Origin of the sequence: Zhouia amylolytica (assembly GCF_900116365.1) — a bacterium.
Taxonomy (GTDB): domain Bacteria; phylum Bacteroidota; class Bacteroidia; order Flavobacteriales; family Flavobacteriaceae; genus Zhouia; species Zhouia amylolytica.
This window is the reverse complement of the sequence record NZ_FPAG01000003.1, coordinates 323,190-438,532: the sequence shown is the minus strand read 5'-3', so window position 1 is coordinate 438,532 and position 115,343 is coordinate 323,190. Positions and strand designations below refer to the sequence as shown.

The 115,343-nt window shown below is 37.4% G+C and carries 93 protein-coding genes and 3 tRNA genes; 27 read left to right on the top strand and 69 right to left on the bottom strand.

Translation table 11 applies throughout. The annotated features are described in order from the left end of the window. Window positions 1-128: 128 nt before the first annotated feature. The 18 genes from BM361_RS06945 to BM361_RS06860 all read right to left on the bottom strand — a co-directional run bounded on the left by BM361_RS06945 (window position 129) and on the right by BM361_RS06860 (window position 27,170). Window positions 129-1,388 carry a DUF2264 domain-containing protein gene (locus BM361_RS06945; RefSeq protein WP_074977811.1) on the bottom strand — a complete coding sequence of 420 codons (1,260 nt, stop codon included), beginning with the start codon at window positions 1,386-1,388 and terminating at the stop codon, window positions 129-131. Between the two features lie 35 nt (window positions 1,389-1,423). Beyond that, window positions 1,424-2,710 (bottom strand): TRAP transporter large permease, encoded by a 1,287-nt coding sequence (locus tag BM361_RS06940; protein ID WP_074977809.1) that lies wholly within the window; start codon window positions 2,708-2,710, stop codon window positions 1,424-1,426. Window positions 2,711-2,716: 6 nt separating this feature from the next. Next, complete coding sequence (locus BM361_RS06935) at window positions 2,717-3,199, bottom strand: TRAP transporter small permease (protein WP_074977808.1); 483 nt, start codon at window positions 3,197-3,199, stop codon at window positions 2,717-2,719. Then, window positions 3,199-4,179, bottom strand: a complete 981-nt coding sequence (locus tag BM361_RS06930; RefSeq protein WP_074977806.1) for a TRAP transporter substrate-binding protein — start codon at window positions 4,177-4,179, stop codon at window positions 3,199-3,201. Before BM361_RS06930 ends, BM361_RS06935 begins: the two co-directional genes overlap by 1 nt. A gap of 6 nt (window positions 4,180-4,185) precedes the next feature. After that, window positions 4,186-4,839 carry a bifunctional 4-hydroxy-2-oxoglutarate aldolase/2-dehydro-3-deoxy-phosphogluconate aldolase gene (locus BM361_RS06925; RefSeq protein ID WP_074977805.1) on the bottom strand — a complete coding sequence of 218 codons (654 nt, stop codon included), beginning with the start codon at window positions 4,837-4,839 and terminating at the stop codon, window positions 4,186-4,188. A gap of 5 nt (window positions 4,840-4,844) precedes the next feature. Continuing rightward, a complete protein-coding gene (locus BM361_RS06920) occupies window positions 4,845-5,888 on the bottom strand; it encodes a sugar kinase (RefSeq protein WP_074977800.1) in 1,044 nt (347 codons plus the stop codon). Beyond that, entirely contained in the window at window positions 5,889-8,036 is a 2,148-nt protein-coding gene (locus tag BM361_RS06915) for an alginate lyase family protein (protein ID WP_074977798.1), read from the bottom strand. Between the two features lie 132 nt (window positions 8,037-8,168). Then, window positions 8,169-8,615 (bottom strand): protein-disulfide reductase DsbD domain-containing protein, encoded by a 447-nt coding sequence (locus BM361_RS06910; RefSeq protein WP_235444270.1) that lies wholly within the window; start codon window positions 8,613-8,615, stop codon window positions 8,169-8,171. Between the two features lie 87 nt (window positions 8,616-8,702). Continuing rightward, a complete protein-coding gene (locus BM361_RS06905; protein WP_074977797.1) occupies window positions 8,703-10,298 on the bottom strand; it encodes a sulfatase family protein in 1,596 nt (531 codons plus the stop codon). Between the two features lie 97 nt (window positions 10,299-10,395). Then, the gene (locus BM361_RS06900) at window positions 10,396-11,940 is read right to left on the bottom strand and encodes a sulfatase family protein (RefSeq protein ID WP_074977795.1); all 1,545 of its coding nucleotides are present in this window, start codon (window positions 11,938-11,940) and stop codon (window positions 10,396-10,398) included. Between the two features lie 8 nt (window positions 11,941-11,948). Beyond that, window positions 11,949-13,397 carry an alpha-L-fucosidase gene (locus tag BM361_RS06895; protein WP_217643759.1) on the bottom strand — a complete coding sequence of 483 codons (1,449 nt, stop codon included), beginning with the start codon at window positions 13,395-13,397 and terminating at the stop codon, window positions 11,949-11,951. Between the two features lie 47 nt (window positions 13,398-13,444). Then, window positions 13,445-14,947 (bottom strand): sulfatase, encoded by a 1,503-nt coding sequence (locus tag BM361_RS06890; protein WP_074977792.1) that lies wholly within the window; start codon window positions 14,945-14,947, stop codon window positions 13,445-13,447. 267 nt (window positions 14,948-15,214) lie between these two features. Next, a complete protein-coding gene (locus tag BM361_RS06885) occupies window positions 15,215-16,648 on the bottom strand; it encodes a sulfatase-like hydrolase/transferase (protein ID WP_217643758.1) in 1,434 nt (477 codons plus the stop codon). A gap of 8 nt (window positions 16,649-16,656) precedes the next feature. Continuing rightward, complete coding sequence (locus BM361_RS06880) at window positions 16,657-19,326, bottom strand: glycoside hydrolase family 2 protein (RefSeq protein ID WP_074977789.1); 2,670 nt, start codon at window positions 19,324-19,326, stop codon at window positions 16,657-16,659. A gap of 433 nt (window positions 19,327-19,759) precedes the next feature. Next, on the bottom strand, window positions 19,760-21,400 hold the full coding sequence (locus tag BM361_RS06875) for a RagB/SusD family nutrient uptake outer membrane protein (protein WP_139226634.1): 1,641 nt from the start codon (window positions 21,398-21,400) through the stop codon (window positions 19,760-19,762). A 17-nt stretch (window positions 21,401-21,417) separates the two neighbouring features. After that, window positions 21,418-24,588, bottom strand: coding sequence for a SusC/RagA family TonB-linked outer membrane protein (locus BM361_RS06870; protein ID WP_083425869.1), 3,171 nt, complete (start codon window positions 24,586-24,588; stop codon window positions 21,418-21,420). A gap of 228 nt (window positions 24,589-24,816) precedes the next feature. Further along, the gene (locus BM361_RS06865; protein WP_038265655.1) at window positions 24,817-25,839 is read right to left on the bottom strand and encodes a LacI family DNA-binding transcriptional regulator; all 1,023 of its coding nucleotides are present in this window, start codon (window positions 25,837-25,839) and stop codon (window positions 24,817-24,819) included. 143 nt (window positions 25,840-25,982) lie between these two features. Continuing rightward, a complete protein-coding gene (locus BM361_RS06860) occupies window positions 25,983-27,170 on the bottom strand; it encodes a glycoside hydrolase family 88 protein (RefSeq protein WP_074977853.1) in 1,188 nt (395 codons plus the stop codon). 240 nt (window positions 27,171-27,410) lie between these two features. Here BM361_RS06860 and kduI point away from each other — a divergent pair, with 240 nt between their 5' ends. Genes kduI through BM361_RS06845 form a run of 3 tightly spaced genes read left to right on the top strand, consistent with a single transcriptional unit; the run spans window position 27,411 to window position 30,221 of the window. After that, window positions 27,411-28,253 carry a 5-dehydro-4-deoxy-D-glucuronate isomerase gene (gene kduI / locus BM361_RS06855; protein WP_074977787.1) on the top strand — a complete coding sequence of 281 codons (843 nt, stop codon included), beginning with the start codon at window positions 27,411-27,413 and terminating at the stop codon, window positions 28,251-28,253. A 5-nt stretch (window positions 28,254-28,258) separates the two neighbouring features. Beyond that, window positions 28,259-29,047, top strand: a complete 789-nt coding sequence (locus BM361_RS06850) for a gluconate 5-dehydrogenase (protein WP_074977785.1) — start codon at window positions 28,259-28,261, stop codon at window positions 29,045-29,047. 1 nt (window position 29,048) lies between these two features. After that, complete coding sequence (locus BM361_RS06845; protein WP_317039394.1) at window positions 29,049-30,221, top strand: DUF4861 domain-containing protein; 1,173 nt, start codon at window positions 29,049-29,051, stop codon at window positions 30,219-30,221. Between the two features lie 51 nt (window positions 30,222-30,272). On the opposite strand, the gene BM361_RS06840 is transcribed toward BM361_RS06845, so the two are convergent. The 23 genes from BM361_RS06840 to BM361_RS06730 form a co-directional block, all read right to left on the bottom strand. Continuing rightward, window positions 30,273-32,831 carry a carboxylesterase family protein gene (locus BM361_RS06840; RefSeq protein WP_074977784.1) on the bottom strand — a complete coding sequence of 853 codons (2,559 nt, stop codon included), beginning with the start codon at window positions 32,829-32,831 and terminating at the stop codon, window positions 30,273-30,275. Between the two features lie 10 nt (window positions 32,832-32,841). After that, window positions 32,842-34,002, bottom strand: a complete 1,161-nt coding sequence (locus BM361_RS06835) for an alpha-hydroxy acid oxidase (RefSeq protein ID WP_074977782.1) — start codon at window positions 34,000-34,002, stop codon at window positions 32,842-32,844. Between the two features lie 78 nt (window positions 34,003-34,080). Continuing rightward, window positions 34,081-35,802 carry a beta-N-acetylhexosaminidase gene (locus BM361_RS06830; RefSeq protein WP_074977781.1) on the bottom strand — a complete coding sequence of 574 codons (1,722 nt, stop codon included), beginning with the start codon at window positions 35,800-35,802 and terminating at the stop codon, window positions 34,081-34,083. A 36-nt stretch (window positions 35,803-35,838) separates the two neighbouring features. Then, window positions 35,839-36,174: an L-rhamnose mutarotase gene (locus tag BM361_RS06825; protein WP_074977850.1), complete on the bottom strand. Its 336-nt coding sequence runs from the start codon at window positions 36,172-36,174 to the stop codon at window positions 35,839-35,841. Window positions 36,175-36,179: 5 nt separating this feature from the next. Next, window positions 36,180-37,523, bottom strand: coding sequence for an L-fucose:H+ symporter permease (gene fucP, locus BM361_RS06820; RefSeq protein ID WP_074977779.1), 1,344 nt, complete (start codon window positions 37,521-37,523; stop codon window positions 36,180-36,182). A gap of 9 nt (window positions 37,524-37,532) precedes the next feature. Further along, window positions 37,533-38,315 (bottom strand): L-fucose dehydrogenase, encoded by a 783-nt coding sequence (locus BM361_RS06815; protein ID WP_074977778.1) that lies wholly within the window; start codon window positions 38,313-38,315, stop codon window positions 37,533-37,535. Between the two features lie 28 nt (window positions 38,316-38,343). Then, the gene (locus BM361_RS06810; RefSeq protein WP_074977776.1) at window positions 38,344-39,411 is read right to left on the bottom strand and encodes a glycoside hydrolase family protein; all 1,068 of its coding nucleotides are present in this window, start codon (window positions 39,409-39,411) and stop codon (window positions 38,344-38,346) included. 21 nt (window positions 39,412-39,432) lie between these two features. Beyond that, the gene (locus BM361_RS06805; RefSeq protein ID WP_254785745.1) at window positions 39,433-40,962 is read right to left on the bottom strand and encodes a sulfatase; all 1,530 of its coding nucleotides are present in this window, start codon (window positions 40,960-40,962) and stop codon (window positions 39,433-39,435) included. A 43-nt stretch (window positions 40,963-41,005) separates the two neighbouring features. Continuing rightward, on the bottom strand, window positions 41,006-42,337 hold the full coding sequence (locus BM361_RS06800; protein ID WP_074977773.1) for an alpha-L-fucosidase: 1,332 nt from the start codon (window positions 42,335-42,337) through the stop codon (window positions 41,006-41,008). 11 nt (window positions 42,338-42,348) lie between these two features. Then, on the bottom strand, window positions 42,349-44,721 hold the full coding sequence (locus tag BM361_RS06795; protein ID WP_074977772.1) for a glycoside hydrolase family 95 protein: 2,373 nt from the start codon (window positions 44,719-44,721) through the stop codon (window positions 42,349-42,351). Then, entirely contained in the window at window positions 44,708-45,535 is an 828-nt protein-coding gene (locus tag BM361_RS06790) for an amidohydrolase family protein (protein ID WP_074977770.1), read from the bottom strand. The genes BM361_RS06795 and BM361_RS06790 overlap by 14 nt, the downstream gene beginning before the upstream one ends. After that, window positions 45,532-47,697: a GDSL-type esterase/lipase family protein gene (locus tag BM361_RS16940; protein ID WP_175496550.1), complete on the bottom strand. Its 2,166-nt coding sequence runs from the start codon at window positions 47,695-47,697 to the stop codon at window positions 45,532-45,534. The genes BM361_RS06790 and BM361_RS16940 overlap by 4 nt, the downstream gene beginning before the upstream one ends. Window positions 47,698-47,711: 14 nt before the next feature. Next, window positions 47,712-49,142, bottom strand: a complete 1,431-nt coding sequence (locus BM361_RS06780; protein WP_074977769.1) for a sialate O-acetylesterase — start codon at window positions 49,140-49,142, stop codon at window positions 47,712-47,714. Window positions 49,143-49,171: 29 nt separating this feature from the next. Next, the gene (locus tag BM361_RS06775) at window positions 49,172-50,593 is read right to left on the bottom strand and encodes a sulfatase family protein (protein WP_254785743.1); all 1,422 of its coding nucleotides are present in this window, start codon (window positions 50,591-50,593) and stop codon (window positions 49,172-49,174) included. Between the two features lie 43 nt (window positions 50,594-50,636). Continuing rightward, on the bottom strand, window positions 50,637-51,491 hold the full coding sequence (locus tag BM361_RS06770) for a fumarylacetoacetate hydrolase family protein (RefSeq protein WP_038265691.1): 855 nt from the start codon (window positions 51,489-51,491) through the stop codon (window positions 50,637-50,639). 12 nt (window positions 51,492-51,503) lie between these two features. Next, the gene (locus tag BM361_RS06765; RefSeq protein WP_074977847.1) at window positions 51,504-53,105 is read right to left on the bottom strand and encodes a sulfatase family protein; all 1,602 of its coding nucleotides are present in this window, start codon (window positions 53,103-53,105) and stop codon (window positions 51,504-51,506) included. A 7-nt stretch (window positions 53,106-53,112) separates the two neighbouring features. Beyond that, window positions 53,113-54,585 (bottom strand): alpha-L-fucosidase, encoded by a 1,473-nt coding sequence (locus tag BM361_RS06760; RefSeq protein ID WP_083425868.1) that lies wholly within the window; start codon window positions 54,583-54,585, stop codon window positions 53,113-53,115. A gap of 12 nt (window positions 54,586-54,597) precedes the next feature. Continuing rightward, entirely contained in the window at window positions 54,598-56,847 is a 2,250-nt protein-coding gene (locus BM361_RS06755; RefSeq protein ID WP_038265951.1) for an alpha-L-fucosidase, read from the bottom strand. Between the two features lie 7 nt (window positions 56,848-56,854). Next, the gene (locus BM361_RS06750; protein ID WP_074977764.1) at window positions 56,855-59,197 is read right to left on the bottom strand and encodes a PDZ domain-containing protein; all 2,343 of its coding nucleotides are present in this window, start codon (window positions 59,195-59,197) and stop codon (window positions 56,855-56,857) included. After that, window positions 59,197-60,993: an alpha-L-fucosidase gene (locus tag BM361_RS06745; protein ID WP_074977762.1), complete on the bottom strand. Its 1,797-nt coding sequence runs from the start codon at window positions 60,991-60,993 to the stop codon at window positions 59,197-59,199. Before BM361_RS06745 ends, BM361_RS06750 begins: the two co-directional genes overlap by 1 nt. Before the next feature lie 2 nt (window positions 60,994-60,995). Further along, on the bottom strand, window positions 60,996-61,769 hold the full coding sequence (locus tag BM361_RS06740; protein ID WP_074977761.1) for an SDR family NAD(P)-dependent oxidoreductase: 774 nt from the start codon (window positions 61,767-61,769) through the stop codon (window positions 60,996-60,998). A 1-nt stretch (window position 61,770) separates the two neighbouring features. Beyond that, entirely contained in the window at window positions 61,771-63,102 is a 1,332-nt protein-coding gene (locus tag BM361_RS06735) for an alpha-L-fucosidase (RefSeq protein WP_317039393.1), read from the bottom strand. Between the two features lie 15 nt (window positions 63,103-63,117). Then, window positions 63,118-64,734: a UxaA family hydrolase gene (locus BM361_RS06730; RefSeq protein WP_038265703.1), complete on the bottom strand. Its 1,617-nt coding sequence runs from the start codon at window positions 64,732-64,734 to the stop codon at window positions 63,118-63,120. A 155-nt stretch (window positions 64,735-64,889) separates the two neighbouring features. Between BM361_RS06730 and BM361_RS06725 the strand changes: the two genes are divergently transcribed. The 3 genes from BM361_RS06725 (at window position 64,890) to BM361_RS06715 (ending at window position 68,459) form a co-directional block, all read left to right on the top strand. Continuing rightward, window positions 64,890-65,744 (top strand): AraC family transcriptional regulator, encoded by an 855-nt coding sequence (locus BM361_RS06725; protein WP_038265706.1) that lies wholly within the window; start codon window positions 64,890-64,892, stop codon window positions 65,742-65,744. A gap of 142 nt (window positions 65,745-65,886) precedes the next feature. After that, entirely contained in the window at window positions 65,887-67,188 is a 1,302-nt protein-coding gene (locus tag BM361_RS06720; RefSeq protein WP_074977758.1) for a phenylacetate--CoA ligase family protein, read from the top strand. Window positions 67,189-67,358: 170 nt separating this feature from the next. Then, window positions 67,359-68,459: a hypothetical protein gene (locus tag BM361_RS06715; protein ID WP_139226632.1), complete on the top strand. Its 1,101-nt coding sequence runs from the start codon at window positions 67,359-67,361 to the stop codon at window positions 68,457-68,459. Window positions 68,460-68,521: 62 nt separating this feature from the next. Here the strand turns inward: BM361_RS06715 and BM361_RS06710 are convergent, their stop codons facing one another. From BM361_RS06710 to tgt, 6 genes are all read right to left on the bottom strand, one after another. Then, complete coding sequence (locus tag BM361_RS06710; protein ID WP_074977846.1) at window positions 68,522-69,808, bottom strand: asparagine synthetase B; 1,287 nt, start codon at window positions 69,806-69,808, stop codon at window positions 68,522-68,524. A 4-nt stretch (window positions 69,809-69,812) separates the two neighbouring features. Then, window positions 69,813-71,360 (bottom strand): replicative DNA helicase, encoded by a 1,548-nt coding sequence (gene dnaB / locus BM361_RS06705; protein ID WP_038265715.1) that lies wholly within the window; start codon window positions 71,358-71,360, stop codon window positions 69,813-69,815. Between the two features lie 168 nt (window positions 71,361-71,528). Beyond that, on the bottom strand, window positions 71,529-72,482 hold the full coding sequence (locus BM361_RS06700) for an acetyl-CoA carboxylase carboxyltransferase subunit alpha (RefSeq protein ID WP_038265717.1): 954 nt from the start codon (window positions 72,480-72,482) through the stop codon (window positions 71,529-71,531). A 59-nt stretch (window positions 72,483-72,541) separates the two neighbouring features. Then, window positions 72,542-73,435: a DMT family transporter gene (locus tag BM361_RS06695; protein WP_074977755.1), complete on the bottom strand. Its 894-nt coding sequence runs from the start codon at window positions 73,433-73,435 to the stop codon at window positions 72,542-72,544. Then, on the bottom strand, window positions 73,422-74,498 hold the full coding sequence (locus tag BM361_RS06690; protein WP_038265724.1) for an LptF/LptG family permease: 1,077 nt from the start codon (window positions 74,496-74,498) through the stop codon (window positions 73,422-73,424). Before BM361_RS06690 ends, BM361_RS06695 begins: the two co-directional genes overlap by 14 nt. A 1-nt stretch (window position 74,499) precedes the next feature. Further along, window positions 74,500-75,630 (bottom strand): tRNA guanosine(34) transglycosylase Tgt, encoded by a 1,131-nt coding sequence (tgt, locus tag BM361_RS06685; protein WP_074977845.1) that lies wholly within the window; start codon window positions 75,628-75,630, stop codon window positions 74,500-74,502. Between the two features lie 170 nt (window positions 75,631-75,800). Here tgt and BM361_RS06680 point away from each other — a divergent pair, with 170 nt between their 5' ends. From BM361_RS06680 to BM361_RS17040, 4 genes are all read left to right on the top strand, one after another. After that, window positions 75,801-76,646, top strand: a complete 846-nt coding sequence (locus tag BM361_RS06680; RefSeq protein WP_038265727.1) for a transketolase — start codon at window positions 75,801-75,803, stop codon at window positions 76,644-76,646. 41 nt (window positions 76,647-76,687) lie between these two features. Next, window positions 76,688-77,641 carry a transketolase family protein gene (locus BM361_RS06675; RefSeq protein ID WP_038265729.1) on the top strand — a complete coding sequence of 318 codons (954 nt, stop codon included), beginning with the start codon at window positions 76,688-76,690 and terminating at the stop codon, window positions 77,639-77,641. A gap of 59 nt (window positions 77,642-77,700) precedes the next feature. Continuing rightward, on the top strand, window positions 77,701-78,291 hold the full coding sequence (locus BM361_RS06670) for a porin family protein (RefSeq protein ID WP_074977753.1): 591 nt from the start codon (window positions 77,701-77,703) through the stop codon (window positions 78,289-78,291). A gap of 200 nt (window positions 78,292-78,491) precedes the next feature. Then, a complete protein-coding gene (locus BM361_RS17040; protein ID WP_217643756.1) occupies window positions 78,492-78,653 on the top strand; it encodes a hypothetical protein in 162 nt (53 codons plus the stop codon). A gap of 201 nt (window positions 78,654-78,854) precedes the next feature. Here BM361_RS17040 and BM361_RS06665 read toward each other — a convergent pair whose 3' ends face one another. After that, window positions 78,855-79,817 carry an FKBP-type peptidyl-prolyl cis-trans isomerase gene (locus BM361_RS06665; protein ID WP_038265735.1) on the bottom strand — a complete coding sequence of 321 codons (963 nt, stop codon included), beginning with the start codon at window positions 79,815-79,817 and terminating at the stop codon, window positions 78,855-78,857. Between the two features lie 82 nt (window positions 79,818-79,899). Here BM361_RS06665 and BM361_RS06660 point away from each other — a divergent pair, with 82 nt between their 5' ends. From BM361_RS06660 to BM361_RS06650, 3 genes are read left to right on the top strand one after another with little or no spacing between them, the layout of a single operon-like run. Continuing rightward, window positions 79,900-80,286 (top strand): RNA-binding S4 domain-containing protein, encoded by a 387-nt coding sequence (locus BM361_RS06660; protein ID WP_038265738.1) that lies wholly within the window; start codon window positions 79,900-79,902, stop codon window positions 80,284-80,286. Continuing rightward, a complete protein-coding gene (locus tag BM361_RS06655; RefSeq protein ID WP_074977752.1) occupies window positions 80,273-80,863 on the top strand; it encodes a methyltransferase domain-containing protein in 591 nt (196 codons plus the stop codon). The genes BM361_RS06660 and BM361_RS06655 overlap by 14 nt, the downstream gene beginning before the upstream one ends. A 12-nt stretch (window positions 80,864-80,875) precedes the next feature. Next, entirely contained in the window at window positions 80,876-81,379 is a 504-nt protein-coding gene (locus tag BM361_RS06650; RefSeq protein WP_038265965.1) for a phosphoribosyltransferase family protein, read from the top strand. On the opposite strand, the gene BM361_RS06645 is transcribed toward BM361_RS06650, so the two are convergent. Beyond that, the gene (locus BM361_RS06645) at window positions 81,371-81,886 is read right to left on the bottom strand and encodes a shikimate kinase (RefSeq protein ID WP_038265744.1); all 516 of its coding nucleotides are present in this window, start codon (window positions 81,884-81,886) and stop codon (window positions 81,371-81,373) included. The two genes, BM361_RS06650 and BM361_RS06645, sit on opposite strands and share 9 nt — an antisense overlap. 124 nt (window positions 81,887-82,010) lie before the next feature. Between BM361_RS06645 and BM361_RS06640 the strand changes: the two genes are divergently transcribed. The 8 genes from BM361_RS06640 to BM361_RS06605 all read left to right on the top strand — a co-directional run bounded on the left by BM361_RS06640 (window position 82,011) and on the right by BM361_RS06605 (window position 86,841). Continuing rightward, window positions 82,011-82,083 (top strand) — tRNA-Lys (locus BM361_RS06640). Window positions 82,084-82,117: 34 nt separating this feature from the next. Beyond that, a tRNA-Lys gene (locus BM361_RS06635) sits at window positions 82,118-82,190 on the top strand. 55 nt (window positions 82,191-82,245) lie between these two features. After that, window positions 82,246-82,329: transfer RNA gene (locus tag BM361_RS06630), tRNA-Leu, on the top strand. A gap of 98 nt (window positions 82,330-82,427) precedes the next feature. Continuing rightward, window positions 82,428-83,321, top strand: coding sequence for a MerR family transcriptional regulator (locus tag BM361_RS06625; RefSeq protein ID WP_317039391.1), 894 nt, complete (start codon window positions 82,428-82,430; stop codon window positions 83,319-83,321). A 51-nt stretch (window positions 83,322-83,372) separates the two neighbouring features. Next, window positions 83,373-84,836 carry a phytoene desaturase family protein gene (locus tag BM361_RS06620; RefSeq protein ID WP_074977749.1) on the top strand — a complete coding sequence of 488 codons (1,464 nt, stop codon included), beginning with the start codon at window positions 83,373-83,375 and terminating at the stop codon, window positions 84,834-84,836. Between the two features lie 3 nt (window positions 84,837-84,839). Further along, complete coding sequence (locus tag BM361_RS06615; protein ID WP_074977747.1) at window positions 84,840-85,676, top strand: phytoene/squalene synthase family protein; 837 nt, start codon at window positions 84,840-84,842, stop codon at window positions 85,674-85,676. An 8-nt stretch (window positions 85,677-85,684) separates the two neighbouring features. Further along, window positions 85,685-86,140: a sterol desaturase family protein gene (locus BM361_RS06610; protein ID WP_038265754.1), complete on the top strand. Its 456-nt coding sequence runs from the start codon at window positions 85,685-85,687 to the stop codon at window positions 86,138-86,140. Window positions 86,141-86,142: 2 nt separating this feature from the next. After that, window positions 86,143-86,841 (top strand): lycopene cyclase domain-containing protein, encoded by a 699-nt coding sequence (locus tag BM361_RS06605; RefSeq protein WP_074977746.1) that lies wholly within the window; start codon window positions 86,143-86,145, stop codon window positions 86,839-86,841. A 57-nt stretch (window positions 86,842-86,898) separates the two neighbouring features. On the opposite strand, the gene BM361_RS06600 is transcribed toward BM361_RS06605, so the two are convergent. The 10 genes from BM361_RS06600 to BM361_RS06555 form a co-directional block, all read right to left on the bottom strand. Continuing rightward, window positions 86,899-87,465 (bottom strand): TlpA family protein disulfide reductase, encoded by a 567-nt coding sequence (locus BM361_RS06600; protein ID WP_074977744.1) that lies wholly within the window; start codon window positions 87,463-87,465, stop codon window positions 86,899-86,901. Window positions 87,466-87,609: 144 nt separating this feature from the next. Next, window positions 87,610-89,883 (bottom strand): aconitate hydratase, encoded by a 2,274-nt coding sequence (locus BM361_RS06595; protein WP_074977743.1) that lies wholly within the window; start codon window positions 89,881-89,883, stop codon window positions 87,610-87,612. A 265-nt stretch (window positions 89,884-90,148) separates the two neighbouring features. Next, the gene (locus BM361_RS06590; RefSeq protein WP_074977741.1) at window positions 90,149-91,102 is read right to left on the bottom strand and encodes an AAA family ATPase; all 954 of its coding nucleotides are present in this window, start codon (window positions 91,100-91,102) and stop codon (window positions 90,149-90,151) included. An 8-nt stretch (window positions 91,103-91,110) separates the two neighbouring features. Next, window positions 91,111-92,538, bottom strand: coding sequence for a peptidylprolyl isomerase (locus tag BM361_RS06585; RefSeq protein ID WP_074977740.1), 1,428 nt, complete (start codon window positions 92,536-92,538; stop codon window positions 91,111-91,113). A 349-nt stretch (window positions 92,539-92,887) separates the two neighbouring features. Continuing rightward, entirely contained in the window at window positions 92,888-94,048 is a 1,161-nt protein-coding gene (locus BM361_RS06580; protein ID WP_074977738.1) for a TlpA disulfide reductase family protein, read from the bottom strand. Between the two features lie 55 nt (window positions 94,049-94,103). After that, window positions 94,104-95,546, bottom strand: coding sequence for a RagB/SusD family nutrient uptake outer membrane protein (locus BM361_RS06575; RefSeq protein ID WP_074977736.1), 1,443 nt, complete (start codon window positions 95,544-95,546; stop codon window positions 94,104-94,106). A gap of 12 nt (window positions 95,547-95,558) precedes the next feature. Further along, window positions 95,559-99,110, bottom strand: coding sequence for a SusC/RagA family TonB-linked outer membrane protein (locus BM361_RS06570; RefSeq protein WP_175496549.1), 3,552 nt, complete (start codon window positions 99,108-99,110; stop codon window positions 95,559-95,561). A gap of 155 nt (window positions 99,111-99,265) precedes the next feature. Then, a complete protein-coding gene (locus BM361_RS06565) occupies window positions 99,266-100,417 on the bottom strand; it encodes a FecR family protein (RefSeq protein WP_074977733.1) in 1,152 nt (383 codons plus the stop codon). Window positions 100,418-100,522: 105 nt separating this feature from the next. Next, window positions 100,523-101,074 (bottom strand): RNA polymerase sigma factor, encoded by a 552-nt coding sequence (locus tag BM361_RS06560; RefSeq protein WP_074977732.1) that lies wholly within the window; start codon window positions 101,072-101,074, stop codon window positions 100,523-100,525. A gap of 112 nt (window positions 101,075-101,186) precedes the next feature. After that, the gene (locus tag BM361_RS06555; RefSeq protein WP_254785741.1) at window positions 101,187-102,047 is read right to left on the bottom strand and encodes a peptidyl-prolyl cis-trans isomerase; all 861 of its coding nucleotides are present in this window, start codon (window positions 102,045-102,047) and stop codon (window positions 101,187-101,189) included. A gap of 223 nt (window positions 102,048-102,270) precedes the next feature. On the opposite strand from BM361_RS06555, the gene BM361_RS06550 reads away from it, so the two are divergent. Both BM361_RS06550 and BM361_RS06545 read left to right on the top strand, forming a co-directional pair. Next, window positions 102,271-102,732, top strand: a complete 462-nt coding sequence (locus tag BM361_RS06550; RefSeq protein WP_074977730.1) for an SRPBCC family protein — start codon at window positions 102,271-102,273, stop codon at window positions 102,730-102,732. Then, a complete protein-coding gene (locus BM361_RS06545) occupies window positions 102,719-102,955 on the top strand; it encodes a hypothetical protein (protein ID WP_074977729.1) in 237 nt (78 codons plus the stop codon). Before BM361_RS06550 ends, BM361_RS06545 begins: the two co-directional genes overlap by 14 nt. 14 nt (window positions 102,956-102,969) lie before the next feature. Here BM361_RS06545 and rimO read toward each other — a convergent pair whose 3' ends face one another. Together rimO and BM361_RS06535 are read right to left on the bottom strand one after the other, a co-directional pair. Beyond that, entirely contained in the window at window positions 102,970-104,280 is a 1,311-nt protein-coding gene (gene rimO, locus BM361_RS06540; RefSeq protein WP_074977728.1) for a 30S ribosomal protein S12 methylthiotransferase RimO, read from the bottom strand. A 94-nt stretch (window positions 104,281-104,374) separates the two neighbouring features. Continuing rightward, a complete protein-coding gene (locus BM361_RS06535; RefSeq protein ID WP_038265781.1) occupies window positions 104,375-104,707 on the bottom strand; it encodes a tRNA-binding protein in 333 nt (110 codons plus the stop codon). A gap of 129 nt (window positions 104,708-104,836) precedes the next feature. Here BM361_RS06535 and BM361_RS06530 point away from each other — a divergent pair, with 129 nt between their 5' ends. After that, window positions 104,837-106,060: a peroxiredoxin family protein gene (locus BM361_RS06530; protein ID WP_074977726.1), complete on the top strand. Its 1,224-nt coding sequence runs from the start codon at window positions 104,837-104,839 to the stop codon at window positions 106,058-106,060. A 7-nt stretch (window positions 106,061-106,067) separates the two neighbouring features. Here BM361_RS06530 and chrA read toward each other — a convergent pair whose 3' ends face one another. From chrA to BM361_RS06500, 6 genes are all read right to left on the bottom strand, one after another. After that, window positions 106,068-107,198 carry a chromate efflux transporter gene (gene chrA, locus BM361_RS06525; RefSeq protein WP_074977725.1) on the bottom strand — a complete coding sequence of 377 codons (1,131 nt, stop codon included), beginning with the start codon at window positions 107,196-107,198 and terminating at the stop codon, window positions 106,068-106,070. 30 nt (window positions 107,199-107,228) lie between these two features. Beyond that, a complete protein-coding gene (locus tag BM361_RS06520; protein ID WP_074977723.1) occupies window positions 107,229-108,509 on the bottom strand; it encodes a glucuronyl esterase domain-containing protein in 1,281 nt (426 codons plus the stop codon). A gap of 134 nt (window positions 108,510-108,643) precedes the next feature. Then, a complete protein-coding gene (locus tag BM361_RS06515; RefSeq protein WP_074977721.1) occupies window positions 108,644-109,186 on the bottom strand; it encodes a hypothetical protein in 543 nt (180 codons plus the stop codon). A 63-nt stretch (window positions 109,187-109,249) separates the two neighbouring features. Further along, window positions 109,250-109,528 (bottom strand): hypothetical protein, encoded by a 279-nt coding sequence (locus BM361_RS06510; RefSeq protein ID WP_074977720.1) that lies wholly within the window; start codon window positions 109,526-109,528, stop codon window positions 109,250-109,252. Window positions 109,529-109,762: 234 nt separating this feature from the next. Continuing rightward, entirely contained in the window at window positions 109,763-110,305 is a 543-nt protein-coding gene (locus BM361_RS06505; protein ID WP_074977719.1) for a GNAT family N-acetyltransferase, read from the bottom strand. Between the two features lie 537 nt (window positions 110,306-110,842). Then, window positions 110,843-111,145, bottom strand: a complete 303-nt coding sequence (locus BM361_RS06500) for a phosphoribosylpyrophosphate synthetase (RefSeq protein ID WP_074977717.1) — start codon at window positions 111,143-111,145, stop codon at window positions 110,843-110,845. A 125-nt stretch (window positions 111,146-111,270) separates the two neighbouring features. Between BM361_RS06500 and BM361_RS06495 the strand changes: the two genes are divergently transcribed. Next, entirely contained in the window at window positions 111,271-111,828 is a 558-nt protein-coding gene (locus tag BM361_RS06495) for a thioredoxin family protein (RefSeq protein WP_074977716.1), read from the top strand. Between the two features lie 134 nt (window positions 111,829-111,962). Continuing rightward, window positions 111,963-112,604 (top strand): peroxiredoxin, encoded by a 642-nt coding sequence (locus BM361_RS06490; RefSeq protein WP_074977714.1) that lies wholly within the window; start codon window positions 111,963-111,965, stop codon window positions 112,602-112,604. 97 nt (window positions 112,605-112,701) lie between these two features. Here the strand turns inward: BM361_RS06490 and BM361_RS06485 are convergent, their stop codons facing one another. Further along, entirely contained in the window at window positions 112,702-113,247 is a 546-nt protein-coding gene (locus tag BM361_RS06485; RefSeq protein ID WP_074977713.1) for a YfiT family bacillithiol transferase, read from the bottom strand. Window positions 113,248-113,323: 76 nt separating this feature from the next. After that, window positions 113,324-114,256: a peptidylprolyl isomerase gene (locus BM361_RS06480; RefSeq protein ID WP_038265805.1), complete on the bottom strand. Its 933-nt coding sequence runs from the start codon at window positions 114,254-114,256 to the stop codon at window positions 113,324-113,326. A gap of 111 nt (window positions 114,257-114,367) precedes the next feature. On the opposite strand from BM361_RS06480, the gene BM361_RS06475 reads away from it, so the two are divergent. Then, complete coding sequence (locus tag BM361_RS06475) at window positions 114,368-115,111, top strand: Dph6-related ATP pyrophosphatase (RefSeq protein WP_074977711.1); 744 nt, start codon at window positions 114,368-114,370, stop codon at window positions 115,109-115,111. Window positions 115,112-115,343: the final 232 nt, after the last annotated feature.

Genomic DNA, 115,343 nt, shown 5'->3' with positions numbered 1-115,343 from the left:
TAAATCACTTTTGAGATGAGTTTTTAACGAAATAGGAAATAATACAATTCTAGCAACTAACTTAAATCTAACCCAAACCAACTATTTCCTAAAGAGCCCTTAAACAATATTGTTTAAGGGCTCTTTTTTTAATAGTCTACATGATAATCTTTTTTAAAGCTTTTACCGCTCCACGCCTTTTTCGAGGTCCATTCTTCAGGATCCGAAGTCCAAAATTCATCATCGGCAGGTAAACCTAAGGGTAGAAAACTTAAAGAGGCCATATACATACTTCCGGTAGACGAATAATAATCGGCCACGTCGGGGTGATGTCCGCAGAAGCCTAGCGTAAGCCAATCATTCTTATCAAAGGTTCCTTTTTGAAAGATGTTCTTTTTAACGGCGGTAAGTGCACTCCTCACTTGTGCCGGACTTATATCTTCAGGTAATTTCTTTATTAATGCCACTTGGGCCAGCGCTTGAAATGCACCATTCCTATAGGTAATAGATCTACCTATAACCGGATAGGTTCCTTCAGGAGAAATCATCCGCTCTAAATGCACCACATATCTTAACATCCTTTTTAAAGCAAGTTCATAATCTGCTACTGGTACCTTTCCATGATCTGATAATACTTTTAAGGTATCTACCAGCATCGGATGAATTACGAAAGAATTATAATAATCAAATGAAAAATTCGGACCATCACTATACCAGCCATCACCTACATACCAATCTTTAAATTTATTCAATGCACGATCTACAGCTTCTTTATCCCACTCCTCTCCAATTTCCAGGAGGAAAGCTTCAGTTATTGCAGTAAAGAGTTGCCAATTATTGTTCCAAGGTTTTCTGGTTCTAAGTGCTTTGAATTCTTTGACTACTCTCTTTTTGGTGGTATCATCTAATGGCTCCCATAATGCTTTAGGAGCTCTTAAAAAAGCATGGGCTAAATATGCTGCATCCACTATTGGCTGATATTCTTTGGTGAAATTCAAATAATCGGGATTAGACGGATCAACTCCGTTGGCTATCCCCTTAAGAAACTTTGCTTTTAAATCTTTACGCATTTGTCCTTCCTTGGTGTCATCGTCGGGTAATGCTAACCAGGGTGCCATTCCAGCTGCTGCTCTACCCACCGCTTCCAAATACGTAACATTCTTTCTACCGTCATAAGATGGTGAGACTTCAAAAGGCATATTTTTCACCAAGGTTCCATTAGCCAGATTCGAAAATACAGGATTCATCATTCTATACAACATGCCAGTCCAATAGGCACGATCGTTTGGTTTTTTGGCATCCAATAGATGATTAGAACCTTCCTGGTTTGAAGCAACCAGACTACCAGGGAGCATTGCGGTAATGATTCCAGCTATTGAGGCCGAACCAATAAATTTTCTTCTTTGCATTCGTATTTTGTTTTAGACTTTCAAGAATAATTAAATTAAAACCCAAACCATTTTGGCAATAACATTGTTATATCCGGTATATAGGTAATCAGCAATAACCCGAAGATCATCACAAGGAACAATGGCATTAATGGTTTTACCACTTTTGAAATACTGAGATTCGCCACACTACAACCTACAAAGAGGACAGAACCTACGGGTGGTGTACACAAACCAATACTTAAATTCAATATCATTATAATTCCGAAATGAACGGGATCGATACCCAGGGCAGTAACAATGGGTAAAAATATGGGTGTGAATATGAGAACTGCCGGGGTTATATCCATAAATATTCCAACCCCTAAAAGGATTAAATTGATAACCAACAGCACTACAAATTTGTTATCTGATACATTCATCAGGAGTTCTGTTACCGCTTGTGGCAGGTTTTCATACGACATGGTCCAGCTCATAGACATGGAAGCCGCTACCAATAACATAACGATAGCAGTGGTTCCTGCAGATTTTAAAATGATTTCAGGGAGTTCATTTATGGTAATTTCCTTATAGATCAGTGATAGAATTAAGGCATAAAGTACTGCAATCGCAGATGCTTCGGTAGCAGTAAAAATACCGGCTACAATACCACCAACCACCACAACCAATAAAAATAAACTTGGTAACGCTCTCAAGAAATACTTGAAGATTTCATACCATTTGGCTTTTAATCCTATCGGATATTTTTTCTTATAAGCATAAATACCTGCCACCAACATCAATAAAAATCCGATGAGAAAACCAGGCACATACCCTGCTATAAACAAAGCTGCTATTGAAGTTCCTCCACTTGCCAGTGAATAAACAATCAATACATTACTCGGGGGAATTAACAAACCTGTGGTCGAAGAAGTAATATTCACAGCTGCACTATATGCTTCATCATATCCTTCTTTTTTCATTCTTTTACCCATTACTCCTCCGATGGCGGAAGCCGCAGCCACCGCAGACCCGGAAACCGCACCAAAAAGCATACATGCAACTATATTCACATAGGCAAGTCCGCCCGGAAAACTTCCTACCAGCGACTTTGCAAAATCAATCAAGCGTTTAGCAATTCCACCTTTATTCATTAATTCTCCTGCGAATATGAAAAAAGGAATGGCAATGAGGGAGAAGCTGTCCAGACCCGTTGCCATTCTCTGGGCTACCACGGTAAAGGTTGCCAAAGAAGGAATACTAAAACATAAGGTGATTAATGCTGATAACCCAATACTATAGGCAATGGGAACACGCAACATTAAAAACACAACAAAACTTATAATGAGGATATAAATTTCCATGAACTTTTATTTAATGCTATACTCTGTATGACTGACTACATTTTTAAAATGACTTATACTATAAATGATGATCAAAACTCCACTTATCGGTAAAACCATATATATATAGGCCAACGAAATTTCTAATGCAGGCGATTTTTGTTCCAGGTAATAGGTTAGATATACCAGTCTACCACCGCCAATAACTAAAACGAGTAAGGCGAATAAGCCCACGAGAAAGGCAGCAATTTTACCTAGAATACGCTCGCGGTATAAATTCATCCATTTTGACGGGATCAATGAGATTGCAAGATGCATTCTTTTTCCGGTAGCATAGGCTGCTCCCAACATACCAATCCATATCAAAAGATATCTGGCCAATTCATCAGTAAAAGAGCTGGGGGCATTCAGCACATATCTTGAGAACACTTGCCATAATACATTTAAGGTCATGATTGCCATTAAAGCGATTAACACTTTTTCCAATATATTGTCTAGCATTCGCTTCATTATTCTTGAGATTTTATGGCATTAATCATTTCTGCAATCACTTCTTCTTGTGCTGCTTCTTCATACAGTTCTTTTACACTATTGGCAAAAGGTTCTTTATCTGGGTAAACAATCGTAACTCCAACCTCTTTTAAACCCTGGATAGCTTCTTCTTCTGCCTCTTTCCACAGTTTTCTTTGATATACCACAGATTCCTGAACCGCTTCTTTCAGCCATACTTTTTCATTTTCATTTAATTTATTCAGGGTTTGGGTTCCGATTAATAATACATCCGGGATAGCCGTATGTTCATCTATGGAGAAGTATTTACATACTTCATATTGTCTTGACAAGTAAAAAACCGGTGGATTATTCTCTGCACCATCTACAACTCCTGCTTGTAAAGCCGTGTACAATTCGCCAGCAGAAATAGGGGTTGCGGCACCACCCATGGCCGAAATCATACTCATGGCCATTGGACTTTCCATGGTTCTGATCTTCTTACCCTTTAAGTCTTCGGGTTTTTCTATGGGATGATCTTTGGTGTAAAAACTTCTGCTCCCAGAGTCGTAAAAAGCTAAGCCATGCAACAAGGACTGATCGCTGGAGGATAAGATTTCCTGACCTACTTCACCGTCCAGAACTCTGAATTGATGTTCTTTATTTTTAAAAATATAGGGTAATCCAAAAACTTTATATTGAGGAGCAAAGTTAGCCAATACTGCAGCTGAAACTTTAGTCATATCTAAACCACCTATCTGAATTAATTCCAGACATTCCCTTTCTGATCCTAATTGCTGGTTAGAATAAATTTCTATCGTAAGTTTTCCATTGGATTTTTCTTCCAGCCGTTTTGCCATAAACTCCATGGCTTCATGTACGGGATGCGTTACGTCTAATCCATGAGCACACTTTAGCACTTTTTGATTTGATTGCTCTTTGCAACCATAGGTAATCAGACAAAAACAACTTAAAACAACAACTATTAATCTATGAAACATTTTTAATTATTTGATAAAGGCCATTGCCTCACTGATTGCTGTTTTAATTTTTTTAAAGTCTCCCGCTTCAAGCCATTCTTTTTTGAAAAGTGCAGATCCGATACCTACACTACACACACCTGCATCAAACCACGAGCGTAGATTTTCTTCTGTAGGTTGTACCCCACCAGTAACCATGATATCGGTCCATGGACAAGGGGCTTTAACGGCTTTAACAAATTCAGGTCCTCCAAGTTGAGCTGCTGGAAATATTTTTATTATGTCTGCTCCCAATTCATGGGCGTTTCCAATTTCAGTAACCGTTGCACATCCGGGAATCCATACAATTTTTCTTCGGTTACATATTTTCCCAATTTCGGCATTCAGGAGTGGTGATACAATGAAAGATGCTCCATTCTGCATGTACAAAGCGGCCGTTGGTGCATCAACAATAGACCCTGCTCCCAATTCAAATCCGGGTAATTCTTCTAACACATATCGGTTAAGAGCGGCAAAAGTTTCATGAGCAAAAGTACCTCTGTTGGTAAATTCAAAAACTTTAAGTCCTGCTTCATAACATGCTTTAACCACTTGTTTACACACTTCCAGATCGGAATGATAAAAAACTGGGACAATTTTAGATTCCTTTATTTTTATGATTGTATCAACTTTTATACTCATATGAATTATCTTGAAACATTAGTTCTTTTATTCGTGTTCATGCTCTGAAAAACTTCTTCTTTGGTTACCAGGTTAAAATCACCTCTGATGCTATGCTTTAATGAAGCGGCAGCCACTCCAAATTCAAGGCTTTTGGCGTCATCATCAAAACTGTTAAGACCATAAATTACACCTCCAACAAATGCATCTCCGGTACCAATTCTATCTACAATATTCGTTATTTTATATACTGAACTTTGACTGACATGATCATCCGAGAACAATTGAGCTGCATATAAATTTTCATTGGTGTTTTCGGTATTTCTAAAACTAAGAATGATCTTTTCAAGTTTTGGAAAACGCGCTTTTAATTTGGTTATGGTATCTGAAGTTTGATGAACCTCGATACCTTCTGTGGTTAATTCTACATAATTTGCGGGCAGTTCAAGCATTGTTTTAAAGGCAGCCATATCGCCGAACAGTACATGGGTATAAGCGACGAGTTCCGGCATTACCTGGGAAGGCAGCTTCCCCCAATTCCAAAGTTTATGACGCATATTTAAATCTGTGGAAATGGTCAGTCCTTTCTTTGATGCTTCTAAAATGGCTCTTCGGCACACCCTTGCTGCATTCATAGAAATCGCAGGAGTGACACCGGACCAATGAAACCAGGTGGCATTTTTAAAAACCTCATCCCAATCGATATGCTCTTCCTCAATTTCATAAAAAGAGGAGTATTTTCTATCGTATATTACTTTACTATTTCTATTAGACACTCCCACTTCGAGATAATAAGTCCCCAACCTATCACCTCCATACACCATCTGGGAAACATTCACATCGAGTTTTTTAAGGATTTGAACAATACTCCCGGATAACTCATTTTCCGGAATTCTGGATACAAATGAAACATCTACCCCAAAATTCGCAAGTGAGACTGCAACATTGGCTTCACTTCCACCATAATTAACATCTAAGGATGTAATTTGAGATAATCGATAATGATTTGAGGTAGACAACCTCATCATGATCTCACCGAATGTAATTATTTTGGGATGTTTCGTATTCATTTATTTTAAAACTTTAATATTTTGCTTTCCATTACTTCGTTCTATCATAACGACTTCACCGATAAGAACCTGATCATCGACTATCTTATGCGAAACCAATGATTTTGAAATATCGTGAGAGACCATGATAATGTATTCTTTATCGTCTATTTTCAGTTTAATCGCTTCTGCCTGATTATCTGGTAATTCTTTTCCACCTCTGTTAAAAACCGGAATTCTTTCATAAGTAATTTGATTATCCTCCGGAAAATACAATAGTGTTATAAAGGAATTAAAACCTTCTGCCTTTATAGACAATTCGGCTCTTTTAATTTCTTCCTTGTAATTATAATCCGGAGAGTACCATGCATCAATTAATTTAGCATCCACTGGTTTCAGTGGTTGTATTCTTAGATTATTTTTTTCACGGGTTGTTGAAAGTCCTCCTTCCACTATTTCGACTTGTTGATCAGCAAAGTTAAAATATTGAGAATAGGTATGTTCTTCGTTGGCTTCAAAGCTATCGATTAACAGCCATACATCAGGCTTTAAGTAAAGCATTCTACGTTTCATTAATACCGGATCTTCCAGTCTAAGATACGCTTTATTTATTGCCTCGGCATAATCAAATCCATCTTCGATCAAGGCATAAGCTCCTTCAGACTTCGCTTCAAACTTATTACTCCAGGAACCATTGTATATAGAGTTAGTAAGGTTATCCACTCCCAAAGTGTTGTGAGCTGTATTTTCTTTGAAGTATTGGCGCCAATCATTGTATACATAGGTATATCTTCCTGTATCTACCAGGTAATCTTGTCCGTGTGCGAATAAAGTAAAATGAAGGATGTTATCATGAGAGTGCCCACCACCTATTCTTCGCATGTGGAAACTACTGTAAAAGGCATCCTCATTCCAGGAAGATCGTGAATACAGATCGCCGGCATTAAATTGGTATGCGGATAAAAAGTCAGGTGATTTTTCGCCGAGTTCTTTATAAGAGTTGTTTACCTCTTTGCCAAACAGAAAATAGTTCTCATAGTTTAATTCATCGTAGGCTCTCGATTTTAAAACCTCGTCCTTAAATAATACCGAAGCGGTAGTAAGCATATCTCTTAAGTCATTATCATCGCTATCTCCTAATAAGGGTTCATTATAATTTGGTTTTTGCCAATCGAGATTCGCATGGCCCATTTGTAATGTTTTATTCATCAACCTGTCTGTAAGCTTTATATTGGCTCTTTTTGCTAAAAGAACCGTATTCATAAAGCAATGCATTACTTCATTATGATACATCGGAGATTGCTCCCATTGCGTTCCATCTTCCAGAATCTGGTTCTGTATACATTCGTGCAATTTTTCAACGGAACTGGTTTGCCATTCTTCTCCTTTTTTAAAATCTGTCAGGAAAACTGCTGCACTAAACAAACCACTGAATTCAATAACCCCCCAATTACTAGTTCTTGAATGTCCGCTAAAATGGCTATTTAAGTAGGTTGCATGTTCAGCGATACTACCTAAGAATTTTTCTAAAAATTCTGGAGTTACATGTTTTGAATCTTTCATGTATTCAAAACTTTTTACCCAGTTTTCCATGCGAATACCCGCCTCAATTCGTCTCCATGTAGTCCATTTTGTCTTTTTATCTATGAGATTGTTATCGATCCAATGAGTAGCCTGGTCTACAAACTCCTTTGCATATTTTTCTTTTCCGGTAAGCAAGTATGCTTTTCCAAGATCTAACCAAAATCGATGTCTGCTGAGCATAAAAGTCCATTCCTCATCACCAAAAGGATTTACCTGCCAATCAATTTCTCCTTTAAACACATAGGGAACGGTAGTTTTCTCCATATCCCATTCATATTCGAACAAGAAATATTTTCTTCTTACTTCATCCGCCACGCGAATAGAGGTTTCCACCTCATCTTTAAAAGTGTCTTTTATATAAGATACATCATCTTTATTTACTTTTAGATAGATATTTTCCTTTTCTCTATAAAAATCCAACAAGGCTTTTCTTGCATTTTTAAGATCATTCGACTCATAAAATTCTTTCACTTTTGACAGTGCAGGATTATTATAGTCCAACATTTCAAATACAAGGGTGTTTTGAGCAAAAGAAGTAATCCCTAAAAAAAGTGTGAACAAGAGCAGTAATGTATTCTTTTTCATTTCAAGATGATATTAAATATTTCTTCAATAATACTATTAATATTTAAATAATACAAACGATTGTATTTATATTTATGGTACAAAAAAACCTTGAATATCATTCAAGGTTCATGAATTTAATAAAATTTTTATTTATAATTCAAATTGCAGTTCTTCTGTTGTTGGCGGTAAACATCTCGAATCGTCACAGACCATAAATTCAACACTTCCTTTAATGGTGAACTTTTGATTTGGTGCCAACCTTATTTTTTGTTTAAAAACTGCCTTAGTATCAAAGTATTTAATCTTCATTTCAAAGATCTTATCGTCAACTACATGACCATCCTCTTCTACCGTACCTTCGACTAATTTAAATTTCTTAGAGGAATCGTCATAAGTAAAAGTGGTCGCTACCGGACCTCCCTCCGGAACATCCTGTGAATACAAATGCCATCCTTCGTCAATAGTAGCCGTAGCCACCAAATAGGCTTCTGTTTTACTAATTTTTTCTACGGAAGTAGACCATTTAACGGGTTCTAGTATTTGGGCCTTCGTCACTGCCGCAGCAAAAAACAATAATACAACAACTAATTTCTTCATTACGCTCATTTTAGATTATTTGATAAATGTATATAGTTTTAGAAATATTAAAAGCGCTCCATATTACTTTAACATAAGTTTATAAGGCTATTCAAGCGCGTTATTATCCATTATTGTTTGCATGATCGGATAACTTTCATCTGTATCACCATATTGCGCTCTTAGTTTCAATAATTCTTCTTTCATTTGGGCTATTCTTTCTGCATATTGTGGCTGGTTGATAGCATTATTTAATTCTTTAGGATCTTTTTCCAAATCATAAAATTCCCAGGTTGGTTCTGAAGGTTCATCTTCTTTAGAACCGTATTTACCTAAACCTTGACCATAAAAGAATGCCAGTTTATACTTATCAACTCTTATACCAAAGTGTGCCGGCCTGTCGGGATGGTGCAGCCAATACCTGTAATACATGGCATCTCTCCAGCTTTCGGGTGTTTTACCACCTAAGTTTTCTCTAAAGCTTTCTCCCTGTATATATGCTGGCTTTTCAATTCCTGCATAATCGGCCATCAGTGCAGCAAAATCAATATTTAGAATGATATCATCTATACGCTTACCTCCTTTAATTTCCTTTGGATATCTGATAACAAAAGGCATACGTAAAGACTCTTCATAGATGAGCCTTTTATCAAAAAATCCATGCTCTCCGAGAAAATATCCTTGATCGGCCGTATAAATCACAATGGTATTATCGGCTATTCCTTCCGCTTCCAGGTAATCGAGTAACTTTCCGATATTATCATCGATAGCAGCTCCACTGCGCATAAAGTCCTTCACTAACTTTTGATAAATCTTTTTACGAAGTTCTATACTGTCTAACCCTTCAAGAGGATAAGGCAAACCCGGGTAATCGGTCCAGAATGTCTCAGGATGCTCTGTAGCCTCTTTCCATCTGGCAGCCAGTTTTTCCAGTTTTTGTCCAACAAAGGTTCTCCCTCCGTTTCCTTTACCAAAATCTAATAATGATTCCGGCTCCGGAATTTCCAGATCGGTATAGAGGTCCTTAAATCTTTCGGGATAATCAAAAGGTTCATGGGTTGCTTTAAAGCTACACAACATAAAAAATGGCTTGGTGGTATCTCTTTGTTTAAGGTGTTCTACCGTTAGATCGGCAATCACATCTGTTGAAAATCCTTTATAGACTTTCCCTTTACTACCATCAGCCCCATCCGTCCAGGTTTCTTTAGTTTTAAGTATTGGGTCCCAGTAGCGTCCCTGTCCTGGTAATACATTAAAATAATCAAAACCTTCCGGCTGTTTATCTAAATGCCACTTTCCGATTATGGCCGTTTGATAACCATTTTCACCAAGTGTTCTCGCAATATTAGGATGTCCCTGAGGCAATGGTTCTCTTAAGGTGTAAACCTGATTTAGATGACTGTATTGTCCGGTTAAAATTGTCGCCCTGCTGGGAGAACAAATGGAATTGGTACAGAAGGCATTGTTGAGCACTGCTCCTTCATTGGCCAAACGTTTAATATTATCATTCTTCACATAATCTTGAAGTTGCCCGCCATAAATGCCCCAGGCTTTAGAGGTATGGTCATCGGAAAGAATAAACAAAATGTTGGGCTTTTGATCGCTCACACTTTGATCGGCCTTTTCTTTTTTATCAGCTTGCTTACAGTTAACATTCAACAAACTTATAAATAGGATGAAGGCAAACAACAATGGATTTTTCATTATACTGGTGTTTTATTTAGTACTCGTTAATGGAGAATGGGTATGTTCTCATTTTACAATTCCCCCTTTTTGTGTTTCAGGATTTCCTCTGGCAAATTTAGTAGGTTGTCACCTTATATTGTTTTTGTAATTCCTCTAATTTACTTTTCAATTCTTTAATCAAGGATGAATATTGCTCATCATGAAACAAATTATGCATTTCTTCCGGATCTTTTTGCAGATCGTAAAATTCCCATTCATCCATATCTTCGTAGAAGTGAATTAATTTATAACGGTCTGTACGGATTCCGTAATGTTTTTTAACCCCATGTTCATTCGGCGATTCATAGTAATGGTAATAAATAGCCTCTCTCCAATTCATTTTTTCATTATTCAAAAGTGGTTTTAAGGATGCACCCTGCATATCTTCGGGAATGTCAACTCCTGCAAAGTCCAGAAAAGTAGGAGCATAATCTATATTCTGCACTAATTCTTCTATGGCACCTTTATTTTTAATTCCCTCAGGGTATCTCATCAATAAAGGGGTACGTAAAGATTGCTCATACATATATCTCTTATCAAACCAACCATGTTCACCCATATAAAATCCTTGATCTGAAGTATAAACAACCAAGGTATTTTCTTTAAGGTTATTTTGGTCGAGATAATCCAATAGTCTTCCCACGTTATCATCCAAAGACCTGATAACTTTTAAATAATCGTTCATATATCGCTGATATTTCCAGATCGCTAATTCGTCATCTGTTAAACCTGCTTCCTTAAACTGTTCCAGGATAGGCGTATAATAGGCATCCCATATTTCCTTTTGTTCAGGATTCATTAGGTTATACATATTTTTGTAAGCGTTCCTATATTTACTTGGCAGCGCATCGTCATTCATTTTAAGGTCATAAACCAAATCCATATCCTTAATAATACTCATCTTATTGAGCTTCGCCGCTTTCCTTCCTTCATAATTATCAAAAAAATTAGCCGGCACCTTATATTCCTTTTCACTCAGGGAATCAAGCATGGTTATGTTTGGTTGCCAAATACGATGCGCTGCCTTATGATGTACTAATAAACAGAAAGGTTGATCTTTTTTTCGGCCGTCAAGCCATTGCATGGCCTTGTCGGTAATTACATCTGTCACATAACCCTTGGATGGGGTTTTTTCGCCATTTTCAATAAAAGTAGAATTGTAATAATTTCCCTGTCCGATAAGTATTTCCCAATTATCGAAACCTGTTGGATCACTTCTCAAATGCCATTTCCCAATCAATGATGTTTGATATCCTGCCTGTTGAAGATATTTGGCAAAATTTGGTTGTGTGTTATCAAAGGTTGTAAAATTGTCTATCTGACCATTGATATGACTATGCTTCCCTGTTAACATAACTGCTCTACTGGGAGCACAAATAGAGTTTGAAACAAAACTATTGTTAAATATCACTCCTTCATTGGCAATCCTATCCAGGTTAGGCGTTTGTATATATCGATCGTCATAGGCACTCAAAGTCTGATAAGAATGATCGTCGGTCATTATAAAAACAATATTAGGACGACTCGATGTTTTTGCTTCTTTAGTTTGGGTTGAACAACTCGGGAAGCTCATAGCTATTAATGCTAAAAAGAATAAGAAATAACTTAATTTCGTTCTCATGGAAATGGCTAAATTTTAGGTTGAAGATACTGATTATCGGAGTTATTTTGATCTTTGTTTGTTTCAATTACCATTACAAATGGTTCTTCCGGATGATTCTCAGGATTATACTGTATTAAAAATTCATTGTTGTAGGTCTTTTCAATGGAAAGTTCCAAGCCGGGGTTATCCAATAGATACACCTTTTCGACGGAAACTCCTTTTTTGGTTTTAACGGTGTATACTCCCGATATCGGTTGATTAAATACAACCATATATTTTTCCTGGGTAATACGATTGGTTGTGAAATATCCCCAGTCTTGTTTTTCCCAGTCAAGGTAACCGCAATTATAAATAGCGGTACTGTTTACCTTCATCCATTCTCCTACCTGTTTGGCTAATTTTGTTTCCTCTTTTCGAATAGTTCCTAAGCCATCAGGACCGAAATTCAATACAAAATTGCCATCCAAAGCAACTGCTTTTACCAGCATTTCGATAAGCTCATTACTTGTTTTTACATGTCCACGCCAATCGGAATGGTATCCCCATTGATTTTCAGGAATTGTCATTACACAATCCCAGTCGTTGCCATGTACTTCCTCGATGGTATTTGGCATTTTTCGTTCCCAACCTTGTTCATAATCACCCATCATATTTCCATTGGCATCAAAGTGCCTGTTACCGTAGTCATCAGGTCTAAAACGGCTTCCAATAATTAAGCCCGGAATCATTTCTCTTAATTCTTTATCCAGATCATATACATAAGAAGCTTGTGCTTTCCAGGCCGCATCCCAGGTGCCATCAAACCACAATCCCTTGGTTTCAGGATATCTGGTTAACAATTCTATTAATTGATTTCGTGTAAATTCTTTAAACACCTCATAATCTGTACGATCTTTATCAGTCACCAATTTCGATTTATATCCGAAGTGATTCCAGTCTATAATAGAAAAATATAAGTACACATCGATTCCTTGTTTATCGTAGGCTTCTACCAATGCACCGATTATATCTTTTTTATATGGCGTATTGGCGATGGTATAATCGGTATACTCACTAGGCCACAAACAAAATCCATCGTGATGCTTGGTTGTAATAATAACGTATTTGGCTCCTAATTCTTTGGCCTGTTTTGCCCAGGCGTTAGCATTGAATTTTTTGGGATTGAATTCTTTATATAAATTATCATAGGCTTCATTAGGCATTCCTTTCCATGACCGTATCCATTCGGCTGCGCCGGCATAGTATTTTCCATCCCAATGCCCACCGGGAATTGCATAAACTCCCCAATGTATGAATTGGCCCAAGCCATAGTTTCGCCAATCTTGCATTGGTTGATCGGTTCTTTTTCCTATGCGCTCGGCTCCATACTTTAAAGTAATATTAGTTCTTTTTTCATCACTTTGTCCGTAACCCACGCCTAGTACAAAGAAAACTATCAGGAGTTGTATCTGAGTTAAATGGTATAAAATCTTCATATTTTTTTTCATCTTTAATCTTAAAGTTATTGATGTCGATGGTTAAATTAGTTTTGGTATAAACCGGTATTTCCTGCTTCCCACAATGGGGTTAAACTATCGATTAGCTTATGTCTGCCTGCTGCAATGTTATGTAATTCATCAGGATCGTCTTCATAGTTAAATAATTCTATTACAGGTTTTTGTTTTCTAAAATACTTTGTTAACCGATACTTTTTAGTTCGCAGCGAGATTCCTTTTCGGTAATAACTAAAGGCCACATTCTCCCAATTTTCATCCTGAGTAGCTGTCAACAGTGGTTCCAAACTTCTCCCCTTTGTTTCATAAGGCATTTCGAGACCCGCGATATCCATTATTGTTGGATAAATATCAATCGTACTCACTATATTGGAATTTACGGACTGTCCCTCGTTCATTGAACCTGGCATTTTAATAATTAAAGGGCTATGCAATGCCTTTTCAAAACATGCATGTTTACCCCACATATGGTGATCACCTAACTGCCACCCGTGGTCACCCCACAATACTACTATGGTGTTTTCATACAGGCCTTGGTCTTTTAAGGCTTTTAAAACTTTACCAACCTGGGCATCAATATAACTGACACTGGCATAGTAAGCATGTTTCAATTTACGTGCATATGCATCAGTAGCCGGTTCTTTCAAAGTAGGTTTTTCATCTCCCAGCAGGTATTGATTCAGCTCACCATTATTATTCAGACTTGCCATATGAACATTTTCCGGTAACTCAGTTCCCGTGGAAAGGGGAATACTGTCTCTTTCATACATGTCCCAATATTTTTTGGGTGCATTAAAAGGTAAATGAGGTTTAAAAAAGCCTACTCCTAAAAAGAAAGGTTTATTATGTTTTTTAAATTCCTTTAATTTTTGTGTGGCTAAATTGGCTGACAACCCATCGACATAATCATCATCTGACTCTGCTATTTGTTCGTATGGCTTCACTTTTTTATTCAAGCTATTTCGATTCGAACCATCGGCATATCCAAAAAAGGCATTATTTCCTGTCTTCCACTTACCCGGGTTCAGTAACATTTCATCCCAACTATAAGGGAGCTCTAAGGGAGCATTATCTGATTTTTCCTGATATCCATAGACCAAGCCATCGGGATGGTGACTTATTTTACCAATCCCAACGGTGTAATACCCATGATTTCTCAAGTGGTGAATAAATGTTTCCGGAGATTTGTTTTCCTTGTTTTTGGTAATTTTATGTACCATCACATTATTATTCAAATCCTCAACAGTCGCAGGCAGTTTGCCCGTAAGGAGTCCATAACGGGATGCTCCACAGGTGGGAACCGTAACATAGTGATTAGAAAAAAGGACCCCATCATTAGCCAACCTATCTATATTTGGGGTTTGAATGATTTGATTTCCGTAGCAACCCAATTCGGGTCTTAAGTCGTCAATAGCAATAAAAAGGATGTTCGGCTTTTTTTCCTGTTGCTGTTCCTTTGATTTAGAAATGCAAGAACAAATAAACAAGAGTAATCCTATTAGTAAGTATTGTGGTTTTAATTTAATCATCATTATGAATGGAATTTTAAAAAAAAGAGACCAGTTAAACCAGCCTCTTTTTTAATTAAAAACTCAAAACAAAACATAACTATCTTAACATATTTATAGAGCGCCTCTATAAACTAATATTACATCTTTACCAACCTGGGTTGCTATTTTACTTATGTAACAATAGTACTAAAAAAGTATGCTTTATCCAATCGTTTGTCATTTTTTTATACAAATGCCCTAAAAAAGCCTATTAATGTATTATTTATAACAGATGAACGGCTATTTCCATTAGTACTTTTCAATTTGATACCTGTTAGGGTGGGCACTATTATACTGTTTATCGTGAGAAAGTCCCAGAAATAACGGATCCTTTAATTCTTTGATCCATGCTTCCATGAGCCTGGAGTACTTTTTTTTAATTTTAGGGTTGTCATTAATTAGGTTAGTAAGCTCTCCAGTATCTTTGCTTAAGTTAAACAATTCCTCCAGGTTTCCATCGGCATTAACCAATTTCAAATCACCAATACGAACGGCGTAACTTTCCTTGTCAAACTGTCTCCAATAAAGCGTTTTATGAGGCGTTGCATTATTGGTTCCTGCTAAAAAAGGCAATAAGTTCACTCCGTCTAATTTATTTTTAGGCTTTGCTTTGGCCGCCGCTGATACCGTTGCAAAAATATCAAGTGAGATCACCGGTTTATGATATGCAACTCCCGCTGGGATCATCCCTTTCCATTGCATTGCAAAAGGCACCCTAATTCCCCCTTCATACAACCAACCTTTGCCTTCGCGTAAAACTCCGTTATCTGATCCGTTATGCTTTTCAGGCCCCCCATTATCCGAAAGAAAATAAACCATGGTATTTTTTGCCAAATCGTAATTTTCCAAAGCATCCAGGATCTGTCCTACTCCATCATCTACTGCACTTACCATGGCTGCATAGGTTCGTCTTTTTTTATTCTCAATATGACTAAATCGATTTAAGTATTTTTCCGTAGCTTGTAATGGTGTATGTGGAGCATTATAAGCCAGATAGAGAAAAAAAGGCTCTTCTCTTTTGTTGCTTACAAAATTTACCGCTTCTCTGGAAAGTGCATCTGTCAGGTATTCAGTTTCGTCTATCCTTGAATCATTTTTTAAAAGTTTGGTTTTGTACGCCGAGTATTGATTTGTTAACTCTGACAAATCGTTCAGCACCCAATCTTCCGGAAAATAATAATGTCCTCCTGTCAGAAAGCCAAAAAATTCATCGAACCCGCGCTTTAATGGCCTTAGATCTTTATGACCTCCTAAATGCCATTTTCCAATCGCCATCCCATGATAACCTTCTCGCTTAAGCACGGTAGCCAACGTTTCTTCTGATAGTGGAAGCCCTTGATTAATGTCGTTAGGGGCAAATAGCGGGTTTCTTCCAAAACCAAATCGATCCTGATATCTGCCTGTAATTAAACCTGCACGGCTTGGACCGCATACCGGATTGCTTACATAGCCTTCAGTGAATTTAACTCCATTGGTAGCAATGCGATCAATATTTGGTGTTGGAATATCCTGGCATCCATTAAATCCGACGTCATTATATCCGAGATCATCGACAAGAATTATTATTACATTGGGTTTACCCTCCATTTTACCCGATTGACTGGTTTGTGCACTCAAATTGAAAGAGAATACCACTATCATGAGGATACTCAAACTAAAAGGATATATTCTTACTTTATTCATATGCTTGATTATTTATTTTGTTTTTCTCCGAACTCTTCTTGTTGCCTCTCAACTTCCTTTAACTTTAATTGATTTAATTCTTTACGTAGTGCTTGATTTTCTATTTGTAGTTTCTTATCTGAAGCTACATTGGTTTTCTCTTGTTTTTTATTTTGATCATACGCCAATAATTCCTCCTCGGAAAAAAGCATTGCTTCCTGAGCAGGAACACTCCAAAACGTAAGTTCTCCTGCTATTGGTCTTTGTTCACCTTTGGGGGCTATGTAGGCCCGTACGGTAATCTCTCCTGCCTTGGTCGTGGAACGAACTAAAACAGGAGCCGTCCCCCAGGATAGTTTTTGAGGATTTTGAATTAACGGGTCATCTCCTATTAGTTCCGCCTCGCCTTCAACTTCAAACTGTACCAGGCTGTTATTCAGTCTTTTTACAGTTCCATTTTTATCCGTCACCGCTGCGACTACCGTTACTAAATCAGATCCGTTCGCCACCAGATTTGTATTTTCGTTATCCAGCCACAGTTTTATTTTAGATGGGCGATAGGCCGGATAAACGGTATCGACAGCTACCTTTTTACCATCTATAAAACCTTCTGCTAACAAATACACTTCATCATGTTTATTCTTTCGGGTTCTTTGTTTGATCTCCATAAAGTTATAAACATCTTCAAATACAATTGGAGGTGAAGGCATGCCCTCAACATCAGGCTTTTTATGATATATTTTCGTTTCTCCATCTTTAAAAGCCTTTAATCTAACTTCATCGCAGTTGGAATACACCGTTACATCTCCTTCTGAAAAGGGAGTCATTTCGTTGGCAATGAAGACCATTGGTCCGGTTTCGAAAAGACTGGTTTTAACCTCAGGACTTCTTTGTGCCATAAACATATAATAGGCGTATTTGGGCTGTCTGTATGCATCCATTAACCCACCATAAAACGGATCCGGATGATAACCTCTCTGATGGTCAAAGGAATGCCATAAGGCCCCTCCAACATGCTGTCTTTTGGTTTTGTACAAAACATTATAAGAAGTAAAAGGGTATGAAGGATTTGCATAATGAGCCGCTTGAATCAGCATAGGTCTTTCTCCCCATCCTCTGTGCACTCTGCTAGTAGAATTATGGGAGCTCCAATCATCGACATTATCTCCCCATTCTCGGGTAAAATAGGTTGTTGTTTTGTCTAAATTTTTTGCTTCCCATCCTACGTTACCTGAATTTGGATGGGCAAACTGTACCTGATAATACTCACTCCCTTTGGCATGATTATCACAAGCGGCATACGAATTTTTATAAGGAAACTCCTCCCCTACAATTTCTTTGGCTCTTTTTGCAAAATAATCCGGATACCATGTTTCATTTAAAATAGGCTCCCAAAGAAATAAGGAGGCTCTATTTCTATCCCTTCGAACCATGTTACGGATATCACTATAAACTCTTTTTTCAAATATTGGATCTTTATTCCAAAATTGCCATCCCGGGGTATTAACAATTACAAAAAGACCCAATTCATCGCATGCATCCATAAACGCCGGGTCTTGGGGATAGTGAGCATTTCTGATCACTTTTAACCCTATGTCACGTAACTTTTTAGCATCCCGCCAATGTAAATTATTGGACACGGCATTACCGACAACGGCGAAGTCCTGGTGTCTATTCGCTCCTATTAACGGTTGTGGATAAGGTTTTCCGTTTAGATAAAATCCTTTATCCCCTTTAAACTCAATACTTCTTATTCCTACTCGTTTATAATATCCATCGACAACCTTACCATTTTTATCAATAAGTTCTACCTTGACCTTATACAGATATGGATTTTCCGGAGACCATAAGTTTGGATACTCTAGTGTAGATCCTGTTTGAAAGGTTCCTTCACTTTTTATTTTAAGGTTAATATTCTTTTCTAAGTGCCTAAGTGTTGCTCCTTCTTCGTTGATAATACAATATCTTATCTTTCCGGTGAATCTTTTTCCGGTTTCATTTCGCAGATGGAGTTGAAGTATCAGTTTAGCACTTTCATCGCTTACATCGTCATATGCTATCAAAAATCCTCCTCCTGCTTTTTTATTTTCGTAGTTCTCGTTGGTAATGTAAGTTTCATTATGAGTTACCAACCAGCAATCTCTGTAGATACCTCCAAAATAAGTAAAATCAAGAACGCTTTGTTCCTTTCCTGGTGGGAACAGTGGATCATTGCTGTTATCGGCTTTTACTGCAATAACATTATCCTGATTAAAACTTAAATAATCTGTTATATCAACAACAACAGGAAGATAACCACCAAAATGTTCTTTTACCAGAACTCCATTTATCCAGATTTTGGATTTCCCCATGATACCTTCGAAATGCAAAAAATGTTTCTTTCCTTTTAGTTCATTTAGGGGAACAAAATGTTTTCTGTACCATACTGTTCCCTGATAATTCACACCCCCACTAGCTTCTTCAGGCACGTATTCGGTTCCATCAGGTAAATTCACAACAGGCCATTGTGAGTCATTGAATTTTTTTTCCGCACCATCTTTCAAATCTCCTTTGTAAAATCGCCAGGCTACATTCATAGACATCACCTTTCTCCCCGAGTTTTCAATGGGAAAGAATCCGGCTGTTGAAAATTTTGGTTGTTGAGCACTCAATACGAATGATAAAATAAAAACAAACAGAATAGGGAAAACTCTTTTCATAAAACTAAGGGTTATAACAGCTGAAATTTAAAAATAAAATATTGGAATTTGATGATCCGGTTTCCAGTAACCCGGAAACCCGACACATAAAGTTGCAGACAACGAATTGTTTACATAAAAATAAAGCAGTGAATAGAATCCACTGCCTTATCATAACCAAATTAATATAAATGAAATAGGGTCTAAGCTCAAACCTATGTTGACATTTACGTACCATTCGACCAATTTTATTTACCATCCTCCTTGATCTCACTACTAACTGAAGCGTTGATGTATCAGAAGATGAACAGGTTGATGGGGTCTTTAAAAAAGAATACCTTGTACACCTCAACTTATCAATACTATTAATTTTTTAAAAGTCTTTTCTGTGTTATTGGGCATTATAATCCCCTGCCAAAAATTTTGCTTTTGACAGGGAAATTATTTTACTAACCTACCAACCAGGATTTTGTTCCAGGTTTGGATTCAATCCAATTTGATCCGTTGGAAATGGAAACAGGTAATCTTTGGAAGCATCAAATTCTCTCAAACTTGCATCCTGAAGAATTATATTTCCATCATTGTCTAAAGTGATTCCATTTTTTTCTGTATCCGACAAATTAAAATCTTCAAACAATTTATTTCCTAATATCGGTTTTGGAAGTTCTGTTTCTGCAGTTTTCCACCTCATCAGATCCCAATACCTAAAACCTTCAAGTGCTAATTCTACCCTTCGTTCTCTTCTAATTTCATCTCGCATACTCAAACCATTGGTAGTAACGAATGAATTCGTTAACGATGGTAGTGCTACACTTGCTCTTGCTCTAAGCTTATTAATTGAAATATTCAAATCGCCGTCGCTAATTGCATCATCAAGTTCATAGGTAGCTTCCGCATAATTTAAAAGCACCTCGGCATACCTCAATACGGCTCTATCTATATAAGATCTTGAATTTTGCCAGTCATCAATATGTGCATATCTTCTGTTTGCAAATCCCGTACGTTGAAAATTCAGATCAGGTACGTTAAAAACTGGTTTTGTTCCTATATATTCATCACCTTCTTTGAAGAAAGTAGCAAGCATACGCGGATCTCTGTTTTCAAAAACTTCTACTGTGGTTGTAGGTTCCGTATACAAAGGTGATTTATCTAATGGTAATCCATCCGTCATTACATAGGCATCTGCCAGGGCTTTGGTTGGATTTGCTGCACCTGTTTCTAAATTCCTTTGTGTAACATGAGAGGTAATGGATTCATCAATATTCTTTCCGTATTGTCTCACAATTATATTTTCAGGATTATCAGGCCCTTCTCCTTCATATTGATAGAGGTCAAAATATTCAGGATAAATATCATGCTCTCCGCTATCCATTACTGCCTTGGCAGATTGTCTGGCAATTCGCAAGTGTTTTTGAGCATCTCCATAGCTATGAAACTTTGAACGCGTTCCTTCAAAAAGTGCCACCCGAGATTTAAACGCAAGAGCAGCCGTACTTGTTATACGCCCATAATCTGAAGAACTCAATTCGCCTGGTGCATGTAATTTTGAAGCCGCAAAATCCAAATCTTCATATATAACTGTTAAAATTTCCTCTCTTGAAGCTTTCGGTTCTTGAAGTTCAGGAGCATTTTCTTCTAAGGTTTTTAGAATAAGTGGTACTCCTCCATACCTTTTTAATAAATTAAAATAACTCCATGCTCTAAAAAACCTTGCTTCAGCCACATATATGTCTACAATATCAGAACTTACTCCTGCCTCCAGAACTCTCTGAGATTTTTCTATAATATTATTTGCTCGTCGAATAGCGGTATACTGACTACCATAATTTCCATCAGAAGACGGGGTCAGTCTGGTTCCGTCACTAATAGAATTAGGTCCGGTACCGTAAGCATCATCCGACCATACATCGCCAGTTTCCGGTAACCCAGGTAATGCAAAATACAATACATTAGCTGCTGCTTTTAAATCTCCTTCATTATTCCAAAATGCAGGATCTGTGATTACTGTTTCCGGAATTCGATCTACATCACATGAAATGGTGCCTATTGCAAATACACCAAACAATATTGCTTTTATACTTTTACTTATTTTCATAATTATCTTTTTAATCATTAAAATGATACATGTACACCTATAGCTAAAGAACCACTTAACGGATAATCTGCATGGGCATTATTTCTTTGCTCAGGATCTAACACGCCATCAAAAACGCCTAGTTTAGAAAATGTAGCTACATTCTCTGCAGACAAATAAAGTCGAACACGAGATAAATTCATTTTATCTATGTATTGTTCCGGAATAGAATATCCAAGCTGCATATTCTTTATTCTTAAGTAAGCAGCATTAAGAACCCACCTGTCTGAGGTTGCGAAATTATGATGCCCACCAATAAAAGGCCTTGGAAATGCAGCATCCGGATTATCAGGTGTATAGTAATCTGTGTGTATTGACATTGGCTGTATCCATGAATAAATTAAAGGTTGAGACACATACCTGGAAGGAATTATATTTCTCTTCCCTACTCCTTGTAAGAAAATACTAAAATCTAAAGCCTTCCAATTGGTATTTAAATTGATCCCATAGATGTATCGCTGTTGGGTACTTCCTAATTTCACCAAATCTCCATGATCTTCAACAGTACCTCCACCGTTGTTAATCCTGCCATCTCCATTTTGATCAACATATTCAATATCACCTAGACCTGTTCTACTGCTATAGAAAGGAGCATTATCCAGTTGTTCCTGAGTTTCTATATACCCCGAAACTGTTTCATAACCCCAAATGGTATTCAGCGGTAATCCTGTTATTTTACCATTAACGCCACCACCAACAAGATTATATCCTTCACCGTAATTTATCAATTCATTTTGATTATCAGAGATGTTAAATCCTAAAGTAAAATTGAAATCATCTCCAATTTGATCGCGATAGGATAATGCGGCTTCCCATCCCCAACTCTTTAATTCACCTTCATTGGTACGTGGAGCTCCAACCCCCAGTGTTGCAGGTCTTCTTACCTGTACCAGCATGTTGTTATTTGTTTTCTTATAATAATCGAAACTTCCGGTTATCTTGTTTTTAAGAATCCCAAAATCAAATCCATAATCTGTAGTTTCGAGGGTCTCCCAACCTAAACTTGATGATGGAATTGAACCTTGGTAAAAGTACATCGCACGGTCTTCAGCTTCTCCGAAAACCATACCACTACCATTGCTGATAAGCGGTAAATAATCATAATACCCTATAATATTTGCGTTAGCATTTCCTAATTGTCCCCAAGAGAACCTAGGCTTAAATTGTGAAATAAATGGCAATGTATTTTTAAACCATCCTTCTCTATGCATATTCCATCCGGCTGATACGGAATAGAACCACTTTGTTCTTTCTCCTGGAGCCAACCTTGAACTTTCATCAGATCGAATGGTTGCCTCAATCAAGTATTTATCATCATAATTATAATTTATCCTACCTAAAAGAGATTGATTCGCATACTCTACAAGGCCTTCTTCAACGGCTTCTGATCCTTCCTCTGCTAATTCCAGAGTCGGTAAATCATTACTCACCAAATTCTTTACAGAGGCTCCGAATGAAGATGATGAATAATCTTCCCATTGATAACCAACCAAGGCATGAAATTTATGCTTTTCGGCAATGGTAAGATCGTAATCTGCTAAAAACTGGAAGTTATCGGTTGTTCTTTTTCTGGAATACCTGTAGTAATTGTTTGGTCTGTTTAGGTAGTAAACAGGTTTAGAATCATCTAAATCCCATAATTCAACCGTTCTTCTAAAAGACCTGAAATCTTTTCTATCGATCTGACGACCATAAATTGTTCTGAGTTTTAAACCTTTAACGATGTCTTTGATGGTAAGGGTAAACGTACCGTTTAACTCATCATAATTATCATCCTGATATCCACCTTCGGTTAAATATGCATATGTATTATTACCCGAGGTTCCTGCTCCTCCGAACAATTTTCCGTCTGGTGTATGGATTGGAAATCTAAGTCTGGCCTGATAGACTTGTTGTAATAATCCATAGCCACTTACTCCTACAGCAGGTCTGTCTTTTGATTCTGTAGAATAACTGATTTTCGAATCAAAACTAACATGGTCAGAAATTTCAGCATTTACATTTGAACGCAGGTTCCATCTTCTATAGGCATCCGGCCCAACTTTAAACACACCCTCCTGGTCTAGATGACCTAAAGAAAAAAGATATTTAATTTTTTCTGAACCTCCACTAACATTCAAGTTATGAGATTGCATAAAGTATTGGTCGCGCAATATTTGATCTCTTATACTTTTCTGATTGTATGTACGGTACTTATTTGGGTTGTTCGGATCGACAACAAACTCAACACCGTTTCGGATATTCTCCAAATCAAAATCGCTGTATTCCAAACCAACACCAGCATTCGTTCGTGCAAGATTTGAATACTGAGCCTCTTCTAACAATGTTAAACGCTCAGGAACATTTAATGCCCATTGTGCCGATATTCTACCGTTATAATCAACCGTAAATTTACCTTCGGTTCCTGTCTTTGTAGTCACTAAAATAACCCCTCCGGCAGCTCTTGCACCATAAATGGCCGCAGCTGCTGCATCCTTCAGGATGGTAATCGATTCAATATCATCAGGATTCATACGTTGTAAAGGTGCCAGGGAAGACATTGATACTCCATCAACGACCAATAGAGGGTCAACGGCCCCGTTCGCTGAAGAAACCCCTCTAACCTGGATACTTAAGTTCTCATCACCCGGTTGACCTGAGGTTCTGGTTACATTAAGACCAGCTGCTGTACCCTGAAGGGCGTTAATGGCATTGGTAACAGGTCTGTCCGCTATAGCTTTTGAATCGACCGTAGAAACCGCAGAAGTCATGGAGGCTTTTTTCTGAGTACCATAACCTACGACAACCACCTCATCTAGTTGTGAAACATCTTCTTTAAGGCTAACGTTCACCGTATTTTGACCGGCAACGGGAACAGATTGTTTTATAAATCCAACGTAACTGAATGTAAGAACCGGGTTATTTCCGCTAATATTAATTTCATACATACCATCAAAATCTGTAGCCACACCAGTGCTTGTTCCTTCCAGAAGGACGTTTACCCCGGGAATTGGCGCACCACTTTCATCGGTTACCTGACCTTTTACAATCGATTGTATTTTATCTTTAAAAGAAGAATTCGCCTGAACACTTACAGATATAAGACAAAAGAAGAGCAAAATACTACTACTTATAGTAGGTTTTACTCTAAAACTATACAGTTTGTTCATAATTATTTAATTATTAAGTTAAAAAATGGTTAATCACTTGACAATATTAAAAAATATAGTTTAAAAATACAATCGTTTGGATTTAAAAAAAATAATAAAATGATATTTATCGAAAGTTATTTTTATCATTTGTTTACTTTTTAGTGCGATTGTCCTAATGAATCGCAAGGAAATGAAAAAGACTTATAACCCCATGATTACAAGCCTTTCCAAATAAATTCAGTGATACTATTTTCTGTTTGTGGATTCTCTTTTGATTAGAGTTGGATTCAAAATAAGTGTCCGATCGAGTACTTTTTCTTTAGAATTTATATTTTCAATCAGGAGGTTACATGCAGTTCTACCCAATTCAAAACCAGACTGATCGATGGTTGTAAGTGAGGGTTCTATAGCTTCAGCAATGGGTTCATTACTAAATCCTACAATAGCAATATCTTCAGGTATTCGAACACCCTGTTTTTTCAAATACTTCATTGCGCCAATCGCAGCTACATCATTGGCTGAGAAAATGCCATCTATATCTTTATGCTTATCCATGAGCTCCTTGATCATGTCTTTACCATCTACTTCCATTAGTGTCGAAGTAATGACCAAATCTTTGTTAAATGGAATTCCATGTTCATCCAGGGCTCTTCTATATCCTTTTAATCGGTTTTTATAGATTTCAAGTGATTGAGGACCAGAAAAATGAACAATCTTCTTGCATCCTTTCTCTATTAAATGGGTTACCGCTTCATATGAGGCTCTGGAATCATCGATAAGTACCTTGCTGCTTTGCTCCATATCCGGACAATGCCTGTCAAAGAAAACTAATGGAACATCATTATCCCTGAGAAATTTTAAATGATCGCAGATTTCGGTTTCCATAGAAACGGAAATTAAAATTCCATCGACTCTGTTTGACCATAAATTATTCAGACTACTCTTTTCGCGATCCAGCTTTTCCATGGATTGACTTATAATTACATTATAACCCGCTAAAAATGCTGCTTCCTCAATTCCGGCAATTGCTGAAGAAAAGAAGTGTCTTGAAATTCTAGGCACAATGACACCTATGGTATTTGATTTATTGCGTCTTAGATTAGAGGCAATTAAATTTCTTTGATACCCTAACTCCTTTGCTTTTGCTAAAACCTTATCTTTAGTTTTCTGTGTTACACGATCACTATTATTTAAGGCTCTGGAAACCGTAGAACTATCAATTCCAAGGGCTTTTGCAATTTCGTGTATTGTCGCCTTTCCTTTTTTCATTTATGTCTTAAGTCGTAAAATTCATCAGTTGCTCAAAGTAATAAAAAAGTCCGTAATTATACCCATAAATACTATACAGGATAATTACGAACTTTCAAATGCCTGATTTAATTACTTGCGAAGCTAATCAAACTGATCTTTTACTAATTTAGTTTATCTTTTCTTATCAGGGCTTCTAGAAAGTAGTAATCTGCATAATTCAGAGGTACATCTACCTCTACTCCATGCGGTTTACTACCAACAGAATGTTTCAATATAAATCCTCCATTTGATCCAATTTCTGCCAGGTATTTTGGAGCGCTTAAACTTTCCACAATCTGGTTCGCAAAATTAATGTATTCTGTTTTCATTTCACCCTCAACAAACTGACTTAATTCATAAAGTGCAGAAGCTGCAATAGCAGCGGCCGAAGCATCTCTAGGGGTTTCCTCACCTGCAGGCGCATTATAATCCCAGTATGGCACTTTATCTTCAGGAAGATTTGGATGATTTTTTATAAACGCGGCTATCTTATTGGCTTGATCCAAATATGCCTGATCTTTAGTCTCTCTGAAACACAACGTATAACCATACAGACCCCAAGCCTGACCTCTGGACCATGCTGAGTCATCACTTAATCCCTGATGGGTGTTTTTTTGTATGATCTCACCTGTTTCTTTATTATAATCTACCACGTGGTACGAACTGTTGTCTTCTCTGAAATGATTCTTTATTGTTGTATTAGCGTGAGTCGTCGCTATGTTATAAAAAGTAGAATCACCAGTAATTCGGGTAGCATGGAACAACAATTCCAAATTCATCATATTATCAATAATTACAGGGCAATCCCATTTTTTACTCCACTCCCATGATTGAATTACCCCTGCGTTCGGTTTAAATCGCTTTGAAAGGGATCTTGCTGTTTGTACAATAACCGAATCGTATTGAAAAGAATTCATATACTTTAATCCGTTTCCATAACTACATTCAATCATAAATCCAACATCATGGTTGCCTTCCCAGTATTGAATTGTATCCAATTTTTCGGTATACAAGCTCGCACGGTCTTTCCATTTCTGATTTTTGGTTAAAGCATAAAGATTCCACAAGGTACCCGGATAAAATCCACTCGTCCAATCATAAGCTCCAACCAATCTTAAGGTATCATTCTTTGTTGTTCTTGGAATAAACTTTTTACTATCAATATGAGATACTACGTTATTATACGCAGAATCATACTGCATGGTAGCCAACTCTATTGTTGAATATTTAACTTCTTCTTTTTCTACTTTCTTTTTACAAGCGCTCACTAAAATAGCACAGAATAGAAACAATGGTAACTTAGTTTTCATTTTCATGTTTACAGTCGATTATTTTTAAAAGGATATCAAATTCACGTCTAAGTTAATCAAAGGACTTAAAAAGGGCTACCACAAGAGTAACCCTTTGAAGTCAACCAAACTAACTTTTTGTCATTTTGCTTTAACTAACCAGTTACAAATATAAAAAAATCCACTTAAAATACAATCGATTGTATAAAATTTTGTAATTTTACAATTATTATATGCACATAAATTTATTTAAAGACAATTATGAGTATCAATTATGAAACCAGATACGCCTCTTCACCTAAAGAGGTAAAAAAATTGGACACCAAAGAATTAAGGGAAGAGTTTTTAATCCAAAACTTAATGCAAAATGATGAAATTAATCTGACTTATACTCATTTTGACAGATATATAGCCGGTGGAGCTGTACCTGCAAACAAATCATTAAAGCTGGAGGCTATTGATCCTCTTAAAGCCTCTTATTTTTTAGAGAGACGTGAGCTCGGTGTAATTAACGTTGGTGGAAGCGGAACCGTCGAGGTTGATGGAGAGATCTTTACCCTCGACTATAAAGAGGCTTTATATGTAGGGAGAGGGAACAAGGACATTATTTTTAAAAGTGATAATCCCAAGAAACCGGCGTTATTTTATTTAAATTCAGCTCCGGCACATAAAGAATATCCCACTAAAAAGATCACCAAAGAAAATGCTGAAATTGTTGAATTGGGTGCTCTCGAAACTTCAAATGCACGAACCATCAATAAATTAATTGTTCAGAGTGTCGTTCAAACATGCCAACTTCAAATGGGTATGACCGAATTAAAAACAGGAAGTGTATGGAATACCATGCCTGCCCATGTACATGATCGAAGAATGGAAGTTTATTTCTATTTCGAAGTACCCGAAGAGCAATCTGTTTGTCATTTTATGGGACAACCTGATGAGACAAGACACCTATGGCTCCAAAATAATGAAGCAGTTATTTCTCCTCCATGGTCTATTCATGCCGGCTCAGGGACTAGTAGCTATACTTTTATTTGGGGTATGGCGGGTGAAAACTTAGATTATGGCGATATGGATATGGCTGCCATAAAAGATTTAAAATAACAACTATGGAATTATTTAGTTTAACCGGAAAGACCGCACTTATTACGGGTGGCACCCATGGGCTTGGAATGGCCATAGCCACAGGAATTGGCAAAGCCGGAGCAACCCTTATTATTAATGGTAATTCATCTCAAGAAAAAATAGATAAGGCTGTAGCTTTTTATAATGAACAAGACATTAAAGCTTATGGATATAAGTTTGATGTGTCATCAGAAAAAGAAGTTGTTGCGGCTTTAAATCAAATAGAAAGCGATATTGCACCAATAGATATTCTGGTTAACAATGCGGGTATTATTAAACGCACTCCAATGGTTGATATGGAGGTTGCAGATTTCGAACAAGTTCTAAAAATAGACCTGGTTGCTCCTTTCATTATGGCAAAACATGTTGTTAAAGGCATGATAACTCGTGGTGAGGGTAAAATAATTAATATGTGCTCTATGATGAGTGAGCTTGGCAGAAACACTGTTGGAGCCTATGCGGCAGCTAAGGGAGGATTGAAAATGCTTACTAAAAATATGGCAACAGAATGGGCAAAACACAACATTCAGGTGAATGGAATCGGCCCAGGTTACTTTGCCACGAGTCAAACGGCTCCAATTCGGGTAGATGGCCATCCTTTTAACGATTTTATAGTTGGCAGAACCCCTGCCGGGCGCTGGGGAGATCCAGATGATCTTCAGGGAACAGCCATTTTTTTAAGCTCGAAAGCCAGTAATTTTGTTAATGGTCAAATCGTATATGTTGACGGTGGTATACTAGCCACCATAGGTAAACCTGCAAATGAAGATTAATATGATGAAAACCAAATTAATTGCCGGACTCCTACTTCCCGCCTTGTTTAGCATTAGTTGTACCAAAGACACGGTAATAGTTGTAAGTAACACTCTGGATATTAAGCGTCAAAATGAAACAGTAACGTTAAGCAAAGCTCAATTGGGCTTAAAGAACGCTTCTATTGATAGTTATGGTATTAAAGATTTCAAAAGTGGCCAAATGCTAACGATACAATATGTAGACATTGATGGTGATGGAGAAAATGATCAATTACTGTTTCAACCCATTTTGGAAGCCAATAGTAGCAAAAAATATGTATTAGTTACTTCTACCAATTCCACAGCTAATGACAGTATTCCAACATGCTTCTCACGTTTTGTTCCTGAAAGAACTGACGATTACGCATGGGAAAACGATCGGGTAGCGTTTAGAACCTATGGTCCAAGAGCTCAAAAAATGATAGAAGAAAATATACCCGGGGGAACACTTTCAAGTGGAATTGATGCCTGGTTAAAACGGGTAGATTATCCAATCATCAATAAATGGTACCACAAAGAACTGGAAACCGATGGATCCTATCATCAGGATACTGGTGAAGGCCTTGACAATTTTCATGTAGGTGCCAGCAGAGGTATTGGCGGTGTTGCTGTTAAAAAAGACACCACTTATTTTATTTCGAGAAATTTTACTGAATGGAAAACCATAACCACAGGTCCGATCAGAACTTCTTTCGTTTTAAAGTATGCAGATTGGGATGCCAATGGTCAGCAAATATCGGAGGAGAAACATATTTCCCTGGATAAGGGAAGTAATTTGTCAAAATATACCATTAAGGTTAAAGGAACAGATACTTTGTCTGTCGGACTTACACTTCATGAAAAAGATGGCTCTGTGACTGCAAATCTAAAAGAAGGTTGGTTATCTTATTGGGAAGATCATGGTGATTCTGCATTAGGAACGGGAATTGTTATCCCTGACAACCAATTGGTTGGTTACGAAGAATTTATTACAGAAGCAAGAGATTCCAGTAACCTATATGGCCATTTAAAGGTTAAGAATAACAGTATCACCTATTATGCCGGATTTGGGTGGAAAAAAAGTAAGCAGTTTGAAAATGAATCTGAATGGTTAGATTACATTGAAAGTTTTGCTCAGAAAGCTAACACCCCACTACAGGTGGAAATTAAATAACTGAATATTTAAATAAAAAAAACCGGAGATCAAACTCCGGTTTTTTTATTACTATTTCCATTCAAAATCGCCCGTTTTAAACGACCAGTCATTTCCGAAAAACCCGGTACATTTAATACCCTTGGTTCCATATTTTAACACCGTATCATCGAAGATTACAACGTCAGGAAACGTAGTTCCATTTACCATATAATGGTTTTCGTAGATCGCTTTCATTCCTTTCTCTCCTGTTGCTGCTACTACACCAATACTAGCTATATCACTGTCTTTTCGTGAAGTTATATAATAGCTTCCCCATTGCTCGCCTCTTAAATCTCGACCATCTACAACCACTTTGTCATTGTAAACTTGTATTGGAGCATCGCCTAATAATTTCTTCCAGGCACTGTTATTATCTCTATTACCGTAAACTACTACATTGCGATCTTTATACTTACTTAAACTAAATTCGGTATCAGGTATTAATTCAACTTTACCATTGGCTTTATACCCAAACGTTTCAGCATCAAATCTAGCCTTATTGAGGTACCATTGATTTTCCTTTTCAGATCCTTTAGTGGCATAAACAAACACCACATTATTTCTGAATGCATCCTTAAATCCTCCATTTCTATGCGGTCCCTTTTCTTCTAAAGAAGGCTTGCTTACTACATTCCACTTACCTTGATCATCTTTACCATAATACAACTTTTCATTATTGGCAAGTACGAACTCCTGTTGATCTAACACCAATTTACTAACATTTCCGTCCAGTTGTTTTAAATCAAAGCTTATCAAGGCAACATTATCGGTAGTAACAACCAGGCTATCTGATTTTTCCAAAGTAAAATTACTTACCTCAAATGGAATAACTTGCTGATGGATGGTAACATAATGAGAAGTTGCTGATACTCCCGGAGAACCCGTACTAAAATCAATACGCTTCAAGTCATCTGCTTTTTTAATAGTACGACGTTTAAAGAAATTAAAAATCGGGTCCCAATCAACACTATGATTTCCATACCAGTGAGTCCCATCAGGATATTCATAATAGGTAAAATCATTGTGAAATTTTCCAAGACGAGATCTCATATCTCTGGCAATAAAGGTTGGCACCACATTATCAATCTCACCATGTAATATATAAACTCCGTGATGTAAATAATTGCGAATTAATTTAAGGGTTCTGCTAGGTGTTCCCGCACGTGCTATCATTAGCTCAACGTCTGTTGGTGTTGGCTCAAAGAACAAGCGTTTAAAGCGTTCATCGTTAGGATCAATTCGATCTTTCATTCGTTCTTTAAAACTATCGCGATATGCCAAAAGATCAGGGTAGCCTGCACAAGGTGCTATGGCTGCAAAATGATCAGGGTAAGTAGCTCCAAGATACCAGGTACCATGACCGCCCATTGAATGTCCGGTCAAATAAATTCTCTGAGGGTCAGGACTGTAAATTTGTGTAGCATCTTCTAACACTTCTAAAGCATCTAACCTTCCCCAATCTTCCCATGCAAAACCAAATGGGCGTCTATTGGTAGGCGCTATTAGATTTCCCCAATCTTTTTGTTTATAGGCATTCGCCTGATTCACCGCTTCAACAGAAGCCCCGTGCACCGATAGAAATAATGCCTGGTTATCTGTACTATTGGTTGATGGTGCTACACTATAATATTGAACACTCCCGTCTACCTTACTTATAAAGGTTTTCTTGTGATGCTTTGTCTTTGATTTAACATTCAACGCTATATCCTGAGTAGCTACAGAATTATTCTTTTTATCCGTTAAAACAAGAGACACTTTTTCTTTATCAACATCAGTGGTAGCATCCACTCCAGGAATCTTAACCGGAATTTTATAAACGCTTAATGGCGGCAAATTTAATACTTGAACAGTCTCCGTTTTCCCCTGAACAGTCGCACTAACCTTAAGATCTTTCACCCAGTTTTCAGAGGCATTAATAAGTCTGATACCTCCATCATAAACCTTATTTTCATCTTTCAATAAATCTGGCATGGTAAGGTCTCTAGTTGTAAACTGTACTGCCTGGTGCGGTTTTAATATGCGAGCTCTTACACGAGGAAAGCGACCTACTTTAAGTACAAATACATTGGTTCCTTTTTTTAACTTCGTAGGTATCAGGTTATATCCGAAATCGTAATGATCACCTTCATGAGGCATTCCATTTATAGTTACTAATGAATGTCCGGATGCTTCAAAAAGTACAATTTGCTCCTTGTTCGATTTATATTCCAAATAGACATAGGAAGATCTTAAACTTCTATCTGAAAAAGTACTGGCACTATCAACCTCAACTTTCTCCCATATCATTTCGTTCCCGAGATAATCTACACTAAACACATCTCCTTCACTCACCAATAGATCGTCATTCATTAAAAAATGGTCATAGACTGGATCTTCCGGGAATGATGATGAGTTAAATCCGAAATTTGGTACTTGCAGTGCTAATCCTTTTTTGAAAACATGAATGAGCTCACCTTCATTAATTTCGTTAACTTTCTCTTTACCGAAATACTCAACAATATTACCAGTTCTTTGTTGGGCATTTAATAGAGCTACCGTAAATAGTAAAGCTATTCCGGTAATAAGTTTATTGGTAGTATTCTTATACATATATGATTAATTATTTTATTAAATGGTTTGGAAAATCCGCTACGTTTTCACAGCAAACTTGTTCCATAACCTGTTGTAATTCTGTTTTCAACAATGAAATCGTATGATCTCCTCCTTTTTTACCTAGAGCTGAAACTCCATACATGAACGAACGGCCAAGAAAAGTGAATTCTGCACCACTGGCCAGCGTTCTGGCAATATCCGGTCCTGATCTTAGACCACTATCCATCATTACCTTGATTTGGTCTTTATACTTTGCTGCTATCCTGGTTAATGGTTTTATGGTCGATTCACCGGCATCTAACTGTCGACCACCATGGTTAGAAACAATAATACCGTCTAAACCTAACTTAATCGCCTTTTCCGCATCTTCTTCGTTAGCGACCCCTTTGATCACCAATTTGCCCTTCCACATATCGCGAATAGGTTTAATTTTTTCTTCATTTAACCTGCCAGAAAAAGTTTGATCCATAAATTTCCCTAACTGCTTTAAATCCAAACCTGGAGGCATATAAGGTTTTAACGTTTCAAAATTAGGCTGTCCATGCTTAAGGGTTTCATAGGCCCAATGTGGTCGCTGTAAAATTTGCAGGATATTTTTAACAGACATTTTTGGAGGCATTGCCAGTCCGTTTCTTATATCTCTTGGTCGAAATCCAAAGGTTGGGACATCACATAAAATAACCAGCACAGGGTATTGAGCAGCTTCCAGACGCTTAAAAATATCGTCTCTCAGCCTGTTTTCAGCAGGATGGTATAATTGAAACCATGATCTTCCCTCTGTAATTTCTCCGATGCGCTCAATACTACTTGTTGTTACAGTGCTCAGAATAAACGGAATATTATGTTCGAAGGCAGATTTTGCTAATATTTCAGGTGCATTAGGCCACATTAATCCTTGTAATCCTACCGGAGCAATTCCGAAGGGAGCATCGTAGGTATGACCAAATAACTCTGTTTTCATATCAGAGCTGGTATGCTTGTTCAAATAATAAGGAGACAGCTCCACATCTCTTATTTCAGAGGTATTCTTATGCAGATTCACATCTTCATTACAACCTCCATCTAAATATTCAAAAGCAAACTTTGGAATCTTTTGCTTAGCCCGATTTCTCAAATCATCAACCGATGGATAACGGGTATCTATTTTAATTTCTTTTTTACCTGCCATGATCTTTGCAAAAAACAGGTTGGTATTCTATGCTATTTAACTGGTGCTAATACCAACCTTTAGAATTCAGTTTTAATACTATTCTTCCGTTGAAGTTGATTTTTCCTCTGTAGGTTTATCTTCAAAAACATGCTTTGCGTAATTTAAGCCAAGAGCATCATATCTATCTTTGAACGCTGATAACCTCGACTTAAAATCATCCCAGTTTTTAGTGTCGTTAGCCACCCAAACCACTTCCGATAAAGCAGTCATACGAGGTAGAATCATATATTCAACATAATCCGTTGTTCCTATATATTCAGTCCAAACATTCGCTTGAGCTCCTAAAATATATTTAGATTCTTCAGCAGAAAGTTCTTCCGGATGTGGATTGTAATTATATACATCCTCAACCGTTGTTAAACCTCCAATAGCAAGGGGTTCATTTTCCTTATCTTTATCCTGATAGTGGTCAAAGTAGCAAGAGTGATTAGGCGTCATAATTACATCGTGTTGTTGTTTTGCCGATTCAATTCCACCTTTTTCTCCTCTCCAGGACATCACGGTAGCATTCGGAGCCAACCCGCCTTCTAAAATTTCATCCCAGCCGATAATGCGCTTCCCTTTTGCATTTAAATATTTTTCAATTCGCTGAATAAAATAGGATTGTAATTCGTGTTCATCGGCTAAACCTTCATCGTTAATTCGCTTTTGACAATTAGGACAACGCTCCCAATTTGCTTTTGGACATTCATCGCCTCCAATATGAATGTATTTTGACGGAAATAAAGGAATTACCTCATCTAATACATTTTGAAGAAATTCAAAAGTTTCTTCTTTTCCTGCACAATAAACATCATTATAAACACCCCAGGATTCCTGTACCACTTTATTAATACCGTTTTCTTGCAATTCCTTACTCTTCTCCGACATCATATCATTAGGTACTTCGGTAGGCTCTTCAGGAAAACAACTAAGTTCAGGGTATGCAGCAATCGCCGCAGAACTATGACCTGGAAGTTCTATTTCAGGAATAACTGTTATGTGTCTGTCGGCCGCATATTGTACAATTTCTTTTATTTCATCCTGAGTATAAAATCCTCCATATTTTTTATTGTCATTCTCGGTACCAGGATAATGCCCCACAATAGTTCCATTTCTATAGGCTCCAATTTCGGTTAGCTTCGGATATTTTTTAATTTCAATCCTCCAGCCTTGATCTTCTGTTAGGTGCCAGTGAAATGTATTCATTTTGTGCATAGCTAACAGGTCTATATATTTTTTTATAAAATCTGCCGGAAAGAAATGGCGTGCTACATCAAGATGCATCCCGCGATATTGATAATTAGGATTATCATGAATTTCAACTGCAGGTATTGTTAACTCTGCTACTGATTGTTTTTCTGAATTGGCAGGCAATAATTGTCTAAGCGTCTGAATACCATAGAATACTCCTTTAGAAGTTTTACCACTAATAATAATCTCTTTATTAGTTACTTTTAATGTATACCCTTCTTCACCTTCTATACTTTCATCAATACCTAAATGAATTACACTCCCTAATCTGGTTCCACCAGGAGCATACGATACTTTCTTTCCGCTTGCTATTGTTAACAACTGTGAAAGATATTCAGCTTCATTCCTCAAGGCTTCGTCGCCCATTATAATGGTCTTATCAACCAAAAATCTTCCGTCTTTTTGAGTTACAGAAACCGGTTTGGGTATTATCTGATAATCAGATGCTGTGTTTTTAGTATCCTTATATTTATTTCCACACGAGGCCAAGGCAAGTGTAATTAATAAAACAGCTAACTTTTTCATAATATCATTGTTTTCGTACTTGAGTCTAAAACTCTTTTATAGTTTAAATATTCGATCCATTAAAATCCATTTCTCACCCGGTTTTGCACAGGGTAGCGCTTTCTGATATTTCCACATCAAGTCTTGCCATTCTTTTTCTCTTGGGTTATTGGCGTCCATCTCCGCTTTCTTTTCAAATGAAAAGGATTCATTGACTTCCATAATCATGAACAAACGATCGGCCACATGATATATTTCCATTGAAGTAATACCTGAATCTTTTATGCCTTTAATAATTTCCGGCCAAACATTTTCATGATATTTTTTATAAGCAGCAATTAACTCTTCGTCATTAATAAGGTCAAGTGCGTAACAATATCTTTTCGAACTCATAATTATCAATCGTTATATTTAACATGAACTAATCTTCCATAAAATGCTATGAACAAGAAACATATACTTGGCAGTATAAATGAGAAATTAACCTCAGAAACACCTGCAATCGTAGTGTCATTTACTCCATGACCACCCAGATCAATGATCATACCCTGAAGTTTAGGCATTAATGCACCACCCACAATGGCCATGATTAACCCAGCAGAACCTACCTTAGATTGCTCTTCTGTTAAATCACCTAAAGCAATACCGTAAATCGTTGGGAACATTAGAGACATAAAGAAAGAAACTCCCACCAAACAATAGAGGCCAACAATTCCATGAATCCAGATTGTACCTAAGGTACAAACCATGGCTAGAATCGCAAAAGACATAAGCAACTGTCCTGAACTTATGAAACGAAGTAAATAGGTACCTATGGCTCTACCGACTGTAAATATTATAAAGGCTGCCATTTGATAGTACCCTGCGGTTACCCCGTCTATACTAATAGCTTCGGCATATTGATAGATATAAGTCCAACACATAATTTGAGCACCTACATATAATATCTGAGCCAATACACCTAAAACATATTTCCTGTTCTTACCAAGAGCTGCAAAAGTACTTCCAATACTAGGCATCCCATTCTCATCTTTGGCCTGAGGCATTTTGCTAACCAGAAAGATCACAAATATAACCACTAAAGTCAGCCCTAAAATCACATAGGGGTCTCTTATAACCATAAGATCTGTGGTTCTGATCAAAGATCTTGCTGCCTCATCCAGCGCACTAAAATCCTCTATATCATCTGACTGCAGATTCTTCAATACAAATTGTTGTGCTACAAAAAGCCCGGCAATTAATCCAACAGGGTTAAAGGCCTGAGCCAGGTTTAAACGTTGAGTTGCGGTCTCTCTGGCGCCCATTGCCAATGCGTACGGATTCGCCGCTGTCTCTAAAAAGGCCAGTCCAAATGTTAATATATAAAGACCTACACAGAAAAACACAAAACTTTCTGTTTGTGCCGCAGGATAAAAAAGTAAGGCTCCAGTTGCATATAAGGCAAGACCGATTAAGACACCAACCTTATATGAATATTTACGCATGAACATAGCCGCTGGTAATGCCATACAAAAATATCCGCCATAGAATGCCATTTGTACCCATGCTGCCTGAGAGTTTGATAATTCAAGAACTTTTTTAAACGCCTGAACCATGGGATCGGTAACTGCGTTGGCAAACCCCCATAGTGCAAATAATGATGTAACTAGTATAAAGGGTACGAGGACCTTTTTTGAAACCACAGGTATTTTTTCAGTCACCTGCTTTGTTTGAGTAGTTTGAGTAGTTTGATTAACTTCCATAAGTATAGTTTAAGTTAGAGATCTGTCTAAATGTGTGTAGCCGCCATCTACGTAGATTAGCTGACCAGTGGTATGACTGGATTTTGGTGATAATAAAAAAGCGACCATATTGGCAATTTCCTCAGCTGTCGTCATTCGGTTCTCTAAAGGAATCTTACTTGTTATGGACTTCAGTTTTTCTTCAGGATTATCAAAAGTCTTTATCCATCTATCGTACAGAGGCGTATAGCATTCGGCCACAATGACTGCATTAACCCGAATTTTATATGGCAATAATTCTACGGCCCATTCGCGTGTAGCAGCATTCCTGCCTCCGTTGGCTGCGGCGTATCCTGAGGTTCCTCCCTGACCAGTTTCAGCCGTTTTAGAACCAATATTTACAATGGCTCCTTTATACTTCTTAAGCTCCGGAAGGGCATAATGGGCCATTAAATAATAATGTGTCAAGTTTCTGTTTATAGAACGAACGAAATCTTCATAATTGCCATTTTCTAATCCAACTCCATCGTTCACCCCTGCATTATTTACTAATCCGTCTATACGACCGTATTTTTCGATAATCTCTGCAACCGCATTTTCACATTGCGCCGGGTCCGTTAATTCTGCCAAAACATAGCCCGCTTTACCTCCATTATTTTCAACTGCTTCAACCGCTTTTTTAACATCGGGTTCTTTTCTGCCAACTATAACCGGAAATGCTCCCTCGGCTGCCAAAACATTTACAATACCATTTCCTATCCCTTTGGATCCTCCGGTTACAATTATGATTTTATCTTTTAATTCTAAATTCATAAATATTTTTAATTGCTTTTATCTTCTGTTATTCTTTATCTATTGGGATGAATACCGAATACGCATCATCGCCTTTTTTTGCCGCCAAACAAAGTACCACAGGTTGACCGTCATTATCTGTATAAACAAAAGGACGTTCAAGCCTGTCAGCCTTAAAGACAGTTCCATCTTTCATTTTTAGCTCTTTCGGCATTAACCGGTAATTTTTTGCCTTATTCCAGTTTTTACCATCCTCAGAAGTTATGAGCCCTATGAAACCTTCAGGTGCATGAAAAATTCCATAAAATCGGTTTCTTAATTTATCAAACCAAATCGAAACATCTTCCGTATCCAGATAATCAATAACGGGTTTATCCTGAATTTCGAAAGGTCCGGCAGGGTTCTCACTCACCGCTACAGCCTGATTTCTTACAAATCGTTTTTCATTGGGTTTATCTCCTTTAACAACCATATAATACAACCCGTCTGAACCCTGTGCAATAGCAGGATTTACAGTAAGCGTTGTTATTGGACCCGAAGGTTCAATCAATACAGACGAACTCCTTTTCCAGGGGCCATCAATACTTTTGGCTACCGCCAGACCAGTTCTTTGGTTATTTCTTAAAACAGACCAGTTAGGATGCCTGTAACCCGTTTTAGCTGTTTCAATTAGTTCGTCCTCTGTATAGGACTTATCGCCAAAATTAGTTGATATGTAGTACAGGTAATATGTTCCTTCGAAGTACTTTATTTTTGGATTATGAACGGTTACCGCATCCCAATGTCCGGGGCCATTCGATTTCAAAACTGTCTCCTTATATGTCCACGGACCCCAAGGGTTCGGTGAGGTGGCATGAGCAACCTCTGAATGGGTTAACCAAGAGTAAAAACCAAACTTTTTAGGCCACCGAGCATAAAAATTATGATATAATCCGTCATCATCTTTTATAATGGAAACACCCCAGTTATAATAATCTGATGATTTAAAGAAGTTTTGTTCAGTTATTGGTGCCAACCGATCGCTAAAACTTAAATCGTCTGTTAAGTTTTGAGCAAACATTAGCGATGAAAAAAACAACAATAATATTAAATTAAAACCAACAATAGACTTCTTCATAAATAGCTTCATTATTACGTTTTACTTGGTTAATTTTTGGTCAGGGTAAGATACTACTTTTTGAGTTTCCTTACTTAAAGGTAACTGTGCGTCAACCTCTCTCAAAAAATCAGAAAGTACTCCTGCCAACGCCTTTACCTTTTCCGGGTTTTGACTCGCTAAATTAGTATGTTCCCCTATATCGTTTGCGATATTATACAGTTCAAAAGTTTCGTTTTTATAGAAGTAAATTAACTTCCAATCTCCCATTCTTACTGCACTTGCCGTTCCGATACCCGGCCCGTAACCACCCCATTTGTTAGGGTAATGCCATATTAATGGACGATTTTCATTCTGCCCTTGAGCGCCAGATAATATTGGAGTAAAACTCACTCCATCCACATTTTGAACGAGTTCGGGATTTTCAATTCCGGCCATTTCAATAATCGTAGGGAAAAAGTCTTCTATAATCACCTTATCGTTACTCACTGTGCCAGGCTTTACCTTACCAGGCCATTTAACGATCATAGGCTCTCTCATTCCTCCTTCATACATTGATCCTTTTCCACTCGCTAATGGCTTATTATGTGTATTTGGCTCCCCGCCTCTGGCATGCGCACTCAAACCTCCATTATCAGACATAAACAAAATAATGGTATTTTCAGCTTGACCTGTTTTATCCAGATAGTCCATAATATCTCCTAAACTCTTATCCATCCCTTCTATCATTGTTGCATATTTGGCTTCTTTTTCATCCAATCCTTTATCGAGATATTTTTGCATAAATCTTTTATCACCATATAAAGGAGCATGCACAGCATAATGAGACATGTATAAAAAGAAAGGCTTATTTTCCGGAGCAGTAGCTAAAGAAGTCAATGCCTCCAGCGTAAGTGCTTCGGTTAAGAAGATATCCTCTCCATGATATTTTTCCAATCCGGGAACTGCCCAAACCTCTTTACCTTTTTTACCATTACCAAAATTTTCAGTACCCAGATAACTCTCAGGGGCTCCTGCCGCATGTCCGGCAATATTTACATCAAAACCTAAGTTTAATGGACTTTCCCCAGGAGTTCCGATCGCTCCAAAATGCGCTTTCCCGGCATGAACCGTAAAATATCCATGATCCTTCAATACCTGCGGTAAAGTAGTGGCATATACCGTCCGTTCAATACCTGGCACCGGAGCTATTCCATTTACATTCCATTTGGGGAAATCCAATACTTCATCTTTAGCATCATTGGACGCATTTTTCTTTAAAGTCCAATTCGTAACCCTATGCCGGGCGGCATTCATTCCCGTCATAAGGCTCACCCTTGTTGGAGAACAAATGGGAGTAGCATAGGCCTGGGTAAACTTCATACCCGCTCTTGCAAGACGTTCCATATTCGGGGTATGGTACCTTTCATTGAAAAGAGTTTTCTGATCCCAAAATGGTTCAGAAGTATCTTGCCATCCCATATCGTCAACCAAAAACATTACAATATTTGGTTGTTCCGGTTTTACCACTTTTTCATCCTGCTTTTTACAAGCTATAACGATTGAAAAAATTAATACTATAAGTATCTTCAAATTCCCTTTCATATATGTAAAACAAGTTATCTTTTAAAATGAATTAATTGCTCTCTATTACCGCCCCATCTTCACGGTAAAAATCTACTTCTCCATCCAACAGAACAGCTATTACCGTCATATTCTCATCCAATACATATTCGGGTACCTTTATATATTTAATCCCCGGATAATGACTCCAATAAACTTTACCTACCACTTGATGCGATAATTTTGTACCATTCCCAACAACCCAGATTCGGTTGATGTTATTTTTTAAACCTCTTAGAACAACTTCTCCTCCTGGATTTCCCTTTACAAAAAGGTAAAGGATCTTTCGGTCCTTAGATAAAGTAGTGGCACCGTAATAGTGTTCCTTTGGAATTCCAGCTATCGTACCATAAATTGCCTCCTTGTGTTTATTTGTCCATCGACCTAATCCTTCTAAAATTTCAACTTGTTCCTCCGGAATGGTACCATCAGCCTTCGGACCAATGTCCAGTAACATATTACCGCCATTACCTATAACATCAGAAAAAATTCCTATAATCTGATCTGTTGTCTTGTAATCATGATCATTTTTTTGAAATCCCCAGGAATTATTCATTGTAATGCATAGCTCCCAATATTTACTCTCAGGTCGGGTAATAGGCATCCCTTGTTCAGGGGTAGCATAATCGCCTTCTTCTCTTAGTCTTGAATTGAGAATGGTGTTTGGATTTCTGTCAAGCAACATCTTTCTCACTTTTGGAGCCTGCCATTCTTCAGAATTATGTTCCCAATCACCATCGAACCAATAGAGATCCGGATTATAATTATCCGATAACTCTTTTAGTTGTCCTTGATAGTATTCAAGGAATTTCTGCCATCTTTTTGGTTCCTCAGCTATTTTATATCGCAACGAATCGCGTTTAAAATGAGTGTAGTCATTATAAGACCAATCCGGTAGTGAATAATAGATTCCTACTTTTAATCCATTCTTTCTTAATTGACCTACAAAAGGAGTAAGTACGTCTTTTTTAGCTGCTGCACTTTTTACAGCATTAAAACTACCGTACTTCGAATCCCATAAGGCAAAACCATCATGATGTTTAGACGTAATCACTGAATATTTTGCCCCGCTGTTTTTAATTAATTTTACCCATCGTTCCGCATCGTAATTACTCGCTGTAAAACCATTGGTTTGTTTCAGATAATCAGGATGAGAAATGTAACCATTGAAAAAAGACCAGGATTCATCAATTCCATTAACCGCATATAAACCCCAGTGGATAAAGATACCCAGCTTAGCATCTTTAAACCATTGCATTTTATTCTCTTCTTCTTTTTTAGCTTTTTGGGCAGATAGAGGAGTTACCCCTAAAATCAACAACAGTATCAGTAACCTTTTCACCATTTATTATGTTTTTATTTTATTATTTCTAAGTTCTGGTTTAAAACCAGTGTTTTATTAGCCTCCAGAGCAACCTCAATATTTTTGCTTTTATATTTCAATGTGATCAATTTATCCACGGGAGCCTTTAATGCAACCGAGGTCAATGCATTTTGTTTCCACTCCATGCTCACCTCCACATTACCTCTTGCTTTGATGCCGCTTATTTTACCTTCGCTCCAATTTGAAGGCAGGGCAGGTAGAAGCCTGATAAATCCTTCATGAGATTGCAACAATAATTCCGCAACACCAGCGGTGTAACCAAAATTTCCATCTATTTGAAAAGGAGGGTGTTCATCAAATAAGTTATCTGCAATAGAGATCTCAAAAAACTTCTTAATATTTTCCTGAGCAGCTTCCGGATTCAGTAATCGGGCGTTAAAGTTAATCATCCAGGCTCTACTCCAGCCCGTACCCGCGCCTCCGTGTTCCAATCGATAATCAATCGTTCTTTGTGCTGCTTTAAAAGCCTCTGGATTATTTTCCGTAATATCATCTCCCGGATGTAAAGCATATAAGTGAGACATATGTCTATGACCTTTCTCTGGTTCTTCATAGGCTTCATTCCACTCGAGAATTCTACCCTCTTTGCCGACTACTACTCCCGGATATAAGTCTGTTCTTTTTTCCTCTACTTCTTTTATGAAGGGGTCATTAATATTTAAGATTTGTGCCGATGCCAGCACATTATCAAAAACTTCTGCAATAATCTGATGACCCATGGCAGCCCCATAAGAAACTGCAGCAGATTTGCCGTCAGCAGCGATGTAAGAATTCTCAGGAGAAGTTTCAGGATATGAAATCCACTTGTTTGATTCAGGATCCTTTTGCAACCAATCTAAATAAAAAGAAGCAATCTCTTTCATAGCCGGATATCCGCGCTCTTTTAAAAATTGTTCATCTTGAGTAAACCTGTAATGTTCCCAATAATGTTGTACGATCCATCCACCTCCGTGAATCCATGCTCCCCAAAATGGCGTTGCTGCCCTCATCCAGGGTGCCGCCCATAAGTCACTGGTATGATGAACAACGGCTCCTCTATTGATTCCGTATTGCTCTTTGGCTGTTATCTTACCACGCTCAATAAGTCGGTCAACATAATCAAATAATGGCTCCTGACATTCACTCAGATTGGCAACTCCAGACGGCCAATAATTCATCTGAAGGTTAATATTCAAATGATAATCTGCATTCCACGGCGCTTCTATATGCTGATTCCAGAGGCCTTGTAAATTAGCCGGATTAGTTCCTGGTCTGGAAGAACCAATTAACAAATACCGCCCATATTGGAATAAGGTTGCGGCCAAATCAGGGTCTGATTGCCCTTCTTTTAAACGTGCTAATCTTTTATTTATTGGCAGGGTATCCAGGGCATCATTTCCTAGTTCGAAAGCTACACGCTTGTATAGTGACTGATGGTCATTTACATGCCGTTCCAATAATTCATCAAACGATTTCCCCGCTAATGCTGCCAGGTCATTATTATTTTCATTTGCGTAATCTTCCGAGTAAAACGAAGTATTTCCTACGATAAACAGCGTGGCTTTACGAACCCCTTTTAATATAAGCTTTCCGTTTTCTGCACTAACAGATCCTGACTCGTTCAGTACCTTTAAACGCGTTTCAAACTTTACCCCGTAGTCTATCGGAAACGCATTAGAAAATTTTTTTCCGCCAAATTGGGTAACCACCCCTTTCATACTGATTTCATTGTTGGCTGGATTAGATACTGTAACCGTTGGGCGTCCCTTGTCTTTTGGCCTGTCAAGTCTGAGATTAAAATCCAAACCTTCTTCAGCATCCGTTTCTAAATGAACAACCATGGTATTATCAGGACGAGAAGCAAAGACCTTTTCTACCACCTTATTTCCATTCAACTTATAACTCACTGTCACTAAAGCACTATCTAAACTTAAACTCCTTTGATAGTTTTCCGCTTCCGGAACCTCATTTTGGAAGTCGATGTACAAATCTCCCATGGTTTGATGAGAACGCAATACCGACTTATAAGAGAATCGCTTTATGATCTCTTTATCGGCCTCATGAACTTTACCGTCACGAATTAATTGTCTGATGTATTCAAGGTCTTCTTTATTTCCTTTTGCATTACCCCAATCAGGTCCTCCGGACCACATGGAATCTTCGTTGAGCTGGATATGTTCATTCCTGGTGTCTCCAAAAACCATTGCCCCTAATCTACCGTTCCCAACCGGTAAGGCCTCCATCCACTTGGATGCCGGCTCCTCATACCATAAGCGTGTGTTATTAGTAGCTGTAATCGATTCTTTCTTGCAACCAAAAAGGGAAGCACCCAGCATGGTAAAAATCAAATATTTATAAGTTTTCATCTAGTTTATAAAAATTAACTGTGTTTTGGTAAAAAATTTTGGTATGGTGTTCTTTTGGTACATAATCTTCTATAATCTTCAAAACAGTCTCGTATGGCGAAGACAATAAACATACGGGCCAATCAGAGCCATATAATAATCGATCTGCTCCAAAGCTGTCAAAAACCACATCCAGAAAAGGAGTGAACTCTTCCGCTCTCCATTGAAAATCTTTTGTTTCGGTAACTAATCCTGATACCTTACAATACACATTTTCACATGTAGCAAGCTCCTTTATATCTGACTGCCATTCTCTATCCATCCCTGAAGAAATTGCAGGTTTAGCAATATGATCCAATACGAAAGCTTGATCAGGAAATTTTTCCGCAAGTTTAATGGCCGCCGGCAATTGCCTTGGAAAGACCAATATGTCATAGGTAAGGTCAAACTGGCTAAGCTTGCTAATCCCATTTTGAAAATCAGACCTCAACATAAAGTCGTTGGGTTCTGCTTGTACAATATGCCGAATACCCTTTAATTTATTATTTGATGAAAAATGTGCAAGTCGGTCCTCAACATTATCAGCTAAAAGATCTACCCAACCTACAACCCCCTTAACAAAATTATTGTTCCGGGCTATATCCAATAAAAATGCCGTCTCCATTTCAGATTGATCTGCTTGAACTGCAATGCAACCATCAATATTATTCTTTTGTAAAATGGGCTCCAGATCAGTTGGCAAAAAATCCTTTCTGATAACCTCCATGGTTTCATCAATCCAGGCATCTCTTACCGGATCAAACTTCCAAAAATGTTGATGGGCATCTAGTCTCATTTCGTTTGAATATTTTTAATTCTATTTTCGATATATCCACCCCAAACCTTATATCCTTTCGGCTTCAGATGAATTCCGTCATTACTGTATAAATCCAAATTCAACGTTCCATTGGCATCAGTTAGCTCCTCAACCGGATTACAGTAAATGACGTTGTCAGGTAGCGATAGCTTTTTTAAATGATTATGAATGGTATTATATTTCATTCTGCGATCGGAGTCTGATTCTACACCGGTTGGTAGCGGTCCGAAAAGCAAAATTTTCGTTTGAGATGAAAATTTTGAACTTGCCAATTCCACAATGCGTTCAATACCTGCTACAATTTCAACCGCATTATCATCATTAATGAAATTATTAACTCCAATAGTTATCACTGCGACCTTTGGACGACACTTCTCATAGTGTCCGTTCTTAATTCGGTAAAGCACATTTTGCGTGCGGTCGCCTGAAATACCGGCATTGATTATTTTTTCATTTGGGAATAATGAATCGAGTACGCTCTTACCCGGCTTATAAGTCACATGGGGTCGATTACTACCCCAGCCCTGCGTTATTGAATTTCCGATAAGTAATATATCTGCGTCCTCTGTATTGGCACAAATAGAATCTATGTCTTCAGCCTGTTTCCACCAATCAGTACCTTTAGTCCAGCCTGCTCCAGACCTGAATTCGCCTGACGGGGCTGGCACAACTGCGAGATTCAGCTTCTGGTTTGTAGCTTCCAGTATAAAGTTCACAATAACGGTTGGATTCTTCAAACTATGAGGATGATGTCCGTTGTTCTCTTTGAAGATGGTTCGAATATCGCCACCTGAATTACGGATATTCCGAGTAAAAGGCTGTGTATTTTCATCGAGAGGAACCACTGCATCATCTGCTCCACATACATGCAACATCGGATACTTTCCACGAACTATTCTCTTCACCTTGTTAATTGGACTTCCTTTGAATCTATATAAGTCCTCATCAGCGGTTAACCCATATACTTTTTTAAGTTGTTCGGTATCCTTTAAGCTTCCTTTGTATTTCCCGTTTCCTATTGGCCAACTCAAAATATCTAACACGGGAGCATCTGCATAAACACAAGCTACTTTATCCGGGTTTTTAGCCGCCCAATTATAAGCGATGAGTCCGCCTCTACTCATGGCTTCTATAGCTCCCTTCTTCGCAAAGCCTTGTTCCTGTAAATACTTATAAAACCGATTCCATCGTTGTATGGCTTCATCCGATCCATACAAATTGGCCACATCACTATACACCACATAAAATCCTCTTTCCAAAAGGGCAATATCCGTCTGAGGTTCATGACCAAAAAAACGAGCTCTCCAGATCCATGGCTTACCCACTGCCGGCTTTTTTGGGAAAACTATTTTTACTGCATTTCCCTTAAATATAAAATCATACTGGTTATAACCATGAAAATCAGACCTGCGGATATCTTTTACATCCTCAGAGGACGTTATCTTTATTTTTTCAACAGAACTTTGCTTAACAACTTCATACAAACGCCTGGCCATTATGGTTGCTCCTAAAGAATTTGGATGAATTTTGTCGGGAACCAAATTGGATTTATCCATAAATAATTGATGCATATCTACCGTTTCTACTCCGGTATCGTAGGCAACCTTTTTAATTTTTGGAATGATCTGATCCCTAATAACCGGTTCCCATATATAGGTGGTGTCTGAATGAAAAGAAGGCAATGGATAGATCAGTACGATACGCGATTTAGGGTTCGCAACCTTAAACTCATTTATCAATGCTTTATAATCACTTTCATAATCCTCTAAATGAATCCTGTTAACAGCCTTGGCATCATTTGATCCTAATTTAATGAACACTATATCAGCCTTAAAAGCTAACGCTTTTTTAAAAGCATCCTCCTTCCAATATGGATAATTCCCTTTTCTTGTTAAGGTTCTGCTGCTTACACCGAAATTCTCAACGAGGTAATTATCTCCCAACATAGCTTGTAACTGAGCTGGATAAGAATTATGATTCCTGTTTTCTACATTCATTCCATAGGTGATACTATTACCTACACAGGCAATTTTAACGCGCTCGCCAACGGAAATTTGGCCATATCCATTTATAAGCATAAAAAGTATAAACACAGAGGTAAATACTTTTTTAAAATACATAAGTCCAATTTGAAGTTTCATATACCTTATTTCAATTACCAATTATCTGTTCTAAAGGCAGATGCAGGAAGACCGGATTCATCAAATAAACTTGGCAAAGCCTCGTTTGTGAAACCAAATCGAACAGCAACAGGATTTGGCACTTCTTTTGCCCACACCTGTACTTTATTTCCTTTAATCTTAGCTTTAGCAGGATAGAAAACCTTATCCTCACCTGCAATTTCAAAACAGCTAATATGTCGTTGTTTGGTCATTAATTTTTCGACATGGTCAAAACTCACTAAAATTTTATTTCTGTAGATCTCGTAATCACTATATAAAGGTCCACTATAATCGATACCTTTAACACCATAGGTTTTAGCCAAGGCCCATAGCGCTAATCTTTTACCGACGTCTTGTTTATTCGTAGGATGAATATTGGTAAGATCTCCAATATCATTTGTGATTGCCATGCCTGTATTTGAAACGGTTTTCAAAGTATTCAATTGAGCATCCCTTACAAATGCGGCTTCTCGATTTGTCTTAGAATCACCGTATTTAAATGGAGCTATCTGTACAAAGTAAAATGGAAAGTCCTTTTTCCAGGCATCGCGCCAGGTTTCTATAAGTAACGGAAACGATTTATAATAGCTATCCGCAATATCTCTGTTAGATTCTCCCTGATACCATATCGTTCCAGCAATGGTGAAGTTCAAAAAAGGATACACCATACTATTGTAAGTTACCCCCGGGGCATTTGGCCACCAAACATAATCTTTTATTTGTTGGGCTGCCTTTTTCAAATCCGAGTTTGATGCTACTGTTTGCTTTTCCATCCAAACCTCTACTGGAGTCCCTCCCCAACTAGAGTTTATCAATCCAATCGGTATATCAAGTTTTGTATTTAATTCACGACCAAAAAAATAGGCAACAGAACTGAAGTCCTTCATCGTTTCGGGGGTACAAAGTTCCCATAACCCCTCAGCATCATCTTGTTTGTATTCGGCCTTTTTCTTACGTACCGAAAAAAATCTGATCTTCGGATAATCAGCTGCTTTAATTTCGTTTTCTGCATTATCCAATCCTTTCAATGGTGACCATTCCATATTAGATTGTCCGGAGCAAAACCAAACTTCTCCTATTAAAATATCTTTTAGCGTAATCGTTTCATGTCCCTTTATAGATATATTAAATGGCCCTCCTGCTTCAGGAGTTGGTATGCTAAGTGCCCATTTTCCTTGATAAGCCTTGGTCGTATACACACTATCACTCCATGAAGTTGAAATGGAAATTGTTTCGGCCGTTTGAGTCGTCCACCCCCATAAGGTTACATTACTGTTTTGCTGCAATACCATATGATCAGACAATATGGATGGAAGCCAAATTTTAGCATTAACCGACAAGGAAATCAATAGAAGAGAAACAAAAGCCAATGGTTTGACTGACCTGTTAAAATCGAAAATCACATTACTACTAAACGCTTTCATATTGCCTTTTTAAGTTCAAATATTTGATATTATATCTTGGTCCATTTATCGAGAATCGGTTGCAGATTCAATGAGTCGTTCATTTCTTGCTGTAGCCCTATTAAATCTTCAAATAGAACCTTTACACGATCTTCCTGCTCAGGCATTTCTGCTATATTGGTTAATTCTAATGGGTCCTTTTCTAAATCGTACAATAATATTTCTTCCGATCGCGGATATACTATTAGCTTGAATCCATCTTTTCTGATCATTCGTTGAGAGCTCTTTTCATAGCACCCGTAAATCGCCTCGTAAGTTCCTTTTTTATTGTCATTTTGAATAAAAGGCAGGAGGCTGCTAAATTCAATATAGTTAGGCTTTTCAACCGCTGCGATATCAATAGCTGTAGCCATTAAATCTTGTAAGTAAACATCGTGCTCAACTTTTTTGCCCTCAGGTATATCCGGTCCGACAATAACTAATGGCACCCGTACACTGTGATCATACATGTTTTGTTTCCCCATCAATCCGTGTTCTCCTACAGAAAGTCCATGATCTGAGGTAAAAAAGATATAGGTATCTTTTTCGAGACCACTATCCTTGAGTTTGTCCCAAATCAATTTAAACTGATCATCCAGATGCGTTGTTATTGCATAATACTCCTGCCGATTAACCTTTACAGCATAAGGGGTTCTTGGAAAAGGTGCTAACTTTTCATCCCTTAAATTTTTTCCTGCTCCCATGGTTTCTTTATAGGGATACTCTGGCAAAAAACTTTCAGGTATCTCTATACTATCCAAAGGATACATATCTACATATTTTTTAGGTGATTGTCTTGGATCGTGAGGCGCATTAAATGCTATATACATGAAGAATGGTTTGTCTTTAACACTAGCACTGTCTATAAAAGATAAGGCATCATCTTTTACCAATTCACTCCAGTGTTTTCCTCCCTTCCAATATCCACCAAACTCTTTTTTCCAGGGTTGCCATAGGGTGTCATTTTCATTTTGAGGTCGGTTATAACCTTCAGGTGTATCAAATGGCATTCCCCTTAAAACATGTCCTACATGATTAAAAATGGAGTCTGGCTGAGCCTGAACATGCCATTTACCAGTCATGTATGTCTCGTAACCTGCCTTTTCCATTAATCTGGGCCAGGTTTTATCCAATGCTTTATTCTGACTATACTCTTTAGAGATCTGTTGGGCATTCCAGACAGTTCTCCCACTAATCATCATCGCCCGGGAAGCAACACAGATAGCGCCATTCCAGCCTCCCATATTATAAGCATTAGTGAAGGTAGTCCCTTTAGCTACCAAAGCATCCATGGTAGGGGTAATAACCTCCGTATTTCCAAGTGCGTGAAGATCTTTATAGCTTTGATCATCTGTATAAAGGAAAATAATATTAGGTTTCGAACGTTCTTCAATAGTCTTTTCCCTTTTACAAGAAAAAGATAATACGATCATACTAGCCAATATTATTCTCCTTTTAAATTGCATTCTAAAAAATTTATTGTTTATAAGCTTTAGCTACTTGTTTAGCTGAACCTAATCCTTCTATTCCCAATTCAACTACATCGCCAGGTTTTAAATAACGTTGCGGATCTAGTCCAAGACCAACACCAAAAGGGGTTCCCGTCGATATAACGTCGCCCGGCAACAAGGTCATAAACTCACTGATATAACTTACTAACTTCGGAATATCGAAAACAAAATCTGAAGTATTACTATTTTGCATTTCTTCCCCATTAAGTTTCAACCATAAATTCAAGTTATGTGGATCTTGAATCTCCTCCTTTGTTGCTAAAAATGGACCAATAGGAGCAAACGTGTCATTACTTTTTCCTTTCACCCATTGCCCCTCACGTTCCAATTGGTATGCTCTTTCACTATAATCGTTATGCACGGCATATCCCGCTACATAATCCATCGCATCCTCTTCAGTTACATACGATGCTTTTTTGCCAACGATAACTGCCAACTCCACTTCCCAATCAGTTTTCTCACTTCCTCTTGGTATAACCAGGTCATCATTTGGCCCAACTATAGCTGAAGTTGACTTAAAAAACAATACAGGCTCTTTCGGTATAGCCATACCACTTTCTTCTGCATGTTTGGCATAATTTAATCCAACACAAACTATTTTCGACGGACGGCAAATTGGAGGCCCTAAACGTACATCTTCATCCACGTGTGGACAATCTCCCTGGTTGGCTTCTAACCATTTGCTTAAACGATTCAAACCATCTGTTTCAAAAAACTGTTCAGTATAATCCGAACCAAAACCTGAAACGTCTAATCTTTTTCCTTCTACAATTACCCCTGGTTTTTCATTTCCAGGCTCTCCAAATCTTATTAATTTCATTGTTCGCTATATTTACTTGTTAAATATTTCAATTTGTTTCCATTTTTTTCCATTCATAGGTGCATCATTTTGCTGATTGACCCCAGGAGTAGTTCGTCCATTTTCGATGGCTGAAACCATCAGTGACTTTAATTCATTAACTACTTTTGCTTCAGAACCTACCAGGTTGGTAGTCTCTGAAGGATCTTTCTCCAAATCGTATAACTGAAATTCAGGCAATGCGTCTATATCCTTTGAGTTAGGTTTTGGATAACTCCATCCACCGGATCCCGCACAGAATATGAGTTTCCACTTTCCTTTTCTAATTGCAAAACTTCCATTAATTGAATGGTGAATGGTCACCTCGCGCTTATATCCATCTGTGTTGGAATCTTTCAACAATGGCAACATTGAAAAACTATCTTCAGCCGCACTATCTAAAAGATTCTCCTCAACTATCGCCGCACATGTAGCCATAAAATCAGTAGTACAAATGGTTTTATCAGAAACGGATCCAGCTTTAATAAGAGCAGGCCATTTTACAATAAATGGTACCCTATGCCCTCCTTCATAAATATCTGCCTTATGACCTCTGTAAATAGAACTCGGGTCGTGGCCATATTCAGCCAGCACCTCAAAATCAGCCTGAGGTGAACATCCATTATCGCTTGTAAAAACAATAAGGGTGTTTTTTTCGATTCCAGCCTCTTTGATCACTTGTACAAGTTGTCCCATATAATCATCTATCATCATCATAAAATCAGCATACGGATTCATCCCGCTTTTACCTTGCCACTCTTCAGTTGGTAATACAGGCGTATGAGGCGAGGGTAATGGTAAGTATAAAAAGAATGGCTGCTCCGATTTTGCCTGCTCCTGAATATATTGATATGATTTTTCAAAAAAATGAGGCGTCACCTGCTCGTGTTCAAAATCTGCTCCGGTTGGTCCTTTTCTCCACCATCCGTACTTACTTTTGTTTACTGTAACCCTGTTTGGCTGTGCAGTTACCTTCTCATTTTCTACATACACATAGGGTGCCATATCCAGAGAACCTGAATGCCCATAAGCATAATTAAAACCGAGATCGTTTGGTGAATTGGTAATGGGAGCTTCAAAATCTATATTTTCATAATCGGTATCATTCCACCCTGGTCCGAGCCCCTTCACAGCATCTTTTTTCGCCCAGTTCCATCCTAAATGCCATTTACCAATATAGGCCGTATGATACCCGTTACGCTTTAATAAAGAGGCTACAGTCTCCCTGTCGTTAGGAATCAGTGCTTCGGAGGTTCCGGTTAAAACTCCATTTTTCAGGGGACTTCTCCAATTGTATCTCCCGGTTAAAATACCATACCTTGTTGGGGTACAAACTGCAGAAGAAGTATGTGCATCCGTGAATCGCATTCCCTCCTCTGCCAATCTGTTAAGATGAGGAGTTTTTATTTTCCCTTCTGAATTAAAGGCTTGAATATCGCCATACCCCAAATCGTCGGCAAGGACATATATGATATTTGGTAATTGCCTGTTTTTTACCTCCTCCTTAGGTGATGATTCTTTCCCTTTACATGAAAAAATGCTTAAGGTTAAGACCAGTCCTAAAGTGATGACTAAATAAATTACGACTCTCTTCATTATTGTATTATTTCCAAATTTTAAAAACAAATGCATAATCTGATTCCACTTTAGACGGGTAATATTCCGGCATTTGTATGCTAAGGTTATTCTCTGACTTTTTCCATTTCAATTCCTCTCCAGTTGCTAAAAACGTAACCTTACTAGGTTTAGATGATTCAAACCCTTTAATCATTATTTCCTTTGGATACCATTTTGGTAGAATCACATAATAAGCCTCATCATTTTGAGTAAAAAATAACTCTTTCACAGCATAACCCGGTTCAGGATCTATCGTTTGCTTCAATATAAAATCGCCACCCAAATAGTGTTGTTTAGGCTTATAGTTTTGCTCACCTTTAGACCATTGGAAAGAATCTTTCCAGGGTCTTGTATTATATATAGCTTCGCCATTTACCTTTAACCATTTACCAATGTCTAAAAGTCGATCTTGCATAATCGGCGGTATATTCCCCCTGGCATCCGGTCCAATATCCAATAGTAAATTACCTCCTGTACTTACCACATTAATAAGCATTAACACAAGAGATTTAGATGAATTATAATCTTGGGCATCTTCATTTTGGTTATAACCAAAAGAAAAACCCATTCCTCGGCATTCTTCCCAGGGACGAGTAAATTCTGGAGCTTCAGACTCATACTCCGTGGTAAAAAAACCTCCATGATGTTTCCTCACACCTTTACCCCATCTATCATTTATAACGATGGAATTCTTCACTTTAGATTCATTAAACAGCCAAGCTAATAATTCCTTAGATTTCCATTTGTCAGCATCCATATCCCATTCTCCATCTGCCCATAATACATCTGGCTCATATTTAGTAACCAGGTCTTTAACCTGAGGCAGGAAATGATCATTCACAAATCGTTCTTTATCCTGCTGCCACCATGGATGGTACCACTCATAAAGGGAATAATACAATCCCATTTTAAGGCCCACAGCTTTAACAGATTTTGAAAGTTCACCAACGAGATCTCTTTTAGCTCCAACCTCCATACTATTCCAGGCAAAGCCCCTGTCGTTGGCTTCTTTATTTGGCCAGAGGGTATAACCATCGTGATGCTTAGAGGTCAACACGATGTATTTAGCTCCAGAGTTTTTAAATAAAGTTGCCCATGCATCTGGTTCAAATAGATCTGCCGTAAACATTTCACCAAAATCATAATAAGTAAAATCCTTACCATAGGTTTTTTCGTGATAGTTAACTACCTCATCACCTTTAAAATTACCATTACCAAATAGGGTTTTGTTCTGAAGCCAATATTGGTACCACTCAGAATAAGTCCCTTTAGGAGACCAGGCAGGCACCGAATAAGGTCCCCAATGAATAAATATTCCAAACTTAGCATTACCAAACCAATCCGGAGTTTTTCTACTGTCTATAGACTCCCATGTTGGCTCGTATTTTTTTTGTGCTGTAAGCTTTTCACTACCGAAAAGTAGCATCATTATTAAAACAAAAACCCATATCTTTCTCATAAGTCGTTGCTTTTATTTGATAATATCCAATTCAGCTATTGCCAAGCTACTATCACCTCCGGCTATCCTGGTCGATTGAATTTTAATATATCTTCCCACAGCAGGGTTCTTAAAATTAAACCTCCTGGTTACCGGATCATTTATCAGATTCCCGAATTCAAACGCTGAAACCTGTTGCCAGTTCTTTCCATCCTTACTTACCGAGAACACCCCTTTTTCAAGCATTCCCTCAGCATTTTCCTGCTGTGGAGTATAAGCGAATCCATTAAACTCTTCTTCCTTTCCTAAATCAACAATTATAAAATGTGATGCTGAACCTTTTTTCGACTTCCAATACGTTGCTGCAGAGGCATCTATGCTTTTATCCGAAGCATGTTTTTCTTCTTCGCTATCCACTTCTGTAATTTTCCAACCACTTTTGATAATCCCAAATATTTCAGAAGTAACATCACCTTGCTGATCCTTAGCAAAAGCTACAGCTTTCACCTCACCAAAAGGAAGGTCAAATGCTTTATCATATACATCCGAACTTCTGTTAGGATCTGAACCATCTGTAGTATATCTGATTTCCAGATTAGAATTAATATTTTCCTGAACATTTTCACCGTGAGGCTTCCAGCTAAAGCCATCTTTTTTAGGTGTAATAGTTACCTGACCATCAATGGTTCTTGAAATGGTTAGCTGTGGTGGTCTTGATTCATAATAATACCCCCCTATAAAAGAAATCGCAGGGTTAAATCTAGACTTCTCTACTTTTATACGAAACCTGTTCGAGGTAACTTCCGGAAACCTCAATATTCTTTTATAACCTACATTTGAAGCCTTGGTAATCGTTTGCCACTGATTATCAATAAAAGCCTCCAGTGTATGCGCTTCGATGCGTTCACTATGGGTATCAATTTTTTCCTGAACAACTACACGGTTAATTGTTACTGGTTCAGCAGTTTCTAATTCAACTACATTATTAACCTGATCTAATACAACATAGGTGTCTTCATTGTCATCTGACACCTCTGAAGCACCCATAGCGCCAGCAAGTTTATTTTCAGTATAGGTTTCTTTAATACGCTCACCAACTTCTCTTAACACCTCAACATCTCTTGCAGAAAATCTCCCCTCTCTATTAGGAGGAATATTCAACAAGAAAATCGAATTACCGCCAACAGTACGCTCATACATATCAAAAACATCGTCTACACCTCTAACTTCCTGATCAGTATCATCTCTGTAAAACCATCCCGCTCTGATTGAAGTATTGGTTTCAGCTGGTTGATAGTGTAGATATTTCCCTTCATATAACTTTTCTCTACTTCCCAGATCTTTTGCTGTAAGATCTCCAAAACGATTCATATCATTCGGATCTTCTTTATATGGAATGACATTCCATTCGGTATCTCTGGTGGCACCAGCTTCATTACCGCACCATCTGATGTCTTGTTTTCCAAAAATAACCGCCTTAGGAGCGAGCGTCTGAATTAACTCTTTCCAGGCTAAATAATTATATTGTTGACCTCCTTTACGTTTCGGGTGAGCTCCGTCAAACCAAACTTCATGTACCGGTCCATACTCCGTAAGTAACTCAAATAATTGATTTAAAAAATACTCGTTGTAATCATCCACCTCAAACTCAAATGTTGTTTTGTTTTCGAATGGACGACCTTCAACAGGTCTTGGGATCGTTCTTTTTGTAGTTTTACTTAAATTTCCATATAGTCCATCAGGGCTTTCAATCTGATACAGATCGGCCGGAGAAAGATAAACTCCAAGTTTTAAACCATACTTCTCACAAGATTTCGATAAATCCTTTAAAACATCTCCTTCTCCATCTCGAAAACCAGTAGACATAATGCCATGGTCCGTGTATCTGCTTTGCCACAAACAAAAACCATCGTGATGTTTAACCGTAAGAATAACTTTTGTCATCCCCGCAGATTTCATGGCTTCACACCACTGATCTGTATCCAACTCTTTTAAATCGAATATTTTTGGATCCTCCATTCCATCACCCCATTCTTTTCGGGTAAAGGTATTTGGACCAAAATGCACAAATGCTATGAATTCATCTTTTTGAGCCTCAAACTGATTCGGAGTAGGAACTACATGTGCTGCTTTTAAAACAATGGAGTCTTTCGTATCATCAGTATCAACCGTAATTGTATTGTTTACCAGCATCAAATTCTCCTCGGCCACCTTAACCTTAGAACACGATGCGATAAACAAAACGCTGACAAATATTCCAATTATTAAACTTTTTTCTTTCATGGGTATACTATTTAATTTTAAGTGTAATATTGATTGGTTGTTGATTTCTAAACACTTCAACCTGAACAGCGCTTTTCCATTTACTCCCTTCATAAGACTTTAACAAATCGGTCATACTTTTAATCTCAAATCCTTCATACTCCAGAATAACATCACCTACTAAGAATCCCGATGTCTTAAAATCGCTACCGGCTTCAAAATCTTGAATAATAACGCCACGAGTTTCATCAAGTCCTGCAGCAGATCTTTGCTCCATGGTACGAATGTTATTCATATGGGCACCTAACAATGTATAAGTATTATCGGTATCGCCCCCGAGATCATCTATTAGCTGTGGTATTTTAGGTGATTGCGCCAATGGCTTCAATCGTGTACTTTGTACTCCAAATTGACTTTGATCGAAATCTTCAAATCCCACTTTATAAGCATCAGATTCAGGTTTCAAATTATAATTTCCATTTACAGGATCTTCAAATGCCACCCTTCCGGTTATACTATTACTATCCACTCCCTTCTCCTGAACTTTTGCCAGGTCTGAGGCTGTTGTAAAGAAGTTGTAATCTACTTCCTTCCCCCATGCACCTAAACGAATATCCCTATGGCTATTGAAAACGATATTTCTTCTGAATATATCCTGACTATTCTCAAACCAAACATGAGGATGGAATCCGTTATTGATCAAAATATTGTTTTCGACTGTTCTGTCAAACCCCTCTCGTAGTTTTAAACCTCCACTCAAACAAAGATTATTGTATATATGATAATTAGAAGACCCATCATCCAAATCAATATCCCATCCATGGTCACATTGGAATCGGTTATTTCTAATTATTGTAGTATGAATAGCATCGAGAAATGGCATTTCCGGCTTTTCCTTCACCAAACTATCCATATAACTTCTGTTAGGGTGCCAGAACCGATCTCTTCCCCATGAATTAAAAGCTCCATGATCGCCGGTTTCCAACACCGTATTAAATACATCATTATATTCTAGGATGTGTCCACCCCACGTTCCGTCACCAATATTAATTCCTGCCCTCGGAACATTATAAATACTATTATGACGCACGGTTATATCCATTGCCATGGCAATTTGAATCCCCGCAGTTTGTTTTTCGATTGTTCCAATATCGTGTATTAAATTATCAGACACTAAACATGTACCTGGGTATTTATCAGACTTTGGGCCCTTGGTAAGATCCATTTCGTTTAATGGTACAAATTCACCATATTGAAAAGCAGGCGAACGAACCGCTTCCGGACTTCCAACGAAACATATTGCCGAACCGCCACAACGATAAATATGATTCCCACTTATAGCAACCTCTTTAGCATAATTACTAACAAAAATGGCATTTCCCCCAAGATCGGTAAAATCGCAATTTTTTATTTCCACACGTTCTACGCCATCCAACAAAACGGCACCTCCCCTGTAAATGGTCCAATCACTTCTCAGTAAGGGCTCATAATTTTCCATAAATGTTCTGGCTGTATGCTCAAAACGTATTCCTTCAATCGTAATGTCTTTTACAAATTCCTTCTCACTTCCCCTCACCTCAATTAAATGCTTAAGCACAGGAACTTCTACCTTGGCTTCAGCCAGATTCACCTCCGGTATTGGGTAATAATAAATCGTATCGTTTTTATGTATCCACTCTCCAATAGTATCAAGTTCTTCAAAAACATTTTCAACCATTCTATAGGTTTTATGCATCTTAGAAGGTCTGTTGTTTTGATGTCCTCCGGTTAAGGAAAGTTTCCCATTTTCTTTACCTGTTACTTTATAATGAAACCCTCCCCATTCACCACTGTGCAATGCATGAACCAAAGCCCCGGCAGGATCCGACCAACCCTGAACCCGAACTGAATCGATTGCATCTTCAGCATAACCATTCCAATGCAGATCTCCATCCTTGTAGTTTGGATATCTCGCCAAAACTTGCTTAATTCCATTGATATACAACGGGTCAATAATACGATCATCGTCGTAGGCCGAAACGTACAATTGACCTTCATTTTTTTGCCATGACAAATCAAGTAATTCAGAGCCCTTAATAGTAACCTTGGCACCAGATGCTGCTCTAAGGTTAAGCGACCCTAAATCAGGGGTGATAAGAATTGGTTTACTCAGATAATAATCTCCTTCTTTTATGGATATTGTAATAGGTGACTTTTCGCCCTCATTTCGAAGTCTGGAAACCATTTCCATGGCATCTTCAATGGTACGAAAAGCATGATCATCTTGAGCTGCCTCATCACTATGAGACACATAAAGCGTTAATTCGCTGACGTTACATGAACCCAGCATGATAATCATGACCAAAAATAACAGGTGAATCCTTTTTAGCATTATTTACTGATTTTAAAGGTCCACGCCATATGCGAAGGCAATTCAGAATATTTAATTTCAGAGGTATTTACCTTTACAGCTCCATTTTCATATTTCCAACGCAAGTCCTTCTCCAATCCAATCAATTTGATTGTAGCATTCATTCCCGGATTCGGCATTTCTAAAATCAATTCGTCATCAGGCCATTCAAAACTTATCGCGTATGTATTGTTATTATTTTGGGTATAGCACAGATAGGTTTTCTTAGAAGTGTATACTCCTTTAAGACCTGAAACGCTTTTATTTATATCAACATAAAAGGCATCAGAGGGAACAACTTCTTTATCAAGCCCCTTTGCACTCCAAAACAATGACACGTGTGCATTCTGCTTGTTTTCCTTGTACTTTATTTTGATCGGATAAATATTCCCTTTTTTTAATTTAATACTACCTTGTGTGGCAGCACCTGTTTTAGCCTCCATAACTTCAGAGTCACTTCCCTCTGCTATAATATTTTGATTTATAACTGCCTTGCCATCTATCCATACAGCTGCTTCATCATCTGCCTTCACTTCAAAATTAAATTTCCCTGATTGAGGAGCTACGATATACCCATTCCATTCGGCAGTAAAATAATCTTCTTTAATACCTTTTACCGGCGAGTTACGTACCCAGTTAAATTTAATAACAGAATCAATACGTTCTTCTTGAACATCTTTTTCTTGTTCTTGAACGATATAAGGTTGTGCTCCATAAATAGCCTCTCCGTTTAATGCAAGCCAATTACCAAGATCGACCAATCTTTCCTGTTGAATTAATGGTATCTGACCATCCGCTTTTGGTCCGACATTAATAATCATCCCACCACCATTGGCAACAGTTTGAACGAACCGGTGAATCAATTCTGCAGAGGTACCATAGGCTTCAAGATTTTCATTTCTATTGAGTCCAAATGAACGACCTATCCCTCTCACTTCAGTCCAGGGACGATCTGTAACTTTAATTCCGGCACTGTATTCCGGCGTTAAAAACCCAACATCCAATCCATGGCCCCAACGGTTATTTACAATAGCTTCATCGCCCACCAAATTATAATACCAATCTATTAATTCTGCAGCATGCCATTGCTTGGCTGTATTGAACCACTCACCATCAGAAAAAATCAATGACGGCTTATAAGTACCTATCACTTCTTTAAACTGCGGAATCATATATTCTTCTACATATCTTCCAATACTATCATGAGGATCCGTATACCATCTGTGTAATGGATGATTCCATTCTGAAAGCGAATAATACAATCCCATTTTAAGACCTTCTTCTCTTACCGCTTCTGTTAACTCCCCAACAATATCGCGTTTAGGACCTACATCTACACTATTCCAATTACGATTAAATTTACTCGGCCATAGTGCATAACCATCATGGTGTTTTGATACCAGCACCACATATTTCGCACCCGCTTTTTTAAAGAATTGAGCCCATTCCTGAGGATCCCACAGTTCTGCTTTAAAATGTGGTGCCAAATCTTTATAGGTTGCATCAGGCCCAAAATTCTTCTTCATGTATTCCGTACGAATCGGATCATTCGTTTGCAACCCTCTTAAAAACCATTCAGAATAAGACTCCTTACCTCCATAAGCAGGAACTGAGTACAATCCCCAATGAATAAAAATCCCCAATTTCGCATCTTTAAACCATTCAGGGAATGGTCTTTCCTGTAATTTCTGCGCTAATGGATCAACACTGTGCTCTTGTGAATAAACATTTGAGTTCATCAGTGCTAACAACAATAACAAACAAAGTCTTTTTAACATAGTTATCCGTTTAATTTTATAAATCCACCGTCTATTGGAAAGTCTGTACCTGTAATAAAAGAAGCTTCATCAGAGCATAGGTAAAGTGCCAGATTGGCCACCTCCTCGGGTTTACCCATTCTACCTATTGGCTGCGTTTTAGAAAGTTTATCAAACATTTCGTCTTCTTTACCTGGATAATTCTTTTTAATAAAACCATCTACAAAAGGTGTATGCACCCGGGCTGGAGAAATACAATTACAACGAATACCACTTTCTAAATAATCCTTAGCAACAGAATATGTCATGGTAAGTACAGCTCCCTTTGACATCGAATATGCAAATCTATCAGAAATACCCACAGATGAAGCGATGGATGCCATATTCAGAATAACCCCGCCTTTTTTCTTTAAATGAGGTACTACCGCATATATACAGTTGTACACCCCTTTCACGTTTACATTATAAATTCTATCTAAATCTTCGACAGTGGTGTTTTCAACATTACCAACATGCGCAATTCCCGCATTGTTTACAAGAATGTCGATAGATTGTTCACTCGCGATAGCATCAATAATTTCTTTTACCTGCGAATGATTCGATACATCACACTGATGAAAAACAGCTTTTCCCCCTTCTTTTTCAATTTCTGCAACAGCTTGCTTCCCATTTTCTTCACTAAACTCAAGCATATGTACTGTGGCACCAGAGGCCGCAAATCTGGTGGTAATCGCTTTCCCAATTCCACTTGCACCTCCAGTTACTATCGCTACCTTATTTTTTAAACTAAATGACATATTATCTAAGTGTTATTTCAATTATTGTATCAATTTCATCTTGCTTATTTTCCGGGATCGCTATCATTAATTGGTCGCTTTTGAGTTTAAATTTCAGCTTTGACTGATCCTTGAAAAAGTTCATGTTTTTTATCCTCCCTTTAAAACCATCAATAACAATGTTTCCATCTTTCGGGTCAAGAATATGCAGGTAAATTGTTTTCCCTTTTTGAGTAGAGACTATTTCATTTTCTATAGAGACTGGCCCATTTCTGGTTCCATATAAAGTCATTCCGTTTTCGCGAATCCAATCTCCCATTGCCAACAATCTGTCTTTATGCTCTGATTGTATCTTCCCATTTGGCATAGGCCCTACATTAAGAAGGAAATTTGCATTATTTCCTGCTGCCTTCACCAGATACTGGATTAGTGTTTTAATCGATTTATGCTTACCGTCTTGTAAATTGAAACCCCAGGAATGATTAATTGTCTCACAAGTCTCAAGTGGAAGCCTTCCAATTTCGGTTCCCCCGAAACCAGTCGTGTTTTTTCCAGGCAAATCTTTTTCAAACATTTGAAAATCCTCTCCCTCAAATGGAAGTACATGATGGTTATTCCCTATAAGAAGAGCCGAATCAACATCGTGAATCATCTTATAAGTTCTGTCTAAATGCCAATCAATCTTCGTTTTCTTTGGATTGTTTTTATCGCTTTTATCCTGTTGGTCCCACCATCCATCAAACCAAAAACCTGCGATATTATAATTTTCAGCAAGCTCCTTGATCTGGGCATCCTGAAATTCCAAATAAGCTTCCCAATCACCCTCGTTTGGTCGACCGGTTTTTACACCCGTTCTTCCCCTTGGAAAATAATCAGAATCCCGCCAATCCAATTGTGAATAATAAGCGAATAACTTTATACCTTGCTTTTCACATTCTTCTTCCAGCATTTTAAAAATATCCTTACCATACGGAGTTGCTTTTACAATATTATAGTCGGACACTTTTGAATCATACATGGCAAAACCATCGTGATGTTTGGTAGTAATAGTTATGTACTTCATCCCTGCATTTTTAGCCAGGCTCACAATCTCCTTCGCATCAAAATCCTGAGGATTAAAAAAAGATGGAAGTAATTGATAGCGGTTAACAGGAATATTCTGATTGTTCATTACCCATTCGCCATCTCCTAATATACTGTATACCCCCCAGTGGATAAACATTCCAAATTTCGCATCCTGAAACCATTCACGAGCTTCCAGATTTTCTTTAGAAGGTTCGTATTTTTGCTGAGCGCTTATGACTTGAGCAATGGCCAAAAAGAATAACAAGGTACCTATTACTTTTTTCATCATTGGTTGGTTTTTAATTTAAAGGGATACCCCCCTTTTCCAGGGAATAAAATCATCTTGTCCTAATTTATCTGCACAGGTTTGTTTTTTACCACTGGCAATTTCAATTATTAATTCTATTAATTGATTTGACAATTCTTCCTGAGATATGCCTTCAGACACCAACTTACCAGCATCGAAATCTATAATATCTTTCATTTTTGCCGGAAGCATAGAATTGGAGGCAATTTTTATTACAGGACAAACAGGGTTTCCTGTTGGGGTTCCAAGTCCGGTAGAAAATAAGATCATATTGGCACCAGAGCCAGCAAGTCCTGTAGTGGACTCAACATCATTACCAGGAGTACACAATAGATTCAAACCTTGCTCAGTTGCATATTCGGCATAATCAAGTACATCAGCAATAGCGCTACGACCTCCCTTTGTTGCAGCTCCAGCCGATTTTATAGCATCCGTAATAAGACCATCTTTAATATTTCCGGGAGATGGGTTCATATCAAAACCTGACCCCACCTCATGAGCCTTTTTATTATAGCTCTCCATAAGATGTATAAACTTATCAGCAATATCCCGGTTTGGACTGCGATCTATTAAATCTTGTTCAACTCCACACAATTCGGGAAATTCCGACAGAATACTTTTTCCTCCAAGGGCATTAATCTTATCCGACACCAAGCCTATTAATGGATTGGCCGTAATTCCGGAAAAGCCATCCGAACCTCCACATTCCAATCCCAGGGTTAATTTACTCAAAGGTGCAGGCTTACGAGTAATTTTATTAACTTCTGAAAGCTCTTTGTAGGTCTTATTTACTGCCGACATGAGCATTTCTTTTTCTGAACTAAACTGTTGCTGTTCAAAATACAAAACAGGCTTTTCTAAATTAATATCTTTTGTCAGCGCCTCCTGAATCATACTTATTTGAGCATGCTGACATCCAAGACTCATCACCGTAGCCCCCGCAACATTCGGATTTTTTATATATCCGGCCAATAAATTTACCAAGGCCTCTGCATCAGCACGCGTACCTCCACAACCTCCTTCATGAGTTAAAAACTTTATCCCATCTATGTTTTCAAATACTTTTTCAGAAGCTTTTTCAACATCTTCAACAAAAACTTCAGCAGACTCCCCTGAAACAAGTTTCTTCAATTGTAGTTTGTACGGATTTTCTTTTTTATATCCCAGTTCCGCTTCAAAAGCCTCCCTAAGCACTTTTAAATTTCTGTTTTGACAAAATACCATGGGAATGAATATCCAATAGTTTGCCGTTCCAACCTGGCCATCTGAACGATGATACCCTAAAAAAGATCTTTCTTTTAAATCAGAAATATCAACCTTGGGAGTTTGGTATTCTTTATTTTGAAATGCATAAGTCGCTGCCTCATGCTTTATGTTTTCCGTAGTTATCAATTCACCCTTTGCAATTGGTTTCAAAACTTTGCCCACCGGAACCCCATACATTATAATTCTATCATTAATATTAAAGTCGTTCAGGGCAAACTTATGCTTCACAGGAACCAACTCCTTTAATGAAAAAGAACCATCGGGAAAAGTGATACTATCTCCAGGTTTCAAATCTTCCAATGCAACCGCTACATTATCTTCAGGCGATATAATTAAATAATTTTTCAATGTATTTTTTATCTTAAATTAAAAGAACTTCAAAATTAAGCCTAAAAGCTCCTTATAGATTATACTAAATTTGCTTATACTTGTACAATATTTGCATAATCGAACTATTAATTGCAAATGTTATGTAATTATACGAATTCACAATCATAGGTGACATGAAACTGCATTTTCTTCAGAAAAATTTAGACAGCGACATAAAAGTATCAAAAAACAAAGAGAAAGAGTTTCTCAAATTATGGCATTATCACCCTGAAACAGAGATTGTTTACATTGTAAAAGGAACTGGAACCCTATATGCCGGTGATTACATTGGCAGCTTTAAGGAAAATGACATTTTTTATATCGGAAGCAATGTTCCGCATATGTTTGACTCCACAAGGCAAGAAGAACAAGATGATAATTATTCTCTCGCCTATGTAATTCATATCAAAGAAGATACACTCCAATTCAACAAAGCTTCCGGCAATACCTTTTCTTACATAAAAAAGTTACAGGATACAGGCAAAAGGGGAATTCTGTTCAGGAGTCAGGCAACCTATCCAATCATGCAAATTTTAGACAAAATGAATACCAATACAATTCATGAAAATGGTATTGCACTTTTGAATCTATTCTATCAGCTGCATAACATCGAAGACAAATTCATTTTGAGCAGTAAGCATTGGTTATTAAATTATGAAGTCAAAGATGTCCGACTGAATAAAGTGATACAGCACATCATGGAAAATTTCCAAAAACCGCTTGCACTAGAAGAAATCGCCTATATGTCGGGCATGAATAAATCGGCCTTTTGCAGATACTTCAAGAATAAGACCGATAAATCTTTTATAGCATTTTTAAATGAACTCCGAATAAATTACGCTTGCAAGGTTCTCAATGAATCCGAACCTCAAAAGTCAATTTCTGAAGCCTGTTACCGCTCTGGTTTTAATAGCCTGTCTTATTTCAATCGCACTTTTAAAAAGGTCAAAGGAATTGCGCCAAGTCAGTATCGAAGAATAACCATTTAATCATATTTAAACCAGTATTAAAATTAAATTCTCAGTCGGATAAAATCTTGTGTGAACATCGATAAAAATGGTATTTACTCATTATTATATAAATGCTTCCAATTTATTGAGATAAATTTATAGTGTTTAGAGGTTTTAGGAAATGAGAATAGGCAATTGGATACGGAATAAAATATTTTGGGGTCTTGATTTCACTCAAGGAAACAAAATAAGGCATCATTTAAGGGATATTGAATTTATCCTACGCGATTTAGATGCAAAAGAATCTATTAACCGAAGAGAGCAATTGCTTAAAAAGCTCTTAAATCATGCTGTTAATACCACCCCTTATTATTCGAAGTATGATAGCTATTCATCCTTAGAAGATTTTCCGGTGATTAAGAAAAATATTGTTATCGAAAACTTTGAAAAGTTTAGATCGATAAAATATCTCAATAGTAAAATTCACAAAGTAACAACAAGCGGATCAACCGGTATACCTTTTACCATTTTCCACAACTCCGAAAAAAGAATTAGGAATACTGCCGATACGATTTATTTTCTTCAAAAAAACGGATATAAAGTTGGTGAACGCCTGTATTATTTTCGCCTTTGGAAAGGGGAAACTAAAAGTCGCATGAAAAGCTTCCTGCAAAATGTTACCAAAGTAGACATCAGCAAACTCTCTGAAGAAGATATAATAAGAATTATAGAAAGGCTAAAAAAAGACACCTCTTTAAAAAGTTTTATCGGCATCGCTTCTTCACTTGAAACCATATGTCATTATCTGGAAGATAATAATTATGAACCCATAAACACCAACGCCCATTTTTTTATAGCTAATTCAGACAGCCTAAGTCCTTTTACCAAAACGGCAGTTAAAAAATATTTTGATGCTCCCATCGTTTCCAGGTATTCAAATGAAGAATTAGGCATTATCGCCCAACAGGAAAACAATGAAAGTGATGTTTTTAGAATCAATTGGGGAACCTATTTTGTTGAAATATTAGACCTGGAGTCAGACGTTCCTGCCAAACCGGGGGTAGTCGGTCGAATTGTGGTTACAGACCTCTATAATTATGCAATGCCGCTAATTAGATATGACACCGGAGATCTTGCCAGTTACGGTTTTGTAAATAACGAAAAGGTGCTGATAAAAGTAGAAGGAAGAAAAATGGATGCTGTATATACTACTTCTGGTGAGCTATTGTCTCCTTATGCCATATATCCTAAAATGCAGGATTATTACGAATATTTTAATCAATATCAATTCATACAACTGGGTGCCTCAGAGTATCTCATCAAACTGAATTACAAAAAAGAATTTATAAAAGAAGATGAATTCAGGCAAAACTTTAAGTCCTTACTCGGAGAGGATGCCCAGATAATCATTGAATACGTAAATGAGATCCCTGTGTTGTCTTCAGGAAAAAGAAAAAGAGTCATTAATCAATACAATCCGTAAAACTCCCATTAATTACATCGATAAATCTTAGATTTCATCGTCATTAATACCCTACAGAAATTCAATTAAGTATTTTTGGCTCAACTTATTACCCCACCTTTACGGTTTATTTAACCGAAATTGATTAATAGCACATAACATTAAATTTTTAATCAATTAAACTTTTCATTATGAGAAAATTGTATTTACGTTATTGTGCCGTTCTATGCGGCATCATTATCGCGTGTGGTTCTATTAGTTGTGATTCCGATCAACTTACCTCCGGCGAAGTATTAGATACGGAGAACATCCGCACGGCAAACAAAGAAATTACTTTTGACATGAGTCAGGAGTGTGTCAAAACTTCAACCATTTTATATGCTGGTCAACATACACCTGTAGGAGAAGTTACCGTTACAGAAGATGGTGATAATTATATCATTAATGTCTCAACAGATGATGGCTATTGCATGAGTGAAATTCATATTGATGTAGAAGCAGTTCCTGAAGATTTTCCTATTAATGGAGGTGGCAACCCACAAATAGGACATTTCGAAATTAATGAAGACTACGATTGTACAACCGGTGAAGAATTCGTGGTTGCAATGTCTGAAGGAACCTTCATTGCCGTTCATGCTGTTGTTACCTGTGAGGAAACCACTGCTGAAGATATTACCGAAGCTCTACCAGCAATGGTTAGCGTATGTGCCACCGCCAAAGGAGCCGATGCAGCCAACAGTTATTTCGACGTAACCATTGATGGAGAATCATGGTTAGCCGGTGATTATGGAGCCTGGTGTGCTGATGTTGACAGATCACTTGATGCAGGTCATTGTTTTGATGCCGATGTATATGCATCGTATGAAGATCTTCCTGATGGAATTATCGAAAATCCAGGTAATATCGATTTGGTAAACTGGATCATGAATCAAGGATTCTTAGGACAAGCCAGCCCAAGCGGAGGCACTTATACCTTCGGAGATATTCAATGGGCTATCTGGGAGTTACTTGATGATGCCAACTGCTCTGCTTGCGCATTCTTAGGTGATGACTGGAGTGAAGAAAAAGGACAGGAAATTGTTGATGCCGCCATGCAGAATGGTGCTGACTTTATGCCTGGTTGCGGCGATTACATTGCTGTACTGTTGGTTCCTACCGACAACTCACAACCTATTTTCATTCCAATTCACATTCCATGTAAAGAATGTGGTTCTGAAACCGCTTGGGGTGATGGATGTGACTTCCCTGGTAATAACTGGGCAATGTATTTCGAATACGGAGCTGACGATTAATTCTCATAAGTATACAAACAAAAAAAGCGAGGTTAACACCTCGCTTTTCTATTTTTTACAGACTATGTTTTCTGTTCCTTTTTCTTGGCTGCCGGAAATAATATATTATTCAGAATAAGCCGATATCCGGGAGAATTAGGATGTAACTCAAGCTCCGTTTTAGGATCGCCTACACGGTGACGGTAATCCTCTGGATCATGACCTCCGTAAAAGGTAAAAAAGCCTTTACCTTTAATTCCATGTATATACCGAGCTTCTCCATTCGTTTTATTTTCACCCATAACTAACACAATTGGCTTAATTTCATCCCTTTTATATGATGTTGTTTGCCCCATAAAACCTTTTACCAATGAAGTATGATTTTGACAAAGCATCGTGGGGATCGGATCCCATTTAGCGGAAAAATCCATCAGTGTAAAATAATCTCGCTCAAATGGAACATGACGCTTTGAAGTCATATCTATTGATGAAAATTCATAAGCCAGTGGATTCCTTTCTAAAGTAAAATTGGTGAAAGCAAAAGTCTTATTATAATCTATTTTACGCTGGTAACTTGGATCGGATGGATCACCATCAAACATGGCTTCACAGATATCAACCCCTTCGGCCGATAAAGCGATATCAAAACTATCTGTCGCCGAACACATGGCAAACATAAATCCTCCACCAACTACATAATCGCGGATGGCAAGAGCAACTGCCAGCTTTTCTTCCGAAACTTTATTATACCCCAGTTTACTTGCTAAGGCTTCAGCTTCCTTTTTTTGTTCAATGTACCATGGAGTAGCTCTGAAAGCGCCATAGAATTTACCGTATTGCCCGGTAAAATCTTCGTGGTGCAAATGAAGCCAATCGTATAGTAAAAGTCCATTATTCAGTACCTCTTCATCATAGATAACATCGTATGGGATCTCTGCATAAGTCAATACCATAGTTACAGCGTCATCCCAAGGCTGGTTTCCTTTAGGAGAGTAAACAGCAACCTTGGGGGCCTTCTCTAATACAATTGACTCCTGATTCACTGCAGGGCTCGAAATACCCTTTAGAATTTCTTCTGTCTTGGAATCTGAAATCAACTCATACGAAACTCCCCTGATCTTGCACTCTTTCTGTAAGTCATCAAAATCTGGTATAAGGAATGCGCCACCCCTGTAATTTAAAAGCCATTTTACTTTAACGTCCTGTTCCAGGACCCAATAGGTTATACCATAAGCCTTCAAATGGTTTTGCTGATGTTCAGCATCCATTGGGATTAACACATAAGAAGCAAATGATTTAAGAGTGGAAAAAATTAAAAAAAGAAAAAAAAAGCACTGCTTCCTGTTGAAATAAGAAGTCAGTGCCAGCATATTTTTAGAATGGAACGTCATCATCATTAGGATTAAAACCTTCATTCATACTACTCCCAAATGCCTCATCAGCACTTGGTAAATTTTTAGTAGTAAAAGGATTCTCTTCATCTTCATTCATTTTCGAAGGAATCTCAAAAGGTGTATCAAAGTCATCTAAGTTATCAAATTTACCTAGTTCTCCAATGAATTTTAACCTAATGTTATCTAATCCACCATTACGGTGTTTTGCTACAATAAATTCAGCCTGACCTTGTGTAGGACTTCGATCCTCATCATCCCATTCCTCAATTTTATAATATTCAGGTCGGTAAATGAATGATACAATATCGGCATCCTGTTCAATTGCTCCAGATTCACGAAGATCGGAAAGCAATGGTCTTTTACTACCACCCCTGGTTTCCACAGCACGTGAAAGCTGAGATAAGGCAATAACCGGAACATCCAGTTCTTTTGCCAGGGCTTTCAGGTTTCTCGAAATCATGGATATTTCTTGTTCACGGTTACCATTTTTAGAGGTACCACCTGCCGTCATCAACTGCAAATAATCAATAATGATTAGCCTTATGCCGAATTGGGAAGCAAGACGTCTTGCCTTTGCACGTAAGTCAAATATGGACAGTGAAGGGGTGTCATCTATATATAATGGAGCTTTTTCCAGGTTTTTAACCTTTACATTCAATTGCTTCCATTCGTGATCCGCTAATTTTCCGGTTCTCAGTTTTTCCGACGAAAGTCCGGTCTCAGATGATATCAAACGTGTTATAAGCTGTACTGATGACATCTCCAATGAAAAGAAGGCAACAGGTATATTAGAGTTAACAGCCATATTTCTTGCCATCGACAAGTTAAATGCTGTTTTACCCATACCAGGTCGCGCTGCTACAATAATCAAATCACTGGGTTGCCAACCTGAAGTTAATTTATCCAGTTTATCAAAACCTGTAGGAATACCACTCAGTCCTTCTTTATTCGATATCTCCTCAATTTTCTTTTTAGCTTGCATCACCAAGCTTTGCGCTGTCTCAGAAGACTTTTTAATGTTTCCTTGAGTAACTTCGTATAATTTCGCTTCAGCATTATCTAGTAAGTCAAAAACATCTGTAGTTTCATCATAAGACTCTTCGATAATTTCACTTGATATTTTTATCAAAGATCGCTGAATAAATTTCTGTAGAATAATTCGCGCATGAAATTCAATATGTGCAGAAGAAGATACTTTTTTAGTAAGCTGAATCAGGTAAAAATCACCGCCAACCACATCCAGCTTGGCATTTTTCTTTAACTGCGCCGAAACTGTTAATAAGTCTATCGGCTCTGAAGATTCAAATAACTGAACAACCGCCTCGAAGATATGTCGATGCGCCTCTTTATAAAATGCATCCGGTGATAATATATCAATTACCTCATCTACCCCTTTCTTATCTATCATCATAGCTCCCAACACAGCCTCCTCTAAATCAGTTGCTTGCGGTGGAATTTTCCCTTTTTCAAGATGGATTATATTCGTCTTGTCTAATTTAACTCCAGAAATGGGGTTTGTTTTTTCCATAGTTGCGAATGTAGAAAAATGATAAAATAAATATTCAATTTTAAACGACTAACAATTAACAGGTTGGGTGTTCATTACCTGTTAATAACTCAAGTTCTTTGTTAATAAAGTTAAAAAAAACCGAAGTAAAAAACTTCGGTTTTTCAATATTATTAAGAATAACAGTAGTTAGCCTTTGTAGACTCCCATTTCTGCATATTTATCCATTCGAGAATTTACCAGTTCTTCTGGTGATAACTTTTTAAGTTCGTCGTAATTTTTTAGAATTGCTTTCTCAACTGCTTTATAAGTAGCTTCTCTATTTGAGTGTGCTCCTCCAAGTGGTTCTTTTATAATTTCATCAACCAACTTAAGTTTTTTCATATCTTTTGCAGTAAGTTTTAACGCCTCTGCCGCTTGCTCCTTATACTCCCAACTTCTCCATAAAATAGAAGAACAAGATTCCGGAGAAATTACAGAATACCAGGTGTTTTCAAGCATCATTACTTTATCACCCACTCCAATTCCTAAGGCACCTCCTGATGCTCCCTCTCCAATAATCATAACAACTACAGGAACCTTTAAGCGCGTCATCTCCAGAATATTTCTGGCAATGGCCTCTCCTTGCCCACGCTCTTCAGCCTCAATTCCAGGATATGCACCCGGAGTATCTATCAGAGAAATTACCGGAATACCAAACTTTTCTGCCATCTTCATTAATCGAAGTGCTTTTCTATACCCTTCAGGATTCGCCATCCCAAAATTGCGGTATTGACGCGTTTTCGTATTATACCCTTTTTGAGTACCGATAACCATAAAAGATTGATCTCCTATTTTCCCTAATCCTCCGATCATCGCTTTATCGTCTTTTACATTTCGGTCACCATGTAACTCTAAAAATGTATCTCCAAATAATGCTTTAATATAATCCAGGGTATAAGGTCTTGAAGGATGTCTGGAAAGTTGAACCCGCTGCCATGCAGTCAAATTCTTATATATCTCCTTTTTGGTATCGTTAAGCTTTTTCTCTATCTGCTTACAAGTATCTGTAACATCAATATCACTTTCTGAGCCTATCACTTTACATTTATCTAACTGCTCTTCAAGCTCTTTAATAGGTAATTCGAAATCTAAATATTCCATTATTATTTATAAATATTGGTTTTAGTTAGCCCACAAATATAAAACTTTAATGTTATTGCCTAAAACATTGTACTTTTTCTTTTTCTTTTATTTTTCAAAACCCCGTTAACTATAACCGTCAGGAGTATTATCGTTGCTCCAACATAAAATTGTGAGCTCATTTTCTCTTCCGCTCCAAACACCAGATATGCCAAAATTATACCATATACAGGCTCCATATTAATGGTCAACATAACCGTGTAAGGACTAATGAATTTCATCACCTTAACAGACGCTATAAAGGCATAAGCCGTACACACAGAAGCCAACAGACCTAAATAAACCCAGTCAGAGACTGAAACTTTAAAAAAATCGGTGCCGTACCCTCCGGTAAACCACAAATAAAAACTTAAAAAAACAACTCCACTGAATAACTCATAAAAAGAAATCACTGAAGGCTTATAGCTTTGAATAAACTTACCATTTATTAAAGTGAAGATAGCCGATAACAAGGCTGCTGTTAATGCCAACACTATCCCCAACACGTATTCGGTTTCGACCTCAAAAATGATGTACAATCCGCCCACCACGATTAAACCGAAAAATATTTCGTACCAAATAACTTTGCGCTTGTACCAGATCGGTTCCAATATGGCTGTAAAAAAAGAACCTGTAGACATCATAGCCAGGGTCACAGAAACGTTAGACACCTTTATAGCCTTAAAGAAAGTAACCCAATGCAAGGCGATTATAACACCTCCTATAATAAAACCTATCAAGGTTTTCCTGGGAACCTTCCAGTCAATCTTTTTTATCCATAAATAAATACCGATAAAACCAACAGCCATCAACATACGATACCAAACCAAGGGTGTGGCATCTAGTGATATTAAGGCTCCAATGACCGCGGTAAACCCCCAAATAAATACTATAAAATGGAGGTGAAGGTAATTCTTTAAGTTATCGTTTAGCATTTTTTAATAGGTATGCAGCTAAGATTCCAAACATAATATTGGGTATCGACACCGCTAATAATGGAGGAAATCCAGATTGCTCCGCCATCGTACCAAATATTTTATCAAAAAAGATGTATATAAATGCCAAAGAAATCCCTAAGGCCAAATTAACACCCATTCCTCCTCTTCTTTTCATCGAAGATACCGCAACCGCAATAATAGTAAGAATGAAAGCTGAAACCGGTAAACTCCAACGCTTATATTTCACAACTAAATATCTGTTGATATTCGGAGATCCTTTTCTGCGCTCTTTTTCTATAAACTTATTCAGCTCAAAAAGGTTTTTGGTTTCGGCTATATAAGACACAGGCGTAAGGTCGTCAAGATTAAACGGGAATACAGTATCTACCCTTCGCTCTGTTTCAATGATATCATTTCCACCCCCGATGGTTCGCTTCATATAATTCCGTAAACGGTATACAGAATCCTTATCAATCCATCGAATGCTCGCAGCCGAGATCTTATACTTCAATTCATTATTCTCAAAATGCTCTAAAGTAAAATCCCTGCCAATTTTATTGGTTGGCTCGAAATGACTCAGATAAATAAAATCATTATCGTTTACCTGATTATATAAATTCGTTGTTTTCCGTATATTTTTATTCTTCTTGAGATACTCGTATCGGAAATCATTATATCCTTTACTGGCATTGGGAACAATAAACATTCCCATTACAAAAGTAATTACTGCAATAATGGAAGCCCCCATTAGATAAGGATATAAAAATCGCCTGAAAGAGATACCCGAACTCAATATGGCAACGATCTCCGTATTATTAGCCAACTTTGAAGTAAACCATATGATAGACAAAAAAAGGAATATCGGAAAAAGTAAACTGGCGAAATAAAATGTGAAATCTATATAATAATTCACTATTTCATCGAAAGGAACCTCTCGGGCAATCATTTTGTCAACCTTCTCGGAAACGTCAACCATAATTCCGATGGGAACAAAAAGCAACAACATCACAAAAAATGTCGCCAAATACCTTTTTAGTATATACCAGTCTATGATCTTCATCCTATAGCCTTTTGTCCATTTGTTTTACCATTTTATTTTTCCACTCATAAAAATCTCCTGCTAAGATATGTTTTCTAGCCTCTCTTACCAACCAAAGATAAAAACCAAGATTATGAATGGTAGCTATCTGTTTTCCCAGGTACTCATTAGCAGCAAACAAATGACGTAAATAAGCTTTAGAATAATAGGTGTCCACAAAAGTAATCCCCATTTCATCAATGGGAGAAAAATCATCTTCCCATTTCTTATTTTTAATATTAATGGTTCCGTGGGCAGTAAACAACATCCCGTTTCTGGCATTTCTGGTCGGCATCACACAGTCAAACATATCAACCCCCAATGCTATATTTTCCAATATATTAATAGGTGTACCCACCCCCATTAAATACCTGGGTTTATCCTCCGGCAACACGCTACATACTATATCGGTCATCTCATACATTTCTTCCGCTGGCTCCCCAACCGATAATCCCCCTATGGCATTTCCTTCAGCTCCTACATTAGCAATGTATTCTGCCGATTGCAAACGTAAATCCTTATAGGTAGAACCCTGCACAATAGGAAACAACGTTTGCTCATATCCATATTTGGATGGGGTATTATTAAAACGACTAACACAACGGTCTAACCACCGGTGTGTACGATGCATAGAACTCTTGGCGTAACGGTAATCACATGGATAAGGTGTACATTCATCAAAAGCCATAATGATATCCGCACCAATGGTTCGTTGAATATCCATTACATTTTCCGGAGTAAAAACATGATAAGAACCATCGATGTGACTTTTAAACTTTACACCTTCCTCTTTAATTTTTCTTCTCCCAGACAGAGAATAAACCTGAAATCCACCACTATCAGTTAAAATATTTCGATCCCAGTTCATGAATTTATGTAGCCCGCCTGCCTTTTCAAGAATTTCTGTTTTAGGTCTTAAATACAAATGATAGGTATTTCCTAAAATAATATCCGGATTGATATCTTCCTTCAATTCTCTTTGATGCACCCCCTTTACAGAGGCTACCGTACCTACAGGCATAAAAATTGGGGTCTCGATGGTACCGTGATCGGTAGTGATAACCCCAGCTCTGGCCTTACTTCCCTGGTCTTTTCCTTTTAAGTCAAATTTCATAAATAATCCTTCAATGTCGGCAAAGATAAACAACTAGCTGTTATATAAACCGCTATTAATTTGTAAAATATTTCACAAACAAATACTAAAGTTATAAAATGATAGCACAAGGTCTTTGTTCGCCATCAATAAAAAACTTACTTTTGCCCCGAAAAAATTTTTGAATAAAAATGCCTGATACACAACAACTAAACGATTTAGTGATTCAAGTTCGCAGAGATATTTTGCGCATGGTTCACAAAGTAAATTCGGGTCACCCCGGTGGCTCTTTAGGATGTACTGAGTTTTTTGTAGCTCTTTACAACGAAATCATGGAACTAAACGAAGAGTTTGACATGGATGGAATTGGTGAAGACCTGTTTTTCCTATCCAATGGTCACATCTCTCCAGTTTACTACAGTGTTCTAGCAAGAAAAGGATATTTTCCTGTTGAGGAATTGAACACTTTCCGCTTAATCAATTCACGTTTACAAGGACACCCAACTACGCACGAAGGACTTCCTGGCGTTAGAATCGCTTCAGGATCTTTAGGACAAGGTATGTCTGTAGCTTTAGGTGCTGCTGAAGCTAAAAAACTTAACAACGACAATCACATTGTATATAGCCTTCACGGTGATGGAGAACTTCAGGAAGGTCAAAACTGGGAAGCTATTATGTATGCGTCTGCTAAAAAAGTAGATAACATAATTGCTACAGTCGACCTAAATGGGAAACAAATTGACGGCGCTACCGACGATGTTCTGCCAATGGGAAGTGTAAAAGCGAAATTTGAAGCTTTTGGTTGGGATGTATTGGAAGTAGAACAAGGAAATGACCTGGAAGCTATTATAGCAGGTCTAAAAGAGGCGAAAACACGTACAGGTAAAGGAAAACCGGTTTGTATTTTGCTACATACAGAAATGGGTAATGGCGTAGATTTCATGATGCATACGCACGCATGGCACGGAAAAGCTCCAAATGACGAACAATTAGCTATCGCATTAGAGCAAAATCCTGAAACCCTTGGTGATTACTAAGTATTAACCTCTTTTATTTTTTAAACATGACACAAGCAACAATGAAAAAATATATAGATACCGGGAAAAAAGACACCCGTAGTGGTTTTGGAGCTGGCTTAACTGAATTAGGAAGAACCAATCCGAATGTGGTAGCATTATGTGCCGACTTGGTAGGGTCTTTGAAAATGGATGATTTCATTAAAGAGAATCCAGAGCGCTTTTTCCAGGTTGGAATCGCAGAAGCTAATATGATGGGACTTGCTGCGGGAATGACCATCGGAGGCAAAATACCTTTTACAGGTACTTTCGCGAACTTTTCAACCGGACGAGTTTACGATCAAATACGTCAGTCAATCGCTTATTCTGGTAAAAATGTAAAAATCTGTGCTTCACATGCTGGTATAACACTAGGTGAAGATGGTGCTACTCACCAGATTCTGGAAGATATCGGACTGATGAAAATGTTACCGGGAATGACTGTAATCAACCCTTGTGACTTCAACCAAACAAAAGCGGCAACTCTTGCAATTGCTGAACACGAAGGACCTGTTTACTTGCGTTTTGGAAGACCGGCAGTAGCTAACTTCACTCCGGAAGATCAGAAATTCGAAATCGGAAAAGCACTTCAGTTAACAGAAGGTACCGACGTTACTATTATCGCTACAGGTCACTTGGTTTGGGAAGCCTTATTGGCCGCAGAAGCTTTAGAAGCAAAAGGTATTTCTGCTGAAGTAATCAATATCCACACCATTAAACCATTGGATGACGCAGCCATTTTAGCCTCTGTAGCTAAAACAGGATGTGTTGTAACTTGTGAAGAACATAATTTCTTAGGAGGACTTGGAGAAAGTGTATCAAGAGTTCTAGTGAAAAACAATCCTGTACCTCAGGAGTTTGTAGCTACCAATGATACATTTGGTGAAAGTGGTACTCCAGCTCAGCTAATGGAAAAATACGGACTTAACAATAAAGCCATTGAAGAGGCCGTTGTAAAAGTGTTGAAAAGAAAATAAATAATTGGTAGGGTTTTTGTGACCCTACCTGTTATTAATTCAAACTCAAAAAAATCATTATGAAGAAAACACTTTTATTATTTTTCGTACTGGCAAGTACAACCATTATGGCCCAAACAAACTCCGGATGGGGAATCAAAGGAGGACTTAACTACAACTCAAATGGTAAATATTTTGACGATGCGGCAGATATCTATGAAGATCCTTCCGCAAATGTTGGTTACCATTTCGGATTTTTCGGTAAAGGCAACCTTACCGGATCCTTATTTATTAAACCTGAATTGGTTTATACCAAAACTAAAAGTGATTATAACGGAGACAAGTTCGACATGAGCAAACTTGACATGCCTGTTTTACTGGGATATAAAATACTAGGCCCGCTTGAAGTATTCGCTGGCCCGGCATTTCAATACATCCTGGATACAGAATTCGACGGAATAACCATGGAAGATGTTGAAAATGACTTTACCATCGGAATGAACATAGGAGTTGGTATCAGCCTCGGAAATATCGGTATCGATTTAAGATACGACCGAGGATTCTCGGATAACGAAGCTACTTTTATCAATGATAATATTGTCGATGGTGCAGTAGATAGAGTAGACACCCGTCCTGAACAATTGGTTCTGGGAGTTTCTTTAAGACTCTGATAAACATTATTATCTCTATAAAACAAAAACGTCTTTCTATCACGAAAGACGTTTTTTTTATACACTACGCTCCTGTCGTCTTTCATCCCCTATTTATACACGCCTATATACCCGATCAGACGCATAGACCTGCTGCGCTGCTATTAAAGAGAACTACCGAACAAAACCGGCTTCTGCTAACAAATTCATTTTACCTCAAAATGCTCCATGGAAGTTGGTGTGAATTCGATGTATTCTCACTGATAGGAGTTACCTCTATCAAAAAGATCGCAAAAGATGAGATAAGACGAAATACAGTTCAAGGCAACAGCCTGGCACAGGTACACATCTTTTTCAATAGCGGTGAGTCAACAGACCCCTGACAAGAGCATAAAACAGTTAACACACCTCCAGGCTACTAAAACAAATCCTTTATACGTTGAATAACATCATGAATGTTTATTTCCCAAAAAGTAAGACACCCCTCAAAGCACCTATTCAGACACGCTACTTAAGTATAGAAATAAAAAAAGCACCCTGTCATTTCAAGGTGCCCTTTGTATATCTTAAAGAACCGGTTTTAATTAATCATTATCTAAATAATCCGGAATCCCATCACCATCGGTATCGTCTGGTATTCCATCAGGCTCAAATTCGCCGGTGACATTATTTTTAATATCGTACTCATTCTTGGTTAAAGTACCATCCGCATCATCATCGGTATCCACAAAGTTAGCAACGCCATTATTCACAGAATAGCCATTTTTAAGCTCCCACGCAAGATCGGTATTATCATCAAACAAATACTGATTATTATTTAAATCCTCCAGATAAGAAGGAATACCATCCTGATCATGATCAACCTCTAAACGCATTCCCAACATATCAATCTTAAATATAATTGGAGAATAAGAAGGAATCCCTGATCTGGCAGCACCAAAATATGCCAATCCAGAAGGCATTATAATCAACCCAACACCGTAATCATTATTAAAAGTTACAGAACCATCAGAATTCTCTACAAATCCTGTACCCCTCTTTAATTTAACTACACCGGTATAATACCCCCTTACCAAACTCGGTAAGTTTTGCCATGTCGGAACTTCTCTCGAATCAAAAACATCGCCACTTAAAAGGTTTCCCTCGTATCGAACCAAAGCAGAGTCTGCAACTGTTAGTGTTTCATCAATAACACCTTGCCTAGCCGTCAGGGTATACAACTTATGAGTTACAGCCGCTTCATCAGGATCAGGCGCATGTTCTAACGACTGAACTTCAACCTGATCAATCATTGGAGTTTTACCTGCATTATCCCCCGCGATCGTATCAATTACTATTTTATAATCAAAATCTGCCGGCGGATTTTCAAATTCCTCGTAATTATAAAAATGCGTTTCCAGGAAGGCAACGATCTCAGCATCATTCTCTTCAGACACCTCCTGGGGATCTCTCAGATCAACTGTAGTTTCACCTCCATCGTCATCTTTATTACACGAAATGAAAATTGTAGTAAGTATTAGTAAAGCAGATAGTTTGCGTATCTTCATCTTCTTCGATATTTTAGAGCACGCAAGATAGTATTTTCTCGTATTTTTGCTTGAAGCATTAACGAAATTTTTTGTTTACCAAATGAGAATTGATAAATATTTGTGGTGTATACGGTATTACAAAACCCGAAATAAGGCAACCGAAGCTTGTAAAAAAGGCCATATCAGGGTAAACGGACAGGCAGTAAAACCCTCCAGAGAAGTATTTCCAACCGACAAACTGATCGTTCGGAAAAATCAGATCGAATACCAGCTTACGGTGCTGGATATACCGCCGAATCGGGTTGGAGCCAAACTTGTTGATATTTACAGGCACGATACCACTCCCAAAGAAGCATTTGATCATGCTGAGCTTCTCAAGCATGCCAAAGAACATTATCGTAAAAAGGGAACCGGAAGACCTACCAAAAAAGATCGTAGAGATATTGATGACTTTGTTAATGATGATATAGAACATGGAACTGAATAAAGAATACTGGGAAAACAGATACCTAACCAAAGAGACCCAATGGGACCTTGGAGAAATCTCGACACCTGTCAAAAACTATATCGATCAACTAACCAATAAAAACCTTAAAATCTTAATCCCGGGAGCTGGCAATAGCTATGAGGCTGAATACCTGTTTCAAAAAGGTTTTAAGAATGTATATGTGATTGACATTGCTTCTACCCCCCTCGCCAACCTGTCTAAACGAATAAAAAGCTTCCCTGGAGAGCAACTTATCCACAAGGATTTCTTTGACCTGCACCTGAAATTTGATCTAATCATCGAACAAACATTTTTTTGCGCTTTGGATCCGGACTTAAGACTTGATTACGCCAGGAAAACCTATGAACTTTTAAATCCGAATGGAAAAATAGCCGGACTACTATTTAACTTTCCCCTAACGGACCAAGGCCCGCCATTCGGAGGAAACAAGACGGCTTATGAAAAAACTTTCGATCCTTATTTTAATATAAAAACATTAGAAAAATGCTATAACTCGATTAAACCACGACAAGGAAACGAACTCTTTTTTATTTTTGAAAAAAAACAGACACTTTAAAAACAAGAACACATGACATCTACGCAAAATAAAATACTCGGCCACGATGAAATTCAACATAAAATAAAGCGTATTGCATATCAGATATACGAAACATTTGTAGAAGAAGATGAGATCATTATCGCCGGGATTGCAAAAGGAGGACTTGATTTTGCTAAAAAGCTCCAACAAACCTTCAATGAAATCGCCGACATCAAAACCACGATTTGCGAAGTAGTTATCGATAAACAAAATCCATTAGCACCAATATCCACCAGCTTAGATAAAACTGCTTACCAAAACAAAGCCATTGTACTGGCAGATGATGTATTAAATACCGGAGGAACGCTCATTTATGGTGTAAAACACTTCCTGAACGTCCCTCTGAAAAAATTTAAAACAGTGGTTCTGGTCGATAGAAACCACAAAAAGTATCCGATAAAAGCAGATTTTAAAGGCATCTCACTTTCTACTTCCCTACAAGAACATGTCGAAGTTGTATTCGAAGAAAACAATGATGCTGTCTTTTTACACTAGTAAAGATTGAATTTCACCGGATAGTGTTTCAATTGATTTTTTATCAACGTTAATAATATGTTTTGCCCGTAAATAGTAAAAATTACGCTCAAACAAGTGTTTTTGAATAAACTCGGGCAATTCTTCTTTATTTAAATCCTTTATCAGTGGACGTTGCTCCTTCTCCTTCTCCAGCCTGCCAATCAATGTCTCAATAGAAGCCTTTAAGTAAAAAACATGATCAGTGGCCTCTAAAATTAAATCCATATTGTTTCCGTAGCATGGCGTTCCTCCACCTAAAGAAATTATCTTTTTACGTTCCGTCTCCAAAACTTCTTTTAAATAAGTCGTCTCTTTTTTTCTAAAATAGACTTCTCCGTGGTCAGAAAATATCTCACGTATGGTTTTACCTTCCTTTTCTTCTATGAATGAATCCAAATCTAAAAAGTCTAAATCAGTATTTTTAGCTAAAAACTTCCCGATTGCCGACTTACCGGACCCCATATAACCTAATAAAACAATATTCATATTTAAACAAATTATTAAAATACAGCAGGTTAAATAAACTGCCTGCAAAAAAAAGCAAATTTATATTAAAAATGGCTTGAAAAATAAATTATAGGTCTTATATTTGCACCCGCATTCAAGCAATGACCTGGTAGCTCAGTTGGTAGAGCATCTCCCTTTTAAGGAGAGGGTCCTGGGTTCGAGCCCCAGCCAGGTCACAAAAGCCTTCAAACATAGGCTTTAATTAATTTAGACTTGATAGCTCAGTTGGTAGAGCATCTCCCTTTTAAGGAGAGGGTCCTGGGTTCGAGCCCCAGTCAAGTCACTAAAAAAAAGTTGAGCTAATGCTTAACTTTTTTTATTTTTGACATAATTGTCTGGCCCATGTGGTGAAATTGGTAGACACGCCATCTTGAGGGGGTGGTGTCCGCAAGGACGTGCTGGTTCGAATCCAGTCGTGGGCACAAAAAATTACTTTCCTTTAATATTTCTCGTAAAATTTTAAACAAAATCCCCATTTAAAGTCAATATTTTATTAAATTTGTTTAATCATTCTTCTTAAATGATGAACAATACAAAACAAACATTCAGCATTAAGGATTTGGAGAACCTTTCAGGTATCAAAGCACATACCATACGTATATGGGAAAAAAGATACAACCTGCTAGCTCCGAAACGCACGGAAACAAATATTAGATTTTACACCCTGGATGATCTGCAAAAACTATTGAACATATCCTTTTTAAATCAACATGGATATAAGATCTCCAAAATTGCTGAATTAAGCGCAGAAAAGATACCAGTACTTGTACGTGAGATCTTAAATAATGATCGATCCTCAGACGATTATATGAATAAGTTCAAGATGGCAATGATCAATTTCGATCAATCACTCTTTTACACAACATATAACAACCTGCTTAACCAAAAAAGCTTCAGAGAGATTTTCTACAAGATCTTTATACCCCTTTTAAACGAAATAGGCCTTCTCTGGCAAACAAATACCATATCACCCGCTCAGGAACACTTTATTTCGAACCTTATAAAGCAAAAAATATTAATCAATACAGAAAACCTGTACCAGGAAGCTCCTAGCCATAATAAAACCTTCGTTCTTTACCTGCCAGAAAATGAAATTCATGAAATTAGATTACTGTATCTGAACTACGAGGTTAATCTTCACGGATATAAATCGATTTATCTCGGGCAAACAGTGCCATTAAAAAGCCTGGAAGACATCAAGAAAAATCACGAAAATGTAACCTTTATATCTTATTTTACTGTTGAACCTACTGTAGAAAGGATCTACACTTATTTTGAACAGTTTAATGAACTTATGGGTAAAGACACAGCGCTGTGGGTTCTTGGTAAGCAGATTCACGATTTAAAATTAAGCTCCATACCACCTAACGTTAGATTATTGAAATCTATTCAAGAAGTGTTAGAAATATTATAATTTTTTTTACCTAAGCTTTTTTTGTTTAACTTTATATTATATTTGTTAAACATGAATAGAAAAGCAATTGTTATAGGTTCCGGGTTTTCTTCCCTTGCTGCATCTTGTTATCTGGCAAAATCGGGTTTCGAAGTAACCATATTTGAAAAGAATAATTCAACAGGTGGCAGAGCCCGTCAATTAAAAAAAGATGGGTTCACCTTCGATATGGGACCAACTTGGTATTGGATGCCCGATGTGTTCGAACGTTTCTTTGCAGACTTCAACAAGAAACCTTCAGACTATTATTCACTGATGAAGCTCGATCCGGCCTATCAGGTTTATTTCGATAAAGACAAAAGCATTACCATAGGAGACACCCTGGAAAAGATTTATGAAGCCTTTGAAAATGAAGAAAAAGGCAGTTCTAAAAAACTAAAGAAGTTTATTCAAAAGGCTCAAAAGAACTACGAAATTGCCATTACAGACCTGGTTTACAGACCTGGGGTATCCCCCCTCGAACTCATCACTCCTGAAACCATAAAAAACCTAAACCAGTTTTTTAGCAGTATCAAAGCCATGGTGAGGAAAGAATTTAAAAACCAACACCTGGTTCAAATTCTCGAATTCCCGGTACTCTTTTTAGGCGCCAAGCCCTCCGCTACCCCCAGTTTCTATAATTTTATGAATTATGCAGATTTCGGACTGGGAACCTGGCATCCGAATAAGGGTATGTACAGCATTGTTCAGGCTATGACACTCCTGGCTATTTCTCTGGGCGTTAAAATAGAAACCAAAGCCAATGTGCAAAAAATCAAGGTTCAGGACAAAGAAGCCACAGGTATTTTAGTTAATAACAATTTTATACAAGCTGATATTGTGCTTAGCGGAGCCGATTACCATCATACAGAAACGCTATTGGATCGTAAATACAGAAATTATTCAGAGGCTTATTGGAAAAGAAAAACATTTGCTCCCTCTTCACTTCTCTTTTATGTAGGATTTAATAAAAAACTGAAAAACGTATCGCATCATACACTTTTCTTTGACGTAGATTTTGATGCGCACGCAGCAGCAATTTACGACGAACCCAAATGGCCTGAGCAACCACTCTTTTATGCTAGTTTCCCCTCTAAATCAGATCCCTCTTTTGCCCCCGAAGGTCAAGAGTCCGGAACGTTTTTAATTCCATTGGCACCCGGCCTGGAAGACACAGAAGAACTAAGAGAAGAATATTTTAAAACCATTATCACACGATTAGAAAAAATTACGGATCAGGAGATCAGAAATAATATTTTATTTAAAGAATCCTATTGCGTGAACGACTTCATCAAAGATTACAATTCGTACAATGGCAATGCCTATGGCCTGGCCAACACGCTGACACAAACAGCCTTTCTAAGACCAAAACTGAAAAGTAAAAAAGTTCGTAACTTATACTTTACAGGACAGTTAACAGTTCCGGGGCCCGGAGTACCTCCATCGCTTATTTCAGGAAAACTGGTTGCAGACCTAATTAACAAACACCACCAATAAAACATGAAAACACTTTTCGACACCGTATCCTACGCCTGTAGCAAAAGAGTCACTCAAACCTACAGCACATCGTTTTCCCTGGCAGTAAAAATGCTCGCTCCTTCCATACGGCAAGACATTCATAACATCTATGGGTTTGTACGTTTTGCTGATGAAATAGTAGATTCATTTCACGACTACAACAAAGAAATGCTGCTTAACAAATTTGAATCAGATCTGGATCAAGCCCTTAAAGACAAAATAAGCTTGAATCCAATTCTAAATTCCTTTCAGCATACCGTACACAGGTACAGTATTGACTACGATCTTATTGCCTCTTTTCTAAAAAGCATGCGATTGGATCTCTCCAAACAAACCTACACTACCGATCTTGATTATCATGAATACATTTATGGTTCGGCAGATGTTGTGGGATTAATGTGTTTAAAAGTTTTTGTAAAAGGAGATCAGGAAAAATATAATGAACTAAAAGATGCAGCGAAAGCCCTTGGATCCGCATTTCAAAAAGTAAATTTCCTCAGAGATCTAAAAGATGATATGGAAGTATTGAACAGGTCGTATTTTCCAAATGCTGCCGAAAACTTCACGAACGAAACTAAACTCGAAATTATTGCAGAAATTGAAGAAGATTTTAAAAAAGCCTTTAAAGGTATCCTCGTATTACCAAAAGAAGCTAAATTTGGTGTTTATACAGCATACAGATATTACAAAAAATTATTGGACAAACTGAAAAAATCATCTGCACGCCAAATTCAATCTAAAAGAGTTCGTGTTCCAAATTACCAAAAGTTTGGTTTGTTAGCCAAATCTTATGTAAATTATAAACTCAACATATTTTAATTATTGTCATGAATACAATTATCTGGATCGGTGTTTTTATTGCAACTTTTTGCATTATGGAATTTATGGCATGGTTTACTCATAAATACGTAATGCATGGCTTTTTATGGAAATTACACAAAGACCATCATAAAAAAGATCACGACTCATGGTTCGAACGGAATGATGCCTTTTTTCTTTTTTATGCAGCCATCAGTATTATATTATTTTATCTGTGGAGCTTTGAAGGTTTTTGGCTGGGACTCCCAATTGGTCTGGGCATATTCACCTATGGTGCAACATATTTTTTGGTACATGATATTTTTATTCACCAAAGATTTAAAATATTCAGAAACGCCAATAACAGATACGCTAAAGCCATAAGAAGAGCTCATAAAATGCACCATAAACATCTCGGAAAAAATGATGGAGAATGTTTTGGCATGCTTTGGGTTCCCTTTAAATATTACAAAGAAGCTAAATAAATATGAAGAGCTTATACCTTATTCTGGACCTCGGCTCAATGGCCATTCCTTTCATTTTTAGCTTTCATTCAAAAATTAAATTTAACCGCTATTTTAAATCCGTCTTCCTCGGTATTGCTTTAACAATGGCGATATTTATACCCTGGGATGTTTATTTTACTCAGCACGGATTTTGGGGATTTAACGATCAATACCTAATTGGCAAAAGGTTATTAGGACTTCCGATTGAAGAGTGGTTGTTTTTTATTTGCATTCCTTTTGCCTGTATATTCACGCATTTTTGTTTAACCAAATTCTACCCCGGAATTAAGCTCAGCAGCAACACTACCCGTAACCTCACTATCGGGATTATAATTATAAGCGCGATTCTTTGCCTGTTAAACACTTCTCGCGCCTACACCTTTACAAACTACCTGTACGCGGTAATCCTCCTGAGTTTTACGCTTATAAAATTCCCAACTATCCTTCAACAATTCTATCTGACTTTTATCGTTATCCTACTGCCATTTTTTGTTGTTAACGGACTTTTGACAGGAAGTGCAATTGAATCTCAGGTAGTCTGGTATAATAATGAAGAAAATCTCGGGATACGTTTGCTTACGATTCCCGTAGAAGATATAATGTATGCATTTACGATGCTACTCACATGCTACATCCCCGTACATATAAGAAGAACTCAAAAACCCCTCTACAAGACTTAAACAAAAGTATTTGAAGTCAAGACTTCATAATCCATCACCCGTACAACACACATTGTTTTACTTCTGAAGTAGCAATAGATCTAACTGTTTTCGTACCGCATCACTGTTCCAATCTGCAGCACCGGTTTTTTCGATAACAATATTACCCTTTTTATCAATTAAATAGGTTGCTGGAATAGATCGCGAATACAATTCAACCGGAGTTTGGGAGCGTTCAAAATATACCGGGAAAGAATATCCATTCTCAGTCATAAATTTTGCAACCGACGCTTCCTTATCATTGGTAACAAAAAGAAATGACACCTTATCACCATAATCCTCATAAAGCGCCTGCATACTTGGCATCTCCGCAATACAAGGCGGACACCATGTTGCCCATAGGTTAACAAGAACCACATTTCCTTTGGTATTTTCAAAATTAAGAAGGGTACCGGTATCTGCTTTCTGAAGCTTCCAGTCATACTCCGTAAGCACTATTCTATCATCGACATCTACAACACTCGGACTAAATGCAATGATGCGATTCACCCATACCTTTACCGTTGTCCCTAGCGGCGTGAACAAAATAACCACGATAAATACCAGGAAAAATAAATTGGAAATCTGACTTTTATTTAATTTCATAAGTACCTAAAATAAAAATATACACTCAATTAGTTCGAATCGATTACATAAACTTTACACAGACTCTAAAATAAATTGACAAAAAAACTCCTTGCCGAACCAACAGCAAGGAGCCTAATTAATTATCGTGAATCACAAGGTTTATTAAGCCTTCCCTTTAGCCGCTATAAGGTTAAGGGCAGAACCAGCTTTAAACCAGGCAATCTGACTATCGTTATAAGTATGATTTGTAACAATCGTATCTTTACTACCATCAGCATGCACCAACTCAATTGTAAGCGGAGTATCTGGAGCAAAGCTTTCAAGATCTACGAAGTTAAAGGTATCATCTTCCTGTATTTTATCATAATCAGCCTCATTGGCAAAAGTTAATGCCAACATTCCTTGCTTCTTAAGATTTGTTTCGTGTATACGAGCAAAAGACTTCACCAATACCGCACGAACACCTAAGTGACGTGGTTGCATTGCAGCATGCTCACGAGAAGAACCTTCTCCATAATTGTGATCTCCAACAACTACTGTAGGGATTCCGGCAGCTTTATACTCGCGCTGAACATCAGGAACACCTCCATACTCGCCAGTCAATTGATTTTTTACAAAATTTGTCTTCTGGTTGTATGCATTTACAGCACCAATTAAAGTATTGTTGGCAATATTATCAAGATGACCACGGAAACGTAACCAAGGTCCAGCCATCGAAATATGGTCAGTAGTACATTTCCCGAACGCTTTGATCAATAGTTTAGCTCCTGTGATATTTTTACCATCCCAAGGTTTAAAAGGCTCTAATAACTGTAGTCTTTCAGAAGTCTCACTAACGGCTACTTCCACACCACTACCATCTTCAGCAGGCTTGATATAACCGGCATCCTCTACTGCAAATCCTTCTGGTGGTAATTCATATCCTCTTGGTTCTTCTAACATAACTTCTTCACCATCCTCATTGATAAGCTTATCAGTTAGTGGATTAAAATCCAATCGACCTGAAATAGCAATAGCAGTAACCAATTCCGGAGAACCAACAAACGCTAAAGTATTCGGGTTTCCATCAGCTCTTTTCGCAAAGTTTCTGTTGAAAGAATGAACAATGGTATTTCTGTCTTTATCTTCATCATTCCCTCCGTAACGATCCCACATACCGATACAAGGTCCGCAAGCATTAGCAAAAACAGTAGCACCGATTTTATCGAAAGTATCGATGTATCCGTCTCGCTCGATGGTATAACGCACCTGCTCTGAACCAGGAGTTATGGTAAAGTTAGACTTTGTTTTAAGTTTTTTGTCTGCAACCTGTTTAGCCAAAGATGCTGCTCTTGATATATCTTCATAAGAAGAGTTGGTACAAGAACCTATAAGACCATATTCCACTTTCAATGGCCAGTCATTTGCTTTAGCAGCCTCTTTCATCTCTGAAATTGGAGTCGCCAAATCCGGAGTAAATGGCCCGTTCAAATGAGGCTCTAACTCAGAAAGGTTGATCTCAATAACCTGATCGAAATATTGCTCAGGGTTTGCATATACCTCTGGATCGGCAGTAAGATATTCCTTAACCGCATTAGCAGCATCAGCAACATCAGCCCTGTCTGTAGAACGCAGATAACGATCCATTGATTCATCATATCCAAATGTTGATGTAGTAGCACCTACTTCAGCACCCATATTACAAATGGTTCCTTTACCAGTACAAGACATTGACTCTGCACCTTCACCAAAATATTCTACAATAGCTCCGGTACCACCTTTAACAGTAAGGATACCTGCCACTTTAAGAATCACATCTTTTGGAGCCGTCCAACCTGAAAGTTTACCAGTCAACTTAACCCCAATTAATTTAGGAAATTTTAATTCCCATGGCATACCAGCCATAACATCTACAGCATCTGCACCACCAACACCAATGGCTACCATCCCAAGACCACCTGCATTAACAGTGTGTGAATCGGTACCAATCATCATCCCGCCAGGGAATGCATAGTTTTCTAAAACAACCTGGTGAATAATACCTGCTCCAGGCTTCCAGAAACCAATTCCATATTTATTAGAAACTGACTCTAAAAAGTCAAATACTTCATTACTCGTTTCGTTTGCTCTTTTTAAATCCGCTTCTGCTCCTACTTTAGCTTGAATTAAGTGATCGCAATGTACCGTTGTTGGCACTGCTACCTTAGGTTTTCCGGCATGCATAAACTGCAACAAAGCCATCTGAGCTGTAGCATCCTGACATGCAATTCTATCAGGTGCGAAATCTACATAATCCTTACCGCGAACAAAAGCCTTGCCCGGCTTTCCGTCCCATAAATGAGAGTACAATATTTTTTCAGATAGCGTTAACGGCTTGCCGGTAATTTCACGAGCCTTATCCACTCGCTCGGCCATGTTAGCGTAAACACCCTTAATCATATCAATATCAAAAGCCATATATACTTGAATTTTAGTTTGAAAGTGTAGCAAAAATACGAAAAACAGTAGAGTTTTTAAAGTTTAAAACAAAACATTCATTAAATGATTTTATCTACAAAAAAAGGGACGTTTTGAACAGTTTTTTTATCAATATGATAAAATAAGGTAGTTCATTTTATATGAAACATAAAATAACAACTTAATAATCAGAATTTATCACATGGATACCTGGATATTAGAAAGAAAATATCACAAAAAGAGAACACAAAAGCAGATTAAACAACTAGAAGATAGCCGTTACAATTTCATCGACCGATAAACCTTCGGCCTCCGCCTTGTAATTTTTAATTACCCTGTGTCTTAAAATCGGTAATGCCACCGCCTGTACATTTTCAATATCAGGAGAATATTTACCATTAATAACAGCATGGGCTTTCGCAGCAAGAATTAAATTTTGCGAAGCTCTTGGCCCGGCTCCCCAGTCTACATAATTTTTAACTATTTCCGGAGCGAACGCAGAATCTGGTCTTGTCTTACCAACAAGCTTAACAGCATATTCAACCACATTATCAGCAACTGGCACCCGACGAACCAAATGCTGTATTTCTATAATATCATCGGCATTAAATAACGTATTCACCTCAACATTACTGTCTACTGTAGTCGACTTTACAACAGCCACTTCTTCTTCATAAGAAGGATACTTCAACTCAATGGCAAACATAAACCTATCCAATTGCGCCTCCGGTAAAGGGTAAGTCCCTTCCTGCTCTATAGGATTTTGAGTGGCTAATACAAAATAAGGTAGGTTTAAATTATAATGCTCCCCTGCCACCGTAACCGCTTTTTCCTGCATAGCTTCCAGTAAAGCAGATTGCGTCTTTGGTGGAGTACGATTAATCTCATCGGCCAATATAATATTAGCAAATACTGGTCCCTTGATAAATTTAAATTCACGATTCTGATCTAGAATCTCACTCCCAATGATATCACTTGGCATTAAATCGGGAGTAAACTGAATACGTTTAAAATCCAACCCTAAGGTCTTGGCGATCGTATTCACCATTAAAGTTTTTGCCAACCCGGGGACTCCTATAAGCAGTACATGACCTCCTGAATATATAGCTAATAAAATTTCATCAATGACGTGTTGTTGCCCAACAATTACTTTTGAAATTTCATTTTTTAGTGCACGGTGACGTTCGACTAAATTATTTACAGCTATAGTATCAGACATGAGGCATATTATTTTTTGAGCCAGTTATTGGTAAAATCACACTCTTTAAAATCCGACCCAACGCTAATATACGTATCTTTTATTTTATCATTCATCCACTCTCTTATGGTTTCAAGCTGCTTATCTTTTAAAGCAAGATCCTGAATCTTTAAATAATCCTGTGAAAAATCTGCAGTATGCGATGGGTAACGTTTGATTACCTTAACTAATTTGTATACGATTCCCGATCTGGTATCCTCCATTAAAGGCTGTGAAATTTCTTCTCCCTTTAAATCTCCTATCTGACTATAAAGTCTGGAATCCATTTTTGTCAATTCAAATCGCGTACTAAAATCTAGCGGGTTTCTCAAAACCCCCCCGTCAAAACGTGTCTCCTTTTCATCAGAGAAGTTACGGGCAGCAGTTTGAAAAGTAAACTCACCTGCCAAAACCTTCGAGCGTATACTATCCAACTCAGTTTTCGCCTGCTCACGAGCCTCGTCAGAGATTTCTGGTCTGATAAGAATATGACGTGCATCGACAACTTGACCTCTTATCTTCTCCACTTTAACTATATGCCATCCAAACTCTGTCTCAAAAGGCTCAGAAATCTCCCCCTCACGAGTACTAAAAACAGCATCTTTAAATTCTTTAGCAAAACCGTCTTTTTTAGATAAACTCATTAACCCTTGATTTTCAGTCACCGAAGGATCGTCAGAGTATAAAGTCGCTTTTATGGCCATACTCGAACCATTCTCCTCAATATCCCTTTTGATTTCGTTTAAACGATTGACTGTCTTTTCAACCTCTTCTTTTGTAGGCTTTGGCTTTTTAACAATTTGAGCCACCTCAACCTCATCTCCAAAAACAGGTCGCTGATCTTCCGGAATACCGTTAAACCAAATACGAACTTCTTCAGGAGTAATTTCCATCTCCTCCAGAATTTTAGCCCTCATTCTTTGAGATAACATCGCCATTTTAGTGATCTCTGTTAACTCTTCTCTGAAGGTTTGCTCGTCCTCCATATTGTAGTAGTTAAGCAATTTCTCCATAGAGCCTATAGCACCTACCAAATATTCTATTTTACCTTGAACTTCTCCACTTATTTCAGCATCAGAAACAACAATACTATCCTGAATAGCCTGATGTGCATATAACTTGTCTTCCATCAGTTTCCCTAAAACCTGACACTTCGTAATTCCATCCGTCGGCATACCCTGGGTTTCCATATCGATAAAACTTTTATCAATATCAGATTCCAGAATAACAAAATCTCCCACCACTGAAGCTACGCCATCAACCTTAATTCTTTTGCTGATCACCTTGGTTTCAGAAACAGAGTCCTTTAAAGTTACTGCCTTAGTATTGTTTTCGGTCTGTAAGCTATCTTCCTGCGCCAGTGCCACATGGCTCAAAATCATCATTATTCCTAAAAGAGCAATACGTATCCTATTCATAAATTTTAAATTGATTCTTTTTAAATATCCTTCAAAAAGGTCCTTTTTTTATTATTAATATTAGGCAACCTTTATCTCATAAAAACCGCCTAAACGCTTTATCCTGGCATCTTTTTAAAACATTTTCAAGGTGCCAAAATAGTTCACAGCCACCAAATATACCTTAAAGAATCAGTTAACTCAAAATTTTGTGATTATTTTATACGTGTAAGCTGGTAATATTGAAGTTAGAGATACATTTACACTAACCAAATGTTGTATTTGCACAATGTATTTGAGACGCTTGGCAGACTCAATTTACAGATCAAATAAAATAAAAAAATGCCTACATTTCGTAGGCATTCAACAACTAATTCAAAAGTTCGTCCAGCATCTCAAAAATTTCTTCTCCACCTCCGGTTTTTTTATAAATAATCTTCCCTTCCGGGTCGACCAATATTTTTGTAGGAAATCCTACCACATTGAATTTACTTGTATAAACAAAGTCTTCCTGTTTATCCATTAACTGCGGCCATGTATATTCCTTACTCGATGTATAATCCAATATTCTGGAAATATTATCTCCATTATTGACACCTACGATCTCCAATTTATCCTCATATTTCAAATAGTACTCCTTTATTTTAGGCATCTCAGCAACACACGGTCCACACCATGTTCCCCAAAAATCAATCAACAAATATTTACCTTTTAAATCTGAAGAAGAAAACTTGGTGTTCTCAAGCACATTTACAGCCTCTATTTCCGGTAATTCATTGTTAACCTTTATAGCTCTGGCTCCTGCTATACGCTGAGACAACTTTTCGAAAAACGGACTCTCAGGCTGTTCTTCTTTTATTAAATCATAAAGTTCGATAGCCTTCTCCTCCTTTAACTCCCTCCTTGTAATCATATCCATTAAATAGTAGGCACTAACCACTGAAGCTGGATTACCTCTTATAAAATGACGTTTAACATCCGTAATCTGATGCATTAACTCTTCATATTTATCCTGAGATTCTTCATTAGGTTCAGAATTCATACCTGCCCTTAATCTTGCTGCCTCATTACTCAATGGGACTAACACCTTATGTAACATTGCTAAATCTTCATTCTCAGAATTACCATAAGGATAGGCAGCCACAAAATCTTTAATATGCCCATTCACTTCCGTAACATGACCCGGAATTGCAAAAAAATTGATATAAGAAGACATCGCTGGAATATACCCTCCTCCCTCAACAGAAACCACAACCGATTCCATCTTTGGGTTGATCTTCATATAAGTCATCTCATCGATTTCTTTTTTGTAGTAAAATGAAGCATCCTCCACCTTAATCGTATCTGCCTTCCATATATTATCCTGTTTATAATAATATAGCATATAAGGGGAGTTCAATCCTTCTATCGTACCCTTCAGTACAAACTCATTGGGCTTTACAACCTCTACTTCATTACACGACATCATTACAAAAGGCAACAAGGCATATACCGCCCAAATTATCACACGGTTACATAAATTTCTTTTCATCTAAATAGCATTTGGAAAGAAAAGGCATAATTTTTATTATGCCTTTTTTCATTATTTAATATTCATTTTGTTGAGTTGCGCCATTACTATTGGTAATAACATCAACTCCTATCGGACGCGCGTAACGTCTGTCGTTTGGCTCCAACGTCTGTGTTTGCACCTGAGTACCCACACTTCCATTCTCACCAACCTCATAAAATTGTCTCGTAAGAATGATAGGATCTGTTAATGGATCATTATTCAAACGCTTTAAATCCATCCAACGTCTGGTAAATGGAAACTCTCTTCTTCGTTCATCAATTATTAGTTCCACCGTAGCTTTGTCATTAGCCGGCACACTAAGAGGTGTATAATTCTCAGGAGTAAACCTGTTCATACGGACCATTTCAACATCTGCCATGGCTCCAGACAGATCTCCTCTCCTCGCCTTGGCCTCTGCTCTGATTAAATACATCTCAGGAACAGACTCGCCATTCACAGCTTGTCCGATGTATATATTCACATAACCATACCAAGGATTAACGGTAGCCTGATTACGGATAAAATAATCTTTAACCATAAACCTCATCCTCAAATCATTTGTATCATACAAATCAAGCAATTCCTGGCTTGGCGACGTATTCCATGAATCATTTATCAACGTATTAAAAATATAACGATCTTTAAACACCTCTAAAGCAACAGGTGAATAAGGCGAAACATTCACCGTGGAAGGATAGACCAACCCATTTCCAGCAGTAATAGTAGAAATAGCAGTTGCATAGTTTACCATTTCAGAATAAAGAGATAGCGCTTCATTGGCATGTTGCTCTGCCTTGTCATAGTCCCCCATATATAAATAAAACTTCGCTGCAAAGGCTTCAATAACAGGCAGCGTTCCTCTGTTTGGAATAATATCCTCTATTGGATTCTCTAAGGCTTGCTCCAGATCCGATTCAATCTGATCAAAGGTCTCCTTTAAGCTCGCTCTGCTTTGAGACTCGCCATAATTGGTTTCCGTGCGCAAAACCACACCTAACTCATCTGCATTTGATGCACTCGGATATAAGGCATAAATTAATGCCAGGTCAAACAGGTTACTCGCTCTGCGATAATGGGCTTCAGTTTTAACTGCCAGTTTCAATTGTTCGTCGCCGGTAACCTTATTTTCCGAAATCAAATTAATAATGAGATTAGCCCGCCAAATAGTCTCGTAATATGCAGCCCAGGTTTCATCTCCATTCTGACTGATACTTGTTGACCATGTGTACTGCTCAAGTGTGAATGGAGACCAGGAATTGCCAATCTCATCAAATAAATCTACCGGAATACCCGTATTATCTGTACAAAAACTATTCACGTATTCATCGGTCAAATAGGTCGATGAATTCAAAATATATTCAAGTTGCTCGGCGGTTTCAACCTCTACTCTACTATTTACGGAAGGTTCTTTATCTAAGAAATCATCACTACACGATACAATAAAACCTATTAAAAAAAGTGCTAGTATTTTTTTCATTTTCTGTCTAATTTAAAATTGAACGCTTAATCCCATGGTAAAACTTTTCTCCGGTCTTCTGGTAACCCCTATCAGATACTCAGGATCGATCCCATCATCATTTGCTGTCCATATATTACCAAGGTTTTCCATCTGTGCAAATACTCTCAAATTTTGTATCCCCATGGAGTTCATCAATTTCACAGGTAAATCATAACCTAAATAGATCTCCTTCAATCGAATGTGAGCTGCATCAGCCACCCTCTTATCTAAATAAGGCATATACCAACCCCAGCGATACGTATAAAAATCATATTCAGAAGGTAAAGACGGTAATCCTTGTGATTCCCCCTCTCCGCTAATCATAAGATCCCAATCAGGATGCGATCCATAGGTCGACTGATTCTTTAATGGCCAAACAGGATATGATGCCGAAGGCTTAAAGAATTTATGTCCAAATTTACCAATCATTCTTGCTCTGAGTGTTACACCTTTGAAACTAAAAGTGTTATTCCATCCTACCACGGTCGGAGCAACACGAGTTCCCTCATACTTTAAAAGTTCCGTGCCTTCCTCACCAGCCGAACCTATATTTTCATCCCATCGGTAAGTTTGTCCATTCAGACCCTCTACTGTTGGATAGTTTTCTACAGAACCATCTGCCTGCTCAAACTCCTGTACACCACCATATACAAACGAGAATAAAGGCATATAGGCATAGCCTTCTGCATAATCGTAATAGCCACTGGCCAAACTACGCGGATACATTTGCCCCTGATTAAACTTGGTCGTCCTATTATCATTATGAGCAAATGCAATATTTGAAAACCAGTTTAAACCTCTGGCTACTTCTACATTTGCATTTAAATTAACCTCATAGCCATTATTTAACATCTCAGCCGCATTAAAGGTTTGCACCTCATCACCCAAGGTTGTAGAAATTTGAACTCGCGCCACAAGATCATAGCTCTTCTTACGATAATAATCGAATGATCCGGAGAAGAGTCCATTAAATAGAGTGAAATCCGTTCCCAGGTTAAAAACACGGGTTCTTTCCCATCTTAAATCCGGATTCCCTTTATCCAAAATATAAGCACCAATAGTCCCGGTTCTTGTACTCGGAGAATTAGGAATATATAACACCGGAACTTGAGAAGCACCGCCAACAATGTTACCATTTTCACCCAAAGTAGCTCTTAATTTTAATTGATTTAAAAAGTCAACCCCTTCCATAAAAGACTCCCGTTTCACATTCCAACCTAAACCAAACGACCACATCGGGTTGAATCGAGTTGAATTATCATCGACAATAAAATTTGCTCCATCGGAACGTGCACTACCTGTAAGTGTATAACGATCGTTATAGGTATAGGCGAAATTTCCGAAATATGATAAAAACCGTTGATACGTTTCTGTTAATCCTGCACCATAAGGTATTCCATAAGATCGTGTGTTAAAAAGTCCTGACCAACCTGTATACGTAGGAGTGCCAAACGAATTCGTTTCATCATTATATCCATAAAGTGTATTACGGTTACTGTTATTGTCAATCGATGAAAGTTCAAAACCACCAAAAACATTAAACATATGGTTGGTCCCAATGAGTTTATCATAGGCCAAGGTATTTCTAATCACATATGATTGCATTTCGCCATTGCTAGTACTCTTTATGCCTCCAATAGGAACATTAGTCGGACTAACAACTTCGTTTACAGCGTCGTAAGAAGCATTATCAACACCATTGGTAACCAGGTCACGTGCATAAAAACTATCTTCCTCATATAGTTGCGTATACTTACTTACAAAGTCTTCATATTGAAAACTGGACGTCAGTCTCAAATCTTTAGTAATATCAAGATTCAAGGCCGCTGATATTCTAAAATTATTTTGCTTTTGTTTAAATTCTGTGGCATTAGCTTCCCTTATTGGATTATAAGTAAGGTCGTCATATGGCAATCCGGAAACATTAGCCGTAAAATCCTGTATATATCCTAAATTATATCCATAGGGTACAGGGAGGTAGTTCCCATTGTCATCAACTAATTGATCGTATCGATTCAAATAGTCTAAAGTTCTTATGTCTAACCCCGAATTTTTCCCTTCTGAACGGTCAAGCATAAGTCCCACCTGAAGTTCAGCCCAGTCAGTAAATTTAAAGCTGTTATTAAGGTTAATTAATAATTGTTGATTTTCATCATTTATAAACGCATTATCATTATCGTTGTATAAAACTGAAAACATAGTTGAAGAACGATCACTCGCCGATGATACATCTAAATTGTATTGCCTCTTAACAGGCGACTGTAGTATGTAACGGTCTATATCTTTATAAACATCTTTAGAAGATAGGTTTTGAATCGTCGCATCTAATTCAGCCTGATTAATGATTCCCTGATCATAATCATAATACGCCCTGGCTCCTTTGGAATACACTGTAGTAGCTCTCCAAATAGGCGAAACTCCGTAAGAAATATAAGGAATATAAAATGCAGTACCTGATTCCTGAAACATAAAGCGCTCCATTTCCAACTCCGTAGCTGATGATGCCTTATTAAGATTATAATCCAAATCCATTTTATCCCTCATACTCACGAAAGTGCTAAAGTTTACTTGTAACTTACTTTCCTCTTTGGCTTTTTTCGTAGTAACTACAATAACCCCATTACCAGCTCTGGCTCCCCAGATAGAAGCTGCAGCTGCATCCTTTAATACGGTTACAGACTCTATTATATTGGGATTAATCGTACTGAAGCCTCCTGATATCGGAAACCCATCAACAACCACTAAAGGAGTTTGTCGTGAATCAACAGTACCAACCCCTCTGACTACTACATCATCTATATTTACATTACCATCCGCATCTTCAAAAGTTTGAATCCCCGGAGTTACCCCTTCCAGCATCGACCCGACAGATTGTGTTGCAAAGTTTTCCAGCATTTGTTTTGGAACCGTAGCATACGATCCGGTTGCTCTTTCTTTGGATATTTTAGTATATCCATCGCCATACACCATCACCTCTTCAAGCTCATTAGCCTTTACTTCAAGTGTTATGGTTAATTTTTTTTGATTATTCAGCGCTACAGTCTTACTCACATAACCTATGGCAGAAATAACCAGCGTCGCAGTCGGACTGTTAACATTTATTTCAAAATATCCGCTTTGATCGGCAGCTACACCGGCGGTGGTTCCGGATACCTGAATGGTGGCATAAGGAATAGGGATTCCTTCTTCATCCTGGACCACACCCGATACAATTTGTTGTAAAGTGTCTTGGGTATTTAACGGATAAAGTACAATGGTGGTATCCTCTAAAAAATAATACCCTACATGCGTATTTAGTAAACTATATTTTAAGAGTTCCTCAACCAAGATTTCACCTTTATTAAGCTTTACGTTAGGAGCCTCCTCAAAAAGGTTAGTCGCAAAGGCAAAGGTATAATCCGTATTTTTCTGTATGAGATCAAAAACCTTTTCTATAGAAACCGTTTGATCTTTTTCTATTGAAACTTTCGCACTTTGCGAAAAACTAACATTTGTAGAAAATGCAAATGTCACAGAACACAATAAGAAGATAAAGGTTTTCATTACAAACTTTAATATTTTTTTACCGTAGGAAAAAAATAGGTTAGCTAAACTTATTTCCATAAATTTGATTAAAATTGGTTAATTATTTTATTAATTGATCGCTTTCGGAGTAAGGTTATGCATGGTGGAATATGGTAACTTTACTCCTTCTTTTTTTATTTAATTATAATCTTGTCCTCTTTTATCTCATAGGCGGTATTAATTGATTTTGTTATTGTTTCAAGTATATTATCTATTTTCTGATCTTTTTTAAAGACGCCATTAAATTGTATATTTTTCATTTCCTGATGTTCAAATTCAACATTTACATCATACCATCGTGAAACTACCCTCATTACTTCTTCCAATGGTAAATGGTTAAAATTAAAGACACCCTGTTTCCATGAAGTTTCGGCAATGGCATTTAACTCAATCACTTTAAAGCTTTCCGTCTCCTTGTCCCATATCAACTGGGAATCCGGAGTTAATTCTACCTGTTCTCCAGCTATTGACACTAGCACACTCCCTTCAACTAAAGTGGTTTTTGTGGCTAAATCCTCAGGATAACTTTTAATATTGAATTCCGTCCCCAGTACCTTTAGGCGTTGTCCATTACTTTGAACACTAAATGAACTTCCATTAAAATCTTCTGCGGAAACAACATCAAAATAAGCCTCACCATAGAGCAACTCAACATTTCTTGGCGCTCCCCTCTTAAATTGTATAGGGTATTTAATCTTGGTATCTGAATTTAACCATACCTTGGTTCCATCAGAAAGCACAAGGGTAAACTCCCCTCCCCTCGGGATCGTTAAATAATTATAGGTAACTGCATTTTTAGAAGATCCTTCCGAAATCTCATCATATTTCAAGGTTCCATTCGAACTACTGACAAACTGGTCTGAATATTTTTTTTCCTTCTCTAAAACAACATCCTCTCCATTTACAGTGGTCAAAACAGCCCTGGGCGTTCCGGCTGTAATTTCCGTTTTTTCAAACGGGTTTACAATGTAAGTGGTCAGTGCTATTAAAAAAAGTACGGATGCTGCCACAGCATATTTAAAGTACCTTTTATATTTGAATGATTTTGAATCCTTTATTTTAGGCTCTATTTGATTCCATGAATTTTCAAGATCGAATTCAGAAATTAAATCTATGCCTTCTGCAAAGCCATCGCCCTCCAAAATCCTGGAATAAATTTCTTTATTGGCGTTTTGTTCCTCTAACCAGGAATTAAGCTGAATCGACTCTTCATCAGTCAACCCTCCTTTCATTTTTTTCGTGATCAGGTTGGCTATTTCTATGTTATCAACTAATGGTTTTATCATATAACTTCGTATCCATTTAACATAAAAACAATCAAAAAACAGAAGTGGGTGAATAAAACTTAAAAAAAGTTTAAAAAATTCAAGAGAAAGGATAAGAATGCTGATTTATTCTGAAAATAAAAGCAGAAACACGAATGAATCTCCTCCCAAAGCCTTTCTTATTTCAGCATAAGCATTCTTCTTAAGAGTCTTAACCGTATTTACAGACACATTCAACTGCAATGCAATTTCCGGATTTTTCATCCCCTGAAGGGCTAATTGTAAAACTTTTCGTGTCCTCGGTGGCAACCGATCGATCTCTTCCCTCAACGATGCATAAACCTCTTCTTTTATAATTAATTCCTGAATGGTTTTATCGTTAGCAAGTGTATAAACCTCCACAGGAGCTACCTTCTGATTCTTTTTTAAATAATTAAGACTTAAATTTTTTGTAGTTATGTATAAAAAAGCTTTGACTTTTATAAGCTCTTCAAAATCAGACTTTCGCTTCCAATAAGCTATCAATGCTTCCTGGGCTATGTCTTGAGCAGCAACATTAGATTTTACAATTTGACTGGAAAAAAGACAAAGGGAAGTGAAGAAATTATCGAACAAACTTTTGAAAGCCAAATAATTTCCATTAGAGATTTCAGATACGATGCCATCATTTAATTTCACTTCTATCCTTTTTGCGAAAGGCGCTAATGTACAAATTTATATTTTACATTAACTTAACAATTAAAGCACTAAAAAAGAACTAACTATATAGATTAAAAGATGTATTCAGCACCTATTCGTAAATTTTAAATTGTTTCTTTTGGTAGGCCTCATTAATAAGATCCTTTTCTAATTTCCTTATCAATTCAAGCTTTCGCTTATTTAAGATAATCTGTTTTAAAGTGGGCTGTATATAACTCAATGGCGAAGTTTCATTCCGTTTAAGAATATCTTTTACCACTACCATATAAACTCCAAGTGAATCGGTTACCTCAAATTTATTTGAGGCCTTTAAATAATCATCCTTATTCTCAGTATTTAGTATTGGTATTTTCTGAACTACATCCGACACTTTTACCCATGCGGAGTCATTTAATGAATAAGACTTAAATTGAAGAGACTGATCATGCAACAATTCCTGGTCTTGGGCATCAAAACGGTCAAATTGTTCTTTTAAAGCTTCCAACTCATTATAATCTTTCGTAACACTTATATATCGAAGTTGAACCAACTCCTCATTTAGTTTGAAATTATCTTTATTTTGTTCATAATATTGCTCCAGCTCCTCTTTGGTTATTGAAGTGTCTAATGATTTTGTTACCAGAGCCTCTTTATAAGCATTTATGTACAGATCAGCACGATACTGATTCACTAACTCTTCAAATGCCAGCGTTTTCTCTTCAGAAAGATTAATTCGAGCCTTCTGCAATAGTAGTTTAGTTGTCGCCCAATTGTTTATGTAGTTGGTCACAATATTTAAACTATCCTCACTTGAGAGTCCTTCTCCTGCAATACCTTCTACATCCTGCTCCAATAAGTATTCGTCATTAACCCTGGCTATAATGGTTCCTTCAGCTTCCTTTTGAAAGAATTTACAGGAGCTAAGCAAAGATCCCGACAAGAGCATTGTAACTACCAGCCGCTTTATCATCATGAAAAATTTTATCTTTAATATCGTAACTTTAAATACTTTATTTTACTTAAAACACTTAAAGTTCTCTTAAATAATGAGTTTAAACAACATAAGATAAATGTTAAGATCATTGGGGGTTCACAAATTTAAACATTAAAACCTTCCATGCAAGTTATCAAAGGAAGTGCCTTAGGATTAATTTTAATTCTGTATCTTATATATACCAAAAAAATCTGGTTACCGTATGAAATATCAGCATATTATCATCATAGATCTTCCCCGGAATGAAGTTGTTGAAAAATTTAACAGCGTTGACAATCTGCGACATTGGCAAAAGGGGTTCATAAGCTTCGAACATCTCGAAGGAACTCCGCGTAAAATGAATGCTAAATCTTATATAAAATATCAATTGGGAAATAGAAAAGTAGATATGACCGAAACGGTATTAAAAAATGATTTACCTGATGCTTTTCATGTAACATATGAAACCGAAGGAGTCTTTAACCGCCAGGAAAACTATTTTGAAATAATTGATGATTACCATACCAAATGGATAGCTATTTCTGAATTTAAATTCACCAATCTAATCATGAAAATTATTGGCACACTTATGCCTAGTGAATTTAAAAAACAAAGCTATGCTTATATGGTAGATTTTAAGAACTTTGCAGAAAATGATATTTCGGTAGCAAATGAAAAAAATTAAATTGATTTGGGATTTCAGAGGCCCTGCAGCTAAAAAAACAGCTGAGCATCATCTCATCCATTTACAGGAATATTTAGCTCTGGAAAATATCCCATTTATTGTTACGGATATAGAATCTCTATCTGAATTTCACACCATAGCCTATATCGCCGTTGAGGAAATATATATGAAAAAAATCCGCGATGAATTAAAACCTCACCGCGGACAATTATATACCTTATAATCTATTTCATGCTTTTATTCCGAAGTCAACGGAACACCATAAAGATCAAAATCAGCAGCCTCTTCTATCTTCACTTCAACATACTCCCCAACGCGAACATAGTGCTTGGTAGCATCTATCAATACTTCGTTATCCACATCAGGAGAATCAAATTCTGTTCTTCCTACAAAATGAGTCCCCTCTTTTCGATCGATAATACACTTAAATGTTTTACCGATTTTCTCTTGATTCAACTCCCAGGAAATTTGTGATTGAAGATCCATTATTTCAGCAGCTCTTTGCTGTTTTACAGCTTCCGGAACATCATCCTCTAAAGAATAAGCATGCGTGTTTTCCTCATGACTGTAGGTGAAACAACCTAAGCGTTCAAATCTCATGGCCTTTACCCATTCCTTAAGGGTTTGAAAATCCGCTTCAGTTTCTCCGGGATAGCCCACAATAAGGGTAGTCCTGATAGCCATTTCTGGTACCGCCGCTCTAAAATCCTGTAAAAGTTTTGTCGTTTTTTCCTTGGTGGTTCCCCTGCGCATTGATTTTAATATAGGGTCCGCTATGTGCTGCAAAGGAATATCTATATAATTACACACTTTTGGTTCTTGTTTCATGACCTCAAGTACATCCATAGGAAAACCAGTTGGAAAAGCATAATGTAAACGTATCCACTCAATCCCTTCTACCTGTACTAATGATTTTAACAAGTCGGCTAAACGACGTTTCTTATATAAATCTAACCCATAATAGGTTAAATCCTGAGCAATAAGGATCAATTCCTTTACTCCTTTCTCCGCTAATTTCTCTGCCTCCTTTACCAAATCCTCAATAGGGGTACTTTTATGCTTTCCTCTCATTAAAGGAATGGCACAAAAACTACACGGACGATCGCATCCCTCTGCTATTTTTAAATAAGCATAATTTTTAGGGGTAGTCGTCAATCGCTCCCCAACCAATTCATGTCTGTAGTCAGCTCCCAATGCCTTCAATAATATCGGTAAATCTGACGTACCGAAATACTGATCAACATCAGGTATTTCTTTTTCCAAATCTGGCTTATAACGTTCACTCAAACATCCGGATACAAACACTTTATCTACAACCCCCTCTTCCTTCTTCTGAACATATTCCAAAATGGTATTCACACTCTCCTCCTTGGCATTGTTAATAAAACCGCAGGTATTAATTACAACAATGTTTCCTTCCTCCTCATGTACCACTTCTTTCCCACTGGCTTGCAACTGCCCCATGAGCACTTCACTATCGTACACATTTTTTGAGCATCCCAGTGTTACAACATTAATCTTATTCTTTTTTAAAGACTTGGTTCTCATCGCTTTTTATTTGGAGTGCAAAAGTACGGAAGAAAAGTGAAACACCACCTATAGTGGGCAATTAGTCTTTACACAGGTTAATAGGATTATTCTTTTAGAGGATACGCAAACCATTCGACACCTTCATGTCCGTACTCAACAAGGTTACCTCCTTACCATTCACGGCTCCTATAACCAAACACTCACTCATAAAATTCGCAATTTGCTTTTTAGGAAAATTTACAACAGCTACAACCTGTTTTCCCAAAAGACTATCTTTTGTATATAATTTGGTTATTTGGGCCGAAGTTTTTCGCAACCCGATTTCATCTCCAAAATCTATATACAATTGATAGGCAGGGTTACGAGCCTCAGGAAAATCCCTTACTTCAGTAATCGTTCCAACACGCATTTCTATCTTTTCAAAATCGTTCCAGTCTATTTCCATTTCAAATTTTTACGTAAAAATATACTATTTCATGACGTTAGCCAACCTCAGTAATTAAACTATTCTAAGTCGATTTCATTAAAGTACTGAATATGATTTTTATATTTACCACTTTATAAAACAAGATTCATGAGATTATATATATGCATATTGCTAACCGTATTATCCCTCCTTTTTTCATGTAAAAATGACACGCACACATCCAAACTTCCATTAGTCAGTTATAGAGGATCAATTGAAGCACAGGATGAAAAAAATATTCAATTTATTTTTAAGGTAACCGATGAGCAATCCCTTAAAGTTTATAATGCGGATGAAATCATTACTGTCGATGAAATAACCTATGAAAAAGATACCGTTATAATTAAAATGCCGGTTTTTGAAAGTGTTATCAAGGCCGTTGTCAATAAAGATAGTAGCCTGACAGGTTTTTATATAAAACCAAATCTTAATCGGATCGTTCCTTTTATTGCCAGTCCAAACGAAGACAGATTTGAAATTAATTCGAAAGCGAACGAAAATATTTCAGGAAATTGGAAGGTAAAATTCAGCCCGAATGATCATGAAGAAACCAATGCAGCCAAAGGTATTTTCGAGCAAAATGGAAATCGTGTAACCGGTACTATAAGAACCACCACAGGCGACTACCGATACCTCGAAGGGGTTATAAACAATAACCAACTTCAACTTTCTACCTTCGATGGCGCACATGCTTATTTGTTTACTGCGACGGTTACCGACAGCACAATGAGCGGTAACTTTTATTCTGGAAATCATTACAAAGAACCTTTTACCGCTAAAAGAAATGAATCATTTGAACTGGCCAATGCCGATACCCTTACCCATTTAAAAGAGGGGTATGACAAACTCGCCTTTTCATTTCCGGATGCAAATGGCAACATGATTTCATTAGGTGATGATCGATTTAAAAATAAAGTGGTGGTTGTACAAATCATGGGTACCTGGTGCCCTAACTGTCTTGATGAAACCCGATATTACAGCGAATATTACAAAGCGAATAAAGACAAAGACCTTGAATTCATTGGCCTGGCTTTTGAATATGTAAAAAGTGATACGCTTGCTTTCAAAGCGATCAATCGCTTAAAGGATCGTGTAAATGTTGAATACCCAATACTTCTTGCCCAGTACGGCACAACCAGCAAAGAAAAAGCCCAGGAAAAACTTCCAATGCTCAATCATGTGCTCTCTTACCCTACCAGTATCTTTATAGACAAAAAAGGAAAGGTTCGTAAAATACATACTGGATTCAACGGACCAGCAACAGGGGATAAATACAAATCATTTCAGCAAGAATTCACTACGTTTTTAGATCAGCTACTGAATGAAGAATAAAATTGTGTCAAATCAAATAAAGAAGGTAACCTAGCAATGATCCGCCTATTACGGTCCACATGGCATTGATTCTCTTGAAGCCGAATGTGATCACCAAACTAACAACTGCAATTAAAATACTCCGCCACCCAATTAAGGTATCGGCTCCCATTTTAAAAAGAACAGCGACCATTACAGCAACCGCTGCGATATTTACACTATCTAAAAAATAGCCAAGCAGTCTCGATTTTCTCATTTTTGGCACCAGCGGATTTAAAACAAGAACAAACAGAAAAGAGGGCAGAAATATTCCAAGGGTAGCGGCTACAGCTCCCCAGAATCCACTTAATTGATACCCGATAAAAGTAGCAGTCGATAATACCGGACCGGGAGTAAACTGTCCAACAGCCACCGCATCAATCAACTCCTGCCTGGTTAACCATCCCCTTGTTACCAGTTCTGCATCGAGATAAGCAAACAAAACATATCCACTACCGTACAACACCGCTCCGACCTTCGCAAAAACCCAAAATACTTTTAAGCTCGTTAACCCGGAATCACTGGTGCCGGTAAAATTTACCATTAAAAAAGGCAAAAAAGATTTCAGGCTACCTGAGAAGCTGGTTTTTAAATAAAAATACAAGGCTCCTAAAACACCTCCCACAATCAAAGCCAGTATTTCATTAACACCTAACAAACTTGCCATTAACACCAGAATACCCAAAAACCCAAGCTCCCAATTTTTTAGCGCTTTTTTCCCCAGCTTTAATATGGCTGCTACAATAATAGCTAATACTGCAGGTTTAATACCAAAAATAAATGGTGATACCGAAGGAAGCGAACCGTAGGACTCATATAACCAAGCAAAAACTCCGGTTATAACAACAGCAGGAAATATAAAACATATGCCAGCTACAAATAATCCGGGAACTCCAGCACGTTCATGCCCACAATGCATGGTCATTTCAGTTGAATTCGGACCAGGAATCAAATTGGTAGCTCCCATTAAATCCAAAAAATGCTGTCGGTCAATCCATTTCCTTTTATCCACGATTTCATGTTCCATCATGGCGATATGGGCTGCAGGACCACCGAATGCAACGCACCCCAATTTAAAAAATACTCTGGCTACTTCACTTAATCTTGATTGGTGCTTCATAATAATCAGTACGACTACCGCAATCGCTGCTTAATCGTTTAAATGTCCTTTTGCAAATATCATAAATTGCTTCCAATCATAAACTGTTACATCGTGCTTCCCACTTCGAACATGATATCCAATGGTTTGATGGATGGGCTTATTTACATCCGGAAAATTCCTATCCGACAACCCTCTTTTATTGTAGAGTTCATAAACAGGACTTGCGTAATAGGCTGATAAATACTCCCCTTCCGGGTCTGCCCACTTATCCTTAATTGCACTGGCTATATATACAGGTCTTGGGGCATTTAAAGCTATTAGCATATGCTGATCAAGCGGTAACATCGTCTCCTTGTCATTATATTTTTTAAAGCTTTTACTAAACCAATGAGGAAACCGATTATTTATGAGTTGAATGGTTTCTCCGTTTTTTCTTCTAAACAAAGCTGCACCACCACATCCTGAATTATTAGCGATAACCATATCAAATCGTTGGTCTAAAGCACTTGCCCACAATACCGTTTTCCCTAATCTGGAATGACCAAAAAGTATATACTTTGAGTCTGCTGTAGCCTCATACCCCTTTAAACAATCTAAAATTCGCGACAAACCCCACGCCCAGGCAGTCAACGAGCCCCATTCATTCAAACCCGGCTCATCCTGTCCTTCTTTATAGAAAAATGGATGAATTCCATCTGTAAAATCATTTCGATCAGGATCTATATCTCCATAATATACCGTGGCAATACCAAAACCTTCCTGAAGTATTTTATCTACGGGCCATCGATAACTCCGTTTCCCTCTTGATTTTTGATCGGCTTTGTGGTTGTATACGTCTAAAGTTTCGTTAATTCGAACCCAGGAATCTGAAACTAAGACATTATTATCGTGAACCACCGTATGATTTCCGTAAAAATTATAACCTAAAAATACAGGCGGGTTTAAAACATCCTTTGGAAGATATAATAAAATGTGTACTCTTAAATTACGATGCCCCTTTTTAAAATCGAGAGCAAACTGTATACGATGCGCTTTATTATTAAAAGCAGCATCTGATTCTTCTATTACTTCTATAGATGAAGGAATGGGATCACCATCTGGAACCATTCCATAAACCTCATTTTTAAAAAGGTGCAGTAACTCAGGACGCTTTAATCGTTCCCAAACTTCAGGACTGTTTACAGGCTCACCATGCTTTAAGGTCAATAAATCAGGTAAACTCTTTACAGTTGTTTTTTCATTATTGGCCCTCACTGTAGGCTGAGCGTATAATACACCTCCAAGAAGAAAACTATTCGTCAAAATGAAAAGCCAAATCAACCTGATCATAATAATTTATTTAAAACGGTAATAGATTCAATTTTAAAATCATTACAGCCCGTATAATCCACTTCTATTAAAGTTAATTAATCAATAGGCTCCGAAAAATAAAACAGAATGACCCGACGAAAATTCACGATGAATTACTTACTTTTAAAAAGTAACTCTTTATAATTATCTGTAGCATAATACAATTGGCGTAAACTATTAAGGAAGCTCACAATTTTCTGCTGGTGGATATAATTTGGTTGAAGACCATCTTTAAAACCTAAATCCTCTATGGTTATCAAAATATACCAATTCCCAAATCTGGAAGTATGGTGTTCTTCTAAAACCGGATCCATATCTTTAGAGGCCAAGACGCCATCGAGCGCCATGGGTAAAATATTTACGGTATTTGTACTTCGTTCACATTCATAAAACGACATATAATACATCCTTCCTGCGATGGTAACCTCTATATTTTGATTTACAGGACCATCGTGATCAGGGTATTTCATATATAAAAAATCATAAAACGCATTAGCCTCCTTTGTATCTTTAAAAGCAAATACATGATGGGGACTAATATTTCTTTTAATTTTATCAGCCCTGAGAACTTTATAGCTTTCTATTTTAGGAGCAAAACTATAGGGAATACAGGAGGAGGCCGTCAAAAAAACCAGAAGCAATCCGAAAAATCTCATGAATAACGTTTCCGCGTATGCATCAAAAACAATGCCCTAATCTAAATCATTTTAAAAAGAAAACTACCACCAAAGAAAAAGTAAAAAAATGATGATTCCCAGAATCAAACCATATACTATAAGTTCACGACGTCGATCGATCCTGGCACGTTGCTGAATATTCTTTTTTATTTGAATAAGTTTTTCCCTGGATACCGTTTTAAACTGCAGCTGGGTTTCACCATCGCCATAAATAACAGCTCTGTTATAATCCTTAAATTTAGCACGGGCAGAAGGGCGAAGCGATCGATTCTGCTTCATTCGATTGATCATATCTTGTATGTGGCCGGCTCCAAAACTCATAATTTTAATAGATTCATAACGCTACTGACAATTAAAAAGTAGCTAAATTAAGTCATAGACAAAAGCAAATCCTTTCTTCTAATATAGTAATTTTATAAGAAAATACCTCAAAAAAAGCACCCATAGTTAACACCTTAATGAAAACCTACGATTCTTTCGGACCAATATAAATTAATATTGTATCGTAATTCAAAGAAGAGTATCGGGAAGCCAAATCTTTGCTTTCCACCTCACTTAATAATCCTTTCTTATACGATAACAAATACATTTTTCATAAGCCGGGTATGCTTTCAGATTCGGGTGACTAAATAGACCTTCTCTCTTCATCCCGATTTTTTTCATAACATTTTCTGATCTCATATTCTTCTCGGTGCATGTAGAAATTAGAGAATCGATATTTAATTCATTAAATGCCAGATCCAGGCATTTTTTAGCGCCCTCAGTAGCATATCCATATCCCCAGGCATCTTTTTTAAGCCTCCAACCAATATCCACTGAAGGAGTATAAACTGACTCATACGTTTGATAAGCTAAACCAATAAAACCTATAAGCTCGCCAGTACCCAAAAGTTCCGTTGCGAAGTAATTGTAACCATGCGTGTCATAATGCCTTTTGAGTCGCTGGATAAAATCGAAAGTTTCTGTTACCGTAAGTTGTTTTGGGAAGTGCTCCATGACTTCCTGATCAGCATTAATTTTTGCAAATTCCTCGAGGTCATTGTCATTCCAATTGCGGAAGCCTAATCGTTCTGAGGTAAAAAGATATTTAGAATTCAATTTTTTTGTGGATTTAAATAATAGCAAATCATTGTTATAGCAAATACATATAAATAGCCATTAGCCGTATTTAGCCCGACGAAACTCAAATATACACAATGTAATAAAGTAAAGAAAACCGTTGTAAATTATCTACATCTGAAATATTAGAAGAACTTTAAAAGTCCAAAAAAATCTAAAAAGAGAATTACAAGAAAATTTAGTGTTCCCTGTTCAAATCTGTAGTCTTAAAGTTAACCTTTATCCATATTAAAGATATACTAAAAATATGCTTCCTCCATAGAAATCCCTAAGTTATCCCCATATTATCCCCATGTTATCCCCATATTTTCCCTATATTATTCCTATTGTATCTTTATCATAAAGTATCCCATCTACTAGCCATTAACTATTACCCAGAGGATATAAAACAAAAAAATCGCACCTTTACAAGTGCGATTTTATGGTGTCTTTTGAGTTCTTAAAACAACCTGTTGGACATGGAAAAATTCTCAACGCATTAAACTAGTCAAGTACCTGAAAGGTTTAAAAGAAATATCAGCGCATTCTTAACTTATCAATCATGTCTTGGGATACATTTCCTGAGTACATCCCATAGGCATCTATTAACAAGCCTTTTTCACCTGAAGTCGTTTCTATGACATAAAGTACAGAACTGTCATCCGGATTGGTTTGACCTTCAAATCGATAAAAAGCAACTACTTTTAATTCATCTGAGTTATGAATAGTTTTTTTATGCTTGTTCTCTACCCCCGCATCGCATAAGTTAAAATCTTCAACATAACCATCTGCCTTCAGTGAATTTATAGCTTCAGAGAGTGTTTCGTATGACCTTTCCATGACCTTTTATTTTTTACCTTAATTTACGACTTAAGGATGTAGCATCAAAATTTATTCGTTTAAAGTATATGTTGAAATTTCAAGAGATTTTTATATTTTGTAGTTTCATTTAAATACAAACTTCTATGGCTAATACCGAAAGTAATATGTTACCATTGGGCACCAAAGCGCCCCATTTTACACTTTATGATACCGTATCTGAAAATATGTACTCACTCGATGAGTTAAAAGGCGATAAAGGTACCGTAGTAATGTTTATATGCAATCATTGTCCTTTTGTCAAGCATGTGAACAAAGAAATATCGCGTATGGCTAAACAATATACTCCTGTCGGTATTAAGTTCATTGCAATATCTAGTAATGATGTAGAAAATTACCCTGATGATGCACCGGATAAAATGAAAGAGAATGCTAAAGAACAAGATTTCATTTTCCCGTACCTGTACGATGAAAGTCAAGAAGTTGCCAAAGCCTTTGATGCTGCCTGTACCCCCGATTTTTATGTTTTTAATGATCGTATGGAATTAATATACCGAGGGCAATTAGACAGCTCCAGACCTCAAAACGATTTACCCGTTACGGGTAAAGATTTGAGAACTGCCATTAACAGCTTACTCACTGGAATCCCTCTTAAAATAGACCAAAAACCCAGCATCGGCTGTAATATCAAATGGAAAAAATAATGTTAATCACTGATTAACAGTCCATTTACAGCTATTAGCATAAAATTAACATGAAATTATTTTAAGATTAAAGTGATTTATTTCATTAATCTACTAATTTTGTAGAGTAAATAGAGAATCTAAAAAATAAGATCATGGCTACATTAAGACTTGGAGACAAAGCCCCAAACTTTACAGCACAAACCACAGAAGGTGAAATTAATTTTTACGATTATCTAGGTGACAGATGGGGAGTCCTGTTCTCTCATCCTGCAGATTACACTCCAGTCTGCACCACCGAACTGGGCGCCGTTGCCAAATATAAAGACGAGTTCGCCAAAAGAAATACAAAAGTATTAGCCCTTAGTGTGGACGGAATAGAGTCTCACAAAGGATGGGTTAATGATATCAACGAAACCCAGAATACTACGGTAAATTTTCCGATTATAGCCGATGAAGATCGTAAGGTTTCGAGCCTTTATGATATGATTCACCCAAATGCAGATGAGACGCTTACAGTACGATCTGTCTATGTAATCGGGCCCGATAAAAGCATTAAACTCATAATTACTTATCCTGCTTCCACAGGTAGAAACTTTGAAGAGTTATTACGGGTAATTGATTCCTTGCAACTTACAGCATATCAAAAAGTAGCTACACCTGCAAATTGGAAGCATGGTGAAGAAGTTGTAATTAGTCCTGCCGTTTCAAACGAAGAGGCAGAAAAATTATTCACTAAAGGGTTTAAAGAAATAAGACCTTATTTACGTCTTACACCACAACCGAATCTGGATTAATTTGAGAAAAATATTATAAATAAATGTCAAGCTTGGCTTGTTGTAATTATACCATCCTATCCTTTTCCATCAGCAAGCCCTGGCTGGCATTTATTTATCAAATCCATCCCTTTCGCTTAGCTAAATGCTCAATGTGTGCGAAGTGATGCCTGCAGTGCCAGGAATAGATACTGGTCAACACTGCAAGTGAAATTTCAGTATTATGTTCTGGATGTATAAAAGTTCTGGACAAATCCTCCTTAGTCAGCCTTTTTAAGAGATATACCCAACGCTTATGTAGAGCTTCCAGCATTTGGAGGGAAGTATCTATAGGAGCTTTATAATCATCGAGTTCTGCCCAACGATCTTCATGATAGGCCTTAATGGTTGGTTTGTCCTCTGTAAGTGTCCATTTATACCTCACATAACTATTAACATGACTGTCTACTAAATGATGAACAACCTGCCTAACGGTCCAACCGTCTACTCTATAGGGAGTATCTAATTGCTGTTCTGTAAAATCCGACACTAAGTTGTTGAGTTTCGAAGGTAAGGCCTCTATATCCCCTATCCATTCCGCCAATTTTGTTTCTGAAATAGTCGATGGACGATTGTATTTACCAATCGGATATTTTAATAATTCTAGTTGTGCTGCTGTTGTCATACTCAAAGATAAAAAAAACGCCCCTGAAGCAGGAGCGTTTTTGGTAAAATTATATGGTTCTTACAAAAGTTTTAACTTACTTGGCATCAACGAGTTTAACATCAAAAACCAATACAGCGTCTGGAGGAATTACCCCTCCTGCACCTCGACTACCGTAAGCCAGTTCAGATGGAATTACAAAACGTGCTTTATCTCCCACATTCAATAATCCAATACCCTCATCCCAACCAGGAATAACTTGTCCTACACCCAGGGTAAAGTCAATAGGCTGTTTTCTTTTAAATGAAGAATCAAATACTTGTCCGTTAGTTAACGCTCCTTCATAGTGTACAGAAACAGTTTGCCCTTTTTCTGCTTTAGGACCATTTCCTTTTTCTATAATTTTATAGCGTAAACCACTAGCTGTTTTATCGAATCCGGCTGAAACTTTTTCAAGTTCTTCCTCTTTTTGGGCCTTTTCTGCGGCGATACGCTTTTCGCGCTCCCCTTCAAAAGTTCTGAATGCCTCAATAGCATTCCAGTTTTCAGCTTCATCTCCTACTCTGATAATTTCCAAAGTCTCGATCAAATCACCTTGAGCGATAGCGTCTACAATATCCTGACCACTTTCAACAAATCCAAATACTGTATGTTTACCATCTAACCAAGGTGTTTCCACATGGGTTATGAAAAACTGACTCCCATTACTACCTGGTCCGCTATTTGCCATTGATAATACCCCTGCTCGGTTGTGGGTAAGTTCCGGGTGAAATTCATCATCAAACTGATAACCGGGTCCTCCAAATCCACTTCCTTGTGGGCACCCCCCTTGAATCATAAAATCTGCTATAACTCTGTGAAATTTTAATCCATCATAATAAGGGTTCCCCTGAGGCTTTGCATCGTTTTCCATATTTCCTTCAGCCAGGGCAACAAAATTACCAACTGTCCCAGGAGTTTTATCGTGAGTAAGTTTTACAAGAATTTCACCTTTTGAGGTGTTAAACTTCGCGTAAATTCCGTCTTGCATGATATATCTTTTTAATTGTGAAGCAAAGATAATACTTAACTACCTTTTTTCCTTAAAATAAGGCTTTTTTGAATCTAAAATTAGCATCTTTACAGCTTTAAAAATTCAATCATGCCTGAGAAAACTAAAGCCATTTTCAACTGGAGTAGCGGAAAAGATTCCGCTATGGCACTTTACAAAGTTCTTCAACAAAATGAACATGAAGTTTCTTGCTTACTCACCAGTATTAATTCTGCTTTTAACAGAGTTTCCATGCATGGGGTACACCAAGATTTAGTTGAATTACAAGCTAAAAGTATTGGAATACCATTAAAAAAAATTTTACTCCCAGAAATGCCTTCAATGTCTGTGTATGAAAAAATCATGACGGAAACCATGACTGAACTGAAGGAGGAGGGTAATGAAACCTCTATTTTTGGTGACATCTTTCTGGAGGATTTAAGAGCTTACAGAGAAGAAAAATTAGAATCTAACGGGTTCAATGCTATTTTTCCCTTGTGGAATGTTCCTACGAAAACACTTATACAGGATTTTTTAACAATGGGCTTTAAAGCCATTGTTGTTTGTGTAAATGAAAAATATTTAGATAAAAGTTTTGCAGGAAGAATTATTGATGAAAGCTTTATTGCAGACCTTCCAGATAATGTAGATCCTTGTGGGGAAAATGGTGAATTTCATACCTTCGTTTTCGATGGTCCCATTTTCAAAACCCCTATCCCTTTTAAAAAAGGAGAAGTCGTCTACAAAAAATACGAACCGGCTAAAGATAAAAATGATAATTGCTATCAAGAAGCGCAAGACACAAAACCATTCCAATATGGATTTTGGTTTTGTGATCTTTTATTAAATGAATAAGTCTTACGCACAGAAAGCTCGTAATTATTCAACCAAACTCATTCATTAATTATTATTTTATTTTGATTTAAGACCTTCTGCTGCTGCGAGCATCCTTGCTCTTACCTTTAGCTTTTTTATAGCACGAACCAGGAGGTTTGTTCCGCTAAGTCAAGAATACGGAGCGGGGTAACAAACATCATAAGATTCTGAAATAAATTCTCTGCTGGTGCGAGCATCCATGCTCGTACTC

Excerpts from the sequence above, each read along its gene's own strand:
- BM361_RS06945 (WP_074977811.1), bottom strand. The coding sequence starts at position 1,388 with ATGCAAAGAAGAAAATTTATTGGTTCGGCCTCAATAGCTGGAATCATT.
- BM361_RS06940 (WP_074977809.1), bottom strand. The coding sequence starts at position 2,710 with ATGGAAATTTATATCCTCATTATAAGTTTTGTTGTGTTTTTAATGTTG.
- BM361_RS06935 (WP_074977808.1), bottom strand. The coding sequence starts at position 3,199 with ATGAAGCGAATGCTAGACAATATATTGGAAAAAGTGTTAATCGCTTTA.
- BM361_RS06930 (WP_074977806.1), bottom strand. The coding sequence starts at position 4,179 with ATGTTTCATAGATTAATAGTTGTTGTTTTAAGTTGTTTTTGTCTGATT.
- BM361_RS06925 (WP_074977805.1), bottom strand. The coding sequence starts at position 4,839 with ATGAGTATAAAAGTTGATACAATCATAAAAATAAAGGAATCTAAAATT.
- BM361_RS06920 (WP_074977800.1), bottom strand. The coding sequence starts at position 5,888 with ATGAATACGAAACATCCCAAAATAATTACATTCGGTGAGATCATGATG.
- BM361_RS06915 (WP_074977798.1), bottom strand. The coding sequence starts at position 8,036 with ATGAAAAAGAATACATTACTGCTCTTGTTCACACTTTTTTTAGGGATT.
- BM361_RS06910 (WP_235444270.1), bottom strand. The coding sequence starts at position 8,615 with ATGAAGAAATTAGTTGTTGTATTATTGTTTTTTGCTGCGGCAGTGACG.
- BM361_RS06905 (WP_074977797.1), bottom strand. The coding sequence starts at position 10,298 with ATGAAAAATCCATTGTTGTTTGCCTTCATCCTATTTATAAGTTTGTTG.
- BM361_RS06900 (WP_074977795.1), bottom strand. The coding sequence starts at position 11,940 with ATGAGAACGAAATTAAGTTATTTCTTATTCTTTTTAGCATTAATAGCT.
- BM361_RS06895 (WP_217643759.1), bottom strand. The coding sequence starts at position 13,397 with ATGAAGATTTTATACCATTTAACTCAGATACAACTCCTGATAGTTTTC.
- BM361_RS06890 (WP_074977792.1), bottom strand. The coding sequence starts at position 14,947 with ATGATGATTAAATTAAAACCACAATACTTACTAATAGGATTACTCTTG.
- BM361_RS06885 (WP_217643758.1), bottom strand. The coding sequence starts at position 16,648 with ATGAATAAAGTAAGAATATATCCTTTTAGTTTGAGTATCCTCATGATA.
- BM361_RS06880 (WP_074977789.1), bottom strand. The coding sequence starts at position 19,326 with ATGAAAAGAGTTTTCCCTATTCTGTTTGTTTTTATTTTATCATTCGTA.
- BM361_RS06875 (WP_139226634.1), bottom strand. The coding sequence starts at position 21,400 with ATGAAAATAAGTAAAAGTATAAAAGCAATATTGTTTGGTGTATTTGCA.
- BM361_RS06870 (WP_083425869.1), bottom strand. The coding sequence starts at position 24,588 with ATGAACAAACTGTATAGTTTTAGAGTAAAACCTACTATAAGTAGTAGT.
- BM361_RS06865 (WP_038265655.1), bottom strand. The coding sequence starts at position 25,839 with ATGAAAAAAGGAAAGGCGACAATACACGAAATTGCAAAAGCCCTTGGA.
- BM361_RS06860 (WP_074977853.1), bottom strand. The coding sequence starts at position 27,170 with ATGAAAACTAAGTTACCATTGTTTCTATTCTGTGCTATTTTAGTGAGC.
- kduI (WP_074977787.1), top strand. The coding sequence starts at position 27,411 with ATGAGTATCAATTATGAAACCAGATACGCCTCTTCACCTAAAGAGGTA.
- BM361_RS06850 (WP_074977785.1), top strand. The coding sequence starts at position 28,259 with ATGGAATTATTTAGTTTAACCGGAAAGACCGCACTTATTACGGGTGGC.
- BM361_RS06845 (WP_317039394.1), top strand. The coding sequence starts at position 29,049 with ATGATGAAAACCAAATTAATTGCCGGACTCCTACTTCCCGCCTTGTTT.
- BM361_RS06840 (WP_074977784.1), bottom strand. The coding sequence starts at position 32,831 with ATGTATAAGAATACTACCAATAAACTTATTACCGGAATAGCTTTACTA.
- BM361_RS06835 (WP_074977782.1), bottom strand. The coding sequence starts at position 34,002 with ATGGCAGGTAAAAAAGAAATTAAAATAGATACCCGTTATCCATCGGTT.
- BM361_RS06830 (WP_074977781.1), bottom strand. The coding sequence starts at position 35,802 with ATGAAAAAGTTAGCTGTTTTATTAATTACACTTGCCTTGGCCTCGTGT.
- BM361_RS06825 (WP_074977850.1), bottom strand. The coding sequence starts at position 36,174 with ATGAGTTCGAAAAGATATTGTTACGCACTTGACCTTATTAATGACGAA.
- fucP (WP_074977779.1), bottom strand. The coding sequence starts at position 37,523 with ATGGAAGTTAATCAAACTACTCAAACTACTCAAACAAAGCAGGTGACT.
- BM361_RS06815 (WP_074977778.1), bottom strand. The coding sequence starts at position 38,315 with ATGAATTTAGAATTAAAAGATAAAATCATAATTGTAACCGGAGGATCC.
- BM361_RS06810 (WP_074977776.1), bottom strand. The coding sequence starts at position 39,411 with ATGAAGAAGTCTATTGTTGGTTTTAATTTAATATTATTGTTGTTTTTT.
- BM361_RS06800 (WP_074977773.1), bottom strand. The coding sequence starts at position 42,337 with ATGGTGAAAAGGTTACTGATACTGTTGTTGATTTTAGGGGTAACTCCT.
- BM361_RS06795 (WP_074977772.1), bottom strand. The coding sequence starts at position 44,721 with ATGAAAACTTATAAATATTTGATTTTTACCATGCTGGGTGCTTCCCTT.
- BM361_RS06790 (WP_074977770.1), bottom strand. The coding sequence starts at position 45,535 with ATGAGACTAGATGCCCATCAACATTTTTGGAAGTTTGATCCGGTAAGA.
- BM361_RS16940 (WP_175496550.1), bottom strand. The coding sequence starts at position 47,697 with ATGAAACTTCAAATTGGACTTATGTATTTTAAAAAAGTATTTACCTCT.
- BM361_RS06780 (WP_074977769.1), bottom strand. The coding sequence starts at position 49,142 with ATGAAAGCGTTTAGTAGTAATGTGATTTTCGATTTTAACAGGTCAGTC.
- BM361_RS06775 (WP_254785743.1), bottom strand. The coding sequence starts at position 50,593 with ATGATCGTATTATCTTTTTCTTGTAAAAGGGAAAAGACTATTGAAGAA.
- BM361_RS06770 (WP_038265691.1), bottom strand. The coding sequence starts at position 51,491 with ATGAAATTAATAAGATTTGGAGAGCCTGGAAATGAAAAACCAGGGGTA.
- BM361_RS06765 (WP_074977847.1), bottom strand. The coding sequence starts at position 53,105 with ATGAAGAGAGTCGTAATTTATTTAGTCATCACTTTAGGACTGGTCTTA.
- BM361_RS06760 (WP_083425868.1), bottom strand. The coding sequence starts at position 54,585 with ATGAGAAAGATATGGGTTTTTGTTTTAATAATGATGCTACTTTTCGGT.
- BM361_RS06755 (WP_038265951.1), bottom strand. The coding sequence starts at position 56,847 with ATGAAAGAAAAAAGTTTAATAATTGGAATATTTGTCAGCGTTTTGTTT.
- BM361_RS06750 (WP_074977764.1), bottom strand. The coding sequence starts at position 59,197 with ATGCTAAAAAGGATTCACCTGTTATTTTTGGTCATGATTATCATGCTG.
- BM361_RS06745 (WP_074977762.1), bottom strand. The coding sequence starts at position 60,993 with ATGTTAAAAAGACTTTGTTTGTTATTGTTGTTAGCACTGATGAACTCA.
- BM361_RS06740 (WP_074977761.1), bottom strand. The coding sequence starts at position 61,769 with ATGTCATTTAGTTTAAAAAATAAGGTAGCGATAGTAACTGGAGGTGCA.
- BM361_RS06735 (WP_317039393.1), bottom strand. The coding sequence starts at position 63,102 with ATGATGAAAAAAGTAATAGGTACCTTGTTATTCTTTTTGGCCATTGCT.
- BM361_RS06725 (WP_038265706.1), top strand. The coding sequence starts at position 64,890 with ATGAAACTGCATTTTCTTCAGAAAAATTTAGACAGCGACATAAAAGTA.
- BM361_RS06720 (WP_074977758.1), top strand. The coding sequence starts at position 65,887 with ATGAGAATAGGCAATTGGATACGGAATAAAATATTTTGGGGTCTTGAT.
- BM361_RS06715 (WP_139226632.1), top strand. The coding sequence starts at position 67,359 with ATGAGAAAATTGTATTTACGTTATTGTGCCGTTCTATGCGGCATCATT.
- BM361_RS06710 (WP_074977846.1), bottom strand. The coding sequence starts at position 69,808 with ATGCTGGCACTGACTTCTTATTTCAACAGGAAGCAGTGCTTTTTTTTT.
- dnaB (WP_038265715.1), bottom strand. The coding sequence starts at position 71,360 with ATGGAAAAAACAAACCCCATTTCTGGAGTTAAATTAGACAAGACGAAT.
- BM361_RS06700 (WP_038265717.1), bottom strand. The coding sequence starts at position 72,482 with ATGGAATATTTAGATTTCGAATTACCTATTAAAGAGCTTGAAGAGCAG.
- BM361_RS06695 (WP_074977755.1), bottom strand. The coding sequence starts at position 73,435 with ATGCTAAACGATAACTTAAAGAATTACCTTCACCTCCATTTTATAGTA.
- BM361_RS06690 (WP_038265724.1), bottom strand. The coding sequence starts at position 74,498 with ATGAAGATCATAGACTGGTATATACTAAAAAGGTATTTGGCGACATTT.
- tgt (WP_074977845.1), bottom strand. The coding sequence starts at position 75,630 with ATGAAATTTGACTTAAAAGGAAAAGACCAGGGAAGTAAGGCCAGAGCT.
- BM361_RS06680 (WP_038265727.1), top strand. The coding sequence starts at position 75,801 with ATGCCTGATACACAACAACTAAACGATTTAGTGATTCAAGTTCGCAGA.
- BM361_RS06675 (WP_038265729.1), top strand. The coding sequence starts at position 76,688 with ATGAAAAAATATATAGATACCGGGAAAAAAGACACCCGTAGTGGTTTT.
- BM361_RS06670 (WP_074977753.1), top strand. The coding sequence starts at position 77,701 with ATGAAGAAAACACTTTTATTATTTTTCGTACTGGCAAGTACAACCATT.
- BM361_RS17040 (WP_217643756.1), top strand. The coding sequence starts at position 78,492 with ATGCTCCATGGAAGTTGGTGTGAATTCGATGTATTCTCACTGATAGGA.
- BM361_RS06665 (WP_038265735.1), bottom strand. The coding sequence starts at position 79,817 with ATGAAGATACGCAAACTATCTGCTTTACTAATACTTACTACAATTTTC.
- BM361_RS06660 (WP_038265738.1), top strand. The coding sequence starts at position 79,900 with ATGAGAATTGATAAATATTTGTGGTGTATACGGTATTACAAAACCCGA.
- BM361_RS06655 (WP_074977752.1), top strand. The coding sequence starts at position 80,273 with ATGGAACTGAATAAAGAATACTGGGAAAACAGATACCTAACCAAAGAG.
- BM361_RS06650 (WP_038265965.1), top strand. The coding sequence starts at position 80,876 with ATGACATCTACGCAAAATAAAATACTCGGCCACGATGAAATTCAACAT.
- BM361_RS06645 (WP_038265744.1), bottom strand. The coding sequence starts at position 81,886 with ATGAATATTGTTTTATTAGGTTATATGGGGTCCGGTAAGTCGGCAATC.
- BM361_RS06625 (WP_317039391.1), top strand. The coding sequence starts at position 82,428 with ATGATGAACAATACAAAACAAACATTCAGCATTAAGGATTTGGAGAAC.
- BM361_RS06620 (WP_074977749.1), top strand. The coding sequence starts at position 83,373 with ATGAATAGAAAAGCAATTGTTATAGGTTCCGGGTTTTCTTCCCTTGCT.
- BM361_RS06615 (WP_074977747.1), top strand. The coding sequence starts at position 84,840 with ATGAAAACACTTTTCGACACCGTATCCTACGCCTGTAGCAAAAGAGTC.
- BM361_RS06610 (WP_038265754.1), top strand. The coding sequence starts at position 85,685 with ATGAATACAATTATCTGGATCGGTGTTTTTATTGCAACTTTTTGCATT.
- BM361_RS06605 (WP_074977746.1), top strand. The coding sequence starts at position 86,143 with ATGAAGAGCTTATACCTTATTCTGGACCTCGGCTCAATGGCCATTCCT.
- BM361_RS06600 (WP_074977744.1), bottom strand. The coding sequence starts at position 87,465 with ATGAAATTAAATAAAAGTCAGATTTCCAATTTATTTTTCCTGGTATTT.
- BM361_RS06595 (WP_074977743.1), bottom strand. The coding sequence starts at position 89,883 with ATGGCTTTTGATATTGATATGATTAAGGGTGTTTACGCTAACATGGCC.
- BM361_RS06590 (WP_074977741.1), bottom strand. The coding sequence starts at position 91,102 with ATGTCTGATACTATAGCTGTAAATAATTTAGTCGAACGTCACCGTGCA.
- BM361_RS06585 (WP_074977740.1), bottom strand. The coding sequence starts at position 92,538 with ATGAATAGGATACGTATTGCTCTTTTAGGAATAATGATGATTTTGAGC.
- BM361_RS06580 (WP_074977738.1), bottom strand. The coding sequence starts at position 94,048 with ATGAAAAGAAATTTATGTAACCGTGTGATAATTTGGGCGGTATATGCC.
- BM361_RS06575 (WP_074977736.1), bottom strand. The coding sequence starts at position 95,546 with ATGAAAAAAATACTAGCACTTTTTTTAATAGGTTTTATTGTATCGTGT.
- BM361_RS06570 (WP_175496549.1), bottom strand. The coding sequence starts at position 99,110 with ATGAAAACCTTTATCTTCTTATTGTGTTCTGTGACATTTGCATTTTCT.
- BM361_RS06565 (WP_074977733.1), bottom strand. The coding sequence starts at position 100,417 with ATGATAAAACCATTAGTTGATAACATAGAAATAGCCAACCTGATCACG.
- BM361_RS06555 (WP_254785741.1), bottom strand. The coding sequence starts at position 102,047 with ATGATGATAAAGCGGCTGGTAGTTACAATGCTCTTGTCGGGATCTTTG.
- BM361_RS06550 (WP_074977730.1), top strand. The coding sequence starts at position 102,271 with ATGAAATATCAGCATATTATCATCATAGATCTTCCCCGGAATGAAGTT.
- BM361_RS06545 (WP_074977729.1), top strand. The coding sequence starts at position 102,719 with ATGAAAAAAATTAAATTGATTTGGGATTTCAGAGGCCCTGCAGCTAAA.
- rimO (WP_074977728.1), bottom strand. The coding sequence starts at position 104,280 with ATGAGAACCAAGTCTTTAAAAAAGAATAAGATTAATGTTGTAACACTG.
- BM361_RS06535 (WP_038265781.1), bottom strand. The coding sequence starts at position 104,707 with ATGGAAATAGACTGGAACGATTTTGAAAAGATAGAAATGCGTGTTGGA.
- BM361_RS06530 (WP_074977726.1), top strand. The coding sequence starts at position 104,837 with ATGAGATTATATATATGCATATTGCTAACCGTATTATCCCTCCTTTTT.
- chrA (WP_074977725.1), bottom strand. The coding sequence starts at position 107,198 with ATGAAGCACCAATCAAGATTAAGTGAAGTAGCCAGAGTATTTTTTAAA.
- BM361_RS06520 (WP_074977723.1), bottom strand. The coding sequence starts at position 108,509 with ATGATCAGGTTGATTTGGCTTTTCATTTTGACGAATAGTTTTCTTCTT.
- BM361_RS06515 (WP_074977721.1), bottom strand. The coding sequence starts at position 109,186 with ATGAGATTTTTCGGATTGCTTCTGGTTTTTTTGACGGCCTCCTCCTGT.
- BM361_RS06510 (WP_074977720.1), bottom strand. The coding sequence starts at position 109,528 with ATGAGTTTTGGAGCCGGCCACATACAAGATATGATCAATCGAATGAAG.
- BM361_RS06500 (WP_074977717.1), bottom strand. The coding sequence starts at position 111,145 with ATGGAAAGGTCATACGAAACACTCTCTGAAGCTATAAATTCACTGAAG.
- BM361_RS06495 (WP_074977716.1), top strand. The coding sequence starts at position 111,271 with ATGGCTAATACCGAAAGTAATATGTTACCATTGGGCACCAAAGCGCCC.
- BM361_RS06490 (WP_074977714.1), top strand. The coding sequence starts at position 111,963 with ATGGCTACATTAAGACTTGGAGACAAAGCCCCAAACTTTACAGCACAA.
- BM361_RS06485 (WP_074977713.1), bottom strand. The coding sequence starts at position 113,247 with ATGACAACAGCAGCACAACTAGAATTATTAAAATATCCGATTGGTAAA.
- BM361_RS06480 (WP_038265805.1), bottom strand. The coding sequence starts at position 114,256 with ATGCAAGACGGAATTTACGCGAAGTTTAACACCTCAAAAGGTGAAATT.
- BM361_RS06475 (WP_074977711.1), top strand. The coding sequence starts at position 114,368 with ATGCCTGAGAAAACTAAAGCCATTTTCAACTGGAGTAGCGGAAAAGAT.